We start from the raw sequence: 112,944 nt of genomic DNA on the forward strand, positions 1-112,944 counted from the left end.
GTGCACCTGCTCCTCACGATCGACCTCGCGGAAGCGGGCGTCCTGCGTGACCGCATCCGCCGAGACCCCGGTTGCGAGCGCCGTCGTCTGCAGGGCCTTGAGCTCGGGGCTCGAGGCCGCTGTGCCGGCGAGGTGCAAGGCGGATGCCGCGGCCGCTCCTTCGGCACTGAGACGCCACGCGCTCGGCGGGGCCGACGCATCGACCTCCGGCATCGCATGGCGGAGAAGTGTCAGTCGGCGTCGCACCGTCATCGGGTCGGGGCCGGATGTTTGATCGCGTTCTTCACGAGCTTGTCCTGCGCAGCGTCGATCAGATCGATGTCGACGTTCGCAGCCAGTTCGATCAGGTAGATCAGAACGTCGGCCAGCTCCTCACGCAGCGGCTCGCGATGAGGGGAGGACGGATGCCGCAGATCGGAGCATTCCTCGGGGGTCAGCCATTGCAGGACCTCGGCGACCTCGCCGACCTCGCCGACGAGCGCCAGCAGCAGGTTCTTCGGGTTGTGCGACTGCTGCCATCCACGCGCGCGTGCGAACGCGTCGACGTCCTCGGTCAGGCGGTTGAAGCGATCCGTGCTCGACGTCATCGACTCAGCCTACAAAGAGGCTCCGCGCGGAGCCGAGACCGAAGCGTCCAGGTTCGCGGCGCCTGAGCCTTGGTATACCGCATTTCCGGGCGGCGAATCGTTAGAATCGAACCATCACCCATCCTTTAACCCCGTCCTGTGAGGCGGAGAAGGGAGAGGCAGATGGCCGCACGCACCGTGCTGCAAGAAGCCGATATCGCGCGCGCTCTCACGCGCATCGCCCATGAGATCCTCGAATCCAACCGGGGAGCGGACGGTCTGGTCCTGCTGGGCATCCCGACCCGCGGTGTGACTCTCGCCGACAGGCTCGGCCCGATCATCTCCGAGATCGCCGGCGCCGAGATCCCGGTCGGTTCGCTGGACGTCACCCTGTTCCGCGACGACCTGGCGAAGCACCCGACCCGCACGCCGAAGCGCACCGAGATCCCCGACGAGGGCATCGACGGCAAGACGGTGGTCCTGGTCGACGACGTGCTCTTCTCGGGGCGCAGCATCCGCGCGGCGCTCGACGCGATCCAGTCGATCGGCCGCCCCTCCGTCATCCGGCTGGCGATCCTCGTCGATCGCGGTCACCGCGAGGTGCCGATCCGCCCCGACTTCGTCGGCAAGAACATCCCGTCATCGCGGCAGGAGCGCGTCAACGTGCACCTGCGCGAACTGGACGGCACCGACGAGGTGACGATCGAAGCATGAGGCACCTGCTCGACACCCGCACGCTCGACCGCGAGACCGCCCTGCGCATCCTCGACGTCGCCGAGGACATGGCCGAGACCCAGTCCCGCCAGGTCAAGAAGCTGCCGACACTGCTCGGCAAGACCGTGGTCAACCTCTTCTTCGAGGACTCCACCCGAACCCGCATCTCGTTCGAGGCCGCCGCGAAGCGCCTCTCCGCCGACGTGATCAACTTCGCCGCCAAGGGCTCCAGCGTCTCGAAGGGCGAGAGCCTGAAGGACACCGCACAGACCCTGCAGGCCATGGGCGCCGACGCGGTCGTCGTGCGGCACTCCGCCTCCGGTGCACCGCAGACGCTCGCGACCAGCGGCTGGATCTCGGCCGGTGTCGTGAACGCCGGCGACGGCACGCACGAGCACCCCACCCAGGCGCTGCTCGATGCGTTCACGATCCGCAAGCGCCACTTCGGCGCCGACAGCCGGGGCCGTGACCTCTCCGGGCTGCGCATCGTGATCGTCGGTGACGTGCTGCACTCGCGCGTCGCGCGCTCGAACGTGTGGCTGCTCACGACGCTGGGCGCGCACGTGACCCTGGTCACCCCGCCCACGCTGATCCCGCAGAACATCTCGCTGTGGCCTGTCACCGTGCGCTACGACCTCGACCAGGCACTCGCCGAGGGGCCGGATGCCGTGATGATGCTGCGCATCCAGATGGAGCGCATGCACGCGGCGTTCTTCCCCAACGAGCGCGAGTACACCCGTCTCTGGGGCCTCGACGCTGTGCGCGTCGCAGGTCTCCCCGAGACGAGCATCGTGATGCATCCCGGGCCGATGAACCGGGGGCTCGAGATCTCGAGCGAGGCTGCCGATTCGGCAGCCTCGACCGTGCTGGAACAGGTCGCCAACGGCGTGTCGATCAGAATGGCCGTGCTCTACCTGCTGCTGGCGGGGGAGCGCAACGACGAAGCAGGAGAAGCACTGTGAGCGAGACCATCGTCATCACCGGCGCCGCGCTGAACGGGGCGGATGCCGCGGACATCGTGATCGAGAACGGCCGCATCGCCGAGATCGGCAGCGGCCTGAGCCGCGCCGGCGCCCGAGTCGTGGACGCCGCCGGGCTGATCGCGCTGCCCGGACTCGTCGACCTGCACACCCACCTCCGCGAGCCCGGATTCGAGGCGTCCGAGACCGTGCTCACTGGTACGCGCGCCGCCGCGGCCGGAGGGTTCACCGCCGTCTTCGCGATGCCGAACACGTCGCCGGTCGCCGACACAGCCGGAGTGGTCGAGCAGGAGCTCGCCCTCGGCGAAGCCGCAGGTTACGCCACAGTGCAGCCGATCGGCGCGGTCACCGTCGGGCAGAAGGGCGAGCGCCTCGCCGAGCTGGGCGCGATGGCCACCTCCCGGGCGAAGGTCCGTGTCTTCAGCGACGACGGCTTCTGCGTCTGGGACCCGCTGATCATGCGCCGCGCGCTGGAGTACGTGAAGTCCTTCGACGGCGTCATCGCCCAGCACGCGCAGGACCCCCGGCTCACCGAGGGCGCCCAGATGAACGAGGGCACCGTGTCCGCCGAACTCGGACTCGCCGGCTGGCCGGCCGTCGCCGAGGAGTCGATCATCGCCCGCGACATCCTGCTCGCCGAGCATGTCGGTTCGCGCCTGCACGTCTGCCATCTCTCCACAGCCGGTTCCGTGGATCTGATCCGGTGGGCGAAGAAGCGCGGCGTCGCGGTGACCGCCGAGGTCACCCCGCATCACCTGCTGCTGACCGATGAACTGGTGCGCGGCTACGACGCGCGGTACAAGGTCAACCCGCCGCTGCGCCGCGAGGAGGACGTCCTGGCCGTGCGCGAGGGCCTCGCCGACGGCACGATCGACATCGTGGCGACCGACCACGCGCCGCACCCGTCCGAGAACAAGGCCTGCGAGTGGCAGGCCGCCGCGAACGGCATGGTCGGGCTGGAGAGCGCCCTGCGCGTCGTGCACCAGTCCATGGTCGAGACCGGTCTGCTGGGATGGTCGGATGTCTCCCGCGTGATGAGCAAGGCCCCGGCGACCATCGGCCAGCTGGACGGCTTCGGATCGCTCGAGGTCGGAGCGCCCGCGCACGTCACCCTCTACGACCCCCGGGTCGCCGGAGTCTTCACCGAGGCCGACCTGCACGGCCGCAGCCGCAACTCGCCGTACCTCGGACGCGACCTGCCCGGGCAGGTGCAGTGGACGATCCACGGTGGCCTTGTCACGGTGGCCGACGGCGCTCTCGTGGAAGAGCTGGTCAAGTGACCCGCGAGGTCGCGATCTTCCTGACGATCGCGCTCGCGGTCGTCATCATCGCGGCGATCCTGTTCGCCTGGCGGGCACGTCTCAAGCGCGACTCCGGCCTCGCCGCGCCGCTCGGCGTGCCGGAGCACGCCGAGGTGACCGAACGCGTCGAGGTGCTGTACGTGGCCACCACGCGCCACGACCAGCCGCTCGAGCGCGTCGCGGTCAAGCCACTGGAGTACCGCGCCCGCGGCGAGCTGGTGCTCACCGACCGCGGGGCGGCCCTGAGCCTGGACGGTTCGCCCACCGTGTTCCTCGCCTCGGAGCGGCTCGTCGCCGCCGATCTCGCCACGGTCGCCATCGACCGCGTGGTGGAGCCGAACGGACTGGTCCGCGTCGTCTGGCGCGAGTCCTCCGGCATCCTTCTCGATTCCTTCCTGCGGGTCGCCCATGGCGGTCCGCAGCACGTCCTCGCCGAGCTGCAGCGTCTGTGCGCCGCGCCGGAGACAGGAGCATCAGCGTGACCCTGAACACCGACCCCGCAGTCCTCGTCCTGGAGGACGGCTCCCGATTCCCCGGACGCGCCTACGGCGCCCGAGGGACCACCCTCGGCGAGGTCGTCTTCGCCACCGGCATGTCCGGCTACCAGGAGACGCTCACAGACCCGTCCTACGCCGGCCAGATCGTGCTGCAGACCGCGCCGCACATCGGCAACACCGGAATGAACGACGAGGACCCCGAGTCCCGCCGCATCTGGGTCTCCGGGTACATCGTCCGCGACCCCTCGCGCGTGGTCTCGAACTGGCGTGCGAACGCCTCGCTGGACGACATTCTCGTCCGCGACGGCATCGTCGGCATCAGCGCCGTCGACACCCGCTCGATCACCCGACACATCCGCTCGGCCGGCTCCATGCGCGGCGGCATCTTCTCGGGCGCCGATGCCGCGCTGGACGCGGACGAGCAGCTGCGCCGCATCACCGAGGCTCCCGAGATGGCGGGACAGAACCTGTCCGCCGCCGTGTCGGTCACCGAGGCGCAGATCACCCCGGCGGTGGGGGAGCGGATCGGCAACCTCGCCGTGCTCGACCTCGGCGTCAAGCAGGCCACCCTCGACAACCTCGCGGCGCGCGGATTCGACGTGCACGTACTGCCGCAGTCGTCGAGCTTCGCCGACATCATGGCGATCTCGCCCGTGGCGGTCTTCTACTCGAACGGCCCCGGCGACCCCGCGGCATCCGATGGTCAGGTGGCCGTGCTGCGCGAGGTGCTCAACGCGAAGCTGCCGTACTTCGGCATCTGCTTCGGCAATCAGCTGTTCGGCCGGGCCCTGGGTCTCGGCACCTACAAGCTCACCTTCGGCCACCGCGGCATCAACCAGCCCGTGTTGGACAAGACGACCGGCCGGGTCGAGATCACCGCGCACAACCACGGTTTCGCCGTCGACGCGCCGCTGGACGGATCCTTCGACAGTCCCAACGGCTACGGCCGGGTCGAGGTCAGCCACGTCGGCCTCAACGACCAGGTCGTCGAGGGGCTGAAGGCACTCGACATCCCCGCGTTCTCGGTGCAATACCACCCCGAGGCCGCGGCCGGCCCGCACGACGCCAACTACCTCTTCGACCGCTTCCGCGACCTGGTCGTCGCCAACCTGAACGGAGCCAACTAATGCCCAAGCGCGACGACATCAAGAGCGTCCTGGTCATCGGCTCCGGTCCGATCGTCATCGGACAGGCCGTCGAATTCGACTACTCGGGAACGCAGGCCTGCCGGGTGCTGCGCGAGGAGGGCGTCCGCGTCATCCTCGTCAACTCGAACCCGGCCACGATCATGACCGACCCCGACTTCGCCGACGCGACCTACGTCGAGCCGATCACTCCCGAGGTCATCGAGACGATCATCGCCAAGGAGAAGCCCGACGCCATCCTGCCGACCCTGGGTGGCCAGACCGCTCTGAACGCGGCCATGGCTCTGCACGAGCGCGGCATCCTCGAGAAGTACGACGTCGAGCTCATCGGCGCCAAGGTGGACGCCATCCGCAAGGGCGAGGACCGACAGATCTTCAAGCAGCTGGTGCTCGACGCCGGGGCGGATGTCGCGAAGTCGGTCATCTGCCACACGATGGACGAGCTCCTCGCCGGCGCCGAGCAGCTCGGCTACCCGCTCGTCGTCCGCCCCAGCTTCACCATGGGCGGGCTCGGCTCGGGCTTCGCCTACGACGAGGAGGACCTGCGCCGCATTGGCGGTGCCGGCCTGCACGACTCGCCCACGGGCGAAGTGCTCCTGGAGGAGTCGATCCTCGGCTGGAAGGAGTACGAGCTCGAGCTCATGCGCGACACGGCCGACAACACGGTCGTGGTCTGCTCGATCGAGAACGTCGACCCGGTCGGCGTGCACACCGGCGACTCGATCACCGTCGCACCGGCGCTCACCCTGACCGACCGCGAGTACCAGAAGCTCCGCGACATCTCGATCGACATCATCCGCGCCGTCGGCGTGGACACCGGCGGCTGCAACATCCAGTTCGCGGTCGACCCGACCAACGGGCGCATCATCGTCATCGAGATGAACCCGCGAGTCTCGCGCTCGTCGGCGCTGGCGTCGAAGGCCACCGGGTTCCCGATCGCGAAGCTGGCCGCGAAGCTCGCGCTCGGCTACCGTCTGGACGAGGTGCCCAACGACATCACCGGTGTGACTCCTGCGAGCTTCGAGCCCACGCTCGACTACATCGTGGTCAAGGTGCCTCGATTCGCGTTCGAGAAGTTCCCGGCCGCCGACGCCACTCTCACGACCACCATGAAGTCGGTGGGCGAGGCGATGGCGATCGGCCGCAACTTCTCCACGGCCCTCCAGAAGTCGCTTCGCTCCCTCGAGAAGCGCGGATCGAGCTTCCACTGGGGCGTCGAGGACCGCAGTGTCGAGGAGCTCCTCGAGATCTCGAAGACCCCGACCGACGGCCGCATCGTGGTGCTGCAGCAGGCGCTCCGCAAGGGCGCGACGATCGAGCAGGCCTTCGACGCCACGGCGATCGACCCGTGGTTCCTCGACCAGATCGTGCTCATCAACGAGGTCGCGGAGACCGTTCGCACGGCGGCCGAGTTCGACGCCGACACCATCCGGTACGCCAAGGAGCACGGCTTCTCGGACGCCCAGCTCGCCGACCTGCGCGGCATCCCCGAGGCTGAGGTTCGCGGCATCCGTCACGGTCTGGGCATCCGCCCGGTGTACAAGACGGTGGACACCTGCGCAGGTGAGTTCCCGGCGCTCACGCCGTACCACTACTCGAGCTACGACTTCGAGACCGAGGTCGCGCCCTCGGATCGCACCAAGGTCGTCATCATCGGCTCAGGCCCGAACCGCATCGGCCAGGGCGTCGAGTTCGACTACTCCTGCGTGCACGCGTCGTTCGCGCTGTCGGATGCCGGATACGAGACCGTCATGGTCAACTGCAACCCCGAGACCGTGTCGACCGACTACGACACCTCCGACCGGCTGTACTTCGAGCCGCTGACGCTCGAGGACGTGCTTGAGGTGCTCGACGCCGAGGCGGCGAGCGGGACGATCCTCGGTGTGGTCTGCCAGCTCGGCGGTCAGACTCCGCTGGGTCTGGCCAAGGGCATCGAGGCAGCGGGGTACACGGTGCTCGGCACGAGCCCCGAGGCGATCGACCTCGCGGAGGAGCGCGAGCTGTTCTCGCAGCTGCTCGACCGCGCGGGCCTGGTCGCTCCGCGCAACGGCACCGCGATCGATGTCGAGGGCGCGGTGGAGATCGCCGAGGAGATCGGCTATCCGGTGCTGGTGCGCCCGAGCTTCGTTCTCGGCGGCCGCGGTATGGAGATCGTGTACAGCTCCGAGGACCTGCGGGACTACTTCGTGCGCACCGCAGGCGAGGTGATCATCGAGGAGGGCAAGCCGCTGCTCGTGGACCGCTTCCTCGACGACGCGATCGAGCTCGACGTCGATGCGCTCTACGACGGCACCGACCTGTACATCGGCGGTGTCATGGAGCACCTGGAGGAGGCCGGCATCCACTCCGGCGACTCCAGCTGCACCCTGCCGCCGATCTCCCTCGGCCGCACCGAGATCGACCGGGTGCGCACAGCGACACTGGCGATCGCCGAGGGCGTGGGTGTCCGAGGGCTGCTGAACGTGCAGTTCGCCGTCAGCGCCGGGGTGCTCTACGTGATCGAGGCGAACCCCCGTGCGAGCCGTACGGTGCCGTTCGTGTCGAAGGCGCTCGGGATCCCGCTCGCGAAGGCCGCGAGCCGCATCATGGCCGGCGCGACCATCGCGGAGCTGAAGGACGAGGGGCTGCTGCCAGAGCAGGACGGCTCCCGCATCCCGCTGGACGCGCCGGTCGCGGTGAAGGAGGCCGTGCTGCCCTTCAAGCGCTTCCGCACCAAGGACGGTCGCACCGTCGACTCCGTGCTCGGCCCTGAGATGCGCTCGACCGGCGAGGTGATGGGAATCGACAAGGACTTCCCGACCGCGTTCGCGAAGAGCCAGGCCGCGGCATACGGCGGCACGCCGACGTCGGGCACGGTGTTCATCTCGGTCGCCGACTCCGACAAGCGTGCGGTGATCCTGCCGGCGCACCGACTCAGCCAGCTGGGCTTCCGCATCCTCGCGACCGAGGGCACCGGCGAGATCCTCTCGCGCAACGGCATCCCGGTCGACGTGGTGCAGAAGGTCGGCGAGACCCAGGAATCCGGCGCGACGAACATCGTCGACCTCATCAACGAGGGCTCTGTCGACATCGTGGTGAACGTTCCTGATGGGGGAGCGGCGCGCGCGGACGGCTACGAGATCCGCGCGGCGGCCGTCGCCGCCGACAAGGCGCTGTTCACCACCATCGCGACGCTCGGCGCCGCGGTGAGCGGCCTGGATGCGACCGGCGACGGCTTCGAGGTGCGAAGCCTGCAGGAATACGCGCTCGACCGGAGGATCTCGGCATGACCGAGTCGTTCGGCGCCAGGCTGCGGACGGTGCTCGACGAGCACGGCCCGCTCTGCGTCGGCATCGACCCCCATGCGTCGCTGCTCGACGCGTGGGGGCTCGGGCAGGATGCCGAGGGCGTGCGCGAGTTCGGCCTGCGCGTGGTGGATGCCGCGGCCGGCCGGGTCGGCACGCTGAAGCCGCAGGTGTCGTTCTTCGAGCGCTTCGGCTCGCGCGGCTTCGCCGCTCTCGAGGACGTGCTCGCCGCCGGTCGCGCGGCGGGCCTGCTGATGGTCGCCGATGCGAAGCGCGGCGACATCGGCTCGACGAACGAGGGCTACGCGGATGCCTGGCTCGAGCCGGGCTCGCCGCTGGAGGCGGATGCGGTGACGATGAGCCCGTACTTGGGCGTGGGTGCTCTGGACGCCGTGCTCGACCGCGCCAGGACGGCGGGGAAGGGTGTCTTCGTGCTCGCCGCGACGAGCAATCCCGAGGCGGCGGCGCTGCAGTCCGCGACGACCGGCGGAGGCGCCCGAGTGGCCGCGATGGTCGCGCGGCAGTCGGCAGCCGGGGATGCGGGCGAGACCCTCGGATCGATCGGCCTGGTCATCGGCGCCACCGTCGACCGCGCAGAATTCGGCCTGGACGACGACCTGCTGCGCACCGTGCCGGTGCTCGCCCCGGGCTTCGGCGCCCAGGGCGCCACGCCCGAAGACCTCGCCGGGCGTTTCGGTGCGCTGGCCCGCAACGTGCTCGCGAGCGAGAGCCGCAGCATCCTGGGTGCGGGACCGGACGGAATCGCTGTCAGAATGGAGGAGACCGCGCGACGCTACCAGGAGGTGCTGGGTGCCTGAAACCCGTTCGATGCCCGAGGTCGATCGGAGTGCGGCCGCCCGCCGCGCCGTCGAGCGACGCCGGGCGCGCGCCTCTCTGAAGCGCGATCTCGCCATGCGCGTGGTGACGCCGCAGGACGTGCTGCGCCGCGCGCTGGACGACGCGGCATCCGTCGCCGGGTCGCTGCGGATCACCGACTTCCTGATCGCGCTGCCCGCCATCGGCGCGGGCAAGCGCGACCAGATCCTGGCGGATCTGCACATCGCCCCGGTCAAGAGGCTCGGCGGGCTCGGCGTGCGCCAGGTCGCCGACCTCTCTCGGTGGCTGGACAGCCGGTTCCCGGTGCATGTTCCGCGCGCGGGACGCAGCAGGCTGCTGGTGCTGGCCGGTCCCACTGCGGTGGGCAAGGGCACCGTCGCCGCGCACATTCGCGCGCATCATCCGCAGATCCACCTGTCGGTCTCGGCGACAACCCGATCGCCGAGACCCGGCGAGATCGACGGGGTGCACTACTTCTTCGTCGACGATGCCGAGTTCGACCGGCTGATCGCCGAGGACCAGCTGCTCGAGCACGCCACGGTGCACAACAAGTACCGCTACGGCACTCCGCGCGGCCCGGTGGACGCGGCGCTGGCCGAGGGACGGACGGTGCTGCTCGAGATCGACCTGCAGGGCGCGCGTCAGGTGCGTGCCGCGGAGCCCTCTGCGACGCTGGTGTTCTTGCTGCCGCCGTCCTGGGACGAACTGGTGAACCGGCTCGTCGGCCGCGGCACCGAGGACGCCGAGGAACGGGCCCGCCGGCTGCGCACCGCGAAGGCCGAGTTGGCCGCCCAGAACGAGTTCGATTATCGCGTCGTGAACGAGGACGTCGCCACCGCGGCGCAGGAGGTCGTAGACTTGACTGCGGCTGTCGCGCGCTGAGCGCTTGAGCGCGCCCGCCCATCAACTTCGCGACACGTCGCATCCACGACAACGTCGCCCGATCAGGAGGTCCCACTGTGGCCGGTAACAACCAGGGCATCATCGATCCCCCCATCGACAATCTGCTGGATCGTGTCGACTCCAAGTACGAGCTGGTCATCTACGCGTCCAAGCGTGCGCGCCAGATCAACGACTACTACTCCGACCTGCACGAGGGGAACCTGTTCGACAACGTCGGGCCGCTCGTCGACTCGTCGGTCGAGGACAAGCCCCTCACGATCGCGCTGCACGAGATCAACGAGGACAAGCTCCGCATCCGTCACGCCGAGTGAGCCGACAGGAGAGCCGCCGTCATCCCGTCGTGGGATGTCGGCGGCTCCCTGCATACTGGCCTGATACCGCCGAAACCGTTGGAGCACCGATGAGCGCGCTGCGCCTGTTCACGTCCGAGTCCGTCACCGAGGGGCACCCCGACAAGATCTGCGACCAGATCTCGGACAGCATCCTCGACGGCCTGCTGGCCGTCGACCGCGACTCGCGCGTCGCCGTCGAGACCCTGGTCACCACGGGTCTCGTGCATGTGGCCGGTGAGATCCGCACCGAGGGCTACGTCGACATCCCGACCATCGTCCGCGATGTGGTCAACGGCATCGGCTACACCTCGAGCGCCACCGGCTTCGACGGTTCGTCCTGCGGCGTGAGCATCTCCGTGGGCGAACAGTCCACCGACATCGCACACGGCGTCGACCAGGCTGCCGAGACCCGCGACGGCGGCTCCGTGGACCCGCGCGACGCGCTCGGCGCCGGCGACCAGGGCATCATGTTCGGCTTCGCCACCAACGAGACCCCCCAGCTCATGCCGATGGCGGCATGGACTGCGCACCGCATCGCGGAGCGGCTGTCCGAGGTGCGCCGCTCGGGCGCGCTGCCCTTCCTGCGCCCCGACGGCAAGACGCAGGTCACGCTCGGCTACGAGGGCTTCACGCCGAAGACCGTCGACGCGGTCGTGCTCTCCACGCAGCACCTGCCCGACATCACGCAGGACGAGCTCAAGGCGCAGGTTCGCGAGCACGTCATCGACCCGGTCCTCGCACAGACCGGTCTCGACCTCGCGACCGATCTGAAGTACTACATCAACCCTGCGGGCCCGTTCGTCATCGGCGGTCCGAAGGGTGATGCCGGCCTCACCGGTCGAAAGATCATCATCGACACGTACGGTGGCGCAGCCAGGCACGGCGGAGGCGCGTTCAGCGGCAAGGACCCGTCCAAGGTCGACCGCTCGGCCGCTTACGCGATGCGCTGGGTCGCGAAGAACGCGGTCGCCGCGGGCCTCGCCGACCGCCTCGAGGTCCAGGTCGCCTACGCGATCGGCGTGGCGCATCCGGTGGGGCTGTACGTCGAGACGTTCGGCACCGGCAAGGTCTCGGATGATGCGATCACCCGTGCCATCACCGACGTGTTCGACCTGCGTCCGCAGGCGATCATCGACGACCTCGACCTGCTGCGTCCGATCTACGCCCAGACCGCCGCCTACGGCCACTTCGGCCGTGAACTGCCCGACTTCACCTGGGAGCGCACCGACCGCGCAGAAGCTCTGCGGCGCGCCGCAGGGCTCTGATGTCCCAGACCGCGCGGCGCATCGCGCGGGTGCTGATCGACTCGCCGCTCCCGCAGCTCGACCGGCTGTTCGACTACTCGCTGCCGGCCGAGTTCGGTGACGTGCCCGTCGGTGTCCGCGTGAAGGTGCCGCTGCGCACGGCGGGCCGCGTGATGGACGGCTACATCGTCGACCTGGCGGTCGAGCAGGACATCTCCCGCACTCTCGCCGAGGTGGAGAGCGTCGTCTCCGACGTGGTCGTGCTGCCGGAGCAGCTGCACCGGCTGGCGCGCCGTGTCGCCGATCGCGCCGCCGGCGCGGCATCCGATGTGCTGCGGCTCGCGATTCCGAAGCGGCAGGTGCGCGTCGAGAAGGCGTGGGATGCCGACGTGCCGGCGCCGGAGGTCGCGGCGGAGGCGTTGCAGAGCGCCGAGGCGGTGATCGCGCGGTACGACGGACTCGACACGGCCCTCACAGGCGACAGCCGCACCGCGGTCGAGGTGATCGCCGAGATGGAGGGGACTCTGCCGCACTCGGCGCGCCTTCTCGCGGCCGTGGCCGCCTCGGTGCTGGCATCGGGCCGCTCAGCGATCCTGGTGGCCCCGGACAAGCGCGACGAGGATCGCCTGCTCGAGGCCCTCGCCGAGCTACTGCCCGACGATGCGGTCGTGCGCCTCGACGCCCGGCAGACGAACCCCGATCGGTACCGGGCGTTCCTGCGCACTCTGGCCGACGCGCCCTGTGTCGTGGTGGGAAACCGCTCCGCGGTGTATGCGCCGGTGCGTGCCGGCGTCGTCGTCATCTGGGACGACGGCGATCCGCTGCTCGCCGAGCCGCTCGCGCCATACGCGCACGCCCGCGACGCCGCGCTGGTGCGCCAGGAGCAGGAGGGCAGTGCGCTGCTGTTCGCCGGTCACACCCGCACCACGGACGTCGAGCGTCTCGTGCACGGCGGGTGGATGGCCGAGGTGCGCGCCGCCCGACGCTCCTCGCCTCGCGTGGTGCTGAGCCCCCCGCAGGAGCTCGAGCAGGGCGGCCAGCGCATGCCGTCCAGCGCTTTCGTCGCCGCGCGGGCGGCGACGGCGGATGGGCCTGTCCTCGTCCAGGTCGCCCGTCCCGGCTTCGCGCCCTCACTGGTCTGCGGCCAGTGCCACGCACCTGCCCGCTGCGCGCACTGCGGTGGCCCGCTGGGCGCCCGGCGCCGGGGCGCGGTGCCGGTGTGCGGTTGGTGCGGCAGATCCGCCAACGGCTGGCACTGCCCCGTGTGCCAGGCGACGCAGGTGCGCCTGGCCTCCTCCGGCAGCGAGCGCACCGCCGACGAGCTGGGCCGCGCCTTCCCCGGGGTGCAGATCATCGTCTCCGACGGCACGCATCCTGTCGAGCGCGTGTCAGCCAAGCCCTCGCTGGTCATCTCGACGCGCGGTGCGGAGCCGGTCGCCGACGGGGGATATCGCGCGGTGGTGCTCTTGGACGGCTCGCGGATGCTGCAGGCGCCGGAGCTGCGGATCGGTGAGTCCTGTCTGCGTTGGTGGTCGAACGCCGCGGCTCTCGCCGCGCCAGGGGCACCGGTGCACCTCGTCGGCGTGGACGGTCCAGTGGCCCGCGCTCTCGCGACCTGGACCCAGCCCGCCTACGCCCGCTCCGAACTCGAGGCACGCGCCCCGCTGCGAATGCCGCCCATGTACCGCGTCGCGCAGCTCGACGGTCTTCCCGCTGTCATGCGTCCGGCTTTGGAAGAGGTGCGCGCTCTTGGCCTGCCGGCCGATGCCGTGCTCGGTCCGGTCCCCGTCGGCGACGACGGCCGGGTGCGCGCGCTGGTGCGTTTCGGCTACAGCGCCGGCACCGAGGTGGCCGCGACGCTCCGCGCCGCCGTCGTCAGCGATGCCACCCGCAATCGGAGGGCGCGGGGGAAGGCCGGGTTGAGCCTGCACCTCGATATCCTCGAACCAGACCTCTGACGCCCCTCACCCTCCGGAGCACCTTCATGCGCCTCGTCTTCGCCGGCACCCCCGATGCGGCGGTACCCACCCTGCGGGCACTCGCGCCACTGCACGACATCGTCGCCGTGGTCACGCGCCCCGACGCCCCCCTCGGCCGCAAGCGCGTGCTCACGCCGTCACCTGTCGCACAGGCGGCCGACGAGCTCGGCATCCCCGTGATCAAGGCCGCCCGGCTCGACGCCGAGGCGACCGAGGCGATCGCTGCACTGCGCCCCGAGCTCGGCGTGATCGTCGCCTTCGGTGGCCTGGTCCGCGAGCCACTGCTGTCGGCACCGGACCACGGCTGGATCAACCTGCACTTCTCGCTGCTGCCGCGCTGGCGCGGCGCGGCACCCGTGCAGCGCGCGCTGATCGCCGGCGACGCGGAGATCGGCGTGAGCGTGTTCCGCCTCGTCCCCGAGCTGGATGCCGGCGACGTCTACGGCATGCGGCCGGTGGATCTGCCCGCGGATGCCACGGCGGCCACCGCACTGGAGGTCCTCGCCGCCGACGGCGCCGCGCTCACGGCCGATGTCGTCGAAGGGATCGCTGCGGGCACCGCTCAGGCCGTTCCGCAGACCGGCGAGCCGACCTTCGCGCCGAAGCTGGTCCTCGCCGACGGCCTGCTGGATTGGTCGCTCCCGTGCGAGCAGGTGTACGCGCGGTTCCGGGGGATCACCCCAGAGCCCGGTGCGCACACGGAGGTCGGGGGAGCCAGGCTCAAGGTGCTCGAGGCCGCACCGGCTCCCGATGCCGATCCGCTGGAACCGGGACGGATCGTGGGGGAGAAACGCCGCATCCTGATCGGCACCGGCACGACGCCGCTCGCCGTCACCCGGGTGCAGCCGGCCGGCAAGGGCGCCATGCCCGCCGCCGACTGGTGGCGCGGTCAGCGTGACGAGACGCTGCGGGCCGGCGCATGAGCGGCCAGGAGCGCCGCCCCCAGCGCGGACGCCGGCCGCAGCGATCCACTGCCGGCCGCGGACCCGACCGGACAGTGCAGCCCGCTCGCGCCGTCGCCTACGGCGTGCTGAGGGCCGTCACCGAGGACGACGCGTACGCGAACCTGCTGCTTCCCGCCAGCATCGCCGAGGCGGGCCTCGACCAGAAGGATGCCGCCCTCGCCACCGAACTCACCTACGGCACCCTGCGCAAGCGGGGCACTTACGACGCGATCATCGCGGCGGCCGCGGGCAGGCCGGCATCCGAGATCGATCCGGCCGTGCTCGACGCCCTGCGTCTCGGCGCCCATCAGCTTCTGTCCACTCGCGTCGCCGGCCACGCGGCTGTGAACGAGTCGGTGAATCTCGTCGCGACCGCCCAGGGCAGGGGCGCGGCGGGCTTCGCCAACGCCGTGCTGCGGCGTATCGGCCGGGAGACGCCCGGGGCCTGGCAGCGCATCATCGAACAGGCCGCGCGCTCCGACGACGAAAGGCTCTCACTGCGCACCGCGCATCCGGTGTGGATCATCCGCGCCCTGCGCCGCGCTCTGGCCGCGGAGGGGCGTGAGGACGAGCTCGACGCGATGCTGGCCGCCGACAACGCCTCGCCCGAGGTCACCCTCGTCGCGCTGCCGGGCCTGGCCGAACCCGGCGAACCGCGCCGTCCGTACGCACCGACGGCGTTCGGGTCGCCCGGCGGCGACCCGCATCGCGTGGTGGCCGATGCCGCTGGCACGGTGCGCGTGCAGGATGAGGGCTCGCAGCTCGTGGCGCTGGCTCTGGCCGGCGTGCGTCCGATCGCTGAGGGCGAGCAGTGGCTCGACCTGTGCGCCGGCCCCGGCGGCAAGACCGCACTGCTCGCCGCGATCGCCCGCGAGCACGGCGTCGTCTTGGAGGCCAACGAGGTCGTCCCGGCACGGGCGGGCCTGGTGCGCAACGCGCTGCGCGCGGTGCCCGGTGACGTGGTCGTGCACGAGGAGGACGGGCGTGCACTCGCAGCATCCCGCCCGGGCGCGTTCGACCGCATCCTCGTCGACGCGCCGTGCACGGGCCTCGGCGCGCTGCGCCGACGTCCCGAGGCGCGCTGGCGGAAGACCCCCGCTGATGTCGCAGAGCTGGTCGCCCTGCAGACCGAGCTGCTCACCGCGGCGGTGGACGCCCTCGCGCCAGGCGGGGTCGTGGCGTACGTCACGTGTTCGCCGCATCTCGCGGAGACCACCGGTGTGGTGTCCGAGGTGCTTCGCGACCGGGACGACCTGACCGAGCTCGATGCCCGCGCGGTGCTGTCCGATGTCGCGCGATCCCGGATCGACCTCGCCGATGACGGCACCGGCCGCGTGCAGCTCTGGCCGCACCGGCACAGCACCGACGCCATGTTCCTCGCGCTGCTGCAGCGCGCTCCAGAAGGTGAGAAACGATGAACCCGCGCATCAACCCCAGCATCCTCGCCGCCGACTTCGTCAACATGCAGACCGAGCTCGCGCGCATCGCCAGCGCGGACTTCGCGCACGTGGACGTCATGGACAACCACTTCGTGCCGAACCTCACCTTCGGGCCGCAGATGGTGGAGCGCGTCCAGGCCACCAGCCCGATCCCGCTCGATGTGCACCTGATGATCACTGACCCCGAGCGCTGGGCCCCCGGCTATGCGGAGCTCGGTGCCGCGAGCGTCACCTTCCACCTGGAGGCGGCATCCGATCCGGTGGCGCTCGCACGCCGGCTGCGCGCGATCGGCGCCCGCGCCGGCGTGGCGATCAAGCCGGGCACAGCGGGCGAGCCGCTGTACGACATCCTCGATGAGTTCGATCAGATCCTCGTGATGACCGTCGAGCCCGGCTTCGGCGGTCAGGGATTCATGCCCGAGACCATGCCGAAGCTCCGCGCGCTGCGCGACGAGGCCCGCCGTCGCGGCTCCGACGTCTGGCTGCAGGTCGACGGTGGCATCTCCGAGGCAACCATCGCGCAGGCGGCGGAGGCAGGCGCCGACACCTTTGTCGCCGGCTCGGCCGTCTACGGCGCGGAAGACGTCGAGGCCGCCGTCACAGGTCTTCGCGACCGGGCTCGAGCCGCTAGCCTTGAAGCGTGAAGACTTTCGACGAGCTGTTCGCCGAGCTGACCGAGACGGCGAAGACCCGTCCTGAAGGATCGGGTACGGTCGCGCAGCTCGACCGCGGCGTGCATGCGATCGGCAAGAAGGTCGTCGAAGAGGCGGCCGAGGTCTGGATGGCTGCCGAGTACGAGTCCAAGGAAGAGGCGGCCGAGGAGATCTCCCAGCTCCTGTACCACCTGCAGGTGATGATGCTCGCGAAGGGCCTGAGCCTCGAGGATGTCTACCGACATCTCTGAACGCGTCCGAAACAGACCGTTCGACTCGAAGGATCCCCATGCTCCGCATCGCCGTACCGAACAAGGGCTCGCTGTCTGAGACAGCGGCCGAGATGCTCGCGGAGGCCGGTTACACCGGTCGTCGTGACCCCAAGACACTGCACGTGATCGACGCCGACAGCGACGTCGAGTTCTTCTACCTTCGCCCCCGCGACATCGCCACTTATGTGGCATCCGGCGCCCTCGACGTGGGCATCACCGGGCGCGACCTGCTGCGCGACGTGCGGCAGGAGGATGCCCGCGAGATCGAGCAGCTGGGTTTCGCCCGCTCGACCTTCCGCTTCGCCGCCCCTCCTGGCAGGTACTCCAGCGTCCAGGACCTCGAGGGCGTGCGCGTGGCATCCGCCTACCCGGGGCTGGTCGATGACTTCCTGCGCGAGAACGGCGTGAACGCCGTGCTGGTGCCGCTGGACGGCGCCGTCGAGTCGGCGGTGCGGCTCGGTGTCGCCGACGTGATCGCCGATGTGGTCGAGACCGGCACCACGCTGCGTCAGGCCGGACTGGAGATCTTCGGACCGGTCATCATCGAGTCCGAGGCCGTGCTGATCAGCCGGCCCGGTGACGCCGACGGCACCGACCGCCTGCTTCGCCGCCTTCGGGGCGTGATGGTGGCACGGCGCTACGTGCTGCTGGACTACGACCTGCCGGCCGGTCTCGTCGACCAGGCCACAGCTATCGCCGGCGGACGTGAGTCGCCGACGATCTCGCCGCTGCGCGACCCGGAGTGGGTGGCCGTGCGCGTGATGATCCCGCGCAAGGGCATGAACCAGGTGATGGACGACCTGTACGCCCTCGGTGCGCGGGCGATCCTGGTCACTGCGATCCACGCAGCGAGGCTCTGATGACGCTGGCGTCCCGCGTCATCCCGTGCCTGGACGTGGCCGCCGGCCGTGTCGTGAAGGGTGTCAACTTCCAGAACCTGCGCGATATGGGCGACCCCGTCGAACTGGCCGCGCACTACGCCGCGCAGGGCGCAGACGAGATCACCTTCCTCGACGTCACCGCGACGGTGGATGCCAGGGCCACGACCTACGACGTGGTGCAGCGCACCGCCGAGCAGGTGTTCGTGCCGCTGACCGTCGGGGGAGGAGTGCGCTCCACCGAGGATGTCGCCCGTCTGCTCGGCGTGGGGGCCGACAAGGTCGGCGTGAACTCCGCCGCGATCGCGCGACCGGACCTGATCGACGAGATCGCGGACCGTTTCGGCGCGCAGGTGCTCGTGCTCTCGCTCGACGTGAAGCGCGCCGAGGGCGCGCCGTCGGGCTTCATCGTCACCACGCACGGCGGCCGCACCGAGACGACGCTGGACGCCGCGCTCTGGGCCCGCGAGGCCACGGAACGAGGTGCGGGCGAGCTGCTGGTGAACTCGATCGACGCGGACGGCACACAGGACGGTTTCGACCTGGAGCTGATCAGGCTGATGCGCGAGGTCGCCTCGGTGCCGGTGATCGCCTCCGGCGGCGCCGGTCGCGTCTCCGACTTCCCGCCGGCGATCACGGCGGGTGCGGATGCCGTGCTCGCCGCCAGCGTCTTCCACAGCGGTCTGCTGACCGTGGGGCAGGTCAAGGACGCGCTCCGCGAAGAGGGTGTGGTGGTTCGGTGATTGTCGAAGAGCAGATCTCGACCGTGGCGTGGAACGCCGATGGGCTCGCTCCCGTCATCGTGCAGCAGTGGGACACCCGCGAGGTGCTGATGCTGGCCTGGGTGGATGCAGAGGCGCTGCGCCGCACGCTCACCTCAGGACGGGCCACGTACTGGTCGCGCTCCCGCCAGGAGTACTGGCGCAAGGGCGACACCTCCGGCAACATCCAGTCCGTGCGGGGTGCGCAGATCGACTGCGACGGCGACACGATCCTGCTGCAGGTCGATCAGACCGGCGCAGCCTGCCACACCGGAACCCGGACCTGCTTCGACGGCAGGGACCTCGACGCCCTGGTCGGGGGCGAGCAGGCATGAGCGGCCGCGGTCGGCTCATCGCCGTGCTGGGTTTCCTGCTCGCCGGGGGGATCGGCGTGATCTCGGCCACCCAGACCTGGCTGACCGTGACCCGCGTGGACGGCTCGGATCCGATCCTCGTCGCGGGATCGGACGCCGTCGTGCTGCTGGCTCCGCTCTCGCTCGCCGTGCTCGCGCTCGGCGCGGCGCTCTCGATCGTGGGGCGGGTGCTCCGCTACGTGTTCGCCGCTCTCGCGGCCGGCGCCGCGGTCGTGCTCATCATCGCCACGATCCCGCTGGTGGCCGCACCGCCTCTGACCGTGGTCTCGGGTGTGGTGGCGGAGAAGACCGGCCTTGCCGGCGATGCCGCGCTGCACGACATCGTCGCCGCGATCACGCCGACCGCCTGGCCCGTGATCGCGCTCTGCTGCTGGTTCCTGATGCTGCTCACCGCAGTGTTCACCGCGGTGACCGCGCGCGGTTGGAAGAGCGGCGGCCGTCGCTACCGCACCGACGACGCCCACCATGACGCGCATCAGGGTCCCCTCGACGCCGTCGATTCCTGGGACGACCTGTCGCGTGGCACCGATCCGACCCGCTGATCCCGATAGACTGACCGTACGCCGACCACCCCGGAGGAAGAACATGAGCAACTCGATCGCAGACCCTGGACACGGACACTCGCCTGCCGCGTGGACCGCGGTCGTGATCATGCTGGCGGGCGTGGGTCTCGCCACGCTGTTCTTCTGCCTCGAGCAGCCGCCCCTCGTGTGGGCGTCCGTCGTCGTCATCGTCATCGGCCCGATCGTCGGCTGGATCATGGCGAAGGCCGGCTACGGGGTGAACGGCCCCAAGTACTCGCCGAAGGCTCACTGATGGTCCTCGCCGACCTCACGGCCGGCGCAGTCGAGGATGCTGAACGTCGCGCTCTGACCCGGTCGCTTGCCGAGGTCGAGCGCGATGCACTCGCGCGCCCCGCCGCTCGTGACGCGGTCGCCGCGCTGGCTCCCGCCGAGCGGGTCAAGATCATCGCAGAGGTCAAGCGCGCGAGCCCGTCCCGCGGTGCTCTCGCCGAGATCCCCGACCCCGCGCATCAGGCCGCGCTCTACGAGCAGGGCGGTGCATCCGCGATCAGCGTGCTGACCGAGGAGCGTCGCTTCGGCGGTTCCCTCGCCGACCTCGAGGCCGTCACGGCCCGAGTCTCGCTCCCGGTGCTGCGCAAGGACTTCATCGCCACGCCGTATCAGGTGCTCGAGGCCCGTGCCGCGGGCGCCGACCTGGCGCTGCTGATCGTCGCCGGCATCCCGGTGAAGACGCTGCACGAGCTCTATGCGCTGATCATCGAGTTGGGGATGACCCCGCTCGTCGAGACGCACGACGCGGACGAGCTCGAGGTCGCAATCGACCTCGGTGCGAAGCTGATCGGTATCAACGCCCGCAACCTGAAGACGCTCGAGCTCGATCGCGATCTGTTCGGTCGACTGGCCGACCGCATTCCGGCCGACCGCATCAAGATCGCCGAATCCGCGGTGCTCGAGCCCGCCGACGTCGCCCGCTACCGCCAGGCCGGTGCCGACGTGGTGCTGATCGGCGAGGCCCTCGTGACCGGCGACCCCGTCGCCACCCTGAACAGCTTCCTGGAGGTCGGACAGTGAGTCTGCGCGACCAGCCCGGTCCCTTCTTCGGGGACTTCGGCGGGCGTTACATGCCCGAGTCCTTGATCGCCGCGATCGACGAGCTCACCGAGGCCTACCACGCCGCGATCGTCGATCCGGAGTTCCGCGCCGAACTCGCCCAGCTGCTGAGCTCGTACGCCGGGCGTCCGTCCGCTCTCACCGAGGTGCCGCGCTTCGCCGAGCACGCCGGCGGTGCACGGGTGTTCCTCAAACGCGAGGATCTGAACCACACCGGCTCGCACAAGATCAACAACGTGCTCGGACAGGCGCTGCTCACCAAGCGCCTCGGCAAGACCCGGGTGATCGCCGAGACCGGTGCCGGTCAGCACGGTGTGGCCACGGCGACCGCGGCCGCACTGTTCGGCCTGGACTGCACGATCTACATGGGCGAGGTCGACACCGAGCGCCAGGCCCTCAACGTCGCCAGGATGCGGCTGCTCGGCGCCGAGGTGGTGCCCGTGACCACGGGCTCCCGCACCCTGAAGGACGCGATCAACGACGCGTACCGAGACTGGGTGGCCACCGTCGAGACCACCAACTACATCTTCGGTACGGCGGCGGGTCCGCATCCGTTCCCTGCGATGGTGCGCGATTTCCAGAAGATCATCGGCGAAGAGGCGCGCGAGCAGCTGCTGGCGGATGCCGGCCGTCTGCCCGACGCCGTCGTCGCCTGCGTCGGTGGCGGATCGAACGCGATCGGCATGTTCGACGCCTTCCTCGACGATGCCGATGTGAAGCTCTACGGCGTGGAGGCGGCCGGCGACGGCGTCGACACCGAGCAGCACGCTGCCTCGATCGAACGAGGCCGCCCCGGTGTGCTGCACGGAGCGAAGACCTACGTGCTGCAGGACGAGGACGGCCAGACGATCGAGTCGCACTCCATCTCCGCCGGTCTCGACTATCCGGGCGTCGGCCCGGAGCACGCCTGGCTGGCCGACATCGGACGTGCGGAGTACATCCCCGCCACCGATGACGAGGCCATGCAGGCGCTGCGCCTGCTGAGCCGCACCGAGGGCATCATCCCCGCGATCGAGTCCGCTCACGCCCTCGCCGGAGCGATGCGCATCGGCCGTGAGCTCGGCCCCGACGGCATCATCGCGATCTGCCTGTCCGGGCGCGGCGACAAGGACATGGACACCGCGGCACGGTACTTCCACCTCTACGACGAAGGGGCTGCGGAATGAGCCGCGTCGAGGACGCCATCGCCAAGGCGCACAACGAGGGCCGCGGCGCATTCGTCGGCTATCTTCCGGTCGGCTATCCCGATCTGGAGACCAGCATCCAGGCGGCGATCACTCTCGCCCGCAACGGCGTCGACGTGATCGAGCTCGGCCCGCCGTACAGCGACCCGGTCATGGACGGCCTCGTGATCCAGGAGGCCACCCAGCACGCGCTGGCCGCCGGCTTCAAGATGCGCGACCTGTTCACCGCGGTGCGGGCGATCACCGCCGAGGTCGACGTGCCGGTGCTGGTGATGACGTACTGGAACCCCGTGCTGCAGTACGGCGTCGACCGCTACGCCGACGACCTGCTCGCCGCGGGCGGCGCGGGACTGATCACCCCCGACATCACGCCGGAGGCGGCAGGGGAGTGGATCGCCGCGAGCGAGCGCACCGGCCTGGACCGTGTCTTCCTCGCCGCTCCCACCTCGACCGACGAGCGTCTCGACCTCGTCGTCTCCTCGTCGACGGGCTTCGTCTACACGGTGTCCACCATGGGCATCACCGGTGAGCGGGCAGAGCTCGACCGTGCCGCGCGGGTTCTCGTCGAGCGCCTGAAGGCGCACGGCGTGGGCAACGCCTGCGTCGGCATCGGCATCTCCAACGCCGAGCAGGTGAACGGCGTCACTGAGTACGCCGACGGCGCGATCGTCGGCACGGCTCTGGTGCGCGCCCTCCGCGACGGCGGGCTGGACCGCCTCGCCGAGGTCACCCGCTCCCTCGTCGCGGGCACGCCGTCCGCACAGTTCTCCCTCGACAATTAGAATCGGTCTCATGTCCCTCAGCACCTTCTCCGGCGTGCTCGCCAGCATCCCGAGCCCCCCGAGCAACACCTTCCAGGTCTGGCCGGGTGGCCCCACGATCCACTACTACGCGCTGTGCATCATCGCGGGCATCGTCGCGGCGGTGCTGCTGACCAACTACCGCCTGACCAGGCGCGGTGCGGAGAAATGGGTCGTCATCGACATCGCGATCCTCGCGGTGCCGCTGGCCATCATCGGCGCGCGGATCTTCCACGTTCTCACCCACCCGAACTTCTACTTCGGCCCGGGCAAGAACACCTGGAACCCGTTCGAGGCGGGCTCGGTGTGGGCGATCTGGGAGGGTGGCATCGCCATCTTCGGCGCGCTCATCGGTGGCGCCGTGGGCGCGTATCTGGGGTGCAAGTGGACCGGCATCCGGTTCTGGACCTTCGCCGACGCCCTGGCTCCGGGCCTCCTGCTGGCGCAGGCGATGGGCCGCTTCGGCAACTGGTTCAACCACGAGCTGTTCGGTCTGCCCACCGACCTGCCCTGGGGACTCGAGATCGAGTCGACCAACCCTGCCTTCCCGCCGGGACTGGCCGACGGCACGCTGTTCCACCCCACGTTCCTCTACGAGGTGATCTGGAACGGCCTGGGCGTGATCTTCCTGCTCTGGGCGGGCAAGGCGCTGCGCCTGCAGTGGGGCAAGCTGTTCGCGGTCTACCTGATCTGGTACAGCGCCGGCCGCATCGTGTGGGAGTCGATCCGCATCGATCCGAGCGAGATCATCCTCGGCCTGCGCAGCAACGTCTGGGCTGCGATCATCGGCGTCGTCGTCGGCATCGTGATCATCATCGTGCAGACCCGTCGCCATCCCGGCGTCGAGCCTTCGCCGTACCAGCCGGGGCGTGAGCCCAAGGCTGCGGTACAATCGGACAACCCCGATTCCTTCGTCGATGTGAGTGAGCCTCCCGCCGAAGAGATCACCACCGGAGCCACCGCCACCAGCACCGCTCCGAGCGTCGAAGAAACCGCCCGATAAGGCCCCTTCGCCCCACGGGGGAAACATCGCACTGAAAGCGGGCCAACGTCGTCCCCGGTCTCATCCGAGAGCAGTGTCAACTGAGATACGAGGACGGTGACTGGTGTACTTCCAGCCTCCCTACGGCGCCTCCGGCGCCTACCCCCCGAAGCAGGGGATGTACGATCCGGCGTTCGAGAAGGACGCGTGCGGGCTGGCGATGGTGGCCACGCTGCGCGGAACCCCGGGCCACGACATCATCGCCCTGGCGCTGGAAGCGCTGCGAAACCTGGAGCATCGCGGTGCGATCGGCTCCGACGCGGGAACCGGTGACGGAGCCGGAATCCTCACACAGATGCCCGACGCCTTCCTCCGCGCGGCCTGTGACTTCCCGCTTCCCCCGGTCGGCGAGTACGCCGCAGGCCTGGCGTTCCTCCCTCGGGAGTCGAGCGCCCGCCGCGAGCAGAAGGCCGGCATCGAGCGCATCGCCCGCGAAGAGGGCCTCGCGGTGCTCGGCTGGCGCGTGGTGCCGACCGCCAACGAGAACCTCGGCAAACTGGCGGACGAGGCACGTCCCGCCTTCGAGCAGCTCTTCGTCTCGGGCTCCGGGGTCTCTGGCATCGCCCTCGACCGGATCGCCTACCGGCTGCGCAAGCGCGCCGGTCACGAGCTCGACGCCTACTTCGTGTCGCTGTCCGCGCGCACCCTCGGGTACAAGGGCATGGTCACCACGCTGCAGCTCGAGCCGTTCTACCCCGATCTGCAGGATGAGCGGTTCGCCTCCGAGCTCGCGGTCGTGCACTCCCGCTACTCGACCAACACGTTCCCGTCGTGGCCGCTCGCGCAGCCGCTGCGGATGCTGGCCCACAACGGCGAGATCAACACCGTCGGCGGCAACCGCAACTGGATGCGCGCCAGGCAGTCCCAGCTCGAGTCCGAACTGCTCGGTGACATCCGTCCGCTGCTGCCGATCTGCACCCCCGGCGCCAGCGACTCCGCCTCCTTCGACGAGGTGCTCGAGCTGCTCACGCTCACCGGGCGCAGCCTGCCGCACGCGATCATGATGATGGTGCCCGAGGCCTGGGAGAAGCAGCCCGGCCTCGATCCCGATCTTCGCGCCTTCTACGAATACCACTCGCACCAGATGGAGCCGTGGGACGGCCCCGCAGCGCTGATCTTCACCGACGGCACGCTCGTGGGCGCGACGCTGGACCGCAACGGCCTGCGCCCCGGCCGCTGGACCGAGACCACCGACGGCCTGGTCGTCATCGGCTCGGAGACCGGTGTGCTGGAGTTCGAGCCCGAGCGCATCAAGCGCCGTGGCCGGCTCCGGCCCGGTCGGATGTTCGTGGTCGACACCGCGCAGCGCCGCATCGTCGAGGACGAGGAGATCAAGCACGATCTGGCCACGCTGCATCCCTGGCGCGAATGGCTGGACGACGGCGCTCTGCGTCTGCCGGACCTGCCCGACCGCGAGCACATCATCCATCCGGCCGCGTCGATCGTGCGCCGTCAGCGCACCTTCGGCTACACCGAGGAGGAAGTGCGGATCCTGCTGACCCCGATGGGGCAGAGCGGCGCCGAGCCGATCGGTGCGATGGGCTCCGACACTCCGATCGCCGTGCTGAGCGAGCGCCCGCGCCTGCTGTTCGACTACTTCACGCAGCAGTTCGCGCAGGTGACGAACCCGCCGCTGGACGCGATCCGCGAAGAGGTCGTCACCAGCCTGCGCCTCGGCCTCGGACGGGAGCGCAACCTGCTCAGCTGGGGTCCTGAGCACGCGCAGAGCGTGACTCTCGACTTCCCGGTGATCGATAATGACGAGCTCGCGAAGATCCGCCACATCGACCGAGTTGTCCCCGGCCGCTGGACGGCGACGATCAAGGGCCTCTACCACTTCGACGCCGGCCCTGACACGCTCGCAGAGCGTCTCGAGCAGATGTGCGCCGAGGCGGATGCTGCGATCGAGGCCGGTGCGGAGTTCCTGATCCTCTCGGATCGCGACTCGAACAAGGACCTCACTCCGGTGCCGTCCCTGCTGATGGTCGCCGCCGTGCACCACCACCTGATCCGGCGCGAGAATCGGATGAAGGTCGGGCTGATCGTCGAGGCGGGTGATGTGCGCGAGGTGCATCACGTCGCGACGCTCATCGGCTACGGCGCCTCCGCCGTGAACCCGTATCTCGCGATGGAGACGGTGGAGCACCTGGTGCGCACCGGTTTCATCACCGAAGTCGAGCCCGAGCAGGCCGTGCACAACGTCATCCACGCCCTCGGCAAGGGTGTGCTGAAGATCATGTCCAAGATGGGCATCTCGACGGTGTCGTCCTACGCCGGTGCGCAGGTCTTCGAGGCGGTCGGTCTCAGCCAGGAGTTGGTGGACGCCTACTTCACCGGCACGACGACCCGCCTGGGCGGAATCGGCATCGAAGAGGTCTTCGCCGAGAACCAGGCCCGTCACGACTACGCCTACCCCGAGGACGCCGCGGCCACCGCGCACGAGCGTCTCTGGACCGGTGGTGAGTACCAGTGGCGGCGGGACGGCTCGCCGCACCTGTTCAACCCCGAGACGGTGTTCCGCCTGCAGCACTCGACGCGCACGCGGCGCTACGACGTCTTCCGCGAGTACACGCACCTGGTCGATGACCAGGCGAAGTCGCTGAAGACTCTGCGCGGCCTGTTCGAGCTGCGCACGGGGGAGCGGCCTCCCGTGCCGATCGACGAGGTCGAGCCGGTCTCCGAGATCGTCAAGCGCTTCTCCACCGGGGCGATGAGCTACGGCTCGATCTCCCGCGAGGCGCATGAGACACTCGCGATCGCGATGAACCGCCTCGGCGCGAAGTCCAACACCGGCGAGGGCGGGGAGGACCCCGATCGACTGGTGGATCCGGAGCGCCGCAGCGCGATCAAGCAGGTCGCATCCGGCCGATTCGGTGTCACGAGCCAGTACTTGACCCAGGCGGACGACATCCAGATCAAGCTCGCCCAGGGCGCCAAGCCCGGCGAGGGCGGCCAGCTGCCGCCGGGCAAGGTGTATCCGTGGGTGGCGCGTACGCGCCACGCGACCCCGGGTGTCGGGCTGATCTCGCCGCCGCCGCACCACGACATCTACTCCATCGAGGATCTCAAGCAGCTGATCTTCGACCTGAAGCGGGCCAACCCGCAGGCGCGCATCCACACGAAGCTGGTCAGTCAGTCCGGCATCGGGGCCGTCGCCGCGGGAGTCGCCAAGGCGCTCAGCGACGTCGTATTGGTCTCCGGACACGACGGCGGCACCGGCGCGAGCCCGCTGAACTCGCTCAAGCACGCCGGCACGCCGTGGGAACTGGGCCTCGCCGAGACCCAGCAGACGCTGATGCTGAACGGCATGCGCGACCGTGTGGTGGTGCAGGTCGACGGACAGCTGAAGACCGGTCGCGACGTGATCATCGGCGCCCTGCTGGGCGCGGAGGAGTTCGGCTTCGCCACCGCGCCGCTCGTGGTGAGCGGCTGCATCATGATGCGTGTCTGCCACCTCGACACCTGCCCGGTGGGCGTCGCGACGCAGAACCCGGTGCTGCGCGAGCGGTTCACCGGCAAGCCGGAGTTCGTCGTGAACTTCATGGAGTTCATCGCGGAGGAGGTGCGCGAGCTGCTCGCCGAATTGGGCTTCCACTCGATCGAGGAGATCGTGGGCCGCTCGGACCTGCTGCGCACGGATGCCGCCATCCGGCACTGGAAGGCGGACGGTCTCGACCTCGCTCCGATCCTGGAGGGCCCGGCGTTCCCGGCCGACGAGCCGCGCCGCAGCGGTCGCTCGCAGGACCACGAGCTGGCGAAGCATTTCGACGTCGAACTGATCCGGATGTCGCACGACGCCCTGCAGTACGGCGATCCCGTGCTCATCGAGCTTCCGATCCGCAACACCGAGCGTGCCGTCGGCACGATGCTCGGTCACGAGGTGACCAGCAGATACGGCGCGGCGGGCCTGGCGAAGGAGACGATCGACATCACCCTGCACGGCACTGCCGGGCAGTCGCTCGGTGCATTCCTGCCCGCAGGTATCGCGCTCCGCCTGGAGGGTGACGCGAACGACTACGTCGGCAAGGGTCTCTCGGGCGGCGACATCAGCATCCGTCCGCCGCGCGACGCGCCGTTCGAGCCCGAGCGCAACGTCATCGCCGGCAACGTGATCGGCTACGGTGCGACTGCCGGTGAGATGTTCATCTCCGGCGTCGTCGGCGAGCGGTTCCTGGTGCGCAACTCCGGAGCGACCGCGGTCGTCGAGGGCGTCGGCGATCACGCGCTCGAGTACATGACCGGCGGAACGGCCGTCATCCTCGGACCCACCGGCCGCAACCTCGGGGCCGGGATGTCGGGAGGCGTCGCCTACGTGCGCAGCCTCGACACGGCCCAGGTGAACGCGCAGTCGCTGCAGAGCGGCGAGCTCAGGCTCGAACCGCTCGACCGTGCGGATCTGGAGCTGCTTCGAGGATTGCTCGTGCAGCACGTCGAGCGCACGGCGTCGCCGATCGCGCAGCGCATCCTGGACGGCTTCGACGCCGCCGCGGATGACTTCACCAAGGTGCTTCCGCGCGACTTCGCGGCGGTGCAGAACGTACGCCAGGAGGCGGAGCAGTCGGGCATCGATCCCGATGGCGACGTCGTCTGGCACCGGATCCTGGAGGTGACCGGTGGCTGATCCCAAGGGCTTTCTCAAGGTGACCGAGCGGGAGCTGCCTGCTCGGCGCCCCGTCCCGGTGCGCATCATGGACTGGAAAGAGGTCTATGAGAAGGGCGACAGCGCCGTGCTGCGCCGGCAGGCCGGCCGCTGCATGGACTGCGGTGTGCCGTTCTGCCACTCGGGATGCCCGTTGGGCAACCTCATCCCGGAGTGGAACGATCTCACCTGGCGCGGCGAGGACCGCTCCGCGATCGAGCGGCTGCACGCGACGAACAACTTCCCGGAGTGGACGGGGCGGCTCTGCCCTGCACCCTGCGAGAGCGCGTGCGTGCTGGGCATCAACCAGCCCGCGGTGACGATCAAGCGGATCGAGCAGTCCATCGCCGATCAGGCGTTCGACAGCGGCTGGGTGCAGCCGCAGCCGCCGGCGCGCCTCACCGGGAAGACCGTCGCCGTGATCGGCTCCGGCCCGGCAGGGCTCGCCGCCGCGCAGCAGCTCACGCGCGCGGGCCACACGGTCGTCGTGTACGAGCGGGACGATCGCATCGGCGGTCTGCTGCGCTACGGCATCCCCGACTTCAAGATGGAGAAGCAGCACGTCGACGCCCGCCTCCGTCAGATGGAGGAGGAGGGAACCCGATTCCGCGCCGGTGTCGAAGTCGGCGCCGACATCGGATGGGACGAGTTGCGCGCCCGCTACGACGCGGTGCTCGTCGCGACCGGCTCCACAGTGCCGCGCGACCTGCCGATTCCGGGGCGAGACGCCGACGGTGTGCACTTCGCGATGGACTACCTCGTGCAGTCGAACAGGGCGACGGCGGGCGACGAGGTCAGCGACCAGATCACCGCCGAGGGCCGACATGTCATCGTCATCGGCGGCGGCGACACCGGTGCGGACTGCATCGGCACCGCCCACCGTCAGGGCGCGCTGAGCGTCACGAACCTCGCGATCGGGCGCCAGCCCGGGGACGATCGTCCTGAGCACCAGCCCTGGCCGATGATGCCGACGGTGTTCGAGGTGTCCTCCGCGCACGAAGAGGGCGGCGAACGGGTGTTCCTCGCCTCGACCGTGGAGTTCCTCATGAATGACGAGGGCGGGGTGCGTGCGCTGCGCGTGGCCGAGACCGAATACATCGACGGGCGCCGCATCCCCAAGAGCGGCACTGAGCGCGAGATCCCCGCGGACCTGGTGCTCATCGCCATGGGCTTCACCGGTCCTGAGGCTGACACATTCGAAGGGGGTGTCTCGCCGGTGCAGACCGAACGCGGTACCCTTCGACGAGACGCCGACTACCAGTCGACCGTTCCCGGTGTGTTCGTCGCAGGAGACGCCGGACGCGGACAGTCGCTGATCGTCTGGGCCATCGCCGAGGGCCGCGCGGCGGCTGCGGCGATGGATCGTCATCTGATGGGTTCGACGGTGCTGCCTGCACCGGTGGCCCCGACGGATGTCGCGATCGGTGTGCAGCCCGCGTAGGCTGGCGACGGCAACGTCGCCGAATCAGATACCCCCTCTACCCTGGAGATGCCGTTGAGACGCGCGAAGATCGTCGCCACACTGGGCCCCGCAACATCCACCTATGAGACCGTGCGCGCGCTGATCGACGCCGGCGTGGATGTCGCCCGGCTGAACCTCAGCCACGGTGACTACACCGTGCACGACGCGAACTACGCGAACGTGCGCCGCGCCGCCGAGGACTCCGGCCGTGCGGTCGCCGTGCTCGTCGACCTGCAGGGACCGAAGATCCGCCTCGGCAGGTTCGAGGACGGCCCCTACGAGCTCGCCGTCGGTGACATCTTCAAGATCACCACCGAGGACATCATCGGCAACCGCGAGATCTGCGGCACCACGTTCAAGGGCCTGCCGCAGGACGTCAAGCCCGGTGACTTCCTGCTGATCGATGACGGCAAGGTCCGTGTCGAGGTCGTCGAGACCGACGGCGTCACCGTGACCACGCGCGTCGTGGTCGCCGGAGCCGTGTCGAACAACAAGGGCATCAACCTGCCTGGCGTCGCCGTCAACGTTCCCGCTCTGAGCGAGAAGGACGAGGAGGACCTGCGCTGGGGTCTTCGCACCGGGGCCGACATCATCGCGCTCTCGTTCGTGCGGGATGCCGCAGACGTGACCCGAGTGCACGAGATCATGGCTGAAGAGGGCGTCAAGATCCCCGTCATCGCCAAGGTCGAGAAGCCGCAGGCGGTCGACAACCTCGAGGAGATCGTCGACGCCTTCGACGGCATCATGGTCGCCCGCGGCGACCTGGGTGTCGAGCTGCCGCTCGAGGCCGTGCCGATCGTGCAGAAGCGTGCAGTCGAGCTGGCCCGCAGCCAGGCCAAGCCGGTGATCGTCGCGACGCAGATGCTGGAGTCGATGATCTCCAGTCCGGTGCCCACTCGCGCCGAGACCTCGGATGTCGCCAACGCGGTGCTCGACGGCGCCGACGCCGTGATGCTCTCCGGCGAGACGAGCGTGGGGGAGTACCCCGTGATCGTCGTGGAGACCATGGCGCGCATCATCGAGTCGACCGAGGAGCACGGACTGGAGCGCATCCAGCCGCTGCGCAACAAGCCGCGCACCCAGGGTGGAATCATCACGCTGGCGGGCGAGGAGGTCGCGGAGTTCGTCGAGGCGAAGTTCATCTGCGTCTTCACCCAGTCCGGTGACTCGGCCCGTCGCATGTCGCGGCTGCGCCCCCGCATCCCGATGCTGGCGTTCACGCCGGAGCCGGGCATCCGTCGCCGTCTGGCGATGTCGTGGGGAATCCGCACCGCCCTCGTGGACGTCGTGGAGCACACCGACCTGATGTTCCACCAGGTGGACGAGTACCTGCTCGGCAACAAGCTCGCCGTCGAAGGCGACAAGGTCGTCGTGATCTCCGGTTCCCCTCCCGGGATCATCGGCTCGACCAACGACATCCGCGTCCACCAGGTCGGGGATGCGGTCGGCGGAGCGGCGCCGGTCTACAAGTCGAAGAACTGAACGCTCGAGAAGGGCGGGGCCGTCGGTCCCGCCCTTCTTCGTGCGATAAAGTCGGTCAGGGCCGGCGTGGCGGAATGGCAGACGCGGAGCACTCAAAATGCTTTGTCGAAAGACGTGTGGGTTCCGGTCCCGCGCGGCCCGAGGCTCCGCGCGACGCGGAGCGGCGCGTGGAGAGGCCGCGTGGCCCCACCGCCGGCACGCGCCCGGAGGCCGCCTGCGGCCGCAGGGTGCAGCGCAAGCCGACCTCGATTGCGTGCGATAAAGTCGATCACTGAGCCGGCGTGGCGGAATGGCAGACGCGGAGCACTCAAAATGCTTTGTCGAAAGACGTGTGGGTTCGAGTCCCACCGCCGGCACAAGTACAACAGATAGGATTTCCCCCGTGACTGAAGAGCAGCAGCCTGAGCAGCCCACGGCATCCGCCCCGCGACGCGTCGTCGTCGCCGAGGACGAGTCGCTGATCCGCCTCGACATCGTGGAGATCCTCCGCGACAACGGCTTCGACGTCGTCGGCGAGGCCGGCGACGGCGAGACTGCGGTGGCATTGGCGACCGAACTGCGCCCCGACCTGGTGGTCATGGACGTGAAGATGCCCCAGCTCGACGGCATCAGCGCCGCCGAGAAGCTGCACAAGAACAACATCGCTCCCGTCGTGCTGCTGACCGCGTTCAGCCAGAAGGAGCTCGTCGAGCGCGCCAGCGAGGCCGGTGCGCTCGCCTACGTCGTCAAGCCGTTCACCCCGAACGACCTGCTGCCTGCGATCGAGATCGCGCTGGCCCGCCACGAGCAGATCATCACGCTCGAGGCCGAAGTCGCCGACATGGTCGAGCGCTTCGAGACCCGCAAACTCGTCGACCGCGCCAAGGGGCTGCTGAACGAGAAGATGGGCCTGTCCGAGCCGGAGGCGTTCCGTTGGATCCAGAAGGCATCCATGGACCGTCGCCTGACGATGCAGGACGTCGCCAAGGCGATCATCGAGCAGTTGGCTCCCAAGAAGTGAGGGGATGCCCGCCGGCGCGGCGCGTCAGGCGGGCAGTTCCTTGATCATGTTCGTGATCCGGATCGTCGAGCACCGGCGACCCTGATCATCGCTGACCACGATCTCGTGCACGGTGATGCTGCGCCCGAGGTGGATCGGGGTGCATACACCGGTCACGACGCCGCTGGTCGCCGACCGGGTGTGCGTCGCGTTGATGTCGACGCCGACGGCCAGCTTTCCGGGGCCGGCGTGCAGGTTGGCGGCCATCGACCCGAGCGACTCGCCGAGCACCACGTAGGCGCCGCCGTGCACGAGGCCGACCGGCTGGGTGTTGCCCTCCACGGGCATGGTGCCGACGCTGCGCTGGACCGAGAACTCGGTGAACTCGATCCCCATCTTCTCGGCGAGCGCGCCCATGCCGCGCTGCGTCGCCCATGCCAGACCGTCGGTCGTGCTCGTGTCGCTCACTCGTCCTCCTCGGCGCATGTCCGTCGCCCTCGTTAGGCTGACAGGGTGACGGACTCCGCAAAGCCTACCCTCATGGTCGTCGACGGCCATTCGCTCGCCTACCGTGCATTCTTCGCCCTTCCGGTCGAGAACTTCACCACACGCGACAACCAGCACACGAACGCCATCTACGGCTTCCTGTCGATGTTCGTGAACTTGATCAAAGCCGAGCAGCCGACGCACCTTGCGGTCGCGTTCGACACCTCGCGGCACTCGTTCCGCACCGACGAGTACCCCGAGTACAAGGCCACGCGCTCCGAGACGCCGAGCGAGTTCCGCGGTCAGATCCCGCTCCTCCAGGACTGCCTCGCGGCGATGTCGGTGCCGGTGCTCACCAAGGAGGGCATCGAGGCCGACGACATCCTCGCCACTCTGTCCGCCCAGGGTTCTGCGCAGGGTTACGACGTGCTCGTCGTGTCCGGCGACCGCGACACGATCCAGCTCGTCAACGACAAGGTGACACTGCTGTACCCGTCGGTGCAGGGAGTATCGCAGCTCAAGCGCTACGACCCGGTCACCGTGCAGGAGCGCTACGGCGTGCGCCCCGAGCAGTACCCCGACATCGCCGCGCTGGTCGGCGAGACCAGCGACAACCTTCCCGGCGTTCCCAAGGTCGGGGAGAAGACCGCGGTCAAGTGGCTCACGCAGTTCGGCACGCTCGACGAGCTGCTTGAGCGCTCCGGTGAGATCAAGGGCGTCGTGGGCGGCAACCTGCGCGACCACATCGACGACGTGCGCCGCAACCGCAAGCTGAACCGTCTGCTCACCGACGTCGAGCTGCCCCTCGGCCCTGCCGATCTCGCGGTCACTCCGATCGACGCTCAGGCCGTGCGCGACATCTTCGCGCGCCTCGAGTTCCGCACCCTGCTGCCGCGCGTCTTCGACGCCGTCGGCGCGCACGATGAGGATGCCGAGACCGCGACGACCGTCCAGCTGCCCGAAGCCGTGCAGGCGACCCCCTCTGAGATCGCGACCTGGCTGGCCGGGCAGGAGGGCGAGGTCGCGCTGACCCTCGTGCCGGGCGCCCGTCCGACGCGCATCGGCGTGGCGACGGCGACCGAACTGCGCGAGGGCGACTGGGACGACGCTGCGGTCGCGGCGCTGCGCGAGTGGCTGGAGTCCGACGCTCCGAAGGCGCTGCACGACGCGAAGCCGCAGGTGAAGGCGCTGACCGCTTCCGGCATCCGGCTGGGCGGCCTCGCATACGACACCAGCCTGGCCGGCTGGCTGCTGCGTCCGAGCTTCCCCGACAAGACTCTCGGCGACCTCGTCGAGCGCTATCTCGGCGAGAAGCTGCCCGAGTCCGATCCATCACAACTGGTGCCCGAGACCGACGGTGCGACTCCGTCGCAGGAGGCCTGGTTCACGCTGCGCACGGCGAACGCACTGCGCGACGAGCTGCCCGAGTCCGTGGCATCCGTCCTCACCGACATCGAGCTGCCCACGCTGCTGACGCTGGCTGACATGGAGGTCGCGGGCGTCGCGGTGTCGCACGACGTTCTCTCCACCTTCTCCGCCGAGCTCGGAGCGCGCGCCGAGGGCATCGCGCAGGACGCGTACGTCACCATCGGGCGCGAGGTGAACCTCGGCTCGCCGAAGCAGCTACAGGAGGTGCTCTTCGAAGAGCTCCAGCTGCCGAAGACCCGCAAGACCAAGACCGGGTACTCCACGGATGCCGCGTCGCTGGCCGACATCCAGGAGAAGAGCCCGCACGTCTTCCTGGAGCAGCTCTCGCAGCACCGCGAGGCGACGAAGCTGCGGCAGATCATCGAATCACTCGACAGCGCCATCCGCGACGACCACCGCATCCATACGACCTATGTGCAGACCGGCAGCCAGACCGGACGACTGTCCAGTACCGACCCGAATCTGCAGAACATCCCGGTGCGCACCGAGGAGTCCCGTCGCATCCGCAGCGCGTTCCAGGTGGGCGAGGGCTACGAGACGCTGCTGACCGCCGACTACTCGCAGATCGAGATGCGCATCATGGCGCATCTCTCCGGTGACGAGGGGCTGATCGAGGCCTTCAACTCCGGCGAGGACCTGCACCGCTTCGTCGGCGCACGGGTGTTCGGCGTCGATCCGTCCGAGGTCACCTCGCAGATGCGCACCAAGGTGAAGGCGATGTCCTATGGCCTCGTCTACGGCCTGAGCGCTTTCGGCCTGTCCAAGCAGCTGCGCATCGAGCAGTCCGAGGCGAAGGGGCTGATGACCGAGTACTTCGCGCGCTTCGGCGCCGTGCGCGACTACCTGCGGGCATCCGTGATGGCGGCGAAGGAGGTCGGCTACACCGAGACGATCTTCGGTCGGCGGCGTCCGTTCCCCGATCTGTCCAGCCCGAACCGCGTGCTGCGCGAGAACGCGGAGCGCGCGGCGCTGAACGCGCCGATCCAGGGCAGCGCGGCCGACATCATGAAGATCGCGCTGTTCCGCATCCACGACGATCTGCGCGAGCGCGAGCTGTCGTCCCGCGTGCTGCTGCAGATCCATGACGAGCTCGTGGTCGAGGTGGCGCAGGGCGAGTGGGACTCCGTCGAGGGCATCGTCCGCGACCGGATGGGCGGTGCCGCCGAGTTGTCCGTGCCGCTCGACGTGCAGGTCGGCCGGGGCGGGGACTGGAACGAGGCCGCGCACTGATCCGCAGCCGAAGATAGGCTCGAACGCATGACTGATTCACGCACGCCCTCGGCGATCGATCAGGTCGCCGAGGATTGGGTCGACGAACTCGTCGATCTGTCGCCGGTGCTGGCGACCTACATCGGCCGCAACGAGGCGAACGGACTCCTGGACGATCTCAGCCCCGAAGGGCACGAGAAGAGCGTCGAGGCGACTCGCCGAACGCTGGCGGCGCTGCAGAAGCTCGAGCCGACCGATCACATCGACGAGGTGACCAAGGCCGACCTGTCCTCGCAGCTGCAGCTCGACCTCGAGCTGCACGACGCGCAGTGGCACCTGCGCGACCTCAACGTGATCGCCTCGGCGGCGCAGGACTTCCGTCAGGCGTTCGATCTCATGCCCACGGCGACCACTGACGACTGGTCCGTCGTCGCCGAACGTCTCGCGGCGATCCCGCAGGCGCTGCGCGGCTACACCGCCACGCTGCGCGAGGGCATCGCCCACGGTGTCGTGCCCGCGCGCCGCCAGGTGGCTGAGGTCGCCACGCAGATCACCCGGTACACCGCCGACGACGGATTCTTCGCGTCGTTCGTCGCCGGCGCCGCGCCCGAGGACGGCCAGCTCCCGGCGTCCCTCGCGCGCACGCTGTCCGACAACGCCGGCGCGGCGCGCGTGGCCTACGACCGGCTCCGCGACTTCCTCGCGACCGAACTCGCTCCGGTCGCGGGCGAGGACGACGCGGTCGGCCGTGAGCTGTACGCGCTGAACTCGCGCCGGTTCCTCGGCGCCACGATCGATCTCGACGAGACGTACGAGTGGGGCCGCGAAGAGCTCGCCCGCATGATCTCCGAGCAGGAGTCGATCGCGAACGAGATCCTGCCCGGTGCGACCGTCGAAGAGGCGGTCGCGCATCTCGAGGCCGACGCGTCGCGCCGACTGGTCGGCACCGAGGCGCTCCAGCAGTGGATGCAGCAGACCAGCGATCGGGCGATCGCCGAGCTGGGTGCAACGCACTTCGACATCCCCGAGCAGATCCGCGAGCTCGAGTGCATGATCGCCCCCACGCAGGAGGGCGGGATCTACTACACGGGCCCGACGGACGACTTCTCGCGTCCGGGCCGGATGTGGTGGTCGGTGCCCGAGGGCGTCACCGAGTTCGACACCTGGCGCGAGCTCACCACCGTCTACCACGAGGGCGTCCCCGGTCACCACCTGCAGATCGCACAGGCGACCTACAACCGCGCCGAGCTGAACAGCTGGCGCCGTCTGCTGGCCGGCACCTCCGGCCACGCCGAGGGCTGGGCGCTGTATGCGGAGCGTCTGATGGAGCAGCTCGGCTACCTCGACGACCCCGCCGACCGGCTGGGCATGCTCGACGGTCAGCGCATGCGTGCCGTGCGCGTGGTGCTCGACATCGGCGTGCACCTGCGCAAGCCGCGCCTGGACGGCGAGGGCATCTGGGACCACGACTACGCGCTCGAGATGATGCGCCGCAACGTGAACATGTCGGATGAGTTCCGTCAGTTCGAGGTGAACCGCTACCTCGGCTGGCCGGGACAGGCGCCGTCGTACAAGGTCGGCCAGCGCATCTGGGAGCAGGTCCGCGACGCGTACCGCGCCGAGCGCGGAGAGGACTTCTCGATGAAGGAGTTCCACAAGCGTGCGCTCGACATGGGCGGCGTCGGCCTGGACACGCTCCGCACCGCACTGCTCGGCTGAGAACCGAATCACGATCCGCGGGGATCATCCGGGAATGCCCGGGTGATCCCCGCGTTGCATTCGTGTGAATACGAAAGGGAGTTCATGAACGTGGAATTCGGACTCGGCACCTTCGGCGACATGTCGACGGCGCTGGACGGCAGTCCGCTCAGCGGAGCGCAGACCATCCGCAACGTCGTCGCGCAGGCGGAGCTCGCCGACCGGCTCGGCGTCGACTACTTCGCGGTGGGGGAGCACCACCGCCCCGAGTTCGCGATCTCCGCGCCCGAGATGGTGCTCGCCGCGATCGCCGGCCGCACCGAGAAGATCAAGCTCGGCACCGCCGTGACAGTGCTGTCCTCGGACGACCCGGTGCGGGTGTACGAGCGCTTCGCGACCCTCGACGCGGTCTCGAACGGCCGGGCCGAGCCGGTGCTCGGTCGCGGATCGTTCACCGAGTCCTTCCCGCTGTTCGGCTACGACCTGCGCGACTACGAAGCGCTGTTCGAGCAGAAGCTCGACCTGTTCGCCGAGCTCGTGAATGAGCAGCCGGTGACCTGGTCTGGCACGATGCGCCCCGCGCTCGAGAACGCCGATGTGTTCCCCAAGACCGAGAACGGCCTGCGCCCCTGGGTGGGCGTGGGCGGCAGCCCGGAGTCGATCATCCGCGTCGCGCGACACGGCTTCGGACTCACGCTCGCGATCATCGGGGGAGCGGCGTTCCGCTTCAAACCCCTCGTCGACCTCTACCATCGCGCTGTCGACCAGTTCGGCACTGAGCTGCGTCCGATCTCGGCGCATTCGCCAGGTCACGTCGCCGAGACCGACGACGAGGCCTGGGAGCAGGCGTATCCGGGCTTCGAGGCCATGAACCGCACGATCGGCCGCGAGCGCGGCTGGGCGGCGTACAGCAGGGCGCAGTTCCAGAACGACGTCGGGCCGATGGGCGCCACGTACGCGGGCTCGCCCGACCGGGTCGCGGCGAAGATGGCCGAGACGATCCGCGTCCTGGGGCTGGGACGTTTCGAGCTCAAGTACGCCACCGGAACGATTCCTCACGAGCACCTGATGCGCAGCATCGAGCTGTACGCCACCGAGGTGGTGCCGCGCGTCCGAAGGCTGCTCGCCGACGACTGAGCCGGACAGCTCGGGGCGCCGTCCGTCCTAGGATGAGGGGATGCCCGACAACGTCGTCCCGAGCCGCCGCTCCCTGGCGTCGCGCCTCGACGCGCTTCCTCTGACACGCCGTCACGCGCGGATCCTGACCGGCTCCGGCATCGGCTGGGCGCTGGATGCGATGGATGTCGGACTGATCTCGTTCATCATCGCCGCGCTCGCTCAGCAGTGGGCGCTCACGCCGACCCAGCTCGGCTGGATCGCGTCTGTCGGCTTCATCGGCATGGCGATCGGCGCGAGCGTCGGCGGGCTCCTCGCCGACCGGTACGGGCGCCGGCAGGTGTTCGCGCTCACCCTCCTCGTGTACGGCATCGCCACCGGCGCGAGCGCCCTCGCGGCGGGCGTGACGGGCCTCCTCATCCTGCGCTTCGTCGTCGGACTCGGCCTGGGTGCCGAGCTGCCTGTGGCCTCCACCTACGTGAGCGAGCTCGTGCCGGCCCGCATCCGCGGCCGCCTGATCGTCGTCCTGGAGGCGTTCTGGGCCGTCGGATGGACAGCGGCCGCACTGATCGGGTTCTTCGTGATCCCGGCATCCGAGGACGGCTGGCGCTGGGCTTTCGCCCTCGGCGCGATTCCCGCGCTGTATGCGGTGATCGTGCGCTGGGGGCTGCCGGAGTCCCCGCGCTGGCTCGCCGGGCGCGGACGGATCACGCGAGCGCAGCGGATCGTCGAGACCTTCGAGAAGGATGCCGGGATCGTGCTGCCCCCGGCGATCAACAAGGAACCCGACACGAGGCCGGTCGCCGTGACCACGGCAGCTCGACTCGCGACTCTGTGGAACCGTGAGTTCCGGCTGCGCACCGCGAGCATCTGGCTGGTCTGGTTCTGCGTGAACTTCGCCTACTACGGTGCATTCATCTGGATCCCCAGCATCCTCGTCGCGGCCGGCTACGACCTGGTGCGCTCGTTCGGCTTCACGCTGATCATCACGCTGGCGCAGCTGCCGGGCTACGCGGTCGCGGCCTGGCTGATCGAGGTGTGGGGCCGTCGCACCACCCTTTCGGTGTTCCTGGTCGGATCTGCGGCGTCCGCGGTGCTGTTCGGCACCGCCGACAGCACCGGCATGATCATCGGCGCCGGCATGGCGCTGTCGTTCTTCAATCTCGGAGCCTGGGGCGCGCTGTACGCGGTCACGCCGGAGATCTACCCGACGTCCCTGCGCGGAACCGGTGCCGGCTGGGCAGCCGGCGTCGGCAGGATCGCGTCGATCTTCGCGCCGCTCCTGGTTCCGAGGATGCTCGAGACGGGCGGCACACCAATGGTGTTCACCGTGTTCTCCGCGTTCTTCGTCGTCGCGGCAGTCGCAGCGTGGGGACTCGTCGACCGCCGCGGAGCCGGCCTCGACGATCGCTGACCCGTCGAAGTCGCAATAGGCTGGACGGATGGCAGCAGTGCGTTTCGTGGCGATCGGTGACTCGTTCACCGAAGGTGTGGGCGATGAGCTCCCCGACGGTCGGGTGCGAGGCTGGGCCGACATCGCCGCGCAGGGTTGGGCGGATGCCTCGGGCGAGACGATCGAGTACGCGAATCTCGCCATCCGCGGCAAGCTGGCCTGGCCGATCGTCGAGCAGCAGCTCGAGCCCGCGCTCGCGCTGCGCCCCACGCATCTCTCGTTCAACGCCGGCGGCAACGACATGCTCCGGCCGAAGGCCGACATCGAGCACATCGCCGACTCGTTCAGCCGCGTGCTGCGCCGTTGCGACGAGGAGGGCGTGACGATGATCGTGCTCTCCGGAGCGAACCCGAGCGGCCAGCTCCCTCTGGGAAAGACCATCCAGGCGCGAGGCGATGAGCTCTCGGCGGCGGTGATGCGACGCTTCGAGGATCGCCCCGACGTGCTGCGGGCCCTGAACTGGCCCGACGGCGAGCTGTCCATGCCGCCGTACTGGTCCGAGGACCGGCTGCACATGAATGCCAACGGGCATCACCGGGTCGCGGCGCGGGTGCTGCACGCGCTGGGCTACGAGCCGCCCGCGCAGTGGTGGGCCGCACCCCAGCACGGCCCCGCGGGGCCGACGGGTATGCAGTACTACCGCGAGTTCGTCGGCCCGTGGATCAAGCGACGCGTGACTCGCACGTCGTCCGGTGACGGCCGCGCCGCGAAGTACGCGACATGGGTGGAACGGGCGCCGCAGTGACGAGCATCGCCGGAAGACGCCTGCCACGGCGCATCCTGCAGCTCGTCGGCGGCGTGCTCCTGGCCGGCGTCGGGATCTCGTTCATGATCCGCGGAGGGATCGGAGCGGCTCCCTGGGACGTGCTCGCACAGGGCATCGCGATGCGGGTGCCGCTGAGCTTCGGCACGGTCAGCGTGCTCCTTTCGCTGCTGGTGCTCCTGGCTTGGATCCCGCTCCGCCAACGGCTCGGTGTCGGCACGATCGTCAACGCGCTGGGCGTGGGTGTCGGTGCGGATGCCGGTTTCCTGTTCGTCCCCGAGGTCGACGCACTCTGGCTGCGGATCCTGTTCTTCGTGATCGGTCTCACGCTGTTCGCGGTTGGCTCGGGCCTGTACATCGGTGCACGCTTCGGACCCGGACCGCGTGACGGACTGATGACGGGACTGCACTCCCGGCTCGGGTGGCCGCTGTGGCTGGCACGCACGATCGTGGAGCTCTCCGCACTGACGCTCGGATGGATCCTCGGCGGCGTGGTCGGCATCGGCACGGTCGCGTTCGCGCTGCTCATCGGGCCGATGGTCCAGTACTTCCTGCGTCTGTTCGCGGTGCGCATGCCTGTGGAGGAGACCGCGGCCGACGAGGCCCCGGGGCGTACCAGAGGGCCTCATACCGATGAGATTCCCGTGGTCGGCTGAGCGGTGGACCTCTGGGAGATGCGCCGCCTCGACGGGGGCACGGTGGCACTGCACGACGCACGGCGGAACGAGCATCGCACCGTGCGACTCGAGCCGTTCGAGATCGGCGTCTTCGCCGTCACACAGGAGCAGTTCGCCGAGGTGCTCGGTGTTCCGGCGACGCATCCGCGCCATCCGGCGTCCGACCTCAGCTGGCTGCGCGCGATCAGGTTCTGCAACGCGGCCTCGGAGTGGGAGGGGCTGGACCCGGCCTACTCGTTCGAGGGTGAGGACGTCACCTGGCACGTGGACAGCGACGGCTACCGGCTGCCCACAGAGGCGGAGTGGGAGTACGCGTGCCGGGCCGGCTCGACCGGCCCGCAGTACGGTCCGCTGGCCGACGTCGCATGGACCGGGGCCGACGGTGTGCGCACCCCGCAGGACGTCGGCCTTCGGCTGCCCAACCTCAACGGACTGTTCGACACACTGGGCAACGTGTGGGAGTGGTGCTGGGACCTGCTGGACCCGGCTCGCTACGACGACTACCGCGTGTTCCGCGGCGGCGGATTCGCGGACGACGCCTGGAGTGTGCGGGCGTCGGTGCGCCGCGGTGGCGCGCCCCGTATGCACCATGACGATGTCGGCATGCGACTGGCGCGCGGCGGTTTCGACGCCGTGGACGCCGCGCAGGGCTGGTCCGCTCATGCGGATGTCGAGCGCGGCGGCCGCGGGGGAGCACGGCCGTTCGGCTGGACTCCGCGCGGCTGAGACTCAGACTCTGGTGCGGATCATGTACCGGTTCGGGTCCTCCGACGGCGCGAAGCCGTACTGCGCGTAGAGACCGTGCGCGTCGGCGGTGGCGAGGACGATCCGCCTGATCGGCGTCTGCTCGATGTCGGCGACGACACCCTCGATGAGCATCTTGCCGATGCCGTTGCCGCGCTCGGCCGGGTCGACGAACACATCGCACAGCCAGGCGAAGGTCACGGCGTCCGTGACGACGCGCGCGTACGCGACCTGCGCGCCCTCGCGATCGAGCACGGCGTAGTTGCGGGAGCCGTCGATCGCGGCATCCTGGGTCTCACGCGCTCGTCCCTCCGCCCAGTAGGACTGTTCGCTCAGCCAGGCGTGCACGCGGTCCCGGTCGATGTCGGCGTTGTCTGAGGAGAAGCGGTATCCGGTGGCCACGCTTCATCCTAAGAGTCGGAGAACCCGCGGGACTCGTCACTGCTGAGGGGTGGGCGTGTCGATGAGATGCCAGGCCGAGATCTCGAGCGCCGTGTCGGGCACGATGTCGAGCTGCACCGGCCAGGAGCCGCGATCCAGACTCGGCAGGATCGCGGCGTACATGGTGCGGGCGACGAGCGCCCCGTTCGTCGAGTTCGCGTTCCAGCTCACAGTCATCGCCGCGTAGCCCTTGGCGGGGATCTCGATCCGCACGGGCCCGGGGTCGGAGGCCATGTAGGAGGAGCCGGGCTCGATCTTCACCGGCAGGTCATGGCCGTTCTGGTCCGCGAAGGCGATGTCCGCATATCCCTCGAGGATGCAGGGGGTCTCGCTGAAGTTCAGCAGCTGGACCTCCTGCACGCGGTGGCCCAGCCCGGCATCCGAAGCACCGATCAGCAGCGCGGCGCGCTCGCCCGTGCACCAGTCGTCGTCGAGAACCGGCCGATCCACTCCGGGGGCAGCCGTCGGCGGCGGAGTGCCCGGCGTCTGCGGGTCGGGGTACGCGCCGTCCGCGACCGACAGCCCCTGCGCCTCGGCGCTCTGCTTCGCGATCTCGGAGCGCCACGCAGAGGTTCCGGCGACGCCGATCACGGCGAACAGGATCAGCGCCGCGATGACCGCGGCGGCGGCGGTCGCGATGCCGGGTCGCTCCGGCATGCTGCCCCGCATCCAACGGGAGAACACGATCGCGGGGATCCATCCCTGCACGACGCCCCAGTACGCACCGCTGAGGGCGGCGTCGACGCCGGCGCTCGTCAGTGCGCGCCAGCCGAACTTCGGCATGTCCGCGAGCACCGCCGTCGCATCCGTCGCGAGGCCCAGCATCGTGCCCGCGATGATCACCGCGAACCAGATCGCCATACCCGGTCGGCGGCGCGCACCGTCCAGGCGCAGCACGAAGAACACCACGGCGATGATCAGGGCCGCCGTGGTGAGGAAGGCCAGCGCCGACCACGGCATCGGCCACGAGAACCGGGCGGAGCGCTGCGGCCCGATCGCCAGGACGCTGAGCGCCCGGGAGACGTAGACGTTGGATGCGGCGATGACGTACAGCCAGCCGCTCAGCATCCACAGAGCCGCCGCCAGTGCGCCCGCGCCGAGCGCGGCCTGTGACCAGCGCGACGGTGAAGGCGCGGCGGGGGTCTCTTCAGCAAGGTAGCCGTTCGTCATCGTCGCGGGCGCTCCGGGTCGAGTCCCATGCGGATGCGGGTGCGCTTGCGCTCGATGCTGATGAACGTGATTCCGAGCGCCCAGAGCGGAAGCTGGGTGAGGAACGCCCAACGGAACGCCTCCAGCGAGTAGGTCGCGGGCGTGCCGGCGCCCTGCAGATCGAGGGTGAGGCCGATCAGGAAGATCGCGATGAGCGCGGCGAGGAAGCCGCCGGAGTTGGTGAGGCCCGTTGCCGTGCTGAGGCGATGCGCCGGGTTGTGCGTGCGCGCATGGTCGAACGCGATCATGGATGCCGGGCCGCCTGCGGCGAGCGCAACGACCAGGACGATCAGCAGCCACGTCGGCGCCGGCCCCGGCCACAGGATGACAGCCAGCCAGGCGACGACCTGCACGAGGACGCTCGGGATCACGAGTGCGCGCGATCGACGCGTGGGGATGCGGCGGGAGAGCTCGCCGAGCAGCGGGCCGAGCGCCATTGCGACGACGACGTTGAGGGACAGCAGCGATGCGGCTGCGGCGTTGCTGAGTCCCTCACCCGCGGTGAGGAACGGCATGCCCCAGAGCAGCAGGAACGCGGTCCCCGCGAACGGGGTGGTGAAGTGCGACCAGAACGCGAGACGGGTGCCGGGGTGCGACCAGGCAGCCCGGATGCCGGTGCCGGTGTCGATCGCCGAGGTCACGACTCGGATCGCTCCGGTGTCGGTGTCCACCGAGACGTCCGCCTTCCGCTCCGGCGGGTGGTTGCGGATGATCGCCCAGACCAGGATCGCGAAGAGCACGCCGAGGCCGGCGATGCTGCCGAAGGTGATCGACCAGGAGGTCGAGTGCAGCAGTGCCGCCAGCGGGATCAGCGCGAGCAGCTGTCCGCACTGGCCGACAAGGCCGGTCAGCTGCACCATGAGCGGACCGCGCTGGGCGGGAAACCAGGTCGCGACAAGGCGCAGCACCGCGGGGAAGATCGCTGCGTCGCCGGCGCCGAGGAGCATGCGGGCGATCAGGGCGATGCCGATGCTGGGGGAGACCGCCATGACGAGCTGGCCCGCGGCCAGCAGCAGCATCCCGATCGCCATGATGGGCCTGGAGCCGTAGCGGTCCAGGAGCACTCCGATGGGGATCTGCATGCCGCCGTAGACAGCGAGCTGCACGACGGCGAAGAGCGACAGCGTCGCGGCATCCGCACTGAAGCGGTCTGCTGCGTCGACGCCGACGGCGCTCAGTGAGGCGCGGTTCGTGATCGCGAGCATGTACGCGGCGACACCGACACCCCAGATCAGCCATGATCGCCAGCCGGGGGTCGAGACAGGGAGCGCGCGCGTCACGCGATCGACTCTAGTCCTGCAGGTCTGCCGGGATGCGCGACCAGATGACCAGGTCGACGCGCCCGTCGTCGGTGAATCCGGCGTTGCGCGCGGTGCCCTCGCGGCGGAATCCGGCCTTCTCCGCTGCGCGCAGCGAGGCTGCATTTCCCGGCGCGATGCGCAGCTCGACGCGCTCGAAGCCGTGCTCGCGGATCAGTGCGCAGGAGAACGCCGCGACGGCTCCGGGCACGAGCCCCCGCCCACGGAAGGGAGCCGCCGTCCAGTACGACAGCTCGCAGGTCATCGCCCGCCAGTCCACGCGCTTCGCATCGATGCTGCCGGAGAGCGTGCCATCGACACGGATCGCGCGCACGATGCCGCAACCGCTCGCGCGCGTCTGCTCCGAGATGGTGGTGCACCACTGCTCGGCGATCGCGAGCGGGTAGGGATCGGGCGCGGGGAGCCAGCGGCGCAGAGCGGCGTCCGTGAACGCCGCGACGAGCGCCGGCGCATCGTCGACGCTCAGAGCATCGATGCGGATGCCGTCGTCGGTGGTCAAAGCGATGTCGGGGAAGGCGGGCACAGCTTCAGTCTGCCGGATGCCACGTCGGATATTCTCTGGGGAGTGAGCCTGTTCGCATCGACCGCTGAGCACTACCGCCGTCATCGTTCGGGTGTCCCGGCGGAGGTCGCCGAGACCCTGGCGTCCGCGGCGCCGCAGGGATCCCCGCGTCGCCTCCTCGATGTCGGAACCGGACCGGGCTTCGTGATCGACGCGCTGCTGCCGTGGTTCGACGAGGCGGTCGGTGTCGATCTCGACGCTGATCTGCTCGCGGTCGCTCACCAAGAGCTGCCCGACGATCGTGTGCGCCTCGTGCAGGCGCCCGCGGAGTCCTTCGATCTTCCGGAGTCCTGGTCGGCCCACCTCGTGACGGTGTGCCGCGCGTTCCACTGGTTCGACCGTCCCGCGTTCCTTCATCACGTCGTGGATCGGATGGCGCCGGATGCCGTGCTCGCCGTGTTCGGCGACCAGAGCATCTGGGCCGGCGGCGACGAGTGGAAGGACCGCACGCGCGAGGTCGTGCAGGAGGTGCTGGGGGAGCGGCGCCGAGCCGGGGCCGGCACCTACGACCGGCCTGCGGGGCGCTTCGAGGACGAGATCGTGGATGCGGGGTTCCGCGAGGTCACCACCGCGCAGGTGCCTGTGGTCCGGACCAGGACCGTCGACAGCGTGATCGGGCTGATGCACTCGATGTCCTTCGCGTCGCCGGCGGTGCTCGGCGATCTGGCGGGCGAATTCGATCGCAGGTTGGCGGAGCGGCTGGCGCCCCTGACGGACGCGGACGGCCTGCTCGTCGATCACAACGAGTTCCGTATCATCCTGGCCGCGCGGCCGTGACGGTGTCGGTGCCCTCTGACATGCTTCAACGATGAGCGCCGCAGCAGTCCTGGAACGGATCGTCCGACAGATCGACGACGAGCGGCTGGGCGCGTACGGCGTTCACGTCCTGATCGGCGATGAAGAGGCGCAGCACCGCTGGCGCAGCGACGATCGGGTCAACATCTATTCCGACTCGAAAGGCGTCTGCGCACTGGCGGTCGGCATGGCGATCGACGAGGGCGTGCTGACACCGGGGACGCGCGTTCCGGAGCTGCTCCCCGACATGGAGCTCGGTCCCGGCGTGGACCGGGTCACGATCCTCGATCTGCTCACCATGACGAGCGGTATCGACTTCGAATGGTTCGGCAGTCAGCCTGCGCCGTGGCCCGATCTTGCGCGGGAGATCGGGCGCAGACCTGCGGAGCAGACCGGTGCGCGGTTCCAGTACAGCGACGCGAGCACCTACCTGGCGATGCGGATGCTCGGCGCCGCGGTCGGCGATGTGCGGGACTGGCTGATGCCGCGGCTGTTCGATCCGCTCGAGATCCACAATCCGCAGTGGCACCGCTGCCCGAACGGCTGGATCATCGGGGGCACCGGGCTCGAGCTGCGCACCGAGGAGCTGGCGCGGATCGGCCGGGTGCTCCGTGACCGCGGACGGTGGCGGGACCGCGCGCTGGTGAGCGCCGAGTGGATCGATCGGATGCATCGCGACTGGGTGCCGACGAGTTACCGCAGCGACTACGGGATCGCGGTCTGGCAGGGACCGGGCGACTGCTGGCGCCTCGACGGGCTCTACGGGCAGTATGTCGTCGTCGACGATGCACGCGACGGGGTCGTCACGATCACGGCGCATGAGGAGTCCCGCGACGCACTTCTCGCCGAGATCGCCGCCTCCGCCATGGCGGCGGAGATCCAGCCGTCGGGTACTCTCGCGACATGACCTGGGTGAAGATCACTGATCCGACGCGCCGACAGGTGCTGCTCGACGCAGCGGTCGGGCGCGTGTTCTCGGCGCGGGCCGCGGCCGAACGCGGTGACATCGCGGTTCCCGAAACGGACGGCGGTGAGATCTGGCAGACGGATGACGGCGCAGTGACGGTCTGGGCCATGCCGCGGGCTGGTGCGGTCGTGCTCGCCGACATCGACGGTGTCACCGTCTCCTGGCCGCACCTCGACGACCTCGCCGCACAGGCGGGCTGGACCGGTGGCTGGGAGTTCGGCTCCTTCGCGGGCGAGCCCCGCATGGCGGCTCTTGCGAGTGAGGCCGATGCCCGTCGTGTCGCGACGAAGATGCGCGTCGAGGTGGCCGGCGTGCCGGCCCCCATCGGCATCCGCCTGGTGCCCATGACCGACGCGGACTTCGCGGCCTATCGCGCGGTCGCCGATGAGGACTACGCCCAGGAACGATTCGCATCGGGATCGGAGGCGACGATCGAGGAGTCGCGACGAGTCGCCGCGGAGCAGATGGTCGAGTATCTTCCCGACGGCCCGAGGACGGCCGGGCAGCGGCTCTGGACAGTGCGCGACGAAGCGGGTGATCGGGCGGGCATCCTCTGGGTGGGCTTCGACGATCACGCGGGCTTCATCTACGACATCTCGCTGGACGAGGACCGGCGCGGGCAAGGGCTGGGTACTCAGGCGCTCCGGGCAGCTGCTCGCGAGACTGCGGACGCGGGCCTCGCCGTGCTGGCGCTGAATGTGTTCGGCAGCAACGAGGGAGCGCGCCGGCTCTACACCCGCGAGGGCTACCGCGAGACCGAGGTGCTCTGGTCCGTCCCGATCGGAGGCTGATCGCGGTGCCGACCCTGGACGGGCTGGAGACCGAGCGGCTCACGCTGCGTCGTCAGCGCGAGGAGGACGCCGGCGTGTTCCATCAGCTGTGGACCGAGCGCGACGAGCGCGTCCCGGCGCACCGGAGGATCGACGCCGACGGTCACCCGGATGTGCAGGACATCGTGGAGCACATCCGAGGATCGGACACGTCGAAGCCGGGGCTGCTCACCGTCGTGCTGCGGGAGACCGGCGAGGTTCTCGGCTACTGCGGCATCGCCTGGCACGGGGACGAGCCCGAACTGGCCTTCGAACTGCTGCGCGTCGCGCACAACCGCGGGTACGCGACGGAAGCGGGACGCGCCGTACTCGACTGGGCGCGCGCGGCCGGGTACTCGCAGCTCGGAGCATCCGTCTGGGACTGGAACCTCGCCTCGCGCCGCGCGCTCGAGAAGCTCGGCTTCCGTGAGACGGATGTCGTGACGAACCAGAGCGTTCACGGACGGTCGCTGATGACCGTCCGTGAACTCTGACTCGCCGGGGTCAGCCGAGCAGGTGTCGCGCGTAGAACGCGGCTGCGTGCGGTCCGGCGGATGCCGGAACCCCGGTGTGCCCGCCCGTGTTGGCCAGCAGGGCCTTCTCCTCGGAGCCGAAGGCGTCGAAGAGGTCCAGCGCCATCTGTCGGTCGTTGCCCTCGTCATCCCACTGCAGCAGGACGTGCAGGGGGATCGTGACGCCGCGCGCCTCGGACATGATCGAGCGGGGCACGTAGCTCCCGGCGAACAGCCCGGCGGCGACTATCCGCGGCTCGACGACCGCGAGGCGGACGCCGATCGATATGACGCCGCCGGAGTAAGCGGCCGGCTCGCGCAGCTCCGGTTCTGCGAGCAGCGCGTCGAGCAGGGCCTGCAGTTCGGGGACGCCCTGATCGACGAGGGGCAGGATGAGGCGATCGACGATGTCGTCGGTGATGGTCTGTCCTGCGGCGAGCGCCTGCCGCAGATCGGTGCGTGCTTGATCGACGGTCGGGATGCCGGGACGTTCCCCGGTGCCAGGCAATTCGATTGTGGCAGAGGCGAAGCCCTGTCCTGCCGACGCCTGGGCACGGCCGCGCAGGCGCGCCCGCATGCGAGTGATGCCACCGGGGTGCCCGAGCAGGATGAGGGGAACCGGTTCATCGGCGGATGCGACCGGGGGAGTCCAGAGGATGCCGGGGATGTCGCCCAACAGGAAATCGCGTTCGAGGACATCGTCCTCAAGGGGGTGTTCCGAAGTGAAGTGCATGATCGTGCCTTTCGGGAGCTGAGATGGCGCTCCCGGACGATCTATCGCCCGACCGTGACCCCGGAGGGGAGCACCCATGTCGTCGTGTTCACGGATACCACCTCCTCGCTCTGCCGCACGGCGCGGACCAGACTAGCAGAGCTCTGTTAGACAGGGTGTGTGACCCGTGACGAGTTGGAATGGCCGATCGAGGCCGGTCCGTTGACGCTGCGCCCGCCGCGAGAGGAAGACGTCGACCGGATCCTGGGCTGGCGCAATCGTCCCGAGGTGACCCGCTGGCTGATCCGGACCGTCGTAGACAGAGAGGAATTCCGCCGGATGTGGTTGGAGAGCGTGGCCGACCCGGATGACCACCGTCTGGTGGCTCTCCTCGGCGATCGGATTGTCGGCGTCGGGGAGCTCTGGCGCCATGACTCGATGGGACAGAGCCATGTCGAGGATGGCCCCTGGCAGAAGGCCGAGGCCGGCATCGGCTACCTCATCGACCCCGCCCACGCAGGCCGGGGCTATGCGACTGCGATCGGCTCGGCGTTGCTCGAGCTGGCGTTCGACGGACTGGGCGTGCACCGCGTCACCGCCGGCTGCTTCGCCGACAATCATGCATCCGTCCGGGTTCTCGAGAAGATCGGGATGCGACGCGAGCAGCACGGAGTGGGGGACTCGTGGCACGCCGATCTCGGCTGGATCGACGGGTACACGTACGCGCTCCTCGCGTCCGAGTGGCGCGCGCTCAGTCGAAGGTGACAGGGAGGCCGAGCGTTTCTCGCAGCTTCTGTGCGAAGACTTCCCGCTCAGCCGGGGAGACCCATCGTGCCTCATCCTGGCGCTGGTACAGGCGATCGTCGGTGTGGCGAGGGAACACATGCACGTGCAGATGCCACACGTCCTGGCCGCCGGCCGGCTCGTTATGCTGCCGGATCGATGTGCCCTCGCATCCGTAGGACGAGCGGATGCCGACGGCGACCTGCTGCGTGAGCCCCCAGACCGCCTGCCCGTCCGCGGGGGACAGGTCGTAGATGTTCTCGACGTGCGTGCGGGGGATCACGAGGACAGCACCGGGGTTGCCCGGCCACCACTTCGGGGCGATACGTGCGAAGGCGCGCTCGGTGACGGCGACGACGTCGGATGGCAGGTTGCGCTCGTTGAACAGTCCCTGTTGGATGCCGCAGAAGGGGCATGCGTAGTTGGCCGGTTCGTGCGTGGTCGGGGGCATGAGGACCGCCTTCGTGATTCGTCGGGGCACCGAGCCAGGCTAACGGGGCGCCTTCCAGTGAGCCGTGTAGCGCCAGAACAGCCGTCGTCGCATCCGCGCGCCGGGCAGCACTTCGACGAGCGCTGAGCGGATCTCGCCGAAGGTCTCGACGGGCTCTGCTGTGGGCGCGCGCATGGCGGCCGGGGGAGCAGAGGTCCGACGGGGGTGCCGGACGAACCCGACGATCGGATTGAGCACCAGTGAGGCGATGGAGCGGGGGAGATCGGCGCGCGTCTCGGCTGCGACGCCGACGATCACGATCCGTCCGCCCGGGCGCAGCGCCCGCTCCACCTGCCGCAGAGTCGCCATCAGCTGCATGTGGTGCAGCGACGCCACGAAGACGATCAGGTCGTAATCTCCACTCGGTTCGTCGCCGAATCTGCGCTCCTCGATGCGCACGTGGTCGGATGCGGCGAATCGGGCTCTCGCCACTGCTGCGGTTCCGGAGTCCGGTTCGAATCCGACCACCTCAGGGAGAATCGCGGACAGCCGGGCGACGAGGTTCCCGGTGCCGCATCCGACATCCAATGCCGTCCGCCCGCCGGCGCGGTCCACCGCGCGGGCGTGTCGCAGCACATATCGCGCATAGGCATCGTTGTGCGACCACGGATGCGCGGCATTGAACCTGTTCACAGCCGCGAGGAGGCGCTGCATCAGCTGAGGTCCCGCAGAACCATCGACACGAGGTCCTCGGTCGTGACTTCCGGGCCCACCCGAGTCTCGTCGAACCAGGGGAGTGGCTGCCAGCCGTCGTACCACTCCCGGATCTTGTCCTCACCGAACGCACTGGACAGTGGCCGTTCCGAGTGGCGTCGGATCGTCTCGTCGAGGCCGACGTCGAACTGGTAGACGCGAGTGCACCCGCGATGATCCTCATGCAGCCGCCGGAACGGCTCGGAGTAGTCGCGCAGGTTGAAGATCCCGTCCAGGATCACGTCGTAGCCGAGGTCCAGCGCGCTGCGCGCGGCGCCGACGATGAGGATGCTCGCGTCCTGAGAGCGCTGCGCACGATCCTCGTTCCGGAGCAGTTCACGCCGGAACTGGTCCTGATGGATGAGCGCCACCTTCGGTCCCAGCCTCTCGCGGAGCGCCAGCGCGGTCGTGGTCTTCCCAGAGGCCGAGTCGCCGCGCAGGATCACGAGACGAGTCGATGCTCTGCCGACGGCGGTCATCCCTGTGTCCTGTCCGCCCGAAGCCAGGTGATGTCCGCGCGGTCGGCGCGCTCACGGCTGGTGCCGGGGGAGCGGACCTCACCCGGGGCGTGCTTGGAGACTCCGTACGCCGTCATGGAAGTGACCTCCCAGTGCGACGGGATCCGGAACTCCGCGGCGAGTCCTTCTCTGTCGAAGGCGCGGAACTGATGAGCGTCGAAGCCGAGGTGCAGCGCCTGCACGGTCATGTACGCGACCGCCTGCCCCAGGTCGTAGCGCGCGAACTCGGAGTACTCCCATCCGTCGCTGCCTTCGATCGTGACGTGAGCGAGGTTGACGACCAGCAGCGAGGCGGACGGCGCCCAGATCGAGGAGCTCCGCGCCAGGTGAGGCACGATCCGCTGGTGCACGTCGTCACCGCGTCGGGCGACGACGAACATCCAGGGCTGCGAGTTTCCGGCGGATGGCGCATGCCGCGCAGCATCCAGCAGCGTGTCGATCTGGCTGTCGTCGATGTCGATCGTCGCATCGAAACCCACCGGGCTGAATCTGCCGCAGAGAGCAGGGATGAGCCGTGGCGTCGTCGGGTCGTCGTGCACCGTCATCTGCGCGCGCCGGCCTCGGCGTCGGTGAGGGCGTCCGGGAGGCCGCTTCGGTACAGCTCGAGGATGTCGTCCGTGCTCCTGAGAGCGTTCACGACACTGGCCACGGGGGAGTCGTACACGACCGGATAGTCGATCTCGCCGAGGTGCGGGTCCGCAACCCAGGCGAGCTGCTCCGCGCCCAAGGAGAACTGCGCGTTCACGCCGGACTTGTTTCCTCGGGGATCCTGACGATGCCAGGCGCCCTCGAGGTGAAGCGCGATGAGTCCGTGCACGACGTGGCCCTGCCCGATGGCGTCGTCCGCCAGCCGCTGGTAGCAGAGTCCCGCCGGTACGCCTTCCGCGCGCAGCATCGCGGTCAGCAGGTGCGCCTTGGCGTAGCAGAGGCCGACCCGCTCGCGCAGTACCTCCGTCGCTGTGATCGTCACGCGACGATCCTGTGCGTCGAAGGAATGGCTCACGTTGTCGCGCACCCACTCGAATGAGGCGTGAGCGAAGTCGATGTCGCCTGGATGGCTCTCGCGGAGCGAGGCGGCGAGGGCGACCACTGACGGGCTGCAGCTCTCGATGAAGGGGTCGGAACCGAGATATGACGCGGGTGCTTCTGCGAGCAGTTCCATTCGACGGAGCCTATCGGACGGCTCGCACGGGCGGACGCTGCGGGAATCTCGTCGTTGGTCATGTTCGCATCAGAGGAGAGGCTGTCATCTGTTAACTGACATAATGTGCATTATCGGTATATCCGCCGACCCGGATCGGCAGCCCCGTTCGACTAGTCTGAGTCCCAGCAACAGCGAGGACTGACATCCCTCAGCTCCGCAGGAGCAGCTGTGCTCGCGCGTCCGGTGTCACCGACGAGAGGCCGGCGGCACGTCGGCGAAGGTGTGGTGGCACCGCGATCTGGCCCCCGCCCGCACCTCCAGGGCTTCCGCTTTCTGGAGGAATCATGAGATCACCCGTACCACCACGCACCCTCGCCGCCGAGCTGACCCACGCCGAACCCGGCTCGGCGATCCGACTACAGGGCCATGTGCACCGCAGACGCGAGCTCGCCACAGTCAGCTTCCTGGTCATCCGTGACCGCTCGGGTCTCGCGCAGGTCGTCGTGCGCCCCGGCGACATCGGTGAGGTCGGACTGCCGCCGGAAGAGACCGTCGTCGACGTCGTCGGCATCGCTACGGCGAACCCGCACGCTCCCGGCGGCGTCGAGGTCACTTCTCCTGTCGTCACGCTGCTCTCCGAGCCGGCAGAGACACCGCCGGTCGAATTGTGGCGCCCGGGGCTCAGCGCCGGCCTGCCGACCCTGCTGGACAACGCCGCAGTGACCTGGCGTCACCCGGCTCAGCGGGCCAAGTGGGAGATCGCCGCTGCGAGCCTGCAGGGCTTCCGGGCGACGCTCGACGCGGCAGGCTTCACCGAGATCCAGACGCCCAAGCTCGTGGCATCCGCCACCGAATCCGGCGCGAACGTCTTCCCGGTCGACTACTTCGGACGCCCGGCGTTCCTCGCGCAGAGCCCGCAGTTCTACAAGCAGCAGCTCGTCGGCGTCTTCGAGCGCGTCTACGAGGTGGGACCGGTGTTCCGGGCCGAGCCTCACGACACGGTCCGGCATCTGTCCGAGTACGTCTCACTGGACGTAGAGTTCGGCTTCATCCGCGACCATCACGACGTGCTCAGGATGCTCCGCACTGTTCTGGCGGGGATGACGGAGACGATTCGCACGCAGGCGGCGGGCGCCGTCGAGCAGCTGCAGGTGCGCCTGCCCGCCATTCCCGACGAGATCCCCGTGATCCACTTCTCCGAGGCGCTGAAGCGGGTCGGCGCGCCCTCGGACGAACCGGACCTCGCACCGGAGCACGAACGCGTCCTGGGCGACTGGGCGATGCAGGAGTTCGGCAGCGACGTGCTGGCGGTCGAGGGCTATCCGATGCGCAAGCGCCCGTTCTACACGCATCCGCAGCCCGACGACACCCGGTGGAGCAACAGCTTCGACCTCATCTTCCGCGGGCTCGAACTCGTCACCGGCGGACAGCGACTGCATCGGTACAGCGACTACATCGCGGCACTCGCCGCACGCGGAGAGTCGCCGGCGACATACGAGGAGTACCTGCAGACGTTCGCGTACGGGATGCCTCCGCACGGCGGTTTCGCGATCGGGCTCGAGCGATGGGTCGGCCGACTGCTCGAGGTGGCCAACATCCGCGAGGTGACGCTCTTCCCGCGGGATGTCCATCGCCTGACACCGTGACTCCCGCTGGGCTGAGACCGGGGGGTCCCGGTCTCAGCCCAGCGCGCGCCCCACTCCCCCGGAATCGCGCTGGGATTTTCAGCCCTCGACATAATGAGAACGTGACGACCTCCGCCCTGACGCGTGTCCTCCTTGCCACGACTTCCGCGACCGCGCTCGCTGTGCTGCCCGCCTGCTCCGCCCCGTCGGGTGACGAACCGGCCGCGCGGACGCCGGCAACGGCATCCACGCCGGACGCTGCGGCGACTGCAGACGAACAGTCCCCGGAAGATGCCTTTCGAACTTGGCTCGCTGCCAGCCGCGAACCGGATGCCGCAGTCGCCTGCGGCTACCTCACGGACGCTCTGGTGGATCGGATGCTCGCCGAGATGAAGGCGTCCGGCCTGCCCGCCGCCGACTGCGCGGAGATGATCGAGAGCACCGCGGCGCTGTACAAGGCGACGGGTCAGTCGATGGACGTCGAGATCGACACCGTGTCTGTGACAGCGGATGCGGCGGAACTCCGCGTCGCGTACGACGGGAGCTCCTGCGGCAGCGTCGTCATGGAACGCGCGTCTGCGCAGTGGATCATGAACGAGTATTCCGAGGAGGACTGCTGAGCCGGGCCCGACGCCGGCTCTCAGCGCGGTCTCTCACACTCCCCCGCCGAACCCGCGGATCCACTCGCTCGCAGCTGCCGGGTAGAGCGGAACAGCGAGCTCCGCGTCGTCGAGCGGCCGCCACACAACAGGGGCCACCGATCCGTCGGACTCCGTGAGCGTCCCGCCTTCGGGGCCGGGTGCAGGTTCCAGCGTTCCGCGGTACAGCGCGACGATCTCATGCCCGAGCTCGCCGTTGAACCGGAAGATGTTCTCGACCATGCCCAGGAATGTGAGGTCGAGGATGCTCGCGCCGAGCTCCTCATGCACCTCGCGGATGACCGCCTCGCGATGCGTCTCCCCCAGCTCCACACTGCCGCCGATCAACCGGTGGAACCCCTGAGCGTTCTCGTCGGTCGCTCCGTTGACACTCACGAGATGCCGAGTGCCGTCGGCGTTCGGGGCGACGAGCATGGCCTTCACACGGATGCAGGAGCGATCGATCGACATGCTCCCATCATTCCTCGGTCGCAGCGCGCTGCTGATCCAAGCCGATGAACGCACGGAACTCCGCCGCTCCGTGGGCGGTGATCGGCTCTCCGCGCACGAGATCCGCAGGAGACAGCACCAGTCGTTGATTGATAGCGACCTCGCCTCGGCGGCTGAGGCGCTGCCGGCCATCCACTCGATAGCCCGCTTTCCGGCTCACCGCGAGGGATGCCGGGTTGTCTGCGAAGGCCGCCGAGGTGATCTCCTCGGCATCCAGGTGATCGAAGGCGAATGCGCAGATCGCCTGCCGCATTCGCGTGCCGATGCCACGGCCGTGGTGCGCGAGACTCAGCCAGGAGCCGGTCTCGCCCGTCCGCGTCACCAGAAAGTCGTGCGTCGTGAACCCCTGAGTGCCGACGATCTCGCCTTCGTACTCGACCGCAAGGTCGAGCGCCCAGGCATCTGTCGACCACCTGGTGCGTGTTCCCCAGTGATACTGCACGAAGTCCGTCGGCAGCCGCTCCGCGGGCGCGTCGGTCCACGGGTAGGAGAACGGCATCTGATCCGGATCGTGGATACCTCCGGCAGCCACATCGATCAGAGTCGACAGCACCTCGTCGGTGATCGGCAGGAGCACGAGGGGTCCAGCCTCGATTCGCAGCCCGAATGGCGGGAACGCGCTTCTCAGATCCATGCTGACCACTCTGCCGCATCCGTTCCGGCTATTGCGCGCGGTACTCGGCGAGCAGGGTTGTCACGATGTCAGCCTTGCTCGCGGTGTAGTCGCCCCAGTCGACGGCCGATGCCGCAGCCTGCTCTTTGACCGCGAGGTAGCGGTCTCGGGCCGCAGGGGACTGTCGGAGCAGGTCGCGGAAGTCCGTGCGGTCCTGCCATTGGCGGTCGTCATGGACGACGACATGCACGACGGCGGTACGAGCGTCCCGGTGCGGAATGCTCAGCCAGGCATGCCCGTCCCGGACCCCCTCCACGTCGAATCCCGCTGCTTCAAGCAGGGCGGTTGCTCCCGTGACGTCAGCGGACGGCACGCCGACAAGCACGTCGACCACATCTTTCGCCGGCATCTCCGGAACGGAGGTCGATCCGATGTGCTCGATCTGCGCGTCACCGAGAATCACGGCGATGCGCTCGCGCAGCATCGCATATCGCTCGGCCCACTCTTCGCCCCGGCTGTCGACCAGAACGACTCGCTCCCCCGTCATCGTTCGCCGAGATCTGCGGGCATCTGAAGGACCGCGACCCGCGCCTGCTCCGCAGTCGGCGAGTGCGAGGAGCGCCGCGCACAGCCCCGTATGGTCGCATTCGACCGCGTCCCCACGGTGAGAACGGTCACGATGACGACGGCGCTGATGAGGAGGATCGTCCCGAGGGCGAACAGCGCGATGCGTCGGGCCCGCCAGCCGGAGGTCGGCCGCGCCGTCACCGCCGCAGACGGTCCACCGTTCACGGCACCCGCGCGATCGCGAGCAGATGCGCGCTCTGATCGCGGATTCCTGGTTCAGCGGATGCGGCTCGGGCGATCGTCATCGCGGCGTCCTGAACCTCCTGGTCGAGTTCGCGCACCACCTCGAGGAACAGGCCGGCGGGACCCTCGACACCGACGACCTCGAGAACGTCCAGTCCCGCGGCCGCGACCTCCTCGTGCAGCTCCTCAGCCGTGTGGAAGTGCCCGGCGGGAAACCGCAGTCCCGAACCCGGAGTGCCGTCGGCGATCAGGGCGCCCCACTCCCCCGGAATCGGCGAAGGAACCCGTCTGCCCAGCGAGGCAGCGCCAAACGCGACATATCGCGAAAGTCCGGCCGCGAAAACCACCCCACTGGGGCGCACGACTCGGGCCGCCTCACGGATCGCGGTGAGTCGATCCTCGAGAGATGCCAGATGATAGAGCGGTCCGAGCATCAGCGCCGCATCGAACGAGGCGTCCTCGTAAGGCAACTCCCGGGCATCCCCGATCCGCGCCCTCAGACCGGCCTCGAGCGCACGCTCGACGTGCCGCGGAACCGGCTCGATCAACTCGACGTCATACCCGTCGCGCTGCAGCGCGACAGCGTGCACGCCCGACCCGCCGCCGATGTCGAGCACGCGCCCCACTGGTACGTTCTCGCGGATGAGCTCCTGTGTGCGACGGAACTCCAGCGGCCCCTGCGCGGAGCGCGTGGTCAGCCGCACGCTCTCGTCGAAGACGTCAGCGTAGTAGGTCTGGATCCGTGCATCGATCTCGGTCTGCGAAGCCGTCATGTTCGGATGCTAGCCGTTGGCGCGCTGAGAGCCGATCAGCCTTCACCCGGTCCGCCCCACACGCCGCCCTCGGGCGGATCCGGGCAGACCGCGGTCGTCGGTGTCGCACCGATCTCCGCGCGAATCGCGGATCCCTTCGGCATCCTGACGTACGTGAACGCGATGCCCTGCAGGCTCTCGCCCTCCGGGGTGGCGCCCATCGAGACGGCGTCGTAGTCGCCGTCGTCGGCGACCGGTTCGGTCCTGGTGAGCACGAGCCCGGGCGTCGGATGAGCGATCATCCAGTTCAGGGCCTCACCCGGCGACATGCTGTCCACCGTCCAGTAGGCGGTCACGGTCTTCGTCGGGGAGCAGATCCAGCTCTGCCATTGGCCGGCGAAGATCCCACTCGGGCTGGCCTCCACGCGCACCGCTTGCGGAGGAACAGGAGTGGTCTCGAGCCAGTTCTCCGCTCGCTGCTGCGCCTCGGCATCCTCAGCGGACAACGTGACTGCGGGACTCGGAGACGGCGCCGCCGCCGGCTCGGCAGCGGCGGTCGACGTCGGCACGGGGACTGCGGAGGATTTCGCCACGCCGCCGACTGACGTCGCGCAGCCTGTCAGGGCAGCGAGCAGCAGCATCGCTCCGATGGCTGCGGCTCCTCGTCGAGATCTCATATCGCCGAACCTAGTCGTACTTCGATCAGGCACGCTGCCGCGCGGCCTCGTAGAGCATCAGTGTCGCCGCATTCGAGGCGTTCAGCGAGCTCGCCGAACCGCGCATGGGCACGCGCACCGTGACATCCGCCGCCTCACGCCAGCCGCGCGACAGTCCGACCGTCTCGTTCCCGATCAGCACCAGGGTGGGCTGGGCGAAGTCGTAGTCCCAGACATCCACGTCGCCGTGCTCGTCGGTCGCCACGAGCGACACCGGCACACCGCCTTCGCGGACTTCCGCGATCCAGTCCAGCACCGGCCCCTGGGATGCCGCGCGCACCGCCGGCGTCGCGAAAAGCGATCCCGTGGACGAGCGCACCGACTTCGGGTCGTACACGTCGGCGGCGTGGCCCGAGACGACGAGTCCGTCTCCGCCGAAGGCGTCCAGAGATCGCAGGATCGCGCCGACGTTGCCCGGCTGCGTCGGCCGGTCGAAGACCATGCCGAGGAAGTCCGCCGGCGTCGGGATGCGCGAGAAGTCGTCGGCCGGCATCCGCACGATCGCGATCGCCTCGGCCTCGCCGTCCTCCTTGCCGGAGAGCTCGGCGAGCAGATCCGGACTCATCGCGATCCCCTCGCCCGCCTGCGCGACGACATCCTTCGCCCACGGCGACAGCTTCCGCTGCCCGTCGAATACGGCCGTCTCGATCGTCCAGCCGTGCGCGATCGCCTGATTGATCGGGCGCACCCCCTGCACGATGAACAGGCCATCGCGCAGCCGGCGGTTGCGGTTGTGCAGAAGCGCCTCGATCAGCTGGAAGCGGGCATTCCTGGTGGAGATCTTGAGGGTCACCGGTTCAGGATCCCACGTACTGGGCGAGATGCTGGCCGGTCAGCGTCGATCTGTCGGCGATCAGCCGCGCAGGGGTGCCCTCGAACACGACCTTGCCGCCGTCGTGCCCGGCGCCAGGGCCGAGATCGATGATCCAGTCGGCGTGGGCCATCACCGCCTGGTGATGCTCGATCACGATCACGGTCTTCCCGGAGTCGACGAGCCGGTCCAGCAGTCCGAGCAGGTTCTCGACATCCGCGAGGTGCAGGCCAGTGGTCGGCTCGTCGAGCACATAGACGTCGCCGCCCTCCGCCATCTGGATCGCCAGCTTGATGCGCTGACGCTCACCGCCGGACAATGTCGACAGCGGCTGACCGAGTGTGAGGTATCCGAGGCCGACGTCGGCCATCCGATCGAGCATCTTGACGACTGCGGGAATCTTGGCCTCTCCCCCGGCGAAGAACTCCTGCGCCTCGCGCACCGGCATCTCGAAGACCTCGACGATGTCCTTGCCTGCGAGCTTGTAGTCCAGCACGGCGGGCTGGAACCGCTTGCCGCCGCAGTCCTCGCACGGCGTCTCCACCGTGTCCATGAAGCCCAGCTGCGTCACGATCACGCCCGACCCCTTGCACGACGGGCAGGCGCCCTCGCTGTTCGCGCTGAACAGGGCGGGCTTCACGCCGTTCGCCTTCGCGAACGCCTTGCGGATCGGCTCCAGCATCCCCGTGTACGTGGCGGGATTGCTGCGGCGGGAGCCCTTGATCGCAGTCTGATCGATCGACACGACACCCTCGCGCCCGGCGACCGACCCGTGGATCAGCGAGCTCTTGCCCGATCCGGCGACGCCGGTGACGACCGTGAGCACTCCGAGCGGGATGTCGACGTCCACACTCTGCAGGTTGTTCTCGTCTGCGCCGCGCACCTCCATCGCGCCGGTGCCGTCGCGCACGGCGTCCTTCACGGATGCCCGGTCGTCGAGGTGCCTCCCGGTGAGCGTGTCACTGGCGCGCAGCCCGTCGACGCTTCCCTCGAAGCAGATCTCGCCGCCGGCGCTGCCCGCGCCGGGCCCGAGATCCACGACGTGGTCGGCGATCGCGATCGTCTCGGGCTTGTGCTCGACGACCAGCACCGTGTTGCCCTTGTCGCGCAGCTGTCGCAGCAGGCCGTTCATCCGCTGGATGTCGTGAGGGTGCAGCCCGATCGTCGGCTCGTCGAAGACATAGGTGACATCGGTGAGCGAGGAGCCGAGGTGCCGCAGCATCTTGATCCGCTGCGCCTCGCCCCCGCTCAGCGTGCCGGAGGGGCGGTCCAGGCTGAGGTAACCGAGTCCCAGCATCACGAACGCGTCGAGGTTGGCGCTGAGCGCCACCAGCAGCGGCCCCGCCCCCGGCCGGTCCAGACCGCGCACCCACTCCGCGAGATCGGTGATCTGCATCCGACAGGCGTCCGCGATACTGATGCCCTCGATCTTCGACGAGCGAGCCCCCGCGGTCAGCCTGGTGCCGTCGCACTCCGGGCAGGTCGCGAACGCCGCGGCACGCTCCACGAAGCGACGGATGTGCGGCTGCAGCGCATCGAGATCCTTGGACAGCATCGCCTTGGTGATCTTCGGGATCAGCCCCTCGTAGGTGATGTTGATCCCGTTCACCTTGACCTTGGTGATCTCGCCGTAGAGGAAGTTGTGCCGCTGCTTCTCAGTGAATGCGGAGATGGGCTTGTCCGCCGGGTAGAAGCCTGACTCGGCGAATTGGCGCACCATCCATCCGTCCGCGGTGTAGCCCGGAACGAGGATGGCCCCGTCGTTCAGGGACAGGCTCTCGTCGACGACCTGCGTGAGGTCGATGTCGGAGACCGTCCCCCGCCCCTCGCAGCGCGGGCACATGCCGCCGAGGTAGATGGCGTCCTTGACGATCTTCTTCTCGCCCTTCGGGCCGGTCATGACGCCGCTCGCCTGCTGCGTGGGGATATTGAAGGAGAACGCCGTCGGCCCGCCGATGTACGGCTCGCCGAGCTTGGAGAACAGGATGCGAAGCATCGCGTTCGCATCCGTCACGGTGCCGACGGTCGAACGGGGGTTCGCTCCGAGCCGTTCCTGGTCGACGATGATCGCCGTCGTCAGCCCCTCGAGCACGTCCACGTCGGGGCGCGGCACCGAGGGCATGAACCCCTGCACGAAGGCGCTGTACGTCTCGTCGATCATCCGGCGCGACTCGGCGGCGATCGTGTCGAACACCAGCGAGCTCTTCCCCGACCCGGACACCCCCGTGAAGACGGTGAGTCTGCGCTTGGGGAGGACGACGCTGACATCCTTCAGATTGTTCTCGCGGGCCCCCTCTACGCGGATGCTGTCGTGGGCGTCGGCGATGTTCGTCATCGTCGTCCTCTCGGAGTCAGGCGGCCTGCTGCAGACGCACCATATTGCCTGCCGGGTCGCGGAACGCGCAATCCCGGATGCCGTACGGCTGATCGATCGGCTCCTGCACGACATCGGCTCCCTTGGCCTCGATCGCCGCGAATGCCCCGTCCACGTCATCCGTGGACAGCACGATGCCGCCGTAGCTGCCCTTGGCCATGAGTTCGAGGATCGTGCTGCGTTCGGCGTCGTTGATGCCAGGGTCGACGGCGGGCGGGGTCAGCACGATCGCCGTGTCGGGCTGTCCGACCGGTCCCACCGTGATCCATCTCATCTGCTGATACCCGACGTCCTTACGCACCTCGAAGCCGAGCACGTCCCGATAGAAGGCGAGGGATGCCTCGGCGTCGGTGTGCGGAAGGAAGCTGGCGTTGATCGTGATGTCCATGTCCACGACGCTACGCATCCCCGCCGGCGTCCGCTTCTCGATTCCTGATCGGTCTGGTGGCGTGCTTCCACGAGAGCGACGGCACGCCGGGGCCGAGATCGGGATCGTCCTTGTAGGAGCTCGGTGATCGGCCGACCAGCTCGGAGAAGCGCGTGCTGAAGGTGCCCAGTGACGAGAACCCGACCTCGAAGCACACGTCGGTGACCGACAGGTCGCCGCGCCGCAGCAGCGCCATCGCCCGTTCGATCCGCCGGGTCATGAGATACGAATACGGCGACTCGCCGAACGTCGCCTTGAACCGCCTGCTGAGGTGACCGGCGGACATGTGCGCGCCCCTGGCCAGCGCCTCGACATCGAGAGGCTGGGCGTACTCGCGGTCGATCCTGTCGCGCACCCGGCGCAGGACGACCAGCTCGCGCAGATGCGGGTCTTCGGCGGGTGTCACGGTCACCTCACGATCCTGGCACGACGTGTGCAATTCCACGGTTTGGAAACCGCAGCCACTACGCTGTACTGAGCCTCACAGGAGGTTCCCAGAAAGGAAACATCATGTCTGATGCTCTCTCGGAAGCGAAGGGCTTCGTCAAGTCCGTCCGGGTCTTCCTCGCCGTCTCGGGTGCGATCGCACTCATCGCCGGCCTCGTCCTGCTCATCTGGCCCGGCAAGTCCGCCGTGATCGTCACCGCGATCATCGCCGCGTACCTGATCATCGCCGGCCTCGTCTACATCGCGCTCGGGATCTTCTCCAAGGAGAAGGGCGGCTGGGCGCGCGTCGGCCACGTCGTGCTCGGTCTGATCTACATCGTCGCCGGTGTCATCGCGTTCACGAACCTGGCTGCGGCCGCCGCGACGCTCGCATTCGTGGTCGCCATCCTGATCGGTGTCAGCTGGATCATCGACGGCATCGTCTCGCTCAGCCTGCTGGGCAAGTCGGCCTCGAAGACCTGGACCGTCATCTACTCGATCCTCAGCATCGTCGCCGGAATCGTGGTGCTCTTCTCGCCGCTGTACGCCGTCGTCGTGCTGTGGTGGATCCTGGGCATCGCCCTGGTCGTGCTCGGCATCGTCCAGATCGTGCGCGCGATCACGCTCGGCAAGGACGCGAAGGACATCGAGGACACGCTGAAGAGCGACGCCTCGGTCTGATCCGTCCCCCTCATGAGAATGGCCCCGTCCGATCGGACGGGGCCATTCTCATGTCTGCTGCGTGATCACTCGGCGACGAAGCCCGAGGTGTCTCCCACCAGGCGGGTGTTGTCGGCGGGCACCAGGTCGACGGCGGCCTGTGCGACCTCGGCGGCGAACTCCGACACGTTGTAGAGCTTGCCGGCCGACTCGCGACGCTCCGAGATGGCGCCGGGGTTCATGCGCTCCAGCAGGGTGGCCGTGATGGTGCCTTCGATCATGTCGCCTGAGACCACGGTGAAGCCGACACCCGCCTCGGCCAGACCAGGGATGAGCTCCCGCAGCGCATCCTCGCCTGCGCGCTTGGACTTCGCGACCGGTTCGTACTCGGGCATGGTCGGCGTGGTGCGGATGAAGTGCGCCTGGTGGCTGGTCACGAAGACGACTCGCGACCCCTCGCCGAGCAGCGGACGTGCCTGGGTCAGCACGTCGACCTGCGCATCGCGGTTCAGCGTGAGCGCGTAGTCCTCGGCCATGCCGGACTCCATGCCGCCGGAGGCGTTCAGGACCAGGATGTCGAGGCGGCCGAATTCGCTCTCGACCTTCGCGAGCATCTCCCCGACGGATGCCGGGTCGGTGAGGTCCGCGGCGACCACGAGAGCCCTGCGGCCCAGTGCGCGCAGCTCGGTCGCGAGCTTCTCGGCGCGGGGTGCCTTGTTGCGGTAGTTGATCACCACGTCGGCCCCGGCCTGCGCGAAATAGCGGACGGTGTCGGCGCCGATGCCCCGCGACGATCCGGTGACCAGCGCCACCTTGCCGTCGAGGGAGCCAGCGGGAAGAACGTCGGTCACTGGTGCTCCTTGGAATGCTGTGTTTCGCCGCGACCGCGACGATCTCAGCCTACCGCGGAGGGGCCCGCCGACCCCCTTGCGGCCCGTGGTAGGTTCGCTGGAAAGGGAAGGGCGACCATGATCGAGATGTTCGAACAGTGGGCGTGGATCGGCTGGCTGGTGCTGATCGCGGTGTTCCTCGTGATCGAGATGCTGAGCCTCGACTTCACCTTCCTGATGCTGGCCTTCGGTGGTGCTGTGGGCCTCATCACCGACCTGATCGGCATGCCGATCTGGTTGCAGGTGATCATCGCGGCCGTCGCCGCGGCCCTGTTCATCCTCTTCCTGCGTCCGCCGCTGCTGCATCGCCTGAGACGCGGTGAGGATCCGACCAAGTCGAACGTCGATGCGCTGGTCGGCCTGCACGGCACCGCTCTTGCGGACATCACCCGTACCAGTGGGCAGGCCAAGCTCGGCAACGGCGACACCTGGACGGCGCGCAGCGCCTCGGATGCGACCATCCCGCAGGGCGGCCGTGTCGAGGTCGTCGAGATCACCGGGGCGACGGCCATCGTCCGTCCCGTCAGCGAATAGGAGCATCGTGGACGATTCGTTCATCCCCACCGCGATCGGGTGGATTCTCGCGATCGCGGTCATCATCTTCGTCGTGGTGACCGTTGCCCGAGCCATCCGCATCATCCCGCAGGCCACCGCCGGGGTCGTCGAGCGTCTGGGCCGGTACCACAAGACATTGATGCCGGGTCTCAACCTGCTGGTGCCGTTCATCGACCGGCTCCGGCCGCTCATCGATCTTCGCGAGCAGGTCGTTTCGTTCCCCCCGCAGCCGGTCATCACCGAGGACAACCTCGTCGTGTCCATCGACACGGTCGTGTACTTCCAGGTGACGGACGCTCGCGCCGCGACTTACGAGATCGCGAACTATCTCGGTGCGGTCGAACAGCTCACCACCACCACGCTGCGCAACGTGGTCGGCGGCCTCAACCTCGAAGAGGCACTCACCAGCCGAGACGAGATCAACGGTCAGCTGCGCGTCGTCCTCGACGAGGCGACCGGCAAATGGGGCATCCGCGTCGGACGTGTCGAGCTGAAGGCCATCGACCCTCCCATCTCGATCCAAGACTCGATGGAGAAGCAGATGCGCGCCGAGCGCGAGCGACGCGCCACGATCCTCACCGCCGAAGGGTCAAAGCAGGCGCAGATCCTCGAGGCCGAAGGACAGCGCCAGGCGGCGATCCTCAAGGCCGAGGGTGACAAGCAGGCCGCTGTGCTGCGCGCCCAGGGCGAGGCGGAGGCGATCAACAACGTCTTCACCGCGATCCACGAGGGCCGCCCCGACGACAAGCTGCTCGCCTACCAGTACCTGCAGATGCTGCCGAAGGTCAGCGAGAGCCCGTCCAGCAAGCTGTGGATCATCCCGAGCGAGCTGACCGAGGCGTTGAAGAACTTCGGCACCGCGTTCGCTCCGAAGCCCGACGGCACTCCGCAGGCACCGCCGAGGCTGCCCGGAGCGTGACGCACCCGTACTTCGAAGGAGCCCGGCTCCCCCGTGTCCTCGCCCACCGCGGTCTCGCGATCCCGGAGGGCGAGGACTCGTCCGTGTGGGAGAACTCCGCGGGCTCGTTCGCGCAGGCCGTGACCGCCGGCGCGGAGTACATCGAGAGCGACTGTCAGGTCACTGCCGATGGAGATGTCGTGCTCTTCCACGACGACACGCTGGAGCGGCTGACGGGCGACCCCCGCGCGATCTCGGCCGTGCGCACGGCCGAGCTGCGCGACATCTTCGCCGAGCACGGCGGCCTGATGACGGTGGCCGAGGCTCTCGCTGCGTTCCCCGAAACGCGGTTCAACATCGACGTCAAGACGGATGCGGCGGCCGAGCCGATCGGCGCCCTCATCGCTCCGCACACCCGACGCGTGCTGATCACGAGTTTCTCGGATGCCCGTCGACGACACGCGCTCGATTCGATCCGTCGCGCCGGGGCGGACGGCCCGCCCGCGACTTCCGGTGGGAGCCACACGATCGTGGCGCTGCGGGCGTTGTCCGCACTGCACCTCTCCCCCGGTGCTGCACTGCGTGGCATCGACGCGGTGCAGATCCCCGTCGCTCAGGGATCGCTCCGGGTGCTGACGCCGGCACTCCTGGGTGCGGCTCACCGGCACGGCGTCGAAGTGCATGTCTGGACCGTCAACGAGCCGGAGCTGATGCGCGATCTCGTCGCTCTGGGAGTCGACGGCATCATCACCGATCATGCCGACGTCGCGCTGCGAACTCTGAACGATTGAGTCTTCCTCTGACTTATATGGGCTGACCCCTGGGATTCCACTGTGAAAAGCTCTAGGATTCAGGCCCTGTGGATGATCCGCACAGACAGGTTCGTTATACCTGACAGCGACGAGAGGACCACACAATGGCAGATCGCAGCCTGCGCGGCATCCGACTCGGCGCCCAGAGCTTGCAGAGCGAAGAGGGCGTCGTCTTCATGGAACGGAGCGCCACCACCTATGCGTGCCCGGTTTGCGGGCACGAGACCACCCTGATGTTCGCCGCGGACGCGGAGCCCCCGCAGACGTGGGAGTGCCGTTCCTGCGGCGCCGACGCTCTGCTCGAGGTCGATGGCAAGCCCGTCACTCCGGTCGAGGAAGACAGCAAGGCCGCGCGCACTCACTGGGACATGCTGCTCGAGCGCCGTACCCGCGCCGAGCTCGAGGAGCTGCTCGAGGAGCGGCTCGCCTACATCCGCGCCCGCCGTGGCGCCGGCGACGACCCGACTCGCCAGAAGATCGGCGCCTGATCAGGCCCGACGCCGTCGGGCGAGCACGCCGCTGAGCAATAGCCCCGCGACGCCGCCCCACAGCAGGACCTGCTGAAGCCAGGGTCCGAGCACGACTCCAGCCGTGAGGCCGGTGCGAAGTTCGACATCGTCGAGCAGCGCGCCGGCCTTGTCCGCGTTCAGGGTCGACATCGTTGACCCGTCGGGGCGGATGGTCTGGCTGGTGCCCACCGTGGAGATGTTCACCACACTGCGGCCGGTCTCGATCGCGCGGGTGCGCGCGAAGGCGAGCTGCTGCAGGTTCTCGTCGGTGCCGCGGAAATCGGCGTTGTTCGTCTGGAAGATCAGCACCCGTGCGCCACCGGTGACGCCCTCACGGATGACCTCGTCGTAGATGACGTCGAAGCAGATCGCGAGTCCCACCGGCACATCGCCGACGTGGACCAGGGGCGGATTCGTACCCGGCGTGTACTCGCGCTGCAGGAGGCCGATCAGATCCGGCACGATCGCGTTGTAGAACTCTCGGTTCGGCACGTACTCGCCGAAGGGCACCGGATGCCGCTTGTCGTGGAGCTGGTCGGCGGTGCCATCGGAGGTCCACAGGAATGACGTGTTGAAGATCTCCTTGCCGCGCTCCGTCGCCGTGTTCGCGAGCAGGGGCGCACCGGCCTCGGTCACGACCCGGGTGAGTCGTCGCGCTGTGCCGGGGTCCTGGAACGGGTCGTAGCCCGCCGAACCCTCCGGCCACACGACGAGATCGAGATCTTCGCCGTACAGCGGCTCGGTCGCCGCCATCTGGGAGTCGATGATGGCGTAGGGCTCTCGGTGGTCGAAGTACCCGGTCGGTCCGTTTCCCTGCACCGCGCCGATGCGCATGTCTCCGGCGGACGTCGTCGGGAAGAGCGGCGTGAGCAGCAGCACGAGCGTGAGCGCCACCGGAGCGATGAGGCGCAGCGGGCGACGCCACGACCCCGTTCGCGCCAGCTCGAGGAGCAGAGCCGTGGTGGTGACGATCAGGAAGCTCAGCCCGCTCACTCCGACCCACGAGGTCAGATGCCCGAGCGGGCTCTCCGACTGCGTCATCCCGAGCCGCGCCCAGGGAAAGCCCCCGTAGGGCCAGTTGCCCAGGAACAGCTCCTGCAGCGTCCACAGCGCGCCGATCAGCGGCGGCAGCACCGCGAGCCGCGCCCGCGGCCAGGCGCGCGGCACCCAGCGGTAGGCGAGGATGATCGGCATCAGCCCCACCGCGGTGAGCGCGGCCTGCACCACGGAGAGGGCGCCCCAGGGGATCAGGCCGAGGTACCGAGTCGCCCAGGAGACCAGCAGGGCGAAGAACACGAGCCCGTAGATCAGGCCGACGAGCAGTCCCGCCCAGATCCGGCGCCCGATCAGTGTGACCAGGAGCAGTGCGACCGCGGGGAACACCAGGGGCCAGATGGCCGGCTCGGGGAACGACAGACGCATCAGCATGCCGGCGACGGCCGCGAGGGGCAGCGCCAGCCACAGCGGCACCAGCGGCTGCGGCCGCGCTGCTCTGTCGACGGGCGCGGAGCGGTCGGTGTCGAGCATCCGTGCCTACACTCCTGAATAGGCCACGATGCCGCGGCGCACGCCGTCGAGAGCGCGTCGCGCCGTGCGTGCGAGCTCTCCATCCTCGGCGACGATGGAGAGCTGATCGAGCAGGTCGATGGTCTGCTTGGCCCATCGGACGAAATCACCGGCCGCCATGTCGGCCTCGATGAGCACCCGGTCGAGCATGCCGCCACGTGCCCACTCGTGCATGGCCGCGGCGAGCCCGGGCGCGAGCGCCTCGGTGCCGGGCAGACGGTGGTCCTGCTCGAGGTCGTCCAGTTCCGCCCACAGCTCGGCGGTCCTGTCGTATGCGATGCGGAAAGCACCGCGGGGCATGCTCCGCTCCCCTGCGTTCTGCTCGTCGCGTCGGGGCTCGTAGACCAAGCAGCACGCCATAGCGGCCAGCGAGGGCGCATCCAACTGCTTCCACAGCCCCTGGCGCAGGGATTCTGCGACGAGCAGGTCGCGTTCGCCGTAGATGCGGCGCATCGTGCGTCCCGCATCCGTCAGCGCCAGGTCTTCGCCCTCGCCCGTGACGTACCCGACGACCTCCAGCACCTCGAGGACACGATCGAAGATGCGCGCCACAGTGCCCGTGCGGTTCTCGATCTGACGACGAGTGCGATCCGTCTCGCGCTTGAGCTTCCAGTACCGCTCAGCCCAGCGAGCATGCGCCTCCCGGTCGGGACAGGCGTTGCAGGGGTGCCGCTGCATCCTGGTGCGCAGCTGCTGGATCTTGTGCAGCCGCTTGTCGCGCACCGTGCGCGGGGCGGCGGCGTCCTTCCGGTGCTTCTTCTCCAGATCGCTGAGCTCGCGCCGGATGCCTGCGTACTCCGTGAAGTCGCCGTGCTCGCAGGTCATGGCCTCGACGTAGCCCACGAGCGACGTCTCCGCCTCTTTGACCTGCCGCGCGAGTCCCACGACGGCCCGGTCGGCCTGGAACTGCGCGAAGGACGACTCCAGAATCTCGCGAGCACGGGCGCGGCCGAAGCGATCGATGAGGTTGACGGCCATGTTGTACGTCGGCCGGAAGCTGGAGTTCAGCGGGTAGGTGCGTCGGGATGCCAGCGCGGCAACCGCCTGCGGGTCCATGCCCTCGGTCCACTGCACGACGGCATGGCCCTCGACGTCGATGCCGCGGCGGCCCGCACGCCCGGTGAGCTGGGTGTACTCCCCCGACGTGATCGCGACGCGCGCCTCGCCGTTGAACTTCTCCATCTTCTCCAGCACCACGGTGCGCGCCGGCATGTTGATGCCCAGGGCGAGCGTCTCGGTGGCGAAGACCGCCTTCAGCAGCTTGCGCTGGAAGAGCTCCTCGACGACCTCCTTGAACGCGGGCAGCAGGCCGGCGTGATGCGAGGCGATGCCGCGCTCCAGGTCGTCACGCCACTGCCAGAAGCCCAGTACGTCCAGATCCTCGTCGCGCAGGGCCCTGGTGCGGTCGTTCGCGATCTCGCGGATCTCCGCGCGCTCCTCGGCTGTCGTCAGGCGCAGTCCGGAGCGCCTGACCTGCTGCACGGCCGCATCGCAGCCGACGCGGCTGAAGATGAAGAAGATCGCAGGCAGCAGATTGGCGTTGTCCAGCAGCCGCACCACGTCTGCCCGGTCCATCCGTTCGATGCGGCGGATGTTGGCCGAACGCACCGGGCGCTTGCCGCCGCGCGGCGGGCGCTTGGCCTGATTGCCGGCCTGGCGCGAGCTGCGATACTCCTGCGCGCGCCTGTTGTCGTCGTACCGCGATCCGGTGAAGGAGCGGATGCGCATGAGCTCCTGGTTCACCTGCGCGGTGGCGATGCCGGCCCTGTCGTCGAAGAGCGGCAGCAGGTCGTCGCGCACCAGCACGTGCTGCTCGAGCGGCACGGGCCGCGTCTCCGAGACGATCACATCGGTGTCGCCGCGCACGGTGTCGAGCCAGTCACCGAACTCCTCGGCGTTCGACACCGTCGCGCTGAGTGAGACCAGTCGCACCTGAGGCGGCAGGTGCAGGATGACCTCTTCCCAGACCGGCCCGCGGAACCGGTCGGCGAGATAGTGCACCTCGTCCATCACCACGTACCGCAGTCCGGTGAGCGCCGGCGAATCGGCGTACAGCATGTTCCGGAGCACTTCTGTGGTCATCACTACGACGCGCGCGTTGCCGTTGATGTTGGTGTCGCCGGTGAGCAGGCCCACCTCGGCCTCGCCGTACACCTCTGTGAGTTCGCGGAACTTCTGGTTCGACAGCGCCTTCATCGGCGTCGTGTAGAACGCCTTGTCTCCCGGGGTCTGCATCGCGAGATGGATCGCGAATTCGCCGACGATGGTCTTTCCGGCGCCGGTGGGGGCGGCCACCAGCACGCTGCGGCCGGCCTCCAGTGACTGGCACGCCGCCACCTGGAACGGATCCAGCCGGAAGCGCTGCTGCGCGGCGAACTCCGCCGTCTGCGGGTGGTCGCGTCGGTCGTTCGCCTCGGCGAACCGATCGGCAGCCGACGTCATGCGGGAAGATCGGGGTCGAGCCCCATCGCGATCATGCGCTTGCGCTTGCGTCGGTCGAACAGCAGTGCGAGCAGTCCGGCGGCGAAGTACAGCACCGTCAGGATGCCGGCCAGCATGAACATGCTGACCAGGTCGGCAGGAGGTGTCGCGATCGCCGCGAACAGGATCGCGATCAGGATTGCCCAGCGCCAGCCCTTGAAGATCGCCTTTCCGGTGATGATCCCGGCCATGTTGAGGCCGATCAGGAACACCGGGAACACGAACGAGATGCCCACAACGATCATCAGCTTGAAGACGAAGTCGTAGAACGGGCGGGCGTCCAGCAGATTCGTCCCGCCCTGAGGCGTGAACCCGATCATCATCTCGATCACGTGCGGTGTGACCAGCGTGGCGACATAGCAGCCGGCGAAGAACAGCGGGATCGCCGTGCCCACGAAGCCGATGGTGTAGCGGGTCTCCTTGCGGGTCAGTCCGGGCATGATGAACGCCCAGATCTGCCACAGCCATACCGGCGCCGCCAGCGTCAGTCCGATCGCGAAGGCGATCCGCATCCGCAGGTCGAATGAGGAGGTCACGGTCCCGAAGTTGAGGCCCGCGAACGTGGTGCTTCCCTGCTCCTGCAGATCGCGAATCGGACGCGTGATGAAGTAGATGATCGGATCCGTCACGAGGAACGCCACGATCATCGCGACAATGATCGCGATCGCCGCGATCGTCAGCCGCTTGCGGAGCTCGCGCAGATGCGAGCTGAGCGACATCCGGCGGTCGTGGCGAGGCTGTTCCTCGACGGGCGAGGAATCAGTCACTGCCACCGCCGTCAGCTGGTCTTGTCAGCGCCGGACGGTGCCTCGTTCGAAGCGGTGGAACCGCTCTCCGGCTTCGCTTCGGTCGATGCTGCTGTCGTGGACGAGCCGTCCTCGTCCTTCATCGCCTTCATCTCGCCCTTGAACACACGGGCGGACTGGCCGACGCTCTTCGCCAGGGCGGGCAGCTTCGCCGCGCCGAACAGGAGCAGGACCACGATGAGGATGGCCAGGAAGTGCCATCCGGTCAGGTTCCCAAGCATGAAAGTCTCCTCATTGGTGGGTAGTGGCGTTCAGTCTACCCGTGGTCGGGAGACATCGGGTCACGGTACAGGGCCAGTCCGGCATTCGCCCAGTCCCGGGTGGCAGTCCGAGCCGCAGCGGGCTCGAGCACCTGCATCCGCCCGGCGAAGCGCGCAGCGAAGCGCTTGATGCCGCGCGGGTCGGCCATGCGCAGGCGCAGGATGACGTCGCCGTCCGCGCGGGAGATCTCCTCGGATCGGAAGCCGCCCAGCAACGGGGCCAGCGTCTCGGGGATGCGCACGGTCACGGTGCCCTCGTCTGGGCCGGTGCCGAAGGCGTCCGGCACCCGGTCGGCGCCATGCGTGATCGCGATCTCGGTCAGCTGCGCATCGCTCACCCGGTCGAGGTGGAAGGTGCGCATCGCCTGACGCAGGTGGCACCAGCCCTGCAGATACCACTGGCCGTCGGTGATGAGCACCTGCACCGGGTCGACCGTGCGCACAGTGGGTGCGGCATCCGGCGCACGATAGGTGAACGAGACGGCGACGCCGTCGTTCAGCGCGCGGGAGACGACCTCCTGCACTTCGCTGACGCGGCTCGGCGCGACGACGACGTCGGCAGGCGCGTCGACCGCGCCGCGGGCCAGTTTCGCGAGCAGCCCCGCCACCAGACCGGAGTCGGACACCGCAGGCACCGCGGCGACCATCTGCAGGCCCGCGAGCAGCGCCGCAGCCTCACGGGCGGTGAAGCGCGGCACGCGTCGCAGCGCCACGTCGTTGGTGATCTCGACAACGTCGTGCTCGTCGAGCAGATCCCAGTCGATGTCGAACATCTCCTGCGGCTGCTGCCAGAACCCGTCCTCGCCGGGCAGGCCGATCACGGTGAGCTTCTCGACCATGGCGCGCATCTCGGGCACACTCACGCCGAACTCCGCTGCCGCTTCGGCGAGCGACACCTGACCACGCTCGAGCAGGTAGGGAACCAGGGTCAGGTAGACCCGCACGCGATCCGCTGCGAGCAACGGCTTCTGATCACTCATGCTCGCTCCCGTCAGTCCCGTGCGCGTCGAAGACACCCTGCAGCCGGGCCACGACCGCATCGCGGAGCTCGGCGGGCTCCACCACGCGCACCTCGGGCCCGTAAGACGCGAGTTCGTCGGCCAGGATGTCGCGATCCACATAGGGCAGGTGGATGCCCTGCACCGCGGGTGTCGCGCGCCGGCCGAGCCTCAGGGCTGCTTCGGTGCCCGGCTCGACCTCGAGCAGCGCGGAGTGCGTCGCAGCGACCTCTTCGAGACCCGCCAGTGCTCGCTCCCCCGCGCCCTCGCGCAGTGCAGGGTCGAAGGACTGGGGGGTGACCTTCACCGCGCCGACGATGCGGCTGAGCAGGAAGGTGCGCTCCGCATCCACATCCACGTCGATGCCGTAGATGTGCCAGCGCGCCTCGTAGTCGAGCAGCGCGAGCGGTCGCAGCCGCCGGCGCTGCGGACCCTCCTCACCGGGCTTGAGGTAATCGAAGGTCACGACCCTTGTGCGCTCGATCGCGTCCTGCAGGGGTGCGAAGGCGGCATCCCGACCGGTGATGCGCGGTGCGAAGCCGATGATCGGCTCGTCGCCGTCGATGCCCATGGCGCGGATCTTTCGCACACCTGCCTGCGCGTCGGTCGATGCGGACTCGGCGCTCCACACGCTGCCTGCCAGGCGCAGCACGGCGAGTTCGGCCGGGCTGAATGCGATGTCGCCGGGAAGGTCGTACTCCTCCTGAGGGATGCGGTAGCGCGCCTCACGCAGGTCATTCGGATCCGCCGCGTCGCCGATCGTCTCGACGCGCACGCCGAGGGCTCGCAGCTGATCCTTGTCGCGCTCGAACATCTTCTCGAGGGCATCGGTCTTCGCGCCGGCCTCGGCACGCTGACGGTACCCCGACACGTTGTCGAGGATCTGCTGCTTGGTCAGGCCGATCCGCGTGGCCATCAGCGCCACGATCAGGTTGGTGAGGCGCTCCTCCGCGGGGATCGTGGCGGCCATCACTTGCCCGAGGGCACCGAACCGAGGATGTCGACGACGTATGCCACGGCCTGGGCGTCGCCCTCACCCGGGACGACCACGAGGATCTGGGAACCGACCTTCGCATCCTTCACCGCCGCGGCGACCTGCGGGGGCAGCTTCGAGAGGTCGGCCTCGGGCAGCTTGCCCCAGGTGGTATCCGCGACCTTCTTGTCGTTCCAGCCGACCGCGGTGTAAGCGAAGAAGGGCTGGTCGTCGCCGACCTTGGCGCCATCTCCTGCGATCAGGGTCTGAGTGATCGTCTTCGTCGGCGCCTTGCTGTCGGGGATGATGATGCCCGGGCGGCCGTCCGAGGGGTTGCGGACGACAGTCGGGACGCCCCGCGCGTTGTTGAAGACGTCGCCGCCCTCGGCACGGGAGAGCATGGTGCTGTCGATGTCGAAGACCGCGATCACGCTGTCGCCCTTGTCGGTCGCCGGTGCGGCGACCACCACCCGGCTGCCGCCGGTCGCGCACTCCAGCGCCTTGTTGAGCTTCAGGTCGGGCAGCCCCTGCTCGATCGTGCTGATCGTGAACAGCTGGCCCTGACCGTCGAAGCCGACGTTCTGGATCATTTCGCCGGTCTTGCCGTCGTACATCGCGAACCCGCCGATGAAGACCTGGTTCGGGTCGACCAGAGCCGCGCCATCGCCGACCTCGGCGTCGAAGAAGGAGACCTTGTCGACCTTCAGCGGTCCGACAAGTTCGAGCTTCGGCTGCTTGCCGACGTCGCCGCTGACCGTGACGTCCTCATTGATCCCATTCGCGGAACCGGTGCGATCACAGGTGGCTCCTGCGAATGACGGCGCAGCCGAGCATCCGGTCAGAGCGACAGCGGACAGGGCGAGGGCGGCGAGAGCAGCGGACGTTTTACGCACGCGCTCCAGTCTATTCCGAAGCCGGGTCCGATTCGCGCGCCGAGGCGGCGATGCGCGCGCCATCAGCCGCCTTCTGCGCCTCTCGGACTCGCTTGCGCAGGTTCTTGTCGGTGATCTCGCGGTCTCCGACGGCACCGGGCGTCCACAGTTCGACGTCCTCGTCGGAGAAGCTCGTCTTCGACGCGCGGCGACGCACCTCCGGCGGAATCGCGCCGGGTGCGAGCCGGCGTGCGGTCAGCAGGAAGCCGGTGTGCGCGACCATGCGGTGGTCGGGGCGCACGGCGAGTCCCTCGACGTGCCAGCCGCGCACCATGGTCTCGGACGCCTCCGGATCGGTGAACAGGCCGGTGGCCCGGATGTACTCCGCGACGCGGGACAACTGAGTGGCGGTGGCGATGTAGCAGATCACCACTCCGCCGGGCGCCAGTGCGTCGGCTACGGCGTCCATGCAGTCCCACGGGGCGAGCATGTCGAGCACGACACGGTCCACGGTGCCCGGTTCGAACTCGGCGCCGAGCTGCTCCGCGAGGTCGCCGACGACGACGCGCCAGGTGTCCGGCGTCTCACCGAAGAAGGTCTCGACGTTGGCCATGGCCACTTCGGCGAAGTCCTCACGGCGCTCGAAGGAGGTCAGCGCGCCGTCCGGTCCGATCGCCCGCAGCAGGGCGAGCGAGAGCGCCCCGGAGCCGACACCTGCCTCGACGACCGTCGCGCCGGGGAAGATGTCTGCCTGCATGACGATCTGCGCGGAGTCCTTCGGGTAGACGATGGCCGCGCCGCGCGGCATCGACATCGCGAAGTCGCGCAGCAGCGGTCGCAGCGCGAGGTAGTCGTGGCCGGAGCTGTTCGTGACCACGGAGCCGTCCGGCAGTCCGATCAGATCGGCGTGCCGGAGCACGCCGTGGTGGGTGTGCAGCTCACCGTCGGCGCGCAGCGTGATCGTGTGCATCCGGGCCTTCGGGCCTGTCAGCTGCACCCGGTCGCCCTCGCGGAACGGGCCGCTCGGCCGTGCCGCGGTCATCGGGCGACCTCCGTCGTGTGGCGGGCGTGCAGGGCGATCACGTCATCCGCCGTGCGGCCCTCGAGCGTCTCCCAGAGCTGGTGCGCGCCGAGGCCGTCGAGCGGGATGAGGTTCGGCACGCCGATCGTGACGGCGCCGGATGCCACACCCGATGCGACACCGGTACGGGAGTCCTCGACGGCCACCGTGTCGGCGATGTCCACGCCCAGCAGTTCGGCTGCGCGCAGGTAGGGATCGGGATGCGGCTTGGGCCGCTCGACGTCGTCACCGGCGACCACGAGGTCGAACGCCTCGAAGTCGATCAGGTCGACCACGTCGGTCGCCATCCGGCGCAGCGACATCGTCACGAGGGCGGTGCGGATGCCGGCGGCACGCAGGTCGGCGAGCAGCTCGCGCGCGCCCGGGCGGAACGGAACACCCTTCGTGCGGAGCGACTCGGAGACCCGGTCGGTCAGCCAGTCGACGATCGCCTGCGCCTCCATGTCCACCCCGGCGGCCTGGAAGACCTTCGCGCTGTCGAGCAGCCCGCTGCCGATCAGCTGCAGCGCCTGCTCGTGCGTCCAGGTGCCGCCATGGGACTCGACGAGCACCGTCTCGGCGGCCATCCAGTACGGCTCGGTGTCGATCAGTGTGCCGTCCATGTCCCACAGGACGGCGGCGGGCCGGGTGACGGAGGAGGAAGCGGTGCTCACTGCACCAATGGTACCGGCGCACCGGCGTGCGCTCGTGCCCGCATCCGCTGCGGCGACTAGCCTTGAGGAATGGACGTCCTCGGCTCGCGCATCATCGTCGCCGCCTTCGACGGCTGGAACGACGCCGGCGAAGCGGCGACCGGTGCCCTTGCAACCCTCCGCGAGAGCGCCGGGTTCACCACGGTGCACAGCGCCGACCCCGAGTTGTACTTCGATTACCAGTACACGCGGCCGGCCACCCGCATGGACGCGCAGGGTCGCCGTGAGCTGACTTGGCCGGAGGCGACGCTGTCCCGGCCGACCGTCGCCACGGGCTCCCCCGAGGTGTGGCTGCTGACCGGCTCCGAGCCGGCGCGCACTTGGCAGGCGTTCGCCTCGGAGTTCATCGATGTCGCGCTGCGCGATGACGTCACCGGCTTCGTCACCCTCGGCGCGATGCTCTCCGATGTGCCGCACACCCGTCCGATCTCGGTGTTCGCCTCGAGTCAGAACGAGCAGGTCCGCGAGGCGCACGGCCTGGAGCGGTCCACCTACGAGGGGCCGGTCGGCATCCTCAGCGTCCTGGAGCACTTCGCGGAGCGCGCCGGGATCCCGACCGCGAGCCTGTGGGCGAGCGTGCCGCACTACGTGGCCACCGCCGCTCCGTCGCCGAAGGCGACCCTCGCGCTGCTCGACCGCCTCGAGGAGCTCACCGCGATCGGCGTGCCGCGCGAGCACCTGCGCACAGAGGCCGCGGCCTGGGAGGCGTCGATCGACGCTGCCGCAGCGGACGACGACGACATGACCGAGTACATCCGGCAGTTGGAGCGCACCCGCGACACCTGGGACTCCCCCGACGCCTCCGGAGACGCGATCGCCCAGGCGTTCGAGCGCTACCTGCGCCGTCGCGGCGACGGTCCGGACCAGAAGCGCTGATCCGGACCGCCCGATGCGGCTCAGCCGGCGATGACGCCGGTGGCCAGCAGCACGATCAGCACGCCGCCGAGGAGGATGCGGTAGATCACGAACGGCAGGAAGCTGTGCTTCGAGATCCAGTTCATGAAGAACGCGATCACGCCGAGTGCGACGACGAAGGCGATGCCGGTGGCCGCGAGGGTCTCAGGCATCGAGAAGTACTGGTTCGGAGCATCCCAGCTCTTCGCGAGCTGGAAGAAGCCGCTGCCGAAGACGGCCGGGATCGCCAGCAGGAATGCGTAGCGGGCCGCTGCGGCGCGCTCGTAGCCGAGGAACAGACCCATCGTGATCGTGCCGCCGGAGCGCGACACGCCGGGAATCAGGGCGAGCGCCTGGGCGAAGCCGTAGGCGACTCCGTCGGGGTAGGTCAGCTGGTTGAGCGAGCGGCGCTTGGCGCCGACCTTGTCGGCGATGCCGAGCAGGATGCCGAACACGATCAACATGATCGCGACGATCCACAGCGACCGCAGCACGGTCTCGATCTGGTCCTGGAAGATCAGACCGAGCAGCACGATCGGGATGCTGCCGATGATGATCAGCCAGCCCATCCGGGCATCCGGATCGTTCCGAGGCAGCCGGCCGACCAGCGCGAGCGCCCAGCTCTTGATGATGCGGACGATGTCACGCCAGAAGAACACGACGACCGCGGCCTCGGTGCCGATCTGCGTGATCGCGGTGAAGGCCGCGCCGGGGTCCTCCCCCGACCCGAGCATGGTGCCCACGATGCGCAGGTGCGCGCTGGATGAGATCGGCAGGAACTCGGTGAGTCCCTGGACGACGCCGAGGAGGAGTGCTTCGAGCAGGTGCATGCACGGGTCTTTCGTGACGGAGCGATAGAGAAGGCGGCGTAGGCCGGATCAGCAGGTGCGGAACAGGTCGGCCAGCACTCGCTGACCGAAGCTCAGCGAGTCTACGGGCACGCGCTCGTCGACTCCGTGGAACATCCCTGTGAAGTCGAGGTCAGCAGGCAGCCGCAGCGGCGCGAAGCCGTAGCCGGTGATGCCGATCGAGGCGAGCGCCTTGTTGTCCGTCCCGGCACCGAGCAGGTACGGGATGACCGGCACACCGGGATCGTGCCTGCCGAGCGCAGCGACCATGGCGTCGACCAGGTCACCCCGGAACGGCGTCTCCATGCCGATGTCGCGGACTACGATCTCGATCTCGATGTCGTCACCCACGATGCGCTGCAGGTCGGCGAGAACCTCGTCCTCGGTGCCGGGCAGGGTGCGCACGTCGATCAGGGCCTCTGCGCGCTCGGGGATCACGTTGTGCTTGTAGCCGGCCTGCAGCACGGTGGGATTCGCCGTGGTGCGGAAGGTCGATGCCAGGAACGCCTCGGCAGGGCCGGCTGCGGCAGCCAGGGCATCCGGATCGTCCGCGCTGCGGCCCGTCAGGTCCGACAGGCCGGCCAGCAGCGCCTCCGTCGTCGGGGTGAGACGGATGGGCCAGCGGGTGCGGCCGATGGCCGCTACGGCCTCTGAAAGCTTCGTGAGAGCATTCTCAGGATGCAGGCGGCTGCCGTGCCCGGTGCGGCCCCGTGCGACGAGCCGGATCCAGATCAGTGCCTTCTCCCCCACCTGCAGCAGGTAGGCGCGGCGATCATCGACGGTTATCGAATACCCGCCCACCTCGCTGATGGCCTCGGTCGCTCCGGCGAACCACTCCGGGCGCTCCTTCACGACCAGGGCGGAGCCCTCGACGCCGCCGTTCTCCTCGTCGGCGAAGAAGGCGAGCACGAGATCGCGCTCGGGCTGCTCGCCGGCGCGGAGCAGATCACCGACGGATGCCAGGATCATGGCGTCCATGTTCTTCATGTCCACGGCGCCGCGACCCCAGAGCATACCGTCGCGGATTTCACCGGCGAACGGATCGATGCTCCAGTCCTCGGCCATGGCCGGCACGACGTCGAGGTGCCCGTGCACGACGAGGGCAGGACGGCTGCGATCCCGTCCCGGAACCCGGGCCATCACGTTGGTGCGGCGCGGGATCGGCTCGAAGTACTCCGGAGTCAGTCCGAGCGACTCCAGGTGCGCGCCGACGTACTCGGCAGCCTCGCGCTCGCCGTTCGACTTTCCGCCACCCCAGTTCGAGGTGTCGATGCGGATCAGGTCGCGGGCGATGCGCACGACCTCGGGCAGCGAGCTCTCGGACATGGGTCAAGGCTATCGAAGTGGGGCTGGGGCTCGGTGCCATCCTGCGGGCGCAACATGAAGCAGGACCCCCGGGTCTTCGACCTGGGGGTCCTGCTTCATTCTGTGCGCGAGGGGGGACTTGAACCCCCACGCCCTTATCGGGCACTAGCACCTCAAGCTAGCGCGTCTACCTATTCCGCCACCCGCGCAAGGTGGGTTTTCGGCTGTTCCCAACCGAAGATCGAGATTAGCACGATCCTGGAGCGGGCACGAACCGAGGCTGCACCCCGGGCGCGCCTCGCCGACACGGTCACCCTTCCGGGATGAACCTCTTCTGCCGGTGCGTGTCACTCCGGCAGGATGGGCCTGTACCGGCGGAGCGCCGTCGGAACCAGGACACGGGAGGGTTCGCATGGCTGGCAAGGACGAGCTGGAGGATCTGCGCCGCCGCGTGGCGGAGCTCGAAGCCGAGAACGACGGGCTGCGCTCCGAGGCCCCCGTCGCGAAGAAGCGCCGCAACCCGACCCGCAGCATCCTCTCGGCGGTGGCGCTGGTACTCGCCATCCTCCTCGCGCCGGTCGCCGTGCTCGGCACCTGGGCGCGCCTCGAGCTGGTGGACACCGACCGTTTCGTCGCCACCTTCGCGCCGCTCGCGGACAGTCCGCAGGTCCAGTCGTACGTCTCGGACCAGATCGTCACGGCCATCGACGACAACGTCGACATCGACGGCATGGTCGCCGATCTGGCCGACGGGCTGAAGGGACTCGACCTGCCCCCGCGGGCGCAGAATGCGATCGGGCTGCTCACCGCCCCCGCCGCTGACGGCATCCGCGGACTGATCAACTCCACCGTGGACAAGCTCGTGGCATCCCCCGCGTTCGCCGATGTCTGGGAAGCAGCGCTGAGGCAGACCCACTCGCGTGCGATCGCGATCATCCAGGGACAGCCTGGCACCGCCATCACGCTGTCCGACGACGGCACGCTCTCCATCCAGCTGGACACCGTGATCGAGAAGGTCAAGGCGCAGCTGATCGAGAACGGGTTCGGGTTCGCCTCCTCCATCCCGGTCATCCACAAGTCCATTCCGCTGGTGACGGCGGACGCGTTCGTGCTGGTGCGCACGGTGTACCAGGTGGCGATCGCGGCCGGCTACTGGCTGCCGTGGGTCGCACTGGCGCTGGCCGCGGCCGGCATCGCGCTGGCCCGCAACCGCTCTCGCGCGCTGCTCTGGACCGGTATCGGCCTGGTGGCATCGTTCCTGCTGCTGGCCGCCGGACTCGGCATCGGCAAGATGTTCTTCATGGGCACGGTCAGCCCGTCGATCATGCCCTCCGCGACAGCGGAGGTGCTCTTCGACCAGATCACGGAGATGATGCACTCCGTTATCGCCGCGCTGGTGCTGCTGTCCGCCTTCGTCGTGATCGGCGCCTGGATCACCGGGCGCTCCCGCCCGGCGACCGCGCTGCGCACCTCGGGCAACGCCATGTTCGCTAAGGCTCGCGAGAGCGCCGACCGCAGCGGCCTGAACACCAAGGGATTCGGCACGGCACTGGACCGTTGGCGTCCGGCGATCATCGTGATCGTCATCGCGCTGGCCGTGTTCATCCTGTTCATGACCCGACCGGTGAGCGTCGCGTCCGTCGTCTGGACCGTCGTCGGGGTGCTGGTCGCGCTGCTCGTGCTGGAGGTGCTGCGCCGGCCCGTGGGCACCTTGCCGGCGGAGGCACAGCCCGATGAGGATGCAGAGGTCGCCGAGACGACGAAGGAAGCGGAAGCCGTGCGGTGACGCTCAGGAGCTCGGTCAGGCGCTGGCTCGGTCGCTTCGGCGACCGCAGCACTGTCGGCGGTGACCTCCGTGCCGGCATCGTCCTCGGGGTCGAGAGCGTTCCGGACGGGCTCGCCGCGGGCGTGCTCGCCGGGGTCAGCCCGCTCTACGGACTGTACGGCTACATGCTGGGCACGCTGGGCGGTGCGCTCACGACCGGCTCGCTGTTCATGGCTGTCCAGTCGACCGGGGCGATGGCAGTGATCATCGGCGATGTGCCGGAGGTGCGGGGCGACGACAGCGCCGGTGCGATGGCGATGCTCACGCTCATCGCCGGCGTCGTGATGCTCGGGCTCGGCATCGCCCGCCTCGGCAGCCTGGTGCGCTTCATTCCCACTGCGGTGCTGATCGGCTTCATGAACGCCGTCGCGATCAACATCATCCTCGGTCAGCTCGACAACATCACCGGGTTCGACAGCACCGGCGCGAATCGCATCATGAGGCTGTTCGACACAGTGCTGTCGATCCCCCAGTTCAGCTGGCCCACCGTGCTGGTGGGGGTCATCACGATCGCGCTGATCCTGCTGCTCGAGCGCACGCCGCTGGGTGCGCTCGCACTCGTCGTGGCCGTGATCGCGGGGTCGGCGCTCACTCTGCTCCTGCCGGGCGGCAGCGTCGCGACGATCGGTGACATCGCCGAAGTCACCCGTTCGCTCCCCACGCCCGTCCTGCCGGATCTCAGCCTGTTCGGAGCGCTGATCGTGCCCGGCGTCTCGATCGCACTGGTCGGCCTGGTCCAGGGCGCCGCGATCTCCGGCGCGATCCCGAATCCCGACGGGAAGTACCCGGACGCCTCTGCGGACTTCCGCGGACAGGGCGTCGCCAACATCGTCTCCGGGCTGCTTCGGGGAATGCCGGTCGGCGGCTCCTCGTCGGCGACGGCGCTGGTGCGCTCGGCCGGCGCGAAGACCGCCCTGGCGAACCTGATCGCCGGCGTGGTGATGATCATCACGCTCCTCACGTTCGGGCCGCTGATCGAGTACATCGCGATGCCCGCATTGGCAGGTCTGCTGATCCTGGTGGGCGTGCGCACTCTCAAGATCCACCAGGTGCTGATGGTGCTGCGAACCGGTCCGACGCAGGCGACGGTCTTCGCGGTCACCTTCTTGCTGACCCTGCTCATCCCCCTGCAGTACGCGGTGCTCGCCGGCGTCGGCCTGTCGATCGTGCTGCATATCGCCCGCCAGTCCAACCGGGTGCGCATCGTGCGCTGGCAGTTCGATGATCCCGGCGGGCATCCGCTCGAGGTCGCGCCCCCCGCAGTCGTGCCCCACGATGAGACCGTCATCCTCTCCCCCTACGGCAGCCTGTTCTTCGCCTCCGCGCAGTCGTTCCGCGACCAGTTGCCGACTCCCACCGGTGCGTCTGCAGGCGCGACGGTGATCATCCGCCTGCGAGGGTCCGAGGAGCTCGGGGTGACCTTCCTCACGATGGTGCGGGACTACGCAGACGAGCTCGAAGCACACGACGCCACCCTGATGCTCGTCGGCGTCGGGAAGCGCCTGCAGGATCAGCTGGACGCCACAGGCGTCGGTGCGCGCGTCGGTGGGGGCAACATCATCCCCGTACGACCGCGAGTGGGCGACTCGCTCGCCGAGGCCCTGGCGATCGTCGCGTCGAGGAACGGCGGCGGCGCCCGATAAAATCGGGGACGATGGCTCCCCCAGTCGCATCGCTGCGCGCATATCGCTTCCGCCCGCCCTCCCCCCAGAGCGGACATCTCGCGCGCCCTCGGTTGACAGCGATGCTGGACGCGATGTCGGCATCCCATCCGACGACGATGGTGATCGCACCGAGCGGGTACGGCAAGACATCGGCGGTGGCTGAGTGGGCGGCGACGCACGACGGGAACGTCGCATGGCTGACGCTCGGACCGTTCGACGCCGACGGCAGGAACCTCGGGGCGAGCGCCGTACTCGCCCTGCAGGCGCTGGCGCGCTCCACCGCCCGCCGGGATCTGGCCCGGCTGCTGACATTCGATGCGGCGGAGCTGGCGCCCGCGGCATCCTTCGACATGCTCACCGAGGCGCTGGTCGACGTCGATGAGCCGATCCGCCTGGTGATCGACGACGCCCATCGCGCCGAGGACGAACTGGGCGAGGGCCTGCTCGGCGCGCTTCTCGAGGGGGCCTGCGATGCGCTGCGCATCGTCGTCGTCGGCACCAGCTACGTCGAGATCGCTCTGAGCCGTCTGGTGCTGCAGTCGCCCGACGCGGTGATCCGCGCGCGCGATCTCGCCTTCGACATGGGAGAGGTCGAAGGGCTTCGTGCGGAGCAGCGGCATCCGTTCACGGCTGAGGCGATCCTGGAGCAGACCGGCGGATGGCCGATCGCCGTGCGCGCCGTGCAGCTGGCGAAGGCCCGCCCCGATGACATCGCACACAGTCAGGACTCCGTACTGCGTCGTTACATCGACGTCCATGTGCTCGGAGGCCTCCCCGATGACATCGAACTGTTCGTGCGCAGCACGGCGCTGTGCTCCACGCTCACCCCGGAGCTCGCGGCGAGCATCACCGGTGAGCCGGATGCCGGTCGGCTGCTCGAGCGCTGCGTGCAGATGGGCCTGTTCCTCGATCGCTTCGAGACCGGGACGGGGCCTCTCTACCGCTGGCACGACGTCCTCTCGCATCAGTGCGAGCGGATCCTGGAGCAGCGCGATCCGGAGCGGCGTCGTGAGATCCTTCGCGCGGCGGCGACGCATCTGTCCGCGGAGGACCCGCTCGCGGCCGCCCGCTACTGGATCCGGGCCGGCGACACGGATGCCGCAGTACAGACGATCCTGGCGGGCTGGACGCGACTCGTCGTCGGCTCCGAGGCCGGTTCCCTCGATCGCTGGTGTGCGTCGCTGCCACTTCCCCACGCGGACGACCCTCGAATCCTGATGATCAGGGCGTGCGCTCAGGACGTGATCGGCCACCACGATGTCGCGATGATGCTCGCGGTACGCGCCGACGCCCGCGCCGCGGAGCAGGACGCCATCCCCGGATTCGAGGATCTGAGAGCCCGTGCCCGGTTGTTCCTCCTCGACGAACGCACCGAGCTCGCCTCTGCGATCGCCGCGGTGCGCTTGCAGCTGGAGTCGCCGGGCGGCGTCGTTCTCGGCGACCGCGCTGCGCTGCAGTACCTCCTCGGCTGGAGCGAGCTGCGTCATCGCACCTCCCCCGGTCTGATGGTGCAGTACTTCGCCACGGCGGCGAGCGACGCCACCGCCGCCGGCGACCACACCCTGGCGCGTCGTGCACTCGGACACCTCGCCCACGCGCTGTCCTGGGCCGGGAGGCTGCGCGAGACTGATGACGTGCTCGCCCAGCGCCTGGAGCTCATCGACGAAGGATCATGGGCCAGCTACGCCGGCGGGAGCGCGGCCACGGCCGCAGCCTTCGCCGCCTACTGGCGTGACGACCAACCGCAGGCGATCGCTGCCGCGCAGCGCGCGATCCGCAGCGGAGGAGCGGCGATCTCGTTCCCCGGTGCCGCACGCATGCTCTACGCCTTCGCCGCAGCCGCCTCGCGAGATTCCGCAGCGTGTCAGCGTGCCGCGCGGGAGGTGCAGGGGCTCCCCACCGAGACGTTGCAGGGCGTGGAGTGGCAGGCATTCCGGCACGCCTCGTTCGCCGCGCTGAACGAGGCAGCGGGTCGCCGCGAGCCGGCGCTCAAGATCGTCGCCCTGTACGAGAACGCGACGAACCTTCCGCTGATCACCGTCGTCCTCGCCGGAATCGCATCGCGCTCCGGGAACTCCCGCCAGGCTCTGCAGATGCTGCGTCGGATCGAGCCCTTCGAGTCGATCTCATATGTGCGCGTCTCGAGGTTGCTGGCCGAGGCCGTCGTCGTCTGGCGGGAGGATCGTCGCGCGCAGGCGCGTGGGCTCGTGGAGCAGGCGCTCGAGATCGCCGCTCCCGAGGACCTGCGCCGTCCGTTCGCCGCCGGTGGACTCGATGCTCGCCAGATGCTCGCCGAGCATCTGGCCTGGGACACCCCGTATGAGGCCTTCCTCACGGCGTGCCTCACACCGCGCGAGGCCGACGGCCCGCTGCAGTCCCTGTCCGATCGAGAGCGCGAGGTGTTCTCGAACCTGCGCAGCACCCGGACCATGCAGGAGATCGCCGATGCGATGGGCGTCTCCATCAACACGGTCAAGACGCATCAGCGGGCGATCTACCGCAAGCTCGGTGTCGCATCACGCCGCGAGGCGGTCAGGCTCTACGCCTGACCGCCTCGCGGTGCTGACTCGGCCTGGTTCAGCCCAGGAGCTTCGCCTTCGCCGCCGCGAACTCGTCGTCCGAGAGCACGCCGGCGCTGTGCAGATCGGCGAGTTTCAGCAGCTGCGTCGTGACGTCGACCGCCGGAGCCGCCGGAACCGCGGCGACAGGAGCCGGCGCCGCGGCTGCCTGGGCTGCCGCGGCCGCCTGCGCTGCCTGATCCAACTGCTGCTGCTGAAAGGCGGCCGCGGCCTGCTGCTGCTCGGCGGCGGCGCGCCTGTTCATCTGCCGGTTCTCCATGGCGTTCGCCGTGCCGGCGACGACCGCTGTCCGTGCCGCGAGACCGACGAGTCCCGGGCGTCCCACACGTCTGATCATGATGATGCTGCTCCTCTCTCGGACTACTCGTCCGAGGCCATTCCCACGATTGTGTTGACGACGGATGCGGGGATGCGCTCCGTCGCGATGACGACGCTGCCGTCTTCGGCGAGCTGTTCGGCGAGCTCACGCGCCCAGAGCAGTTCGAAGGCGACGACGGCGGCTGCGCCACCGGCCGGGACGCCCTCAGCGAGTTCCGCCAGGTCGTCCTCGCCGGCCAGGCCGGGCAGGTGCACGACGAGGTCCGCGAGTTCGTACGCCTCGACGTCGATCTCCTCGTACTTCACTTCGCCGCGCTCGCTCTTGGAGACCACGACGAAGTCGAGCAGGCGCACCACGCCCGCGCGGATCTGCGCGGCGAGGGCGTGCAGGAGCTCCGGAGAGGGAGACGGCGAGGCCAGGGAGATCACATTCAGCTCGACGGGGCCGTACTGCTCCGGCGAGATGGAGCCTTGATTGGTCATCATGCGCTCATGCTCGCACCTGTGCATCGGGTCCGGCCACTCGCTCATCCCGGACGGGTGAGCCGATCAGGCCGCGCCGACTCCGAAGAGCATTCCGAGCACGTAGGTCACCGCGGCTGCGCCGAACCCGATGGCCAGCTGACGCAGACCACGTCGCAGCGGCGGACCACCGGAGAGGATGCCGACCATCGCGCCTGTGCTGAGCAGTGCGATGCCGACCAGGACCAGCGCGACGACGATGGCCGTCGTTCCCTGCAGTCCGAAGATCCACGGCAGCACCGGAATGATCGCGCCTGAGGCGAACAGCAGGAAACTGGAGATCGCGGCCGTCCAGGCGCTGCCGACGATCTCGTGGTCCTCACCCGGCGAGTGCACCCCGATCGGGCCCGTCGCGGCACGGCGGGCACCGGCCTGGGCGGCGCGCACGATGCGCTCGGCGCGCTGCAGCGCCTCATCCTGATCCATGCCTCTCGCCCGGTAGACCAGCGCCAGCTCGTTCGCGTCGATGTCGAGATCGCCCGCCGCCGCATCCGCGTCGTCGTTGTCCTCCGTGGCGGCGAGCAGCTCGCGCTGCGAGCGCACCGAGACGAACTCCCCCGCGCCCATCGAGAGCGCGCCCGCGAGCAGGCCCGCGATGCCGCTGAACAGCACGAAACCGCTGCTGACCCCTGTCGCACCGATGCCGAGCACCAGCGCAAGGTTGGACACCAGGCCGTCGTTGGCGCCGAAGACTGCGGCGCGAAAGGAGCCGGACAATCGGCGACGGCCGCGCGCTGCCAGCCCCCTGACCACCTCGTGGTGCACCTTCTCGTCAGCGCGCATCGCCGGCGTGGCGTACACCTCGGTGTCGTAGGGCGACCGGGCCTCGGCGGACTGGGCGAGCGCCAGCACGAAGATCGACCCGAAGTGCTTGGCCATCCAGCCGAGCATCCGAGAGCGGGCTCCTGCGCGCGGCAGCCTCGTGGGCTCCTCCCCCAGCAGGTCGAGCCAGTGCTGCTCGTGCCGCCGCTCGGCGTCGGCGAGGGACAGCAGGATCTCCCGCTCCTCGCCGGTGCGGCGGCCGGCCAGACCCAGGTACACCGCGCCCTCCGCGCGCTCCTCGACGAGGTAGCGCGCCCAGCGCTTCCTGTCAGCGGACGTGGGCATTGGCGCGGGCGCGGTCATGGAACCTCCGGTCGAAAGGGAACACCCCACGCTATCCGCGCGGACGCCGCAGAACCGCACGGATCCGCGGATTCAGAGCATTTCGGGCCCCCGAAGCTCCGTCGTCTCGTCGCTGCGCCACGGGCTCAGGGAACCGCTCAGGAGCGGACCCTCTTGCGGAGCACCTCGATGCGCGCCTGCAGCTGAGTGACCGTCGCCTGAGCGACGGCGGGCCCGCCGCACACGCGGCGCAGTTCGGCGTGCACCGCTCCATGCGGCTCACCGCTCTGCCGCGCGTACAGGCCGACCAGGCTGTTCAGCAGCTGGCGCTGCTCGCGCAGCGTGCGGTGCAGCGGTGCTGGCAGCGTCGTGGTCACCTCTGGACCCGCCTGTGCCTCGCGGGCCTCGCGCAGCTTCGACTGGCGAGCGCTTCGCTGCATGAGCAGTTCGTGCACGTGCTCGGGTTCGAGCAGGCCGGGTAGCCCGATGAACTCCTCCTCCTCGAGAGACCCCGGTTCGGCGAGCTGGCCGAAGTCCTTGCCCTCGAACACCACCCTGTCGAAGTGCGCGATGGACGAGATCGCCTGATAACTGAACTCCTGCGTGAGCGCGTCGGACGCCTCGTCCTCGCGATTGGCGCTCTCCAGCAGCGAGTCGTCGAGACCGTCGTCATCCTTGTCCCCGCGGTCCAGAGCGTGGTCGCGCTGACGCTCCATCTCGTTCGCGAGGGTCATCAGCACTGGCACATTGGGCAGGAAGACGCTGGCGGCCTCGCCACGGCGCCGTGCCCGCACGAAACGCCCGATCGCCTGTGCGAAGAACAGCGGCGTGGACGATGAGGTGGCGTACACGCCGACCGCGAGCCGCGGCACATCGACGCCTTCCGACACCATTCGCACCGCCACCATCCAGCGACGGTCGTTCTCGCTGAACTTCTCGATCCGCTCCGAAGCCGAGGCATCGTCGGAGAGCACGATCGTGGGCTGCTCCCCCGTGATGCTGTGCAGGATCTTCGCGTAGGCGCGCGCGACTGTCTGATCGGTGGCGAGCACCAGCCCGCCGGCATCCGGCACGTGATGGCGTATCTCGGTGAGCCGGCGATCCGCCGCGGACAGCACGGCCGGCATCCACGCGCCCTCAGGGTCGAGAGCCGTGCGCCACGCTTGCGACGTGATGTCCTTGGTGTTGTCCTGCCCCAGGTGCGCCTCGAGCTCGTCGCCCGCGCTGGTGCGCCAGGTCATCTTGCCGGAGTACATGTGGAACAGCACCGGGCGCACGACGCCATCCGCCAGCGCACGGCCGTAGCCGTACCGGTAGTCGGTCACTGAGACGCGCGATCCGGACTCGTCCGGGTGGTACTCGACGAACGGGATCGGTGCGGTGTCGCTGCGGAAGGGAGTTCCGGACAGCAGCAGCCGGCGCTTTGCGGGGCCGTAGGCGTCGCGGATGGCGTCGCCCCAGCTCAGAGCGTCCCCGCCGTGATGCACCTCGTCGAGGATCACGAGCGTCTTCGCGTCCTCGGTGAGGTGCCGGTGCACCGACGACTTCGCGGCGACCTGCGCATAGGTGACGACCACGCCGTGATAGTGACGCGCCGGCGCCCAGTGGCTGTTGCGGAACCGCGGATCGAGACGGATGTGCACTCGGGCCGCGGCATCCGCCCACTGCGTCTTCAGGTGCTCGGTCGGGGCGACCACGATGACGCGGTTCACTTCGCCCATCCGCAGCAGCTCCACGGCCAGCGTCAGAGCGAAGGTCGTCTTGCCCGCACCGGGGGTCGCGGCGACCAGATAGTCGCGCTGATCGCGCTGGAAGTAGTCCTCCAGCGCCTCGCGCTGCCAGGCGCGCAGTTTGTCCGCTGTTCCCCACGGAGCACGCTGTGGGAAAGACGGGGAGAGCATTCCCTCAACGATAGTCGAGCCCGCCGACATCGCCCGCGCACCGGGTAGGCTCGCATGCGGCGCGCCCGGCATCCCGGGGCGCGCTCTGCGTGAAGGAGAGTTCGATGGTCGACCAGGAATCGTCCCGCACCCCGTACATCGCCAACGAGGGCGCTCATCCGTGGCACCGGTTCGTCGCCATCGGCGATTCGTTCACCGAGGGCATCGGCGATCCCGATCCGAGCGCGCCGGGCGGACACCGCGGCTGGGCGGACCGCACCGCGGAGGTGCTCGCCCGGCAGGTGGACGACTTCGCGTACGCGAACCTCGCGGTGCGTGGCAAGCTCATCGCGCAGATCGTGGCCGACCAGATCGAGCCCGCGGTGGCGCTGAAGCCCGACCTCATCTCGATCTGCGCGGGCGGCAACGACGTGATCCGTCCCGGCACCGACCCGGACGACATCGCGAGGCAGCTCGACGGCGCGGTCGGGCGCCTCTCCGCCAGCGGTGCGGCCGTCGTGCTGTTCACCGGGATCGACACCGGCTTCACTCCGGTGTTCCGTGCGTTCCGCGGCAAGGTCGCGATCTACAACGAGAACGTGCGCGCTATCGCCGACCGGTACGACTGCATCGTCGCCGATCAATGGGCGCTGAAGGTCGTGCAGGATCCCCGGTTCTTCGATGACGACCGCCTGCACTACAACGCGCTCGGCCACCACGAGGTCGCGCGGATGGTGCTGCGCGCTCTGAACGTGCCCAACGACCTGCAGGCGATGCAGCCCGATCCCGTGCCGGTGCGCACCTGGCGCGAGGCCCGCGCCGAGGACATCGGCTGGGCGCGCGAGCACCTGGTGCCCTGGGTGCTGCGCAGACTGCGCCACCAGTCCTCCGGCGACCACGTCGAGGCCAAGCGGCCCGAGCCCGCACCGGTGGTCCTTCCGAGCGATCCCGCCGCCTGAGCGGCGGGCAGACCGGGCCTCAGCGCAGGTTCGGCCTCAGCGGAGGTTGGGATTGAGCGGCAGCTCGATCGCGCCGGTCTCCCCGGTCTGCCGCGCCATCGGCACGCGCCTGCCGAGCACCTGCGCGACGACGTCGTGCGCGATCTTCGGCGCGGTGAGCCCCGCGTCTTCGAGGATCTGCTCCCTGGAGGCGTGATCGATGTACGCGTCCGGCACCCCGAGCTCATCGACGGCGGTGTCGACGCCGGCCTCGCGCAGCACCTGACGCACGCGTGTGCCGATGCCGCCGACGCGGATGCCGTCCTCCATCGTGATCACCAGGCGATGCCTTGCGGCGAGCTCGACGATCGACGGCTGCACCGGGATCGCCCAGCGCGGGTCGATGACCGTCGCGCCGATGCCCTGTGCACGCAGTCGCTGCGCGACATCCAGTGCCATCGAGGCGAACGGGCCGATGCCGATCAGCAGCACGTCCTCGGTCTCGTCCCGGGCCAGAACGTCGACGCCGTCGTGCAGGCGCTCGAGAGCGGGGATGTCGTCGGGCGCCGCGCCCTTCGGATACCGGATGACGGTCGGCGCATCATCGACGGCCACCGCCTCTTCCAGCACCTCCTGCAGGCGTGCGCCGTCACGCGGCGCGGCGATGCGGATGCCGGGGACGATCTGCAGCATCGACAGATCCCAGATGCCGTGATGGCTCGGTCCGTCGGGGCCGGTCACGCCCGCACGATCGAGCACGAATGTCACGCCCGCCTTGTGCAGGCCGACATCCATCAGGACCTGATCGAGCGCGCGACCCATGAACGTCGCGTAGATCGCGACAACCGGATGCAGGCCGCCGAAGGCGAGTCCGGCGGCGGAGGCCACCGCGTGCTGCTCGGCGATGCCCACGTCGTAGACCCGATCGGGGAAGCGCTCGGCGAAGGGGGCGAGTCCGGTCGGGCGCAGCATCGCCGCGGTCATCGCGATGACATCGTCATGCCGGGAGCCGACGTCGACCAGCGCGTCGGCGAACACATCGGTCCAGGCATGACCGGACGACTTCGCCAGAGAGCCGCCCGTCTTCGGGTCGATGCGCCCCACGGAGTGGAACTGGTCGGCCTCGTCGTCGAGCGCGGGCTGATAGCCGCGGCCCTTCTCGGTGATGACGTGCACGATGACCGGCGCGCCGAAGCCCTTGGCGAGCTGCAGCGTCTCCTGAAGAGCGGCGATGTCATGCCCGTCCACAGGTCCGAGGTACTTGATGTCGAGGTTGGAGTACAGCGCGGCGTTGTTCGTGAACCGGCTGAGGAATCCGTGCGTGCCGCCTCGGACGCCGCGGAACAGCGCGCGCCCGAAGGGCCCGAAAGCGCGGAACAGGCGATCCGACTTGTGGTGCAGGTCACGATAGGCCGCGGCCGTGCGGACGCGGTTCAGGTAGCGCGACATCCCACCGATCGTCGGTGCGTAGGAGCGACCGTTGTCGTTGACGACGATGACCAGGTTCCGGTCGTTGTCGTCGGAGATGTTGTTGAGCGCCTCCCAGGTCATGCCGCCGGTGAGCGCGCCGTCTCCGACAACGGCGACGACGTGCCGGTCGGCACGTCCCGTCGCGGTGAGCGCGCGTGAAACGCCGTCGGCCCAGCTCAGAGAGCTGGAGGCGTGCGAGGACTCCACGACGTCGTGCGGGCTCTCCGCGCGCTGCGGATAGCCTGCAAGTCCCCCGCGCGAGCGCAGTTCGCTGAAGTCCTGGCGGCCGGTCAGGAGCTTGTGCACGTAGGACTGATGCCCGGTGTCGAAGATGATCGGGTCGTCCGGCGATGAGAACACCCGGTGCAGGGCGATGGTCAGCTCGACGACGCCGAGATTCGGGCCCAGGTGGCCGCCGGTCCGCGCGACGTTCTCGATGAGGAAGGCGCGGATCTCGGTGGCCAGCTGGTTCAGCTGCTCAGGCGAGAGCCGATCGAGATCTCGGGGTCCGGTGATGCTCGGCAGGATCGGCATCGACGCTCCTCTTCGACTCGGTGCGACGTTCCGCGCGGTGGCGCGGACGCCTCATATTCTATCCGGCGACCTGAACGTCGGCGGGGACGGGACGGGGCCCGGACGGAGAACCGTCCGGGCCCCGCGACTGCGTGTGGATCAGACCAGCGAACGCAGCACGTACTGCAGGATGCCGCCGTTGCGGTAGTAGTCCGCCTCACCGGGGGTGTCGATACGCACCACGGCGTCGAACTCGACGACCTGCTTGCCCTCGGGCGAGAACTCGCTCGGGGTGGCCGTGACCTTGACGGTCTTCGGCGTGGTGCCCTCGTTGAGAGCGGTCAAGCCCGTGATCGAGATGATCTCGGTGCCGTCGAGGCCGAGCGACTCCCAGGTCTCACCCTGGGGGAACTGCAGCGGGACGACGCCCATTCCGATGAGGTTCGAGCGGTGGATGCGCTCGAAGCTCTCGGTGATGACCGCCTTGACGCCGAGCAGGTTCGTGCCCTTGGCCGCCCAGTCGCGCGACGAGCCGGAGCCGTACTCCTTGCCGCCGAGCACCACCAGCGGGGTGCCCTGGGCCTGGTAGTTCATGCACGCGTCGTAGATGAACGCCTGCGGACCGCCGGGCTGGGTGAAGTCGCGCGTGTAGCCGCCCTCGATCTGCTGACCGTCGTTGACGGCCTTGACCAGCGTGTTCTTCAGGCGGATGTTCGCGAATGTGCCTCGGATCATCACCTCGTGGTTGCCACGACGCGAGCCGAAGGAGTTGAAGTCCTTGCGGTCCACGCCGTGCTCGGTGAGGTACTGCGCGGCCGGCGTGCCCGGCTTGATCGCACCCGCGGGCGAGATGTGGTCGGTGGTGACCGAGTCGCCCAGAGCGGCCATCACGCGCGCGCCGGTGATGTCGGCGACCGGGGTGAGCTCCATGGTCATGCCGTCGAAGTACGGCGCCTTGCGCACGTACGTCGAGTCGTCGTCCCACTCGAAGATCGGGCCGGTCGGCGTCGGCAGGCTCGTCCAGCGCTCGTCGCCGTCGAAGACGGTGGCGTACTGGTTGATGAACTGCTCGCGCGAGATCGACGAGTCGATAATCTCCTGCACCTCTTCCGAGGTGGGCCAGATGTCCTTCAGAAAGACGTCGTTGCCCTCGGTGTCCTGCCCGAGCGCGTCGTTGTCGAAGTCGAAGTGCATCGAGCCGGCCAGCGCGTACGCAATGACCAGCGGCGGGGACGCCAGGTAGTTCATCTTCACGTCGGGGCTGATGCGGCCCTCGAAGTTGCGGTTGCCGGACAGCACGGCGGTGACGGCCAGGTCGTGCTCGTTGACGGCGGCCGAGACCTCGTCGATCAGCGGACCGGAGTTGCCGATGCAGACCGTGCAGCCGTAGCCGACGGTGTAGAAGCCCAGGCCCTCGAGGTCGGCGGTCAGGCCCGACTTCTCGTAGTAGTCGGTGACGACCTTGGAACCCGGAGCCAGAGTGGTCTTGACCCAGGGCTTCTGCTTCAGGCCCTTCTGCAGAGCCTTGCGGGCCACCAGACCGGCGGCGACCATCACGGACGGGTTCGAGGTGTTGGTGCACGAGGTGATCGCGGCCAGCGTCACGGCGCCGTTGTCGAGGATGTAGTCGTCACCGGCGGGCGAGGTGACCGGAACCGGCTTCGACGCGTTGGCGGGTGCACCGCTGTTGATATGCACCGGACGCGTGGTCACGGTCTCCTCACCGGGCACCTGGCCCGGGTCGGATGCCGGGAACGAGTGCTTCGACTCGAGATCGGCGAGCTCGTCACTGGTCGACGGCGTGGCGTAGTTCAGGATGTCCTTCTCGAACTGCTCCTTCGCCTCTGACAGCAGGATGCGGTCCTGAGGGCGCTTCGGGCCGGCGATCGAGGGCACCACGGTGCCCAGGTCCAGCTCGAGGTACTCGCTGAAGACCGGCTCGTTCGCGGCGTCGTGCCACAGGCCCTGCGCCTTGGAGTAGCTCTCGACCAGGGCGACGGCCTCGTCGGTGCGACCGGTGAGGCGCAGGTAGTCGAGGGTGACGTCGTCGACCGGGAAGATCGCGGCGGTCGAGCCGAACTCCGGCGACATGTTTCCGATGGTCGCACGGTTGGCGAGGGGAACGGATGCCACTCCGGCGCCGTAGAACTCGACGAACTTGCCGACCACGCCGTGCTTGCGCAGCTTGTCGGTGATGGTGAGCACGACGTCGGTCGCGGTGACGCCCGCGGGGATCTCGCCGGTGAGCTTGAAGCCCACCACGCGCGGGATCAGCATGGACACGGGCTGGCCGAGCATCGCGGCCTCGGCCTCGATGCCGCCGACGCCCCATCCGAGCACGCCGAGACCGTTGACCATCGTGGTGTGCGAGTCGGTGCCGACCAGCGTGTCCGGGTAGGCGCGCAGCACGCCGTCGACGGTGCGGTCGTAGATCACCTTGGCCAGGTGCTCGATGTTCACCTGGTGGACGATGCCGGTGCCCGGCGGGACGACCTTGAAGTCGTCGAACGCGGTCTGGCCCCAGCGCAGGAACTGGTAGCGCTCGCCGTTGCGCTCGTACTCGATCTCGACGTTGCGCTGCAGCGCGTTCTCGGTGCCGAAGAGGTCGGCGATGACCGAGTGGTCGATGACCATCTCGGCGGGCGAGAGCGGGTTGATCCTGCTCGGGTCGCCGCCGAGGGCGGTGACCGCCTCGCGCATGGTGGCGAGGTCGACGATGCAGGGCACACCGGTGAAGTCCTGCATGAGCACGCGTGCGGGCGTGAACTGGATCTCGGTGTTGGGCTCGGCCGTGGCATCCCACGAACCGAGAGCCTCGATCTGCGCCTTCGTCACGTTCTTGCCGTCTTCGGTGCGGAGCAGGTTCTCGAGCAGCACCTTCAGGCTGAACGGGAGCTTCTCGTGCCCGGCGACGGTGTCGATCCGGAAGATCTCGTAGTCGGTGCTGCCGACTGTCAGGGTGCTCTTCGCACCGAAGCTGTTCACCGTGGACACGTATCCGTCTCCTTCTTATGGGATGGGAGCGACAGGCGATTCCATCTTGCTCGCCGTGCACATGCCATGGCTAGCAAGGCGGGCCTTACCAGTCTGCGCCGCCGCGCGCATTGGCGGAAGCGTGAGATTTATCTTGATGTCAAGATAAATCTAGCACTATTCAGAGGTGGATTCCTCTGCCACGCCGACCGCGCGGTCCTTTGGATAGAGGGCGCGTGCGACGAGCCAGGTGACGGCGACGAGCGGGGCGAACAGCGGGAGCCCCATCACGATCTTGAGCGTGCCGAGCAGCGCGACGTCGCCTGCGAAGTACAGCGGCAGCTGCACTGCGAGGCGTGCGAAGAACACCGCAGCCCAGGCGATGCCCAGCCAGAAGAAGGTGCGCCGCTTGCGCCTGTCCTTGCGCCAGGCGAGGCCGTCACCCATCAGATACCCGACGAGCAGGCCGATCAGCGACCAGCCCACGAGCGCCGTGATCAGATAGGCGGATCCGTAGAGTGCGTTGGTGAGGAAGCCCGGGACGAAGTTGTCCTGGCCGCGCCCCGTCCACAGCGCAAGGGCAGCGGCCGCGCCGGCCGCGATCAGACCGCCGAAGGCGGCGCTCGCGGGCGAACGCTGGATCAGCCGGGTGGCCGTGAACACCGCCGCCAGGCCGACGGAGGTGACCAGCGAGATCCACAGCGGCTCGGGCCTCAGCGTGTACACGATGACGAACACCAGCCCGGGAAGGACCGATTCGACCACCCCGCGCCATCCGCCCATCGCGCGCCACACCACGTGGCCCGTGGTCGTGCTCCGGTCGGCGTCCAGGCCCATCCGACGGGCCGCGTCCCCGAAGGCCGCGCCCAGCACGTCGGACGCGGGCTCGCCCTGCTCGGCGTCGTCCGGTTCGGCGCGGTCGCTCACACCGTGCCCGGCGTCGAGGGCATCCGCAGCGGGATGAGATCGCGCGGCGGCATCGGCGATGCGCCCCGGACCACGACGATCGAGCGGAACAGGTCCTCGACCTGCTCGGCAGCCTGGGGGTCGGACGCCGCGGCTCCACCGATCACGCCGCGCAGGAACCAGCGCGGCCCGTCGACGCCGACGAAGCGGGCCAGGCGGAGGCCCGAGCCCTCTGCCGCGGTGCCGGGCACCTCGGCGAGTAGCTCCTTGCCGAGCGTGCCCTCGCGCTCTTCGGCGCGACCACCCTGCGAGCGGATCTGGTCGCGCAGCTGCACGCGAGTCTCGTCCCACAGCCCACGCGTGCGCGGGGCGGCGAACGGCTGCACCTGAAGCGAGGAGTCCGCGTAGTCGAGGCCGACGGCCACGATGCGCTTGGACTGCTCCTCGACCTCGAGGCGCAGGTTCAGGCCCTCGCGGGGCAGCACCTTGATGCCACCGAGGTCGATGTACGGGCGGACCGGGTTCGCCTCGGAGTCATCGAAGGGACCGGCCGTCGCACGGTCGGCGGGTGCGGACTTCACTGCGTCCGCGCCGTTCTCAAGCTCGTTGTTGTCAGTCATCGTTCTCCCTGGGTGTACCCGGTCGAGCCGAAGCCGCCGTCTCCGCGGACGCTCTCGGGCAGTTCGTCCATCGGGATGAAGTTCGCGCGAGTCACGGGCATGACGATCAGCTGCGCGATGCGGTCTCCGACCGCCACATCGTACGCGCTTCGGCTGTCCGTGTTGAGCAGACTCACCTTGATCTCGCCCCGGTAGCCGGCGTCGACGGTCCCCGGGGAGTTCACGACGGTGATCCCGTGCTTGGCGGCCAGGCCGCTGCGCGGCACGACGAAGGCGGCGTAGCCCTCGGGCAGCGCGATGCGCACGCCGGTGCCGATCAGGGCCCGCTCCCCCGGCTCCAGACGGATGGCCTCGGTGGAGACGAGATCGGCTCCGGCATCGCCCGGATGCGCGTAGCCGGGCGTCTGGGCGGCGATAATGGGGACGTCCACGGAATCGGTCACCTGACGAGGCTAATGCAGATGAACACCCCCGCTACACGTCCCCGCTATCGGGAGCGCCTGACGCCGAGCCTGTGGATGCTGATCACGATCGCACTGGCCGGCCCGATGGTCGCACTGGTGTTCGTGCCGATCGGCGCGACGCTCGCACTCGTGCTCGGCGGCGGCGTCTCGCTGCTGCTCGTGACCGCCAGCATCCTGCTCTCCCCCGTCGTCGAGGTCGACGGCCGTGTGCTGCGCGCGGGGCGCGCACACATCGATGCGCACTGGCTGGCGGATGCAGAACAGCGCACCGGCGAGGACGCGCGCCGCGCCCGGGGCCCGGAGCTGCCCCGCGACGGGTGGCACCTGCTGCGCGGCGGCATCGACGGCGTGGTCGTCGTCACGCTCTCCGATCCGGACGACCCGCACCGCACCTGGACGATCTCATCCCGGACGCCGGACCGTCTCGCCGCCGCCATCGGCGCAGCCCACCGGGAAACAGAACGCGCCCCGATCTGACGATCGGGGCGCGAAGGGCGTGCTGCCGTCAGGCGGCGCATTCCTTGCAGATGGGGCCCTCGGGGCCCTCGTGGTCGAGCTGCGAGCGATGCTTCACCAGGAAGCAGCTCATGCAGGTGAACTCGTCCTGCTGAGCGGGGAGCACGACGACGTCGAGCTCGACATCAGACAGGTCCGCACCGGGAAGCTCGAACCCGGTGGGGTTGTCCGAGTCCTCGTCGTTGCTGGAGCCGGCACGATTGTCCGGCACGCGCTCCTTCAGGGCTTCGATCGACTCGGAGTCGTCTTCGCTCTTGCGGGGCGCGTCGTAGTCGGTTGCCATGCGGGAAATCTCAACTTTCACAATGATGTGTGGGGTCACCGTCGGGTGTGCGGCGGCCATAGTTTGCACGACCTCGGATGATTTCGCAAATATCCGGGGACGCGACCGGGAAAACTCACGGCGCGCCCACGGTATTCCCAGGGCCTATGCGTGCGCCGTGACACCATGAACGCACACCCATCCTGAGGGGCATTCGCATGGAAAACGTCACCATCGTCGGCGCCGAGTCCGGCGTGCTCGTGCTCGCCACCGAGTCGGGCGAGCGCTTCGCGCTCCCCATCGACGACCTCCTTCATCGCGAGATCCGCCGCGCGTCGAGGGACGCCGACGCGGCGCCCGCACGCCTCGCGGCGAGCCCTCGCGACATCCAGACCCAGATCCGCGCCGGTCTCTCCGCCGCCGAGGTCGCCGAGCTGCTCGGCGTGAGCGTCTCCGACGTGGAGCGCTTCGAGGGGCCGGTGCTCGCCGAGCGCGAGCACATCGTCGGGCAGGCGCTGGCCGTTCCCGTGCTGATCGGCAGCGAGGTCGAGCCCGATGCGCAGCCGACCTTCGGCTCCGCGATCCGCGCGAAGCTCTCGGATGCGCAGGCGAGCGACGAGCGCTGGGCGAGTTGGAAGGAGGAGACCGGGTGGGTCGTCAAGCTCGCCTTCGTCTCCGAGGACGTCGAGCACGATGCGCGGTGGAGCTTCGATCCTCGCCGCAGTCTGCTCTCCCCTCTGAACGCCGACGCCACGCAGCTCTCTCGCCAGGGTTCTCTGCCCGAGGGGCTGATCCCGCGCCTGCGCGCGGTGGAGACCGAGAAGACCTCCCCGTACAAGGACGAGTCCCGCTTCGACTCCGGAGCATTCGGACCGCGCCTGGTGCCGGCCCCCGAGATCACCGACATCGACCTCGAGGACGAGGGCCCCGTACGTGCACCGGCCGCGGTTCAGGACGCCGCGGCGCGTCACGCGCCCGCCGACTCGCAGACGAGCGCGGAGACGGCCGATCTGCTCGAGGCGCTGCGCCGCCGCCGCGGCCAGCGTGAGACCGCTCCCGCACTCGACGAGGGTGAGAGCGAGGATGCGAACGAGACGGGCCCCATCGCCCTGTTCGAATCACTCGAAGAGGAGGAGGCGCCCGCCGTTCCCGTCGAGCAGCCCGAGCCCGATCGCAATGCGCGTCGCGGCCGGCGCGGCGCCATGCCGTCCTGGGACGAGATCGTCTTCGGCGCCCGCACCGACGAGTGATCAGGCGGCGTAGCCGCCGAACCGCAGATACGGCACCTGCCACTCCTCCGGAGTGAGCGCGCCGTGCTGGCCGACCATCGTCCGTCCGCGCTGATCCTCGGCTTCACCGTCGTAGAGCGCCCGGTTGCCACGAGCAATCGCGAGCACGTCCCCGATGCGCGCGCGGGCCGCCTCAGAGACCGCAGGACCGAACAGCCCTGCGGAGATCGCCTCGTCCCTGGACAGGACGTCTGCGAGGCCCTCGAGGTCACGACGCCACCGGCTGAGGACGCCCGAGCCACTCCCATCGGGTTCGAGGTAGACGTGCAGCATCCGCGGCTCTCCCCCGATGTGCCGCACGCCGTCGTGCCAGCCATCCGATTCGTCGAGGACCACCTGTCGATGCGCGGGTACGTCGACCATGCCGTGGTCGGCCGTTACCAGCACACCCACGCCTGACGGGACCGCGGGTCGGAGTGCGGCATCGATGTCCTCGAGGGCGGCGACCCACTCTGCGGAGTCCACGCCGTGCTTGTGCCCGGCCTTGTCGGCCTCGGGCAGGTAGCAGTACACCAGCGACCCGGGGTTGCTCTCGGCGAGCCCCCACGCGGCCTGCACGCGCTCAGCGGCCGTCTTCGCCGGCACGAACGTCGCGCCGCGCAGCGTCGCCTGCGTGAAGCCGCTGTGCGCGTAGGCGGCGATGCCGACGGCGAAGGTGGGACGACCGTCCGTCGCGGCGCGCTCGAAGATCGTCTGCTGCGACTGCCAGGTCAGGGGGTCGATCCCCGCGCCCTCCCATTCGGAGAGCTGGTTCACGAGCACGTCACGATGGGGATCGCGCACACGGTAGCCGACCAGGCCGTGCGCACCGGGCATCTCGCCGGTGAGCAGCGTCGTCAATGCCGCAGCGGTCGTCGTGGGGAACACGGATGCCGCGGCATCCTTCTTGCCCATCCCGGCGGTGAGCGTGCGCGCATGCCCGGCGTGCGCGCGCAGCGGGAGCGCCCCGAGACCATCGACCACCACGAGCACGGCCGATGTCACAGGACGCAGCGCCTGGGACTCTCCGCGCAATGAGGCGAGCAGGTCGGGCGCCACCCCGGCGATGCTGCGCGACTGCGCGGGTCCGGCCGGTAGCATGAGAGTCATCGTCGCCAGTCTTTCACAGGCGGCGGCGCTGAATTCGTTGCCCAGGAAGTCACAGCCGAAAACAACATGGCCCGATCCACTCCTCCCGAACCGGTCGACGAGCGCATTCAGGACATCGATCTCTCGCAGGAGATGCAGGGATCGTTCCTGGAGTACGCCTACTCGGTGATCTACTCCCGCGCTCTCCCCGACGCCCGCGACGGCATGAAGCCCGTCCAGCGACGCATCCTCTACCAGATGGCCGAGATGGGCCTCCGCCCGGACCGCGGTCACGTCAAGAGTGCCCGCGTCGTGGGCGAGGTGATGGGAAAGCTGCACCCGCACGGCGACTCGGCGATCTACGACGCCCTCGTGCGCCTCGCCCAGGACTTCGCCCTCCGGGTGCCGCTTGTCGACGGGCACGGCAACTTCGGCTCGCTCGACGACGGCCCCGCCGCGTCGCGATACACCGAGGCCCGCCTTGCGGCATCCGCTCTGGCGATGACCGAGAGCCTCGACGAGGACGTCGTCGACTTCGTGCCGAACTACGACGGGCAGTTCCAGCAGCCGGCCGTGCTGCCGGCGGCGTTCCCGAACCTGCTCGTCAACGGCGCCAGCGGCATCGCCGTCGGCATGGCGACGAACATGGCGCCGCACAACCTCATCGAGGTCGTCGCCGCCGCGACCCACCTGCTCGAGAACCCGGATGCCTCGACAGAGGACCTGATGGAGTTCGTACCCGGTCCGGACTTCCCCTCGGGTGCCATCCTGATGGGGCTGGACGGGGTCAAGGAGGCGTACACGGATGGCCGCGGCGCATTCAAGCTCCGCGCGAAGACGTCGATCGAGTCGCTCGGTCCGCGCAAGACCGGCATCGTCGTCACCGAGCTGCCCTATCAGGTCGGTCCTGAGCGAGTGATCGCGAAGCTCAAGGATGCCGTGGGCGCGAAGAAGCTCCAGGGCATCAGCGACGTGCAGGATCTGACAGACCGCAAGCACGGTCTGCGCCTCGTCATCACGGTGAAGACCGGCTTCGACCCGGCCGCGGTGCTGGAGCAGCTGTTCCGGCTGACGCCGCTCGAGGACTCGTTCTCGATCAACAACGTCGCCCTGGTCGAGGGACAGCCGCGCACACTCGGGCTCAAGGAGCTGCTGCGCGTCTACCTCGCGCACCGTATCGAGGTCGTCACCCGGCGCAGCCAGTACCGCCTGGCCAGGCGCAACGAGCGCCTGCATCTCGTGCGAGGTCTGCTGCTGGCGATCCTGGACATCGACGAGGTCATCCAGGTCATCCGCTCGTCCGACGACTCCGAGACCGCGCGCACCCGCCTGCAGCAGGTCTTCGAGCTCGACGAGGTCCAGGCCGAGTACATCCTCGAGCTGCGGCTGCGCCGCCTGACCAAGTTCTCCCGTCTCGAGCTCGAGACCGAGCGGGACAAGCTGCTGGCCGAGATCGCCGAGCTGGAGACACTGCTCGGCGACCCCGCGCTGCTGCGCGCGCAGGTCGCTGCTGAGCTGGATGCCGTGGCCGAGACCTTCGGCACGCCTCGGCGGACGCTGCTGCTGAACGCCGCACCGCCGAAGCAGCGCCAGACCAAGTCGGCCGCAGAGCTGCAGATCGCGGACACCCCGACGACGCTGCTGCTGTCGACGACGGGCCGTGCAGTGCGCGTCGACCTTGAGCCGGGGACTGCGATCGCGACCCCCGCACGTCGCAGCAAGCACGACGGGATCGTGGCGCGGCTGGAGACCACGACGCGCAGCGAGATCGGCGCCGTCACCAGCAGGGGGCGGGTCGTCCGCTTCACACCGGTGGACATCCCGGCGGTGCCCGCGACGTCAGTCGGTCTGGGAGCGGGCGTGCGCATCGCCGACTATCTCGGCATCACCGATCGGTCCGAGCGCGTGCTCGCGCTGATCCGCTTCGACGACGAGACGCCACTCGCACTCGGCACGAAGGACGGAGTGGTCAAGCGCGTCGTCCCTTCGGCGATTCCCGTCCGGCCCGAGATCGAGATCATCGGCCTCAAACCGAAGGATGTCGTGGTGGGTGCCGCGCCCGCGACGGATGACACCGAGCTGGTCTTCGTGACCTCCGACGCGCAGCTGCTGCACTTCGCCGCCTCGAACGTGCGCCCGCAGGGTGCCCCGGCAGGCGGCATGGCCGGGATCAAGCTCGGCGGCGGTGCCGAGGTGATCTCGTTCACCGTGGTGTCCTCACCCGAGGACGCCGTGGTGATCACGATCTCCGGCGCCGATTCCGTCCTGGCCGGAACCGACAACGGCCGGGCGAAGGTCTCGCAGTTCTCGGAGTTCCCCGGAAAGGGGCGCGCGACCGGCGGGGTCCGCGCGCACGCGTTTCTGAAGGGTGAGGATCGCCTGCGCCTGGCCTGGGTCGGCGCGGAGCCCCGCGCTCTCGGTGCCGACGGGGCCGCGCGTCAGCTCCCGGAATCCGGGGCGAAGCGCGACGGATCCGGGCAGCCCCTCGACGCCGTGATCGCCTCGGTGGGGACGGCGATCGGCTAGTCGTCGAGCTCGGTGCCGAGCTGTCCCAACCCCTCTGCGATCAGGTCCGCGAGCAGCTGCGCGTGCATCCCCTCTGGATCGAGGTCCGGGTCGAAGCACGTGATCGAGGCGCCCCATGCACGCGGCGCGAGCGCCAGGAGCAGGGTGCGCAACTCCTCCGGTGAGAGGCCGCCGGTGCTCGGGCTGTCGACAGCAGGCATGTACTCGAGGTCGAGGATGTCCGCGTCCACATGCAGCCAGAACCCGCGCTCCAGTCCCGCGGTGCCCAGGAGCCGTGCGATCCCCGCGGCCGCACCGTTGCGGAGCACCTCGGCCGCGGGGATCGTGACCTCGATCGTGTCGCTTACCTCTCGCACGTGGTCGTCGTCCTCCCGGCATCCGAGGTGGGCGGTGCGCCAGGGATCGAAATACGGGCCGCGTCCGTCGATGTCCGCGATCTCCGGAGCGTGCAGGCCGATCGCGGCGGCGAGGTCCTCACCCGCGACCGCGCCGCACGCGGGGTCGTTGCCCGGATGCCGGAAGTCGGTGTGCCCGTCCAGGTGGATCAGCCCTCCTCCTCCGAGCGTGCGCGAGGCAAGACCCGCTCCGAGGAGGATGCTGCAGTCGCCGCCGAGCACGATCGGGACCCGCTGCTCGGCACGCACCGAGACCAGCCGCTGCGCGAGCCGTCTCGAGTGGGCGATCATCGCCTGAAGGTTACGAGGCGATCCCGGCGCCCTGTTCTCATCCTCGACGTAGCGACCGGACAGGACGACTCCCGCGTCCACGGCACCGTCCCGCTGCATGCGCTCATGCAGTCCGGCTTCGCGCAATGCCTCCGGTGCCTTCGAGGCGCCGGGCACCGCGCCACGTTCCGGTGGTCGGAGTCCGAGGTTGGACGGCGCCGAGACGAGTGCGATCATCGCCTCAGTCTGTCAGGCGGAACCGCGCCTGCCAGGGCGTTTCGCTGCGCCACGCGACGTCATGCCCTCGGATCCGTCCTTCGGGTCAGTTCCCCGGAGACGGCTCCCCAGGATGTCGATCGCCGGTCCTTCTGCGATTCGCAGTCCGCGAGCGATCTCCTCCCAGCCCTGTGACGCATAGAACCGTCGCGCGCCGTGCGCCGCGGCGTAGCATCCGAGCACCGCGGTCTCGTGGGGCAGCCCTGTGAGCACCGCTGCCATGAGCAGGCCTGCAAGACCCGAGCGACGATGCTCGGGCTCCACGGCGAGCTCCTCCACCGAGAAGCACTCCTCGCCGAGCCACATGCCACGAGCCCCGGGCTCGAGCGCACCGGCGATGCGGTCGCGCCACCAATCGCCATCCGCGATCCCGGCGCCCATCACCAGTCCGACGACCCTCGCGCCCTCGACGGCGAGGACCAGCCGGAAATCCGGTTTGAGAACCGAGTTCCGATTCACGCGCTCTACGAAGGAGAGTCGGCTCTGCTCGATGTCGTCGCCATACGGCGGTTCGGCGAACACACGCCCGTAGAGATCCGCAGCCTGTCGGAGAGCTTCCGCGTCACCCTCCCAGGCCGCGATCCGGACGCCGGTGGGCGCCGTGTCAGGCCCGACACCGGTTGGTTCCCGCCGCATCCACACATCGATGCCGTCGTCCTCCTCGACGACGAAGCCGTGACGGGCATAGAGCCGCTGGGCGGGTGAGCCGACCAGCACCTGCAGACGAAGCGGCGCGGTCGTCTCGGCCAGCACCGTCGCCAGCACCGCCGTGCCGAGCCCGCGGCCCTGATGCTCGTCGTCGAGATAGAACATCTCGAGCCAGACATCCTCACCCTCTGGACGCAGTGTGATCGTGCCCGCCGTCACGTCGCCGACGAGGATCATTCGGGTATGGGCCGGCGAGAAGTGCTCGACGACGCGCGCCCGTGACTTCTCCGGATCCCAGCCGAGCAGCCGCTCGAGATCGGCGCGCAGGACTCGGGCCTTGAGTGCGACGACCTCCTCGAGATCGTCCGCAGTCGCCGGCCGCAGCCGCAACTCGCTCAGCACCGGCGCGACGACCTCGCTCACGCGTCGATCGACTCGCGGCTCAGCCTGTCGCTCGAGCTCATGATGAACTCGCGACGCGGCGCGACGTCGTTGCCCATCAGCAGCTCGAAGGTGCGCACCGCGGCATCCGCAGCCTCCGCGTCCTCGACGGTGACGCGGCGCAGCAGCCTGCCTGACTTCTCCATCGTCGTGTTCGCGAGCTGATCGGCGTCCATCTCACCGAGACCCTTGTAGCGCTGGATCGGGTCCTGCCAGCGCTTGCCGGACTTCTGCAGCTTGGCGAGCAGCGTGTGCAGCTCGGCCTCGGAGTAGGTGTAGATCGTCTCGTTCGGCTTCGAGCCGGGGTTCATCACGATGACCCGGTGCAGCGGTGGCACCGCCGAGAACACGCGGCCCGCCTCGACGAGCGGACGCATGTAGCGGAAGAACAGAGTCAGCAGCAGGGTACGGATGTGTGCGCCGTCGACGTCGGCGTCGCTCATCAGGATGACCTTGCCGTATCGCGCCTGGCTGAGGTCGAAGGTGCGGCCGGATCCGGCGCCGATGGTCGTGATGATCGCCGCGCACTCGGCGTTGCCGAGCATGTCGCTGACCGACGCCTTCTGCACGTTGAGGATCTTGCCGCGGATCGGCAGCAGCGCCTGGAACTCGCTGTTTCGCGCGTGGCGGGCAGTGCCGAGTGCAGAGTCGCCCTCGACGATGAAGAGCTCCGATTGCGTGACGTCGCTGGATCGGCAGTCCACCAGCTTCGCAGGCAGGGACGACGATTCCAGCGCGCTCTTGCGACGCTGCGTCTCTTTGTGCGCACGCGCCGACACACGGGCCTTCATCTCGGCGACGACCTTGTCCAGCAGCTGGGCGGCCTGGCTCTTGTCGTCGCGCTTGGTGGAGCTGAACCGTGCGGCGAGCTCCTTGCGGACCACCTGGGACACGATCGAGCGCACGGCCGGCGTGCCCAGCACCTCCTTGGTCTGCCCCTCGAACTGCGGCTCGGGCAGGTTCACGGTGAGCACCGCGGTGAGCCCGGCCAGCACGTCGTCCTTCTCGAGCTTGTCGTTGCCGGCTTTCAGCCGACGCGCGTTCTGCTCGACCTGGCCGCGGAGCGACTTCAGAAGCTCCTGCTCGAAGCCCTGCTGATGGGTGCCGCCCTTGGGCGTGGCGATGATGTTCACGAATGACCGCGTTGTCGTGTCGTAGCCGGTGCCCCAGCGCAGCGCGATGTCGACGGCGCACACACGCTCGACCTCGGTCGCGACCATGTGTCCATCGGCCTGCAGCACAGGCACGGTCTCCTTGAACGTGCCCTCGCCCTGGATGCGCCAGGTGTCGGTGACCGGTGCGTCGGCGGCGAGGTACTCGACGAACTCCGAGATGCCCCCCTCGTAGTGGTAGGACGTCTCGTTCATCTCGTCGGCGCGATCATCGCGGACGACCAGTTCGAGCCCGGGGATCAGGAACGCGGTCTGGCGCGCCCGGTTCTCCAGCTCTCCGAGCTGGAATGCCGCGTCCTTCGTGAAGACCTGACGATCCGCCCAGTAGCGGATGCGGGTGCCGGTGGCGCCCTTCGGCGCCTTGCCGACCACGCGCAGCTCGCTCTTCTCCTGGAAAGGCGTGAACGGGGCGTCGGGGCGCTTCTCGCCGCCGGCGTCGTCGAAGAGACCGGGCTCGCCACGGTGGAAGGACATCGCGTAGGTCTTGCCGCCGCGGTCGACCTCGACGTCGAGGCGCTCGGAGAGCGCGTTGACGACGGAGGCGCCGACACCGTGCAGACCACCGGATGCCGCGTACGAGCCGCCGCCGAACTTGCCACCGGCGTGCAGCTTGGTGAAGACGACCTCGACGCCGGTCAGGCCGGTGCGCGGTTCGACGTCGACAGGGATGCCGCGACCGCGGTCATGCACCTCGACGCTACCGTCGGAGTGCAGGAAGATGTCGATCTTCGTGCCGTTACCGGCCACTGCCTCGTCCACCGCGTTGTCGATGATCTCCCAAAGGCAGTGCATCAGACCCGGCGAGCCGTTCGACCCGATGTACATGCCGGGGCGCTTGCGCACCGCTTCGAGCCCTTCGAGGACCTGCAGATGATGGGCGGAGTACTCGGCGGTCACAGTCATCAATTCTATTCGCCGATCCGTCCGGGACTCCGCCGACACTCCCCCATCGCCACGCGCGGTAACGGTTCAGTACGCGCAGAGCGAAACACGCCGTCCCGCGGGCATTGCTCACAGGACGGCGTGGTTGTATTGAGCACGATCACACAGACGTCCGAGCCCGAGGAGGAACCGAGATGAACGCTACGACCGAACGTGACCCGTCCACCGTCGAGTACCGCCTGACGGCCGCCGACCGGTGCGACTCCTGCGGTGCGCAGGCGTACATCGCCGCAGAGGTGAACGGCTCGGAGCTGCTGTTCTGCGCTCACCACGGGCGCAAGTACGAAGAGAAGCTGCGCGCCGTCGCCACAAGCTGGCACGACGAGACCGCGCGTCTCGCCGACGCGGTCTGATCGACCTGCGGTCTGACCGGCTGTCGGTGGTCAGGGCAGCTCGACGCGTCTGACGCGCGGCGTCAGACGCAGCAGGATCTCCTCACCCACGGTGTCGATCCGCTCCGCCAGTGCCGTGGCGTCCTGATCGCCCTGCGCCCCTCGGCCGAACACGGTGACGACGTCGCCGACGGAGGCACCGGGCCAGGCGTCGACGATGCTCGTCATCGCACCGACTTCACGCAGCACGCGTGCACCCGCCGGTGTGCCCACCTCGGCACCCGAGAGAGCCGAGGGCAGGCCGTCGAACGATCCGATGCCGATCTCGACACCGTCCTCGCGCACCGACAGCACCGGCGCGCGCAGCTCGGCCACCGGCTCGACGCCGGGTATCCGCGGCCCGTCTGCCGAGCGGATGCCGTAGCAGAACGCTCCGATGCGGCTCAGTGAGCCCCGCAGGTCCGAGCGCCACCAGGATGCCGCGGAGGCTGTGAGGTGCAGCACCTCTGGTGCTCCCCCGGCGTCACGGAGGGATCGCACCGCGGCTCGGAACTCCGCGGCCGCGTCGTCGTCCTCGGTGTCGCTGGCCTCGGCGAGATGACTCCACACGCCGACCACTGCAAGGATGCCGCGCCGCTCGGCAGCGCGGGCCTCGGCGACGAAGTCGACCCAGTCCTCGGGCCGCACGCCGTTGCGATGCAGGCCGGTGTCGATCTTGAGGTGCACGCGCGCGGCGGTGTGCAGGCGGTCGGCCTGTGCGATCACGCGGCGCAGGTATGGCAGGGTGCCGACGCCGAGGTCGATGCGCGCCTCGATCGCCGCGGCCACCTCGGCATCCGTCGACGTCGCCCAGGCGTAGACACGGGCGTCGTCGCGGCGCGCGCGGATGCGCAGCGCGGACTCGATGTCGTACGACCCGAACCAGGCGACATCCGCGGCGCCGTCCACGGTCCACTCCACTCCGTGACCGTAGGCGTCGTCCTTCATCACGAGCATGAACTCGCTCGGAGCGATCTGTGCACGCACCGCGGCGATGTTGCTCTGCAGCACCGCTCGCGAGACCTCCAGCACCGGCACGCTCATACTCGCCACTCCCGCCTTGAACTCATGCCCGCCACAACGACGAGTTCTCCGACGGTGAGGCCGGTGATCCGCGCCCAGTCCGCCAGAGTCTCCCGGGCGGGGCCGGTGCCGCCGAAGTAGGTCACTTCCGTGCCCTCCGCGGCGCCTGCGCCCTGCAGGTCGACGACGCAGACGTCCATCGCGACTCGTCCGATGATCGGACGCAGCACGCCGTCGATCTCGGCGAGGCCGTGGTTCCCCAGAGCGCGCACGATGCCCTGGGCGTAGCCCCCGGTGACCAGAGCGACAGTCGTATCGGAGGTGGCGCGGTGTGTGTATCCGTAGGAGACCGCGTCACCGGGATACAGCTGCTTGGTCGACATCACGGTGCCGATGAGACGCATGACGGGCGCCGTGCCGCCGCCAGGCAGGCCGTAGAGCAGGTGCGGGTCGATGTCAGGCGTGCCGGCGGTCACTGCATCGATGCCCGCGCTGCGAAGGCCCCGCGCGGTCTCCTCGTCATCGACGAGGACCTGCGGGATGCCGGCGCCGACGACCGTGCGCGCGACCTCGATCACGCCGTGGCCCCAGGCATCCCTGCGCAGGTCCGCGCGGGTGCCGCCCGCGTCCCCCGCCGCCTGAGCTGCGGTCGACAGCGCGGCTCGGGAGAGGACGGCACGCGGCAGCGCACTGTTCGTGGCGGAACTCACCGGATGCACTCCGTCACACCTTGATGGTCTTGAAGCCCTTGTCGCGGGTCGGGCGCATCAGGATCTTGGTGCGCGCGGCCTCGGCGTACTCGTCGAGATGGCTGTGCGTCGCAGAGGCGAGCGTCAGCCCCCGTCGCGCGGCGGCCGCATCCACGAGCACGTCCGTCAGTGCCGGGTTCAGCGGCAGCACCGGGCCCTGCACGTTGCTCGCGAAGGCATTGCCCGCGCGCACGAACTCGCCGCGGCCCTCTTCTCGCGCGTAACTGCCCTGACCGTCGCGGACCGCGCCGTAAGCGGCATCCGCATCGGCCAGAGTCCACTCCGAGGCGTGATCCTCGAAGCCGACCACAGGGCCGTCCGGGGTGTCGACGATGATGTAGCCGACGCGGCGATCGCTGACGCGCGCGACACTGTACGGCAGCACGCCGATCCCTGCGAGCTTCTCACCGTCGGGAGCATCCAGGCCCTCTCCGAGCAGCTCCGCGGAACCTCCGACCGAGAACAGGACGCCACCGTCGGCGACGTACGCCGCGATGCGCTCCTTCCGGGCGATCAGATCGGCGTGCACCCCGCGCAGTGCGGACAGCGGGCCGTTGCCGATCACGAGCACGTCGATCTCAGTGGGAAGCTCCTCGCCGGGGGCGACGAGCACGGTGGTGGTCTCCACGCCGCGAGCGGCGAAGCGCCGCTCGATCGCGCGGACGTTGCCGCGGTCGCCGGTGACACCGAGCTCGACCGGGTACAGCTGGGCGATGGTGACCTGCGTCATCGGCGCGTCTCCTGCTCTTCGCGGCCGAGGATGCGACGGCCAGTCATCATGAGCTCGTAGTTGACGAACCAGATCTGACGGCCCGCCGTGGTCTCGGGGAACGAGCGCATGAGCTCCACGGCCTTCTCCATGTCAGGCTCGACCGTGCCGATCTCCACGCCCGCATAGGCGAGCGCGAGAGCGAGCTGGTGGGCCTTCTCGCCGGTGACCACATCGACCCGCGGCAGCGGGGCGAAGTCCACGTCGTACAGCCACGAGACGTCGGGAGTGCCGTCGTCGATCGCGATGAGCGCACGCTCGGGAGTGCCGTCGAGGGCGTCCAGGTTCATCTGCAGACTGGGCGCGTTCTTGAACATGACGAACTCGACCTGCTCGCCGTCGGGCTTCCCGCGCAGCGGGATGACCTCTCCGCGGCCGTAAGCGGGCGCCATCGTCGCGAACCCTGCGGCCGCGCGACCTGCATCGAACTCGTCGCCCAGCACGCGGGCGGCGACCGTCAGCGCCGCCGCAGCGTCGGCCGCGTAGTGCAGACCTCGCGCGGGCAGCGTGATCCGGGCATCCGTGCCGTCGACGTTCACGACGATGTCGCGACCGGACACCTCGCACACCTCGGCGTAAGCCGCTCTCGTGACGGTGCCGGCGGTGCCGCTGCGAGTGTCTGCAGCGTTGGACAGTCCGTGCGCGGATGCCGCGACGATCTCCTCGGAGATGCCGAAGAACGAGACCGGCGCCTTCATGGCGCCCTCGTCGATCTTCGACAGGTACGGGTCGTCGCGGTTGACCACGACATGACCGGAGGCTCGGGTCGAGGCATCCAGCATCATGTCGGCCACGCGTTCGGTCTCGAAGAAGCGGAACAGCTGGTCGACCTGCACGTTCAGCGACAGGATCACCGACGGCGAGAGCCGATCGGCGAGGTCGGCGGCGTAGCCCTCATCGATCTCGAGGACCGCGACGTCCGCCTTGATCCGGCCGGTGAGCGACGCATCGGCCAGCAGCGCACTCGTCACGCCCTGGGGCAGGTTCGCCCCGGTCGGGTTCGTGAAGACCTTCAGACCGTGCGCGCGCAGCACCTCGCTGACCATGTGGGTGGTCGTGGTCTTGCCGTTCGAACCGAGCACGAAGATCACGCCGTAGCGGAACTGGTCGGCGAGCGTCGGCAGCAGGGACGGCGCCATCCGGTTGGTCAGGTACCCCGGGAACGCCGAGCCGCCACCGCGCAGGCGCGTCGCGAAACGCGCGAGCTTGCCCGCCAGAACCGGAACGATGTACCGGGGCCCCGCCGACCGCGCCTGAGGGGCGGCCGCCATCATTCGAGGTAGTCCCGCAGCGACTGCGAACGGCTCGGGTGACGCAGCTTGGCCATCGTCTTCGACTCGATCTGACGGATGCGCTCACGCGTGACGCCGAACGTGTCGCCGATCTGGTCGAGCGTCTTGGGCTGACCGTCGCCGAGACCGAACCGCATGCGGATCACGCCCGCCTCGCGCTCGGAGAGCGAGTCGAGCAGCTGCTCGAGCTGACGCTGCAGCATGGTGAAGCCCACGGCGTCCGCCGGGACGACGGCCTCGGTGTCCTCGATGAGGTCACCGAACTCGCTGTCACCGTCCTCGCCGAGCGGGGTGTGCAGCGAGATCGGCTCGCGGCCGTACTTCTGCACCTCGATGACCTTTTCGGGGGTCATGTCGAGCTCACGGGACAGCTCCTCGGGGGTGGGCTCGCGGCCCAGATCCTGCAGCATCTGGCGCTGCACGCGGGCAAGCTTGTTGATGACCTCGACCATGTGCACCGGGATGCGGATCGTGCGGGCCTGGTCTGCCATGGCACGGGTGATCGCCTGACGGATCCACCAGGTGGCGTAGGTCGAGAACTTGAAGCCCTTGGTGTAGTCGAACTTCTCCACCGCGCGGATGAGGCCGAGGTTGCCCTCCTGGATCAGGTCCAGGAACTGCATGCCACGACCGGTGTAGCGCTTGGCGAGACTGACCACGAGGCGCAGGTTGGCGCCGAGCAGGTGGCTCTTCGCACGCTGACCGTCGCGGGCGACCCACTGCAGGTCGAGACCCAGCTGGCTGGTCTTCTCGGCCGCGGTCATCACCGACAGCTTCTCCTCGGCGAACAGACCCGCCTCGATCCGCATCGCCAGCTCGACCTCTTCGGCCGCGTTCAGCAGCGCGACCTTTCCGATCTGCTTGAGGTAGTCCTTGACCGGGTCGGCGGTGGCGCCGGTGATCTGGGTCGAGTAGACCGGGACGTCGTCCTCGTCGTTCGAGGTGATGACGATGGCGCCCGTGGGCAGCGGCTCTGTGAAGGCCGGCTTCTTGTCGCCCTCGTCGTCGTCCTCGGCGCTGTCGTCGGTGTGGACGTCCTCGGCGGTGTCGTCGCCCTCGTCGTCGTCCTTCTTCTTGGTGCGCTTCGCTGCAGGCTTCTTCGCAGCGGCCTTCTTGGCGGGCGCGGCCTTCTTCGCCGCGGGCTTCGCGGCAGGCTCTGCGGCGTCGACCGCGTCGACCTCAGCGGGCTCGGCCTCGGCAGGGGTCGTCGTCTTGGTCGTCCGGCTCTTCTTGGTCGTGGCTTGAGTCACGTTTCGCCTTTCACGGGGCGGTGCGCACGCCCCGGGAGATTTCGGACACTAGTAAGACCCTTGTCAAGTCCGAACGCGAAAACGACGGTTGACAATGGGTCGAATGTCCATTATCACACACCCGAGAGCGTGTGGATGACATCGACGCCGATTTCCGTCGTCAGCCGCGCTTCCCGTCTTCCTCGCCGGTCGGGCGGGACGCCAGATACCTCTCCAGTTCCGCCGCGATCTCGTCGGCGCTGGGCAGGTCGCGC

General features: G+C 69.0%; 110 protein-coding genes and 2 tRNA genes (2 of these 112 running past the window's edge). 57 read left to right on the forward strand and 55 right to left on the reverse strand.

Annotated elements, in window-relative coordinates; all coding sequences use genetic code 11:
• Both ACFVDO_RS02220 and ACFVDO_RS02225 read right to left on the reverse strand, forming a co-directional pair.
• On the reverse strand, positions 1-213 hold the 5' end (the start) of the coding sequence (locus ACFVDO_RS02220) for a histidine phosphatase family protein (protein ID WP_378857238.1). The gene continues 282 nt to the left of window position 1, outside the view; the window shows 213 of its 495 coding nt (coding positions 1-213); its start codon is at positions 211-213; its stop codon lies off the left edge, out of view.
• Between the two features lie 35 nt (positions 214-248).
• Positions 249-587 carry a nucleotide pyrophosphohydrolase gene (locus tag ACFVDO_RS02225; protein WP_378857236.1) on the reverse strand — a complete coding sequence of 113 codons (339 nt, stop codon included), beginning with the start codon at positions 585-587 and terminating at the stop codon, positions 249-251.
• Positions 588-749: 162 nt separating this feature from the next.
• Between ACFVDO_RS02225 and pyrR the strand changes: the two genes are divergently transcribed.
• The 29 genes from pyrR (at position 750) to ACFVDO_RS02370 (ending at position 32,346) form a co-directional block, all read left to right on the forward strand.
• Positions 750-1,280, forward strand: coding sequence for a bifunctional pyr operon transcriptional regulator/uracil phosphoribosyltransferase PyrR (gene pyrR / locus ACFVDO_RS02230; protein ID WP_378857234.1), 531 nt, complete (start codon positions 750-752; stop codon positions 1,278-1,280).
• Positions 1,277-2,242, forward strand: coding sequence for an aspartate carbamoyltransferase catalytic subunit (locus tag ACFVDO_RS02235; protein ID WP_378857232.1), 966 nt, complete (start codon positions 1,277-1,279; stop codon positions 2,240-2,242). The genes pyrR and ACFVDO_RS02235 overlap by 4 nt, the downstream gene beginning before the upstream one ends.
• Positions 2,239-3,540, forward strand: a complete 1,302-nt coding sequence (locus tag ACFVDO_RS02240) for a dihydroorotase (protein WP_378857230.1) — start codon at positions 2,239-2,241, stop codon at positions 3,538-3,540. The genes ACFVDO_RS02235 and ACFVDO_RS02240 overlap by 4 nt, the downstream gene beginning before the upstream one ends.
• A complete protein-coding gene (locus ACFVDO_RS02245; RefSeq protein ID WP_378857228.1) occupies positions 3,537-4,043 on the forward strand; it encodes a hypothetical protein in 507 nt (168 codons plus the stop codon). The genes ACFVDO_RS02240 and ACFVDO_RS02245 overlap by 4 nt, the downstream gene beginning before the upstream one ends.
• Positions 4,040-5,185 carry a glutamine-hydrolyzing carbamoyl-phosphate synthase small subunit gene (gene carA, locus ACFVDO_RS02250; protein WP_378857226.1) on the forward strand — a complete coding sequence of 382 codons (1,146 nt, stop codon included), beginning with the start codon at positions 4,040-4,042 and terminating at the stop codon, positions 5,183-5,185. Before ACFVDO_RS02245 ends, carA begins: the two co-directional genes overlap by 4 nt.
• The gene (gene carB, locus ACFVDO_RS02255) at positions 5,185-8,472 is read left to right on the forward strand and encodes a carbamoyl-phosphate synthase large subunit (protein WP_378857224.1); all 3,288 of its coding nucleotides are present in this window, start codon (positions 5,185-5,187) and stop codon (positions 8,470-8,472) included. The genes carA and carB overlap by 1 nt, the downstream gene beginning before the upstream one ends.
• A complete protein-coding gene (gene pyrF / locus ACFVDO_RS02260; RefSeq protein WP_378857222.1) occupies positions 8,469-9,305 on the forward strand; it encodes an orotidine-5'-phosphate decarboxylase in 837 nt (278 codons plus the stop codon). The genes carB and pyrF overlap by 4 nt, the downstream gene beginning before the upstream one ends.
• Before the next feature lie 10 nt (positions 9,306-9,315).
• Positions 9,316-10,206, forward strand: a complete 891-nt coding sequence (gene gmk / locus ACFVDO_RS02265; RefSeq protein WP_378857338.1) for a guanylate kinase — start codon at positions 9,316-9,318, stop codon at positions 10,204-10,206.
• A 77-nt stretch (positions 10,207-10,283) separates the two neighbouring features.
• Positions 10,284-10,538 (forward strand): DNA-directed RNA polymerase subunit omega, encoded by a 255-nt coding sequence (gene rpoZ / locus ACFVDO_RS02270; protein WP_116242108.1) that lies wholly within the window; start codon positions 10,284-10,286, stop codon positions 10,536-10,538.
• Positions 10,539-10,627: 89 nt separating this feature from the next.
• Complete coding sequence (gene metK, locus ACFVDO_RS02275) at positions 10,628-11,824, forward strand: methionine adenosyltransferase (RefSeq protein ID WP_378857220.1); 1,197 nt, start codon at positions 10,628-10,630, stop codon at positions 11,822-11,824.
• Positions 11,824-13,761 (forward strand): primosomal protein N', encoded by a 1,938-nt coding sequence (locus ACFVDO_RS02280; RefSeq protein WP_378857218.1) that lies wholly within the window; start codon positions 11,824-11,826, stop codon positions 13,759-13,761. Before metK ends, ACFVDO_RS02280 begins: the two co-directional genes overlap by 1 nt.
• Positions 13,762-13,787: 26 nt before the next feature.
• Positions 13,788-14,705: a methionyl-tRNA formyltransferase gene (gene fmt, locus ACFVDO_RS02285; RefSeq protein ID WP_378857216.1), complete on the forward strand. Its 918-nt coding sequence runs from the start codon at positions 13,788-13,790 to the stop codon at positions 14,703-14,705.
• Positions 14,702-16,144 carry an RsmB/NOP family class I SAM-dependent RNA methyltransferase gene (locus tag ACFVDO_RS02290; RefSeq protein ID WP_378857214.1) on the forward strand — a complete coding sequence of 481 codons (1,443 nt, stop codon included), beginning with the start codon at positions 14,702-14,704 and terminating at the stop codon, positions 16,142-16,144. Before fmt ends, ACFVDO_RS02290 begins: the two co-directional genes overlap by 4 nt.
• Positions 16,141-16,809: a ribulose-phosphate 3-epimerase gene (gene rpe, locus ACFVDO_RS02295; RefSeq protein WP_378857212.1), complete on the forward strand. Its 669-nt coding sequence runs from the start codon at positions 16,141-16,143 to the stop codon at positions 16,807-16,809. Before ACFVDO_RS02290 ends, rpe begins: the two co-directional genes overlap by 4 nt.
• Complete coding sequence (locus ACFVDO_RS02300) at positions 16,806-17,069, forward strand: phosphoribosyl-ATP diphosphatase (protein ID WP_378857210.1); 264 nt, start codon at positions 16,806-16,808, stop codon at positions 17,067-17,069. The genes rpe and ACFVDO_RS02300 overlap by 4 nt, the downstream gene beginning before the upstream one ends.
• Positions 17,070-17,107: 38 nt before the next feature.
• Positions 17,108-17,950, forward strand: coding sequence for an ATP phosphoribosyltransferase (gene hisG / locus ACFVDO_RS02305; RefSeq protein WP_378857208.1), 843 nt, complete (start codon positions 17,108-17,110; stop codon positions 17,948-17,950).
• Positions 17,950-18,711, forward strand: a complete 762-nt coding sequence (hisF, locus tag ACFVDO_RS02310; protein WP_378857206.1) for an imidazole glycerol phosphate synthase subunit HisF — start codon at positions 17,950-17,952, stop codon at positions 18,709-18,711. Before hisG ends, hisF begins: the two co-directional genes overlap by 1 nt.
• Entirely contained in the window at positions 18,708-19,064 is a 357-nt protein-coding gene (gene hisI, locus ACFVDO_RS02315; protein ID WP_378857204.1) for a phosphoribosyl-AMP cyclohydrolase, read from the forward strand. Before hisF ends, hisI begins: the two co-directional genes overlap by 4 nt.
• Positions 19,061-19,645 carry a Trp biosynthesis-associated membrane protein gene (locus tag ACFVDO_RS02320; protein WP_378857203.1) on the forward strand — a complete coding sequence of 195 codons (585 nt, stop codon included), beginning with the start codon at positions 19,061-19,063 and terminating at the stop codon, positions 19,643-19,645. The genes hisI and ACFVDO_RS02320 overlap by 4 nt, the downstream gene beginning before the upstream one ends.
• Positions 19,646-19,688: 43 nt before the next feature.
• Positions 19,689-19,919, forward strand: coding sequence for a DUF6704 family protein (locus ACFVDO_RS02325; RefSeq protein WP_378857202.1), 231 nt, complete (start codon positions 19,689-19,691; stop codon positions 19,917-19,919).
• The gene (gene trpC, locus ACFVDO_RS02330; protein WP_378857201.1) at positions 19,919-20,698 is read left to right on the forward strand and encodes an indole-3-glycerol phosphate synthase TrpC; all 780 of its coding nucleotides are present in this window, start codon (positions 19,919-19,921) and stop codon (positions 20,696-20,698) included. Before ACFVDO_RS02325 ends, trpC begins: the two co-directional genes overlap by 1 nt.
• On the forward strand, positions 20,695-21,903 hold the full coding sequence (gene trpB / locus ACFVDO_RS02335; RefSeq protein ID WP_378857199.1) for a tryptophan synthase subunit beta: 1,209 nt from the start codon (positions 20,695-20,697) through the stop codon (positions 21,901-21,903). Before trpC ends, trpB begins: the two co-directional genes overlap by 4 nt.
• Entirely contained in the window at positions 21,900-22,703 is an 804-nt protein-coding gene (gene trpA, locus ACFVDO_RS02340; protein ID WP_378857197.1) for a tryptophan synthase subunit alpha, read from the forward strand. The genes trpB and trpA overlap by 4 nt, the downstream gene beginning before the upstream one ends.
• Before the next feature lie 10 nt (positions 22,704-22,713).
• On the forward strand, positions 22,714-23,724 hold the full coding sequence (gene lgt, locus ACFVDO_RS02345; protein WP_378857195.1) for a prolipoprotein diacylglyceryl transferase: 1,011 nt from the start codon (positions 22,714-22,716) through the stop codon (positions 23,722-23,724).
• Positions 23,725-23,881: 157 nt separating this feature from the next.
• Positions 23,882-28,384 carry a glutamate synthase large subunit gene (gene gltB / locus ACFVDO_RS02350; RefSeq protein ID WP_378857336.1) on the forward strand — a complete coding sequence of 1,501 codons (4,503 nt, stop codon included), beginning with the start codon at positions 23,882-23,884 and terminating at the stop codon, positions 28,382-28,384.
• Positions 28,377-29,843, forward strand: coding sequence for a glutamate synthase subunit beta (locus ACFVDO_RS02355; protein ID WP_378857193.1), 1,467 nt, complete (start codon positions 28,377-28,379; stop codon positions 29,841-29,843). Before gltB ends, ACFVDO_RS02355 begins: the two co-directional genes overlap by 8 nt.
• Positions 29,844-29,897: 54 nt before the next feature.
• The gene (gene pyk / locus ACFVDO_RS02360; RefSeq protein ID WP_378857191.1) at positions 29,898-31,346 is read left to right on the forward strand and encodes a pyruvate kinase; all 1,449 of its coding nucleotides are present in this window, start codon (positions 29,898-29,900) and stop codon (positions 31,344-31,346) included.
• Between the two features lie 275 nt (positions 31,347-31,621).
• Positions 31,622-31,702: transfer RNA gene (locus tag ACFVDO_RS02365), tRNA-Leu, on the forward strand.
• A 26-nt stretch (positions 31,703-31,728) separates the two neighbouring features.
• Positions 31,729-32,346 (forward strand): ANTAR domain-containing response regulator, encoded by a 618-nt coding sequence (locus ACFVDO_RS02370; RefSeq protein WP_116242125.1) that lies wholly within the window; start codon positions 31,729-31,731, stop codon positions 32,344-32,346.
• Positions 32,347-32,370: 24 nt separating this feature from the next.
• Here ACFVDO_RS02370 and ACFVDO_RS02375 read toward each other — a convergent pair whose 3' ends face one another.
• Entirely contained in the window at positions 32,371-32,811 is a 441-nt protein-coding gene (locus tag ACFVDO_RS02375) for a hotdog fold thioesterase (RefSeq protein WP_378886825.1), read from the reverse strand.
• Between the two features lie 27 nt (positions 32,812-32,838).
• Between ACFVDO_RS02375 and polA the strand changes: the two genes are divergently transcribed.
• The 7 genes from polA to ACFVDO_RS02410 all read left to right on the forward strand — a co-directional run bounded on the left by polA (position 32,839) and on the right by ACFVDO_RS02410 (position 41,881).
• A complete protein-coding gene (gene polA / locus ACFVDO_RS02380) occupies positions 32,839-35,469 on the forward strand; it encodes a DNA polymerase I (RefSeq protein ID WP_378857189.1) in 2,631 nt (876 codons plus the stop codon).
• A gap of 27 nt (positions 35,470-35,496) precedes the next feature.
• On the forward strand, positions 35,497-37,167 hold the full coding sequence (locus ACFVDO_RS02385; protein WP_378857187.1) for a DUF885 domain-containing protein: 1,671 nt from the start codon (positions 35,497-35,499) through the stop codon (positions 37,165-37,167).
• Positions 37,168-37,251: 84 nt separating this feature from the next.
• Positions 37,252-38,283, forward strand: a complete 1,032-nt coding sequence (locus ACFVDO_RS02390) for an LLM class flavin-dependent oxidoreductase (protein ID WP_378857185.1) — start codon at positions 37,252-37,254, stop codon at positions 38,281-38,283.
• Between the two features lie 40 nt (positions 38,284-38,323).
• Entirely contained in the window at positions 38,324-39,676 is a 1,353-nt protein-coding gene (locus tag ACFVDO_RS02395; RefSeq protein ID WP_378857183.1) for an MFS transporter, read from the forward strand.
• 28 nt (positions 39,677-39,704) lie between these two features.
• Positions 39,705-40,460 (forward strand): SGNH/GDSL hydrolase family protein, encoded by a 756-nt coding sequence (locus ACFVDO_RS02400; RefSeq protein ID WP_378857181.1) that lies wholly within the window; start codon positions 39,705-39,707, stop codon positions 40,458-40,460.
• Positions 40,457-41,134 carry a YitT family protein gene (locus ACFVDO_RS02405; RefSeq protein WP_378857179.1) on the forward strand — a complete coding sequence of 226 codons (678 nt, stop codon included), beginning with the start codon at positions 40,457-40,459 and terminating at the stop codon, positions 41,132-41,134. Before ACFVDO_RS02400 ends, ACFVDO_RS02405 begins: the two co-directional genes overlap by 4 nt.
• Positions 41,135-41,152: 18 nt before the next feature.
• Positions 41,153-41,881: a formylglycine-generating enzyme family protein gene (locus ACFVDO_RS02410; protein ID WP_378857332.1), complete on the forward strand. Its 729-nt coding sequence runs from the start codon at positions 41,153-41,155 to the stop codon at positions 41,879-41,881.
• 3 nt (positions 41,882-41,884) lie between these two features.
• Here ACFVDO_RS02410 and ACFVDO_RS02415 read toward each other — a convergent pair whose 3' ends face one another.
• From ACFVDO_RS02415 to ACFVDO_RS02430, 4 genes are read right to left on the reverse strand one after another with little or no spacing between them, the layout of a single operon-like run.
• On the reverse strand, positions 41,885-42,301 hold the full coding sequence (locus ACFVDO_RS02415; protein ID WP_378857177.1) for a GNAT family N-acetyltransferase: 417 nt from the start codon (positions 42,299-42,301) through the stop codon (positions 41,885-41,887).
• Between the two features lie 36 nt (positions 42,302-42,337).
• Positions 42,338-43,510, reverse strand: coding sequence for a DUF4232 domain-containing protein (locus tag ACFVDO_RS02420; protein WP_378857175.1), 1,173 nt, complete (start codon positions 43,508-43,510; stop codon positions 42,338-42,340).
• Entirely contained in the window at positions 43,507-44,829 is a 1,323-nt protein-coding gene (locus tag ACFVDO_RS02425; RefSeq protein WP_378857173.1) for a nitrate/nitrite transporter, read from the reverse strand. The genes ACFVDO_RS02420 and ACFVDO_RS02425 overlap by 4 nt, the downstream gene beginning before the upstream one ends.
• A 10-nt stretch (positions 44,830-44,839) precedes the next feature.
• On the reverse strand, positions 44,840-45,391 hold the full coding sequence (locus ACFVDO_RS02430) for a GNAT family N-acetyltransferase (protein WP_378857171.1): 552 nt from the start codon (positions 45,389-45,391) through the stop codon (positions 44,840-44,842).
• A gap of 42 nt (positions 45,392-45,433) precedes the next feature.
• Between ACFVDO_RS02430 and ACFVDO_RS02435 the strand changes: the two genes are divergently transcribed.
• From ACFVDO_RS02435 to ACFVDO_RS02450, 4 genes are read left to right on the forward strand one after another with little or no spacing between them, the layout of a single operon-like run.
• Positions 45,434-46,207 (forward strand): class I SAM-dependent methyltransferase, encoded by a 774-nt coding sequence (locus ACFVDO_RS02435; RefSeq protein ID WP_378857169.1) that lies wholly within the window; start codon positions 45,434-45,436, stop codon positions 46,205-46,207.
• A gap of 31 nt (positions 46,208-46,238) precedes the next feature.
• Positions 46,239-47,132 (forward strand): serine hydrolase domain-containing protein, encoded by an 894-nt coding sequence (locus tag ACFVDO_RS02440; RefSeq protein WP_378857167.1) that lies wholly within the window; start codon positions 46,239-46,241, stop codon positions 47,130-47,132.
• Positions 47,129-47,983, forward strand: coding sequence for a GNAT family N-acetyltransferase (locus ACFVDO_RS02445; protein WP_378857165.1), 855 nt, complete (start codon positions 47,129-47,131; stop codon positions 47,981-47,983). Before ACFVDO_RS02440 ends, ACFVDO_RS02445 begins: the two co-directional genes overlap by 4 nt.
• Positions 47,984-47,988: 5 nt before the next feature.
• Entirely contained in the window at positions 47,989-48,495 is a 507-nt protein-coding gene (locus tag ACFVDO_RS02450; protein WP_378857163.1) for a GNAT family N-acetyltransferase, read from the forward strand.
• A 10-nt stretch (positions 48,496-48,505) separates the two neighbouring features.
• Here ACFVDO_RS02450 and ACFVDO_RS02455 read toward each other — a convergent pair whose 3' ends face one another.
• Positions 48,506-49,246: an alpha/beta hydrolase gene (locus ACFVDO_RS02455; RefSeq protein ID WP_378857161.1), complete on the reverse strand. Its 741-nt coding sequence runs from the start codon at positions 49,244-49,246 to the stop codon at positions 48,506-48,508.
• Between the two features lie 159 nt (positions 49,247-49,405).
• Here ACFVDO_RS02455 and ACFVDO_RS02460 point away from each other — a divergent pair, with 159 nt between their 5' ends.
• The gene (locus ACFVDO_RS02460) at positions 49,406-49,990 is read left to right on the forward strand and encodes a GNAT family N-acetyltransferase (protein ID WP_378857159.1); all 585 of its coding nucleotides are present in this window, start codon (positions 49,406-49,408) and stop codon (positions 49,988-49,990) included.
• Here ACFVDO_RS02460 and ACFVDO_RS02465 read toward each other — a convergent pair.
• The 5 genes from ACFVDO_RS02465 to ACFVDO_RS02485 form a co-directional block, all read right to left on the reverse strand.
• A complete protein-coding gene (locus tag ACFVDO_RS02465) occupies positions 49,977-50,489 on the reverse strand; it encodes an HIT family protein (RefSeq protein ID WP_378857157.1) in 513 nt (170 codons plus the stop codon). The two genes, ACFVDO_RS02460 and ACFVDO_RS02465, sit on opposite strands and share 14 nt — an antisense overlap.
• 9 nt (positions 50,490-50,498) lie before the next feature.
• A complete protein-coding gene (locus tag ACFVDO_RS02470) occupies positions 50,499-51,152 on the reverse strand; it encodes a class I SAM-dependent methyltransferase (RefSeq protein WP_378857155.1) in 654 nt (217 codons plus the stop codon).
• Positions 51,152-51,670 carry an AAA family ATPase gene (locus tag ACFVDO_RS02475; protein WP_378857153.1) on the reverse strand — a complete coding sequence of 173 codons (519 nt, stop codon included), beginning with the start codon at positions 51,668-51,670 and terminating at the stop codon, positions 51,152-51,154. The genes ACFVDO_RS02470 and ACFVDO_RS02475 overlap by 1 nt, the downstream gene beginning before the upstream one ends.
• The gene (locus ACFVDO_RS02480) at positions 51,667-52,188 is read right to left on the reverse strand and encodes a nitroreductase family protein (protein ID WP_378857151.1); all 522 of its coding nucleotides are present in this window, start codon (positions 52,186-52,188) and stop codon (positions 51,667-51,669) included. Before ACFVDO_RS02480 ends, ACFVDO_RS02475 begins: the two co-directional genes overlap by 4 nt.
• 62 nt (positions 52,189-52,250) lie before the next feature.
• Positions 52,251-52,871 carry a transglutaminase family protein gene (locus ACFVDO_RS02485; RefSeq protein ID WP_378857149.1) on the reverse strand — a complete coding sequence of 207 codons (621 nt, stop codon included), beginning with the start codon at positions 52,869-52,871 and terminating at the stop codon, positions 52,251-52,253.
• Positions 52,872-53,197: 326 nt separating this feature from the next.
• Between ACFVDO_RS02485 and aspS the strand changes: the two genes are divergently transcribed.
• On the forward strand, positions 53,198-54,499 hold the full coding sequence (gene aspS, locus ACFVDO_RS02490; RefSeq protein ID WP_378857147.1) for an aspartate--tRNA(Asn) ligase: 1,302 nt from the start codon (positions 53,198-53,200) through the stop codon (positions 54,497-54,499).
• Between the two features lie 101 nt (positions 54,500-54,600).
• The gene (locus ACFVDO_RS02495) at positions 54,601-55,098 is read left to right on the forward strand and encodes a hypothetical protein (RefSeq protein ID WP_378857145.1); all 498 of its coding nucleotides are present in this window, start codon (positions 54,601-54,603) and stop codon (positions 55,096-55,098) included.
• Positions 55,099-55,131: 33 nt separating this feature from the next.
• Here ACFVDO_RS02495 and ACFVDO_RS02500 read toward each other — a convergent pair whose 3' ends face one another.
• The 9 genes from ACFVDO_RS02500 to ACFVDO_RS02540 form a co-directional block, all read right to left on the reverse strand.
• Positions 55,132-55,587 carry an NUDIX domain-containing protein gene (locus ACFVDO_RS02500; RefSeq protein WP_378857143.1) on the reverse strand — a complete coding sequence of 152 codons (456 nt, stop codon included), beginning with the start codon at positions 55,585-55,587 and terminating at the stop codon, positions 55,132-55,134.
• Positions 55,588-55,594: 7 nt separating this feature from the next.
• Complete coding sequence (locus ACFVDO_RS02505) at positions 55,595-56,260, reverse strand: GNAT family N-acetyltransferase (RefSeq protein ID WP_378857141.1); 666 nt, start codon at positions 56,258-56,260, stop codon at positions 55,595-55,597.
• Between the two features lie 28 nt (positions 56,261-56,288).
• The gene (locus ACFVDO_RS02510) at positions 56,289-56,786 is read right to left on the reverse strand and encodes a GrpB family protein (protein ID WP_378857139.1); all 498 of its coding nucleotides are present in this window, start codon (positions 56,784-56,786) and stop codon (positions 56,289-56,291) included.
• 241 nt (positions 56,787-57,027) lie between these two features.
• On the reverse strand, positions 57,028-57,822 hold the full coding sequence (locus ACFVDO_RS02515; RefSeq protein ID WP_378857137.1) for a class I SAM-dependent methyltransferase: 795 nt from the start codon (positions 57,820-57,822) through the stop codon (positions 57,028-57,030).
• Positions 57,823-57,857: 35 nt separating this feature from the next.
• Positions 57,858-58,478, reverse strand: a complete 621-nt coding sequence (locus ACFVDO_RS02520) for a hypothetical protein (protein WP_378857135.1) — start codon at positions 58,476-58,478, stop codon at positions 57,858-57,860.
• A gap of 25 nt (positions 58,479-58,503) precedes the next feature.
• A complete protein-coding gene (locus ACFVDO_RS02525) occupies positions 58,504-59,310 on the reverse strand; it encodes a TrmH family RNA methyltransferase (RefSeq protein ID WP_378857133.1) in 807 nt (268 codons plus the stop codon).
• Between the two features lie 4 nt (positions 59,311-59,314).
• The gene (locus tag ACFVDO_RS02530) at positions 59,315-61,663 is read right to left on the reverse strand and encodes an ATP-binding cassette domain-containing protein (protein ID WP_378857131.1); all 2,349 of its coding nucleotides are present in this window, start codon (positions 61,661-61,663) and stop codon (positions 59,315-59,317) included.
• Positions 61,664-61,679: 16 nt separating this feature from the next.
• Positions 61,680-62,090, reverse strand: coding sequence for a VOC family protein (locus ACFVDO_RS02535; RefSeq protein WP_378857129.1), 411 nt, complete (start codon positions 62,088-62,090; stop codon positions 61,680-61,682).
• Positions 62,091-62,100: 10 nt separating this feature from the next.
• A complete protein-coding gene (locus tag ACFVDO_RS02540; protein ID WP_378857127.1) occupies positions 62,101-62,541 on the reverse strand; it encodes a helix-turn-helix transcriptional regulator in 441 nt (146 codons plus the stop codon).
• Between the two features lie 98 nt (positions 62,542-62,639).
• Here ACFVDO_RS02540 and ACFVDO_RS02545 point away from each other — a divergent pair, with 98 nt between their 5' ends.
• Positions 62,640-63,236: an HdeD family acid-resistance protein gene (locus ACFVDO_RS02545; protein ID WP_378857125.1), complete on the forward strand. Its 597-nt coding sequence runs from the start codon at positions 62,640-62,642 to the stop codon at positions 63,234-63,236.
• A gap of 65 nt (positions 63,237-63,301) precedes the next feature.
• On the opposite strand, the gene ACFVDO_RS02550 is transcribed toward ACFVDO_RS02545, so the two are convergent.
• Entirely contained in the window at positions 63,302-64,066 is a 765-nt protein-coding gene (locus ACFVDO_RS02550) for an SDR family oxidoreductase (RefSeq protein ID WP_378857123.1), read from the reverse strand.
• 126 nt (positions 64,067-64,192) lie between these two features.
• Between ACFVDO_RS02550 and ACFVDO_RS02555 the strand changes: the two genes are divergently transcribed.
• From ACFVDO_RS02555 to ACFVDO_RS02570, 4 genes are all read left to right on the forward strand, one after another.
• The gene (locus ACFVDO_RS02555; RefSeq protein WP_378857121.1) at positions 64,193-64,639 is read left to right on the forward strand and encodes an NfeD family protein; all 447 of its coding nucleotides are present in this window, start codon (positions 64,193-64,195) and stop codon (positions 64,637-64,639) included.
• 4 nt (positions 64,640-64,643) lie between these two features.
• Positions 64,644-65,579: an SPFH domain-containing protein gene (locus tag ACFVDO_RS02560; RefSeq protein WP_378857330.1), complete on the forward strand. Its 936-nt coding sequence runs from the start codon at positions 64,644-64,646 to the stop codon at positions 65,577-65,579.
• Positions 65,576-66,349, forward strand: a complete 774-nt coding sequence (locus ACFVDO_RS02565) for a glycerophosphodiester phosphodiesterase family protein (RefSeq protein ID WP_378857119.1) — start codon at positions 65,576-65,578, stop codon at positions 66,347-66,349. Before ACFVDO_RS02560 ends, ACFVDO_RS02565 begins: the two co-directional genes overlap by 4 nt.
• 125 nt (positions 66,350-66,474) lie before the next feature.
• On the forward strand, positions 66,475-66,858 hold the full coding sequence (locus ACFVDO_RS02570; RefSeq protein ID WP_378857117.1) for an RNA polymerase-binding protein RbpA: 384 nt from the start codon (positions 66,475-66,477) through the stop codon (positions 66,856-66,858).
• Here the strand turns inward: ACFVDO_RS02570 and lnt are convergent, their stop codons facing one another.
• From lnt to ACFVDO_RS02615, 9 genes are read right to left on the reverse strand one after another with little or no spacing between them, the layout of a single operon-like run.
• Positions 66,859-68,406 carry an apolipoprotein N-acyltransferase gene (gene lnt / locus ACFVDO_RS02575; RefSeq protein ID WP_378857115.1) on the reverse strand — a complete coding sequence of 516 codons (1,548 nt, stop codon included), beginning with the start codon at positions 68,404-68,406 and terminating at the stop codon, positions 66,859-66,861. It lies immediately after the preceding gene.
• Positions 68,407-68,412: 6 nt separating this feature from the next.
• Positions 68,413-70,887: a DEAD/DEAH box helicase gene (locus tag ACFVDO_RS02580; protein WP_378857113.1), complete on the reverse strand. Its 2,475-nt coding sequence runs from the start codon at positions 70,885-70,887 to the stop codon at positions 68,413-68,415.
• Positions 70,884-71,645, reverse strand: a complete 762-nt coding sequence (gene tatC / locus ACFVDO_RS02585; protein WP_378857328.1) for a twin-arginine translocase subunit TatC — start codon at positions 71,643-71,645, stop codon at positions 70,884-70,886. Before tatC ends, ACFVDO_RS02580 begins: the two co-directional genes overlap by 4 nt.
• Positions 71,646-71,704: 59 nt before the next feature.
• Positions 71,705-71,953 (reverse strand): Sec-independent protein translocase subunit TatA, encoded by a 249-nt coding sequence (gene tatA / locus ACFVDO_RS02590; RefSeq protein ID WP_378857112.1) that lies wholly within the window; start codon positions 71,951-71,953, stop codon positions 71,705-71,707.
• Between the two features lie 35 nt (positions 71,954-71,988).
• Positions 71,989-72,972, reverse strand: a complete 984-nt coding sequence (locus ACFVDO_RS02595; protein WP_378857110.1) for a helix-turn-helix transcriptional regulator — start codon at positions 72,970-72,972, stop codon at positions 71,989-71,991.
• Positions 72,965-73,960: a helix-turn-helix transcriptional regulator gene (locus ACFVDO_RS02600; RefSeq protein ID WP_378857108.1), complete on the reverse strand. Its 996-nt coding sequence runs from the start codon at positions 73,958-73,960 to the stop codon at positions 72,965-72,967. The genes ACFVDO_RS02595 and ACFVDO_RS02600 overlap by 8 nt, the downstream gene beginning before the upstream one ends.
• Entirely contained in the window at positions 73,960-74,856 is an 897-nt protein-coding gene (locus tag ACFVDO_RS02605; RefSeq protein ID WP_378857106.1) for a hypothetical protein, read from the reverse strand. The genes ACFVDO_RS02600 and ACFVDO_RS02605 overlap by 1 nt, the downstream gene beginning before the upstream one ends.
• 10 nt (positions 74,857-74,866) lie before the next feature.
• The gene (locus ACFVDO_RS02610) at positions 74,867-75,877 is read right to left on the reverse strand and encodes a tRNA (adenine-N1)-methyltransferase (protein ID WP_378857104.1); all 1,011 of its coding nucleotides are present in this window, start codon (positions 75,875-75,877) and stop codon (positions 74,867-74,869) included.
• Positions 75,874-76,569, reverse strand: coding sequence for an HAD family hydrolase (locus ACFVDO_RS02615; protein WP_378857102.1), 696 nt, complete (start codon positions 76,567-76,569; stop codon positions 75,874-75,876). The genes ACFVDO_RS02610 and ACFVDO_RS02615 overlap by 4 nt, the downstream gene beginning before the upstream one ends.
• Positions 76,570-76,638: 69 nt before the next feature.
• Between ACFVDO_RS02615 and ACFVDO_RS02620 the strand changes: the two genes are divergently transcribed.
• Positions 76,639-77,484 (forward strand): PAC2 family protein, encoded by an 846-nt coding sequence (locus ACFVDO_RS02620; protein ID WP_378857100.1) that lies wholly within the window; start codon positions 76,639-76,641, stop codon positions 77,482-77,484.
• 20 nt (positions 77,485-77,504) lie between these two features.
• On the opposite strand, the gene ACFVDO_RS02625 is transcribed toward ACFVDO_RS02620, so the two are convergent.
• The 3 genes from ACFVDO_RS02625 to ACFVDO_RS02635 form a co-directional block, all read right to left on the reverse strand.
• Positions 77,505-78,332: an undecaprenyl-diphosphate phosphatase gene (locus ACFVDO_RS02625; RefSeq protein WP_378857098.1), complete on the reverse strand. Its 828-nt coding sequence runs from the start codon at positions 78,330-78,332 to the stop codon at positions 77,505-77,507.
• Between the two features lie 48 nt (positions 78,333-78,380).
• Positions 78,381-79,676 (reverse strand): M20/M25/M40 family metallo-hydrolase, encoded by a 1,296-nt coding sequence (locus ACFVDO_RS02630; RefSeq protein WP_378857096.1) that lies wholly within the window; start codon positions 79,674-79,676, stop codon positions 78,381-78,383.
• 103 nt (positions 79,677-79,779) lie between these two features.
• A tRNA-Leu gene (locus ACFVDO_RS02635) sits at positions 79,780-79,864 on the reverse strand.
• 203 nt (positions 79,865-80,067) lie between these two features.
• Here ACFVDO_RS02635 and ACFVDO_RS02640 point away from each other — a divergent pair.
• The 3 genes from ACFVDO_RS02640 to ACFVDO_RS02650 all read left to right on the forward strand — a co-directional run bounded on the left by ACFVDO_RS02640 (position 80,068) and on the right by ACFVDO_RS02650 (position 85,693).
• Complete coding sequence (locus tag ACFVDO_RS02640; protein WP_378857094.1) at positions 80,068-81,441, forward strand: hypothetical protein; 1,374 nt, start codon at positions 80,068-80,070, stop codon at positions 81,439-81,441.
• Positions 81,438-83,123 carry a SulP family inorganic anion transporter gene (locus tag ACFVDO_RS02645; protein WP_378857092.1) on the forward strand — a complete coding sequence of 562 codons (1,686 nt, stop codon included), beginning with the start codon at positions 81,438-81,440 and terminating at the stop codon, positions 83,121-83,123. The genes ACFVDO_RS02640 and ACFVDO_RS02645 overlap by 4 nt, the downstream gene beginning before the upstream one ends.
• A 101-nt stretch (positions 83,124-83,224) precedes the next feature.
• Entirely contained in the window at positions 83,225-85,693 is a 2,469-nt protein-coding gene (locus ACFVDO_RS02650; protein ID WP_378886826.1) for a LuxR C-terminal-related transcriptional regulator, read from the forward strand.
• Positions 85,694-85,721: 28 nt separating this feature from the next.
• Here ACFVDO_RS02650 and ACFVDO_RS02655 read toward each other — a convergent pair whose 3' ends face one another.
• From ACFVDO_RS02655 to ACFVDO_RS02670, 4 genes are all read right to left on the reverse strand, one after another.
• Positions 85,722-86,060: an SHOCT domain-containing protein gene (locus ACFVDO_RS02655; RefSeq protein WP_378857088.1), complete on the reverse strand. Its 339-nt coding sequence runs from the start codon at positions 86,058-86,060 to the stop codon at positions 85,722-85,724.
• Between the two features lie 23 nt (positions 86,061-86,083).
• Positions 86,084-86,527: a DUF6325 family protein gene (locus tag ACFVDO_RS02660; RefSeq protein WP_378857086.1), complete on the reverse strand. Its 444-nt coding sequence runs from the start codon at positions 86,525-86,527 to the stop codon at positions 86,084-86,086.
• Positions 86,528-86,590: 63 nt separating this feature from the next.
• A complete protein-coding gene (locus tag ACFVDO_RS02665) occupies positions 86,591-87,688 on the reverse strand; it encodes a VIT1/CCC1 family protein (protein WP_378857084.1) in 1,098 nt (365 codons plus the stop codon).
• Positions 87,689-87,825: 137 nt separating this feature from the next.
• Positions 87,826-89,568 (reverse strand): DEAD/DEAH box helicase, encoded by a 1,743-nt coding sequence (locus ACFVDO_RS02670; RefSeq protein ID WP_378857081.1) that lies wholly within the window; start codon positions 89,566-89,568, stop codon positions 87,826-87,828.
• A gap of 104 nt (positions 89,569-89,672) precedes the next feature.
• On the opposite strand from ACFVDO_RS02670, the gene ACFVDO_RS02675 reads away from it, so the two are divergent.
• On the forward strand, positions 89,673-90,506 hold the full coding sequence (locus ACFVDO_RS02675; RefSeq protein WP_378857079.1) for an SGNH/GDSL hydrolase family protein: 834 nt from the start codon (positions 89,673-89,675) through the stop codon (positions 90,504-90,506).
• 36 nt (positions 90,507-90,542) lie between these two features.
• Here the strand turns inward: ACFVDO_RS02675 and dxs are convergent, their stop codons facing one another.
• The 5 genes from dxs to dut all read right to left on the reverse strand — a co-directional run bounded on the left by dxs (position 90,543) and on the right by dut (position 97,410).
• Positions 90,543-92,489, reverse strand: coding sequence for a 1-deoxy-D-xylulose-5-phosphate synthase (gene dxs / locus ACFVDO_RS02680; protein ID WP_378857077.1), 1,947 nt, complete (start codon positions 92,487-92,489; stop codon positions 90,543-90,545).
• Between the two features lie 138 nt (positions 92,490-92,627).
• Positions 92,628-95,462, reverse strand: coding sequence for an aconitate hydratase AcnA (acnA, locus tag ACFVDO_RS02685; RefSeq protein ID WP_378859664.1), 2,835 nt, complete (start codon positions 95,460-95,462; stop codon positions 92,628-92,630).
• Between the two features lie 156 nt (positions 95,463-95,618).
• Positions 95,619-96,368, reverse strand: a complete 750-nt coding sequence (locus ACFVDO_RS02690) for a DUF3159 domain-containing protein (protein WP_378859663.1) — start codon at positions 96,366-96,368, stop codon at positions 95,619-95,621.
• A complete protein-coding gene (locus ACFVDO_RS02695; RefSeq protein WP_378859662.1) occupies positions 96,365-96,967 on the reverse strand; it encodes a DUF3710 domain-containing protein in 603 nt (200 codons plus the stop codon). The genes ACFVDO_RS02690 and ACFVDO_RS02695 overlap by 4 nt, the downstream gene beginning before the upstream one ends.
• On the reverse strand, positions 96,964-97,410 hold the full coding sequence (dut, locus tag ACFVDO_RS02700) for a dUTP diphosphatase (RefSeq protein WP_378859661.1): 447 nt from the start codon (positions 97,408-97,410) through the stop codon (positions 96,964-96,966). Before dut ends, ACFVDO_RS02695 begins: the two co-directional genes overlap by 4 nt.
• Before the next feature lie 18 nt (positions 97,411-97,428).
• Between dut and ACFVDO_RS02705 the strand changes: the two genes are divergently transcribed.
• On the forward strand, positions 97,429-97,908 hold the full coding sequence (locus tag ACFVDO_RS02705; protein WP_378859660.1) for a DUF3093 domain-containing protein: 480 nt from the start codon (positions 97,429-97,431) through the stop codon (positions 97,906-97,908).
• A gap of 28 nt (positions 97,909-97,936) precedes the next feature.
• Here ACFVDO_RS02705 and ACFVDO_RS02710 read toward each other — a convergent pair whose 3' ends face one another.
• The gene (locus ACFVDO_RS02710; protein ID WP_378859659.1) at positions 97,937-98,230 is read right to left on the reverse strand and encodes a DUF4193 domain-containing protein; all 294 of its coding nucleotides are present in this window, start codon (positions 98,228-98,230) and stop codon (positions 97,937-97,939) included.
• 197 nt (positions 98,231-98,427) lie between these two features.
• Between ACFVDO_RS02710 and sepH the strand changes: the two genes are divergently transcribed.
• Positions 98,428-99,459: a septation protein SepH gene (sepH, locus tag ACFVDO_RS02715; RefSeq protein WP_378859658.1), complete on the forward strand. Its 1,032-nt coding sequence runs from the start codon at positions 98,428-98,430 to the stop codon at positions 99,457-99,459.
• Here sepH and ACFVDO_RS02720 read toward each other — a convergent pair whose 3' ends face one another.
• The gene (locus ACFVDO_RS02720; RefSeq protein ID WP_378859657.1) at positions 99,460-100,587 is read right to left on the reverse strand and encodes an alkaline phosphatase family protein; all 1,128 of its coding nucleotides are present in this window, start codon (positions 100,585-100,587) and stop codon (positions 99,460-99,462) included.
• 66 nt (positions 100,588-100,653) lie between these two features.
• Here ACFVDO_RS02720 and ACFVDO_RS02725 point away from each other — a divergent pair, with 66 nt between their 5' ends.
• Positions 100,654-103,092 (forward strand): DNA topoisomerase (ATP-hydrolyzing) subunit A, encoded by a 2,439-nt coding sequence (locus ACFVDO_RS02725; RefSeq protein WP_378859656.1) that lies wholly within the window; start codon positions 100,654-100,656, stop codon positions 103,090-103,092.
• Here ACFVDO_RS02725 and ACFVDO_RS02730 read toward each other — a convergent pair.
• From ACFVDO_RS02730 to ACFVDO_RS02740, 3 genes are read right to left on the reverse strand one after another with little or no spacing between them, the layout of a single operon-like run.
• Complete coding sequence (locus ACFVDO_RS02730; protein ID WP_378859655.1) at positions 103,089-103,994, reverse strand: arginase family protein; 906 nt, start codon at positions 103,992-103,994, stop codon at positions 103,089-103,091. The genes ACFVDO_RS02725 and ACFVDO_RS02730 overlap by 4 nt on opposite strands.
• A 12-nt stretch (positions 103,995-104,006) precedes the next feature.
• Positions 104,007-105,104: a GNAT family N-acetyltransferase gene (locus ACFVDO_RS02735; protein ID WP_378859654.1), complete on the reverse strand. Its 1,098-nt coding sequence runs from the start codon at positions 105,102-105,104 to the stop codon at positions 104,007-104,009.
• Positions 105,101-107,197: a type IIA DNA topoisomerase subunit B gene (locus ACFVDO_RS02740; protein WP_378859653.1), complete on the reverse strand. Its 2,097-nt coding sequence runs from the start codon at positions 107,195-107,197 to the stop codon at positions 105,101-105,103. The genes ACFVDO_RS02735 and ACFVDO_RS02740 overlap by 4 nt, the downstream gene beginning before the upstream one ends.
• A gap of 173 nt (positions 107,198-107,370) precedes the next feature.
• On the opposite strand from ACFVDO_RS02740, the gene ACFVDO_RS02745 reads away from it, so the two are divergent.
• Entirely contained in the window at positions 107,371-107,589 is a 219-nt protein-coding gene (locus ACFVDO_RS02745) for a hypothetical protein (RefSeq protein ID WP_378859652.1), read from the forward strand.
• Positions 107,590-107,619: 30 nt separating this feature from the next.
• On the opposite strand, the gene ACFVDO_RS02750 is transcribed toward ACFVDO_RS02745, so the two are convergent.
• The 6 genes from ACFVDO_RS02750 to ACFVDO_RS02775 all read right to left on the reverse strand — a co-directional run.
• On the reverse strand, positions 107,620-108,651 hold the full coding sequence (locus tag ACFVDO_RS02750; protein ID WP_378859651.1) for an alanine racemase: 1,032 nt from the start codon (positions 108,649-108,651) through the stop codon (positions 107,620-107,622).
• Positions 108,648-109,340 (reverse strand): alanine racemase C-terminal domain-containing protein, encoded by a 693-nt coding sequence (locus tag ACFVDO_RS02755; protein WP_378859650.1) that lies wholly within the window; start codon positions 109,338-109,340, stop codon positions 108,648-108,650. The genes ACFVDO_RS02750 and ACFVDO_RS02755 overlap by 4 nt, the downstream gene beginning before the upstream one ends.
• 13 nt (positions 109,341-109,353) lie before the next feature.
• Positions 109,354-110,109: a type 1 glutamine amidotransferase gene (locus ACFVDO_RS02760; protein WP_378859649.1), complete on the reverse strand. Its 756-nt coding sequence runs from the start codon at positions 110,107-110,109 to the stop codon at positions 109,354-109,356.
• The gene (locus ACFVDO_RS02765) at positions 110,106-111,419 is read right to left on the reverse strand and encodes a MurT ligase domain-containing protein (RefSeq protein WP_378859648.1); all 1,314 of its coding nucleotides are present in this window, start codon (positions 111,417-111,419) and stop codon (positions 110,106-110,108) included. The genes ACFVDO_RS02760 and ACFVDO_RS02765 overlap by 4 nt, the downstream gene beginning before the upstream one ends.
• Positions 111,419-112,690: an RNA polymerase sigma factor gene (locus ACFVDO_RS02770; protein WP_378859647.1), complete on the reverse strand. Its 1,272-nt coding sequence runs from the start codon at positions 112,688-112,690 to the stop codon at positions 111,419-111,421. The genes ACFVDO_RS02765 and ACFVDO_RS02770 overlap by 1 nt, the downstream gene beginning before the upstream one ends.
• 160 nt (positions 112,691-112,850) lie before the next feature.
• Positions 112,851-112,944 carry the end of a proteasome assembly chaperone family protein gene (locus ACFVDO_RS02775; RefSeq protein WP_378859646.1) on the reverse strand. Its footprint extends 839 nt past the window's final position, so only the last 94 of its 933 coding nucleotides appear in the window; its start codon lies off the right edge, out of view; it ends in the stop codon at positions 112,851-112,853.

This window comes from Microbacterium sp. NPDC057741, assembly GCF_042798735.1.
Taxonomy (GTDB): Bacteria; Actinomycetota; Actinomycetes; order Actinomycetales; family Microbacteriaceae; genus Microbacterium.

Excerpts from the sequence above, each read along its gene's own strand:
- gltB (WP_378857336.1), top strand. The coding sequence starts at position 23,882 with ATGTACGATCCGGCGTTCGAGAAGGACGCGTGCGGGCTGGCGATGGTG.
- ACFVDO_RS02400 (WP_378857181.1), top strand. The coding sequence starts at position 39,705 with ATGGCAGCAGTGCGTTTCGTGGCGATCGGTGACTCGTTCACCGAAGGT.
- ACFVDO_RS02670 (WP_378857081.1), bottom strand. The coding sequence starts at position 89,568 with ATGCTCTCCCCGTCTTTCCCACAGCGTGCTCCGTGGGGAACAGCGGAC.
- ACFVDO_RS02750 (WP_378859651.1), bottom strand. The coding sequence starts at position 108,651 with ATGAGCGTGCCGGTGCTGGAGGTCTCGCGAGCGGTGCTGCAGAGCAAC.
- ACFVDO_RS02420 (WP_378857175.1), bottom strand. The coding sequence starts at position 43,510 with ATGACGAACGGCTACCTTGCTGAAGAGACCCCCGCCGCGCCTTCACCG.
- dxs (WP_378857077.1), bottom strand. The coding sequence starts at position 92,489 with ATGCCGATCCTGCCGAGCATCACCGGACCCCGAGATCTCGATCGGCTC.
- aspS (WP_378857147.1), top strand. The coding sequence starts at position 53,198 with ATGAGATCACCCGTACCACCACGCACCCTCGCCGCCGAGCTGACCCAC.
- ACFVDO_RS02655 (WP_378857088.1), bottom strand. The coding sequence starts at position 86,060 with ATGATCAGACGTGTGGGACGCCCGGGACTCGTCGGTCTCGCGGCACGG.
- ACFVDO_RS02500 (WP_378857143.1), bottom strand. The coding sequence starts at position 55,587 with ATGTCGATCGATCGCTCCTGCATCCGTGTGAAGGCCATGCTCGTCGCC.
- ACFVDO_RS02555 (WP_378857121.1), top strand. The coding sequence starts at position 64,193 with ATGTTCGAACAGTGGGCGTGGATCGGCTGGCTGGTGCTGATCGCGGTG.
- ACFVDO_RS02520 (WP_378857135.1), bottom strand. The coding sequence starts at position 58,478 with ATGAGATCTCGACGAGGAGCCGCAGCCATCGGAGCGATGCTGCTGCTC.
- ACFVDO_RS02455 (WP_378857161.1), bottom strand. The coding sequence starts at position 49,246 with ATGCACTTCACTTCGGAACACCCCCTTGAGGACGATGTCCTCGAACGC.
- sepH (WP_378859658.1), top strand. The coding sequence starts at position 98,428 with ATGGAAAACGTCACCATCGTCGGCGCCGAGTCCGGCGTGCTCGTGCTC.
- ACFVDO_RS02695 (WP_378859662.1), bottom strand. The coding sequence starts at position 96,967 with ATGACTGACAACAACGAGCTTGAGAACGGCGCGGACGCAGTGAAGTCC.
- ACFVDO_RS02705 (WP_378859660.1), top strand. The coding sequence starts at position 97,429 with ATGAACACCCCCGCTACACGTCCCCGCTATCGGGAGCGCCTGACGCCG.
- ACFVDO_RS02600 (WP_378857108.1), bottom strand. The coding sequence starts at position 73,960 with ATGGCCGCCACGATCCCCGCGGAGGAGCGCCTCACCAACCTGATCGTG.
- tatA (WP_378857112.1), bottom strand. The coding sequence starts at position 71,953 with ATGCTTGGGAACCTGACCGGATGGCACTTCCTGGCCATCCTCATCGTG.
- trpC (WP_378857201.1), top strand. The coding sequence starts at position 19,919 with ATGGTCCTCGCCGACCTCACGGCCGGCGCAGTCGAGGATGCTGAACGT.
- carB (WP_378857224.1), top strand. The coding sequence starts at position 5,185 with ATGCCCAAGCGCGACGACATCAAGAGCGTCCTGGTCATCGGCTCCGGT.
- gmk (WP_378857338.1), top strand. The coding sequence starts at position 9,316 with ATGCCCGAGGTCGATCGGAGTGCGGCCGCCCGCCGCGCCGTCGAGCGA.
- fmt (WP_378857216.1), top strand. The coding sequence starts at position 13,788 with ATGCGCCTCGTCTTCGCCGGCACCCCCGATGCGGCGGTACCCACCCTG.
- ACFVDO_RS02535 (WP_378857129.1), bottom strand. The coding sequence starts at position 62,090 with ATGGACATCACGATCAACGCCAGCTTCCTTCCGCACACCGACGCCGAG.
- pyrF (WP_378857222.1), top strand. The coding sequence starts at position 8,469 with ATGACCGAGTCGTTCGGCGCCAGGCTGCGGACGGTGCTCGACGAGCAC.
- ACFVDO_RS02290 (WP_378857214.1), top strand. The coding sequence starts at position 14,702 with ATGAGCGGCCAGGAGCGCCGCCCCCAGCGCGGACGCCGGCCGCAGCGA.
- ACFVDO_RS02505 (WP_378857141.1), bottom strand. The coding sequence starts at position 56,260 with ATGGATCTGAGAAGCGCGTTCCCGCCATTCGGGCTGCGAATCGAGGCT.
- hisF (WP_378857206.1), top strand. The coding sequence starts at position 17,950 with ATGACGCTGGCGTCCCGCGTCATCCCGTGCCTGGACGTGGCCGCCGGC.
- rpe (WP_378857212.1), top strand. The coding sequence starts at position 16,141 with ATGAACCCGCGCATCAACCCCAGCATCCTCGCCGCCGACTTCGTCAAC.
- hisG (WP_378857208.1), top strand. The coding sequence starts at position 17,108 with ATGCTCCGCATCGCCGTACCGAACAAGGGCTCGCTGTCTGAGACAGCG.
- ACFVDO_RS02760 (WP_378859649.1), bottom strand. The coding sequence starts at position 110,109 with ATGACGCAGGTCACCATCGCCCAGCTGTACCCGGTCGAGCTCGGTGTC.
- trpA (WP_378857197.1), top strand. The coding sequence starts at position 21,900 with ATGAGCCGCGTCGAGGACGCCATCGCCAAGGCGCACAACGAGGGCCGC.
- ACFVDO_RS02580 (WP_378857113.1), bottom strand. The coding sequence starts at position 70,887 with ATGACGTCGGCTGCCGATCGGTTCGCCGAGGCGAACGACCGACGCGAC.
- ACFVDO_RS02710 (WP_378859659.1), bottom strand. The coding sequence starts at position 98,230 with ATGGCAACCGACTACGACGCGCCCCGCAAGAGCGAAGACGACTCCGAG.
- ACFVDO_RS02630 (WP_378857096.1), bottom strand. The coding sequence starts at position 79,676 with ATGTCCGAGAGCTCGCTGCCCGAGGTCGTGCGCATCGCCCGCGACCTG.
- ACFVDO_RS02650 (WP_378886826.1), top strand. The coding sequence starts at position 83,225 with ATGCTGGACGCGATGTCGGCATCCCATCCGACGACGATGGTGATCGCA.
- ACFVDO_RS02640 (WP_378857094.1), top strand. The coding sequence starts at position 80,068 with ATGGCTGGCAAGGACGAGCTGGAGGATCTGCGCCGCCGCGTGGCGGAG.
- ACFVDO_RS02665 (WP_378857084.1), bottom strand. The coding sequence starts at position 87,688 with ATGACCGCGCCCGCGCCAATGCCCACGTCCGCTGACAGGAAGCGCTGG.
- ACFVDO_RS02510 (WP_378857139.1), bottom strand. The coding sequence starts at position 56,786 with ATGACGGGGGAGCGAGTCGTTCTGGTCGACAGCCGGGGCGAAGAGTGG.
- ACFVDO_RS02595 (WP_378857110.1), bottom strand. The coding sequence starts at position 72,972 with ATGAGTGATCAGAAGCCGTTGCTCGCAGCGGATCGCGTGCGGGTCTAC.
- ACFVDO_RS02410 (WP_378857332.1), top strand. The coding sequence starts at position 41,153 with ATGCGCCGCCTCGACGGGGGCACGGTGGCACTGCACGACGCACGGCGG.
- ACFVDO_RS02720 (WP_378859657.1), bottom strand. The coding sequence starts at position 100,587 with ATGACTCTCATGCTACCGGCCGGACCCGCGCAGTCGCGCAGCATCGCC.
- ACFVDO_RS02530 (WP_378857131.1), bottom strand. The coding sequence starts at position 61,663 with ATGACGAACATCGCCGACGCCCACGACAGCATCCGCGTAGAGGGGGCC.
- ACFVDO_RS02515 (WP_378857137.1), bottom strand. The coding sequence starts at position 57,822 with ATGACGGCTTCGCAGACCGAGATCGATGCACGGATCCAGACCTACTAC.
- ACFVDO_RS02475 (WP_378857153.1), bottom strand. The coding sequence starts at position 51,670 with ATGACCGCCGTCGGCAGAGCATCGACTCGTCTCGTGATCCTGCGCGGC.
- ACFVDO_RS02235 (WP_378857232.1), top strand. The coding sequence starts at position 1,277 with ATGAGGCACCTGCTCGACACCCGCACGCTCGACCGCGAGACCGCCCTG.
- pyrR (WP_378857234.1), top strand. The coding sequence starts at position 750 with ATGGCCGCACGCACCGTGCTGCAAGAAGCCGATATCGCGCGCGCTCTC.
- ACFVDO_RS02325 (WP_378857202.1), top strand. The coding sequence starts at position 19,689 with ATGAGCAACTCGATCGCAGACCCTGGACACGGACACTCGCCTGCCGCG.
- tatC (WP_378857328.1), bottom strand. The coding sequence starts at position 71,645 with ATGTCGCTCAGCTCGCATCTGCGCGAGCTCCGCAAGCGGCTGACGATC.
- lgt (WP_378857195.1), top strand. The coding sequence starts at position 22,714 with ATGTCCCTCAGCACCTTCTCCGGCGTGCTCGCCAGCATCCCGAGCCCC.
- ACFVDO_RS02485 (WP_378857149.1), bottom strand. The coding sequence starts at position 52,871 with ATGGAACTGCTCGCAGAAGCACCCGCGTCATATCTCGGTTCCGACCCC.
- ACFVDO_RS02385 (WP_378857187.1), top strand. The coding sequence starts at position 35,497 with ATGACTGATTCACGCACGCCCTCGGCGATCGATCAGGTCGCCGAGGAT.
- ACFVDO_RS02470 (WP_378857155.1), bottom strand. The coding sequence starts at position 51,152 with ATGCAGCGCCTCCTCGCGGCTGTGAACAGGTTCAATGCCGCGCATCCG.
- ACFVDO_RS02445 (WP_378857165.1), top strand. The coding sequence starts at position 47,129 with ATGACCTGGGTGAAGATCACTGATCCGACGCGCCGACAGGTGCTGCTC.
- ACFVDO_RS02395 (WP_378857183.1), top strand. The coding sequence starts at position 38,324 with ATGCCCGACAACGTCGTCCCGAGCCGCCGCTCCCTGGCGTCGCGCCTC.
- ACFVDO_RS02625 (WP_378857098.1), bottom strand. The coding sequence starts at position 78,332 with ATGCACCTGCTCGAAGCACTCCTCCTCGGCGTCGTCCAGGGACTCACC.
- ACFVDO_RS02440 (WP_378857167.1), top strand. The coding sequence starts at position 46,239 with ATGAGCGCCGCAGCAGTCCTGGAACGGATCGTCCGACAGATCGACGAC.
- ACFVDO_RS02660 (WP_378857086.1), bottom strand. The coding sequence starts at position 86,527 with ATGATGACCAATCAAGGCTCCATCTCGCCGGAGCAGTACGGCCCCGTC.
- ACFVDO_RS02280 (WP_378857218.1), top strand. The coding sequence starts at position 11,824 with ATGTCCCAGACCGCGCGGCGCATCGCGCGGGTGCTGATCGACTCGCCG.
- ACFVDO_RS02320 (WP_378857203.1), top strand. The coding sequence starts at position 19,061 with ATGAGCGGCCGCGGTCGGCTCATCGCCGTGCTGGGTTTCCTGCTCGCC.
- ACFVDO_RS02740 (WP_378859653.1), bottom strand. The coding sequence starts at position 107,197 with ATGACTGTGACCGCCGAGTACTCCGCCCATCATCTGCAGGTCCTCGAA.
- ACFVDO_RS02620 (WP_378857100.1), top strand. The coding sequence starts at position 76,639 with ATGGACGTCCTCGGCTCGCGCATCATCGTCGCCGCCTTCGACGGCTGG.
- ACFVDO_RS02225 (WP_378857236.1), bottom strand. The coding sequence starts at position 587 with ATGACGTCGAGCACGGATCGCTTCAACCGCCTGACCGAGGACGTCGAC.
- ACFVDO_RS02390 (WP_378857185.1), top strand. The coding sequence starts at position 37,252 with ATGAACGTGGAATTCGGACTCGGCACCTTCGGCGACATGTCGACGGCG.
- lnt (WP_378857115.1), bottom strand. The coding sequence starts at position 68,406 with ATGCTCGACACCGACCGCTCCGCGCCCGTCGACAGAGCAGCGCGGCCG.
- ACFVDO_RS02765 (WP_378859648.1), bottom strand. The coding sequence starts at position 111,419 with ATGGCGGCCGCCCCTCAGGCGCGGTCGGCGGGGCCCCGGTACATCGTT.
- metK (WP_378857220.1), top strand. The coding sequence starts at position 10,628 with ATGAGCGCGCTGCGCCTGTTCACGTCCGAGTCCGTCACCGAGGGGCAC.
- ACFVDO_RS02375 (WP_378886825.1), bottom strand. The coding sequence starts at position 32,811 with ATGCGCCGAGGAGGACGAGTGAGCGACACGAGCACGACCGACGGTCTG.
- ACFVDO_RS02730 (WP_378859655.1), bottom strand. The coding sequence starts at position 103,994 with ATGATCGCACTCGTCTCGGCGCCGTCCAACCTCGGACTCCGACCACCG.
- ACFVDO_RS02725 (WP_378859656.1), top strand. The coding sequence starts at position 100,654 with ATGGCCCGATCCACTCCTCCCGAACCGGTCGACGAGCGCATTCAGGAC.
- ACFVDO_RS02610 (WP_378857104.1), bottom strand. The coding sequence starts at position 75,877 with ATGACCGCGGCACGGCCGAGCGGCCCGTTCCGCGAGGGCGACCGGGTG.
- ACFVDO_RS02675 (WP_378857079.1), top strand. The coding sequence starts at position 89,673 with ATGGTCGACCAGGAATCGTCCCGCACCCCGTACATCGCCAACGAGGGC.
- ACFVDO_RS02570 (WP_378857117.1), top strand. The coding sequence starts at position 66,475 with ATGGCAGATCGCAGCCTGCGCGGCATCCGACTCGGCGCCCAGAGCTTG.
- ACFVDO_RS02745 (WP_378859652.1), top strand. The coding sequence starts at position 107,371 with ATGAACGCTACGACCGAACGTGACCCGTCCACCGTCGAGTACCGCCTG.
- ACFVDO_RS02545 (WP_378857125.1), top strand. The coding sequence starts at position 62,640 with ATGTCTGATGCTCTCTCGGAAGCGAAGGGCTTCGTCAAGTCCGTCCGG.